This is a genomic window from Lysobacter soli, from assembly GCF_009755585.1.
In the GTDB taxonomy this organism is placed as follows: domain Bacteria; phylum Pseudomonadota; class Gammaproteobacteria; order Xanthomonadales; family Xanthomonadaceae; genus Lysobacter_J; species Lysobacter_J soli.
Window position 1 is genome coordinate 2,448,604 of sequence record NZ_CP046603.1, and the last position, 111,841, is coordinate 2,560,444.

Below are 111,841 nucleotides of genomic sequence, written 5' to 3' on the forward strand. Positions count from 1 at the left end.
CATGCGCGTGTCGGTGCCGCCGTTGAATCCGTAGTCGGCCGGGGCCGGCAGCGGATCGCCGCCGAGCAGCATCAGCTCCACGCCGTCGACGAAGATCGCATCGCCCACGCGCAACATCGCCATGCGACGCACCGGACGACCGTTGACGTGCAGGCCGGGCGCACCTTCGCGGACCTGCAGCCACACGCCACGGCGGTCGACGCAGAACTGCGCGACGGCGCCGTCGGGCGCGACCTGCGCCAATGCGCCGGACGGATCGTAGCCAATGGCATGCACGCCCGGCCCCAGGGCCAGGTCGGCATGTTCGCGGTTCTGGAAGCGCAGGCGGAGGGCAGTCACGTCCGCGCAATCTAGCAGAAGGCCCGCGCACTTGGATGCATCGTGCGCGGCGCGCACAATACCGGCCACTTCGGGAGAGCCCACATGTCGAACATCGATATCCGCCACGCGCATTCGCTGCCGCCGGAACAGGCACGCCAGGCCGTGCAGGACGTGGCCGACAAACTCGCCGATCGCTTCGGCATGGTCACCGGGTGGAGCGGCAACACGCTCAATTTCAGCCGCAGCGGCGTGGACGGCCACATCAACGTGGCGCCGAGCGAACTGCACGTGACGGCCAAGCTGGGCTTCCTGCTGAGCACGATGAAGGGACCGATCGAGGCGGAGATCCGCCGCGTGCTCGACGAACGCTTCACCTGACGCTCACCCGACCTACTCCATCGCGCCGTCGAACGGATCCGCATCGCCCGCGAACAGGCGGCGCGAGATGTCGCGTTCGTCCTGTTCGATCTCGCCGATGAAGCCGCGCGCATCGCCGAGGCGGCCGAACGCCTCGAAGCCGCGTTCGAGGAAACCCTGCAACTGCGACAGCCCGGCCGCACGCGCCGGCGCACGCGACAGCCGCAGCAGCATCGACACGCCCGGCAACCGCAGCGCATGGCCCAGGCCGAGTCCGACCCGCGCGATCAGGTCGATCTGGTAGCCGCGCAGCCGCGGCAGCCCCGCCATCCGATAGGCGCGCGCGTAAAGCGCCGCGTCCAGGCGGCGGCGAGGTCCACCGATGGCCTGCAGCACCTGCGCCATCCGCAGATCCAGCGCCTGCGTGAGCAGGCCCAGTTCGATCGCATCGGCCACGGTCGCCAGCAGATGCTCCGGCAGCAGGCGCTGCATCATCGGCAGCACGCGCGCGATGTCGGCGTCGCGCTGGGCGAAGTCGTGTTCGTTGTAGACGTCGGTCAGGAAGAACTGCGCCGCCGGGCGGCGCTGGGGATCGCGCAGGAAACGGTCGAAGCTCGCCTCCAGCCGGCGCGTCTGCCAGCGGCGCAGCTCCGGCAGCCACGGCAGTTCGTTGCGGGGTTCGATCGCAGGGTCGTGCAGCGCCTGGTGTTCGCGCAGCAGCCAGTCCAGGCGGTCCCGGAGCGGCCCGTCGCGTAGGGGGCGATGACGCGGAGGTCGGCGGTCGGGGCTCGGGCGCGGCGGCATCCCGGTCGATCATCGGCGGCCGGGGCACACGTCGCAACCCGTCACGACGCTGCCCGCCGCGGGGCGGCTACACTCGGGCCACCTTCGCCGACCGTGCCCGCATGCTGTCACTCCACTCCGCCAGGCAACGCGCGCGCGCCCCCGGGCAACCGCCCCGCATCGGCCTGGCGGTCGCCGGCGGCGGACCCATCGGCGGGATGTACGAACTCGGCGCCCTGCGCGCGCTCGACGAGGCGATCGAAGGCCTGGACCTCACGCGGCTGGACGGCTACGTCGGCGTCAGCAGCGGCGCGTTCCTCGCCGCCGGCCTCGCCAACCGCATCGACACGGCCGAGATGTGCCGCATCTTCATCACCGGCGACAGCGCGGACGTGCAGTTCCGCCCCGAAACCTTCCTGCGCCCGGCGATCTTCGAATACGCACGCCGCGCCGCACGGCTGCCGCGGTTGGCGGCAACGTGGTGGCAGGAGCTGCTGTTCTCGCGCAACGAGTCGCGCTGGTCGGACCTGCTGATGCACTTCGGTGCCCTGGTGCCGACCGGCCTGTTCGACAACGCGCAGGTCGAACGCTTCCTGCAGGACGTCTTCACCCGCCGCGGCCGCAGCAACGATTTCCGCGATCTGGACACCGAACTGTGCGTGGTCGCGGTCGACCTGGACAGTGGCGAGGCGGTGAAATTCGGCACCGAAGGCTGGGACGGCGTGCCGATCTCCGTCGCCGTGCAGGCCAGCGCCGCCCTGCCCGGCCTGTATCCGCCGGTCGAGATCGGCGGCCGGCATTTCGTCGACGGTGCGCTGCGCCGGACGATGCACGCCTCCGTCCTGCTCGACCGCGACGTGGACCTGATGATCGGCCTCAACCCGCTGGTGCCGTTCACCCAGGACGATAGCGGGCGGCCGGTGAGCCACGAGCGCAGCCTCGCCGCGGGCGGCCTGCCGGCCGTGCTGTCGCAGACGTTCCGCACGCTGCTCCAATCGCGCATGCAGGTCGGGCTGGCCCGCTACGCGCAGCAGTATCCCAATATCGACCAGCTGATCTTCGAGCCCAACGCCGGGGACGCCGAGCTGTTCTTCACCAACGCCTTCAGCTTCTCGGCGCGCCGCAGGATCTGCGAGATCGCCTGGCGCAACACGATGGCCGACCTGCGCCGGCGCGCGGAGGAGCTCGCGCCCGTGCTCGACGCCCACGGCCTCTCGCTGCGCATGGCCGTGGTGGGCGATGAAAACCGATCGCTGCTCGACGGCCTCGCGCCGCCTCCGCGCGACAACGACGCCACCGCACGCCTGCGCCGCGCGCTGGACGACATCGAGCATCGCCCCCCGCCGGCACGCCGCGCCCCGCGCGCACGCCGAAGCGCGCCGTAACACCCTCTCGACGCCCGCGATGGTGCGATGCCGGCATGTACATCGCGATGGATCTCCATGCCTCCGGCTTCCCGAAGCAACCTCTACATCGGCTGCGCCGGTTGGTCGCTGCCGTCCGCCACCCGATCGCTGTTCGGCGAGGGTGAATCGATGCTGGCGCGCTACGCCACGCGCTTCAACGCGACGGAGATCAACTCCTCCTTCCACCGTCCGCACCGGCGCGACACGTATGTGCGCTGGGCCGCGAGCGTGCCCGCGCGTTTCCGCTTCAGCGTGAAGCTGCCGCGCACGATCACGCACGACGCGCGGCTGCGCGGCATCGCGCGCGAACTCGACCGTTTCGCCGGCGAGGTCGACGGACTCGGTCGCAAGTTCGCGGTGCTGCTCGTGCAGCTTCCGCCCAGCCTGCCGTTCGAAGCGCGGACGGCGACGACCTTCTTCGCGATGCTGCGGCGCCGCTTCGACGTCGGCATCGCGTGCGAGGCACGCCACGCATCGTGGTTCACGCCGCGCGCGGAGGACCTCTGGCAGCGGCACGGCATCGCCCGCGTCGCCGCGGATCCGCCGGTGCCCGATGGCGCCTCGCGCGATCCCGGCGGCGACGCACGCATGCGCTACTGGCGCTGGCATGGCAGTCCGCGCGTGTATTACAGCGCGTACGACGATGCAGCCCTGCGCACGCTGGCCGATGGAGTGAGCGGCCATCGCGGCACGCGCTGGGTGATCTTCGACAACACGGCGCACGGGCATGCCGCGACCGACGCGCTGCGGCTGCAGTCGATGCTCGACGAGGCGCCGACGGCGAACTCCTTGTCGAAGAAACGGAGAACCACATGAGCGAGGTCCTGGACTGCATCGTCGTCGGCGGCGGCCCCGGCGGGCTGACGGCGGCGACGTACCTGGCGCGTTACCGTCGCAGCGTCCGCATCTTCGATACCGGCTGCACCCGCGCCGGCTGGATCCCGAAGAGCCGCAACTGCCCGGGCTTCCCGCACGGCGTCGGCGGCGAGGAACTGCTGCAGCGCATGCGCGAGCAGGCCAGCAAGTTCGGCGTGGAAACCATTCCCGACGAAGTGACGGCGCTGCACGTGGACGGCGACGGCTTCCGCATCCGCCACGGCGACAACGAACTGCGTGCGCGCCACGTCATCCTCGCCACCGGCTGCGAGGACGTGACGCCGGCGCTCGACGGCATCGAGAAAGCCGTCGAATGCGGCGCGGTGCGCATGTGCCCGATCTGCGACGCGTTCGAGGCCATCGACACGACCATCGCCGTGCACGGGCCCGCCGACAAGGCCGCGTCGCATGCGCGCTTCCTGCGCACGTATTCGGCGAACGTGACGCTCGTGCCGTCGACGCCGGAGATCGAAGAGGCAACGCGCGCGCAACTCGCGAAAGACGGCATCGAACTGACGACAGTGCCGGCATCGCTCGTCTTCGACGGGGAGCGTTGCGTGTTCGACCTGGACGGAGCGCCGCGCGCGTTCGACGTGATGTACCCGATGATGGGCCTCATCTCGCGTTCGTCGCTGGCGGTCGGCGCGGGCGCGACGTGCGACGAGGATGGCGCATTGATCGTCAACGCCCGGCAGATGACGTCGGTGGACGGGCTCTACGCCATCGGCGACGTGGTGAGCGCGCTGAACCAGATTTCCGTGGCGACCGGGCACGCGGCGATCGCCGCGACGGACGTGCACAACCGGCTGGCGGCGAACTTCGCCTGAGGTCGCGCCGCCCGGCCCCGGCGCCTCACTGCTGACAGGCGCTGGCAGCAACGTGACCGGCGACAGGGCAGCCCCGCGGGCGGGGTCCGCTACCATTCGGGACTTTCCGCCGGAACGCCGCACGATGACCCGCACGCTGTTGATCGCCGCCCTGCTCACCGCCCTGCCCGCCGTCGCCGCGCCGCCCGACGCCGCGCTGACGACCATTTCCGAGCGCAGCGGCTTCACGAAGACTGGCCGCTACGACGAGGTGATCGCGCTATGCGACGCCTTCGCGGCGCGGTATCCCGAGGCCGTGCGCTGTGCGGACTTCGGCACCACGCCGGAAGGCCGGCCGATGAAAGTGCTCGTCGTGTCGAAGGTCGGTGCGTTCACGCCGGAAGCGGCGAAGGCGCAGAACCTGCCGGTGACGCTGATCCAGGGCGGCATCCACGCCGGCGAGATCGACGGGAAGGACGCGGGCTTCCTCGCGCTGCGGCAGGCGCTCGATGGCGAAGTCGCGGTCGGCGCGCTGGAAAAGCAGGTGCTGCTGTTCGTGCCGGTGTTCAACGTGGACGGCCACGAGCGTTTCGCCGCGTGGAACCGCCCGAACCAGCGCGGTCCGGAGGAAATGGGCTGGCGCACGACCGCGCAGAACTACAACCTCAACCGCGACTACGTGAAGGCCGACACGCCGGAAATGCAGGCGATGCTGGCCCTGGTCAACGCGTGGGACCCGCTGGCCTACGTCGACCTGCACGTCACCGACGGCGCGAAGTTCGAGCACGACGTCTCCATCCAGGTCGAACCGGTGCATGGCGGCGACGAAACGCTGCGCAAGGCCGGCACTGCATTGCGCGATGGCGTGATCGCGTACCTCGCGGAGCAGGGTTCGCTGCCGTTGCCGTTCTATCCCTCGTTTGTGGTGAACGACGATCCGTCGTCCGGCTTCGAGGATGGCGTCGCCACGCCGCGCTTCTCGCACGGCTATTTCCAGCTGCGCAACCGCCTGGGCATGCTGGTCGAAACCCATTCCTGGCGCGACTACCCGCACCGGGTGAAGGTCACGCACGACACGATCGTCTCGCTGCTGGACCTCATCGCGCAGAACGGCGCGCAATGGCGCGTGCAGGCGCTGGCCGCCGACGTGCGCGCGCAGTTGCTGGGCGGCAAGCCCGTGGCGCTGGATTACAAGGCGACCGACACGGTCCGCACGATCGACTTCCGCGGCTACGAATACACGCGCACGCCGTCGGAGGTCTCCGGCGCGCTGATGACGCGTTACGACGAAAGCAAACCGCAGGTCTGGCAGGTGCCGATGCGCGACGAACTGGTGCCGGCGCATGTCGTCGATGCGCCGAAGGCGGGGTATATCGTCCCGGCCGCGCACGCGGCGTGGGTCGGCGCGAAGCTCGACCAGCACGGCGTGACGTATCGCCGCCTCGACGCGCCCTTGCCGAAACTCGCCGTGCAGGCGTTCCGTGCCGACACGGCGACGTTCGCCGCTCAGTCGGTCGAAGGCCACCAGCGCACGACGCTGGAAGGCAAGTGGACGCCGGAAAAGCGCACCATCGGCGCCGGGGCTCTGTTCGTGCCGATCGCGCAGCCGAAGGCGCGCCTGGTGATGGCGCTGCTGGAACCGCAGGCGCCGGACGCGCTGGTCGCGTGGGGCGAGTTCAACAACTACTTCGAGCGAAAGGAATACATGGAGGATTACGTCGCCGAGGACGTGGCGCGCGAGATGCTGAAGGATCCGAAGGTGAAAGCCGCCTTCGAGCAGCGCCTCGAAGAGGACAAGGCGTTTGCCGACAGTCCGCAGCAGCGGCTGGAGTTCTTCGCGCGCCGGCATTCGTCGTGGGACGACCAGTACCGCCGCTACCCGGTGGTCCGCATCGACCGGGCGCCGCGCTGACGCGGTTCCAACAAACGCCCCGCTACGCTCGCGCCACCTGACGGAGGACGTGCCATGACCGTGTCGAGGACTTCCCTTCGCGTCGCGCCGCTCCTCCTGACGGTGGCGGTGCTCGTCGCCGGGTGCCAGCCCCAGGGCAACACCACAGCGCCGGCGCCCTCCATGACGCAGGGGGCCCATGCCGTCACCGGTACGGCAACCTACCGCGAGCGCATCCAGCCGCCGCCGGGTTCGACGCTGCGCGTGCAGCTGCTCGACAACCTGCTGGCCGACACGCCCAACGCCGTCATCGCCGACGCCATGGTGAAGGACGTCGGCGGCCCGCCCATCGCCTTCACCCTGCCCTTCGATCCGGCGAAGCTGCGCGCCAATGGCCAGTACGGCCTGCACGCCACGCTCGCCGGGCCCGACGGCGCGCCGCTGTTCGCGAGCGTCACGCGCGTGCCGGTGGACCCAGCGGCGAACAAACCGGTGGAGATCGCGATGGTGCATGTCGCCGCGCCGGCCGCAGATGCCGCATCGACCACCGCATCGCCGCCGCCGACGAACTGGCAATGCGGCGACCTGCGCGTGGGCGCGGTATTCGACAACGTCGCCAACACGGTGACGCTGTCGTACAGCGGCCGTAGCCGTTCGCTGCCGTTGGCGGTATCGGGATCCGGTGCACGCTATGCCGACGACGCCGGCAACGAGTTCTGGACGAAGGGCGACAGCGGCACGCTGACGCTCGATGGCGAAAAGCACGAATGCACGCGAACGAACGTCGCCTCGCCGTGGGACGACGCACGCTCCCGCGGCGTCGCCTTCCGCGCGGTGGGCAACGAGCCGGGATGGCTGGTCGAGATCGGCCAGGGCGACGCGCCTTCGCTGCACGCGCAGCTGGATTTCGGCTCGCGCAAGCTCGACATCGCCAGCGTGCAGCCGCGCGCGAAGGGCGACGGATGGACCGGCAAGAGCGCCAACGGCACGCAGGTCGAGCTCATCACCGAACGCAAACCCTGCCAGGACGACGCCGGCGCGACGTTCGACGTCACCGCGCAACTGCACGCTGGCGGCAAGACCTACACCGGGTGTGGCGCGTTCCTGTCGAAGTAACGCCACTGCGCGCATGCGTTGACGCCTCCTGAACCCCGCGCCGCGCACGCTGGCGCGAGGTTTCCGTCGGACGATGCCATGATCGACCTGCTGCCTTCGCCATCGCATGTCGGGGCGTATCGCCTGAGCGGCACGCTGGACGGGGCCGACTACGACCGCTGCATCGCCGACATCGAGGGCCGCCTGCGCCTGCACGAACGCATCGGCATCTACTGCGACATGACCGGCTTCACCGGCCTGACGCCTGAGGCGCTGGCGAAGGACCTGCGCTATTTCTTCGCGAAGTTCGGCGAGTACGACCGCTTCGCACGCGGTGCGATCGTGACCGACAAACGCTGGCTGGGCGAGATTTCCGAGTTCGCCGGGCGTTTTTTCCCGAACACCGAAATCCGCGCGTTCGAGCCGGACGAGCACGATGCGGCGCTGGCATGGGCTGCGGTGGTGGAGCCGTTGCGGTAATTCACGCGTCGGTCGTTAGAGTCGAAACGCCGTCTGGCTTTTGCCGTCATTCCCGCGAAGGCGGGCTAGCGCTCCACTTCGGCGGAGCCGAACATCCATCGTTCGGACGCGTCACGCCTTTCGAAAGCCGTGGCGGCGCGGAGACATGGATCCCCGCCTTCGCGGGGATGACAGCTTTAAAAGTTCTGCAGCGGGTAAGCGAAGCCCATGGAGGGGCTCGACCATCGCACGGGCGAGCGTTTGTTCTTGCCGTCATTCCCGCGAAGGCGGGAATCCATCGTTCGGACGCGTCACGCCTTTCGAAAGCCGTGAGGGCGCGGAGACATGGATCCCCGCCTTCGCGGGGATGACAGCTTTAAGAGCTCTGCAGCGAGTAAGCGAAGCCCACGACGGGGCTCGACCGAAAGGCCCCCCATCGCCCGCCTACTTCATGTACTTCCAGTTCCGCGTCTTACCTTCTGCGAGCCATTCCATCGCCTGCGCAATACGGCGCTGTCGCGTGTCTTCGCGCTTCGCCTCGACGATCCACTCGATGTAGTCGCGCCGATACCCCGGCGCGAAGCCCTCGAACGTGGCGCGCGCCTTCGCGTTACGACGCAGCGCGGCGGTCAGGTCGTCGGGGACCGGCAGCGCCGCCTTCGCGGCCGGTTTCTTCTTCGCGGGCACCGTCGCCCTGCTTTCGATCCGCGCCATCGCCTGCTTCACGTAGTCGGCGAGCTCGCGCTTTCCGGGCAGTTCGGACTTCTTCGTGATGCGGCCGAACTGGCCCATCGCCTCGCGGTTGGCCTCGTCGCCCACGATCGCGCGGCCTTCCCAGAACCACAGCGTCACGTGCTGCTTGAACGCCGCCATCCCGCACAGGATCTTCCCGCGCCACGTGAAGCTGGGCATGCCCCACTTCAGCGTTTCCTCCGCTTCCGGACACGCGGCATGCACGCCCTCGCGGATGCTCGCGAGCAGCGGCCGGGCGAAGTCGGCGGACTTTTCGATGTAGGCATCGACGCGCGGATCGACGGTCGGCATGCGGGGCTCCTGAAGGGCGTTGCGGGCGTCCGGCCCGCCGTGCGCCATGCGTTGGAATCAATGAGGGCGGCGATACAGGGGGAACACGTCATAGCCACTGTCGAACGGCGGACACCCAGCGGCGGCATCCGCGTCCAGCGCCGCATCGGGCTGACCATCCCGCAACGCACGATGCTGCAAGCCTGCGAACGCTGCGGCTGGCGGCTGGCCTTCGTGCGCACGCCGCTGGATCACCCGACGCCGGTGCTCTTCGCCACCGCGCGCGACTTCGTGGTCGTGCGCGAGGACGGCAGCATCGATCGCTGGCCGGACATCGCGCTGCGTCACTGAAGCGCTCAGCCCAGCGGCCATCGCCCGATCACCTCGTACGGCGTGCCGCGTCCGGGCTGGCTGTCGATCAGCACGAACTCGCGCACGGGCCAGGGCAGCGGCGGCACCGGCGTGGGCGCGATGAAGCGTCGCACGTCGCGTTGCACGGTGAGGTGCGGCACGAAGCTCGCGGACGATTTCACCGGGACGCGATGCTGTGCCAGCGACCGACCGAGCCCATCGAACAGCGCGCGCAGCCCATCGGGCGCATGGTGCGAACCGAGCCACCAGACGTTCGCGCCGCGGAAGCTGCCGACTTCATCGAGCGACAGCTCGAACGCCGGCGAACGCACGGCGGCGGCCGCGGCTTTCGCGTCTTCAACCAACGATGTCGGCAGCGGGCGGAAATCGCCGAGGAACTGCAGCGTCACGTGGTAGCGGTCGGGTTTCAGCGGACGCCCGCCCGGCGCATGTTCCGATATGACGGACGCCGCGGCCGCGGCGATGCGCGGACGCAGCGCGTCGTCGGGCCATAGCGCGAAGAACAGGCGGTGCGGCTCGCCTGTCGGTGCATCGTCGAATCCCAGTCCCAGCTGTGCCATTCGCTAGCCGCCCTGCTTCGCCGACTTGCGGAGGAAATCCGCCAGTCCGCGCAGCTGCTGCGCCTGCACCTTGTCGACGACCGGCGCGAACTTCGACAGGTCGTCGGGCGTGTAGCCGCCGGCGCGATAGAACATCGTGATGCGCGTGCCACCGCCGTCGGCGGGCGCGAGGCGGAATTCCAGCGCGCCACTGAGGCCCATGCCCTGCAGCGGACCGAGGCCGCCGGTCATGCGCAACGTCCTGCCGGGATCGACGAAGACCACCGCCATGTGCTGCGCCTGCCGTGCGCCGGCGAGTTCGCAGAAACAGCCGCCGGCACGCGCGTCGATCGTCAGCTTCGATTCGTTGCCCCACCAGCTGTGGTCCTTCGGCCACCAGCGGTCGACGTCCTGCACCAGCGCCTTCCATGCCGCGTCGGCATCGACCGGCACGGTTTCGCTGTTCTCGACGGTGAAGCCGCCGGCCGTGGCGTCCTTCACCGCGGCCGTGGCCGTGTTGCACGTCAACGCAAGCGCCAGCGCGCCTGCTCCGAGGATCCAACGCATCGCACGCTCCCGTCATTGAAAACCAGCGCGATTAGGCGCGCGCCGACCGCCGCGTGCAAGGGTGCGCCGGGCGCGCGGCGCGGGCAATAATCGAAGGTCACGCACGACGAGGAAACGCATGTCACGCAACGGATGGCTGGTGGTGGTGCTGGTCGCGACTGCGGCGGCGCTCGCCGCGACCTGGGTGTTCGAACGGCGCCCACCCATCGCTCAGGCCGTGCTCGGTCCGGCGCCGACCACCATCGCCTGGGCCGGCCACATCGACCTGATCGCAGGCGACGGCATCCCCGGCCTGCGCGACGGCGCGGCGATGCAGGCGCGCTTCGCCGATCCGTACGGCGTGGCGGTCGCGAAGGACGGCGCGGTGTTCGTCAGCGACGCGGGCGACAACAACCGCATACGCCGCATCGCGCGCGACGGCACCGTTTCGACGGTTGCCGGCTCGGTGGAAGGCTTCGCCGACGGCGTCGGTGCCGCTGCGGCGTTCGACACCCCGTCAGGCCTCGCCTTCGATCGGGACGGCAATCTCTATGTCGCCGATACCGGCAATCACGCGATCCGCAAAATCACGCCGCAAGGCGCGGTGAGCACGATCGCCGGCAACGGCACGCCGGGCTTCGCGGATGGCCCCGGCGCGCAGGCCCGTTTCGACGGGCCGACCGGCGTCGCCGTCGGCGCGGACGGTCGCGTGTACGTCGCCGACACCTACAACGACCGCATCCGCGTGATCGCGCCCGATGGCAGCGTCTCGACGCTGGCCGGCGGCGAGCGGCCGGGCGACGCGGACGGCGTCGGCACGCTGGCGCGGTTCGACACGCCCACCGCGGTCGCGGTCGACGCGATGAACCGCGTCTACGTCGCCGACCTGCGCAACAACGCGATCCGCCGCATCACGCCGACCGGTGAGGTCACCACCCTCGCCCGCGCGATGCCCGGCGACGAACATCCGCCGGTGCATCGCCCGCTCAGCCTGGCGATCGCGCACGACGGCGTGCTCTACGTCGGCGAGATGTACCGCGGGCTGGTGCAGTTCGCGCGTGACGGCAGCGCGCACCAGATCACCGGGCAGACGCAGGCGCAGCGCTTGTCGCGCCCGTCGGGGCTGGTGGTCGCCGAAGACGGCACGTTGCTGGTCGCGGACGCTGGCGCCTATCGCGTGCATCGCATCCGTCCCGTGGATGCGGCGCGCGATGTGGGCACGGCGCAGATCGTGGGTCCTTCACCCGACGCGCCGCTGCCCGCCACCGGAGGGCGCTGGCCGCTGGCGCCGCAGGACGGCTGGCACGAAGTCGTCGGTACGCTTGGCGAAGTGCGCGGCAACTACCAGCGCGAGAACCGCGACCACCTGCATGGCGGGCTCGACATTCGCGGCGACGTCGGACAGCAGGTCCTCGCCATCGCCGACGGAAAGGTCAGCAGCCCGTATGCGGCGTGGGGCTTCGGCGAACTCGGCGAAGGGTTGGGGATCGACACGCTCGGCTACATCCACATGCGCGTGGGCCGCACGCCGCGCGGCGAGCCGCTGGATGCCTCGCGCTTCCTCATCGTCCCCGGCGACGACGGCAAGCCCGAACGCGTCCGCGTGCGTCGCGGCACGCGCTTTGCCGCGGGAGACGCGCTCGGCACGATCAACGGCATGGCGCACGTACACCTGAGCGTTGGCGCCAGTGGCTACGAACGCAACGCGGTGGCGCTGGGCTTCGTGAACTACGCCGACCATTACGCGCCGCGCATCGACCGGATCGAACTGCTCGACGCGCAGGACCAGCCACTGACGGTGCGCCGCGATGGACGCCTGGTGCTCTCGCGCGCGACGCCCGGCGTGCAGATCGCCGTGGATGCGTGGGACCAGGTGGATCGCAACCTGCCGCGGCGCCGGCTTGGGCTGCACGCGCTGGGCTATCAGTGGCTGGACACGGCCGGCGCGCCGCTGCCGGGCTACGAGCAGCCGCGCATGACGATCGAATTCAACCGCATGCCGGCCGATCCCGACGCGGTGAAGATCGCGTACGGGCCGTCGAGCGGCATCACCGTGCACGGCAGCGCGATCACGCGATTCCAGTATCTGGTGACCAACACCGTGCGCGATGGCGTGCTCGCGACCGGCCAGTGGCAGCCCGGCGAACTGCCCGCCGGCGACTACGTGCTTCGCATCACCGCGCAGGATTACAGCGGCAACTTCGCCACGGCCGGACGCGACCTGAAGGTGCGGCTGGAGTGAACTTCAGCCGCGTGCCGTGCGCGGCGGTCGCACGCGATACGCGAGGCTGATGCGCGGCCCGACGGGCGCCTTGGTCTTCGGCACGCCGTGTTCGTGCGTGAGCTGGCTGGCGTGGCTCATCACCAGCAGGCTGCCGGGTTCCAGGTCGATGTGCAGCGCCTTGCGCGTGGCGAGGTCGCGGATGGTCATGCGCCGTGGCGAGCCGAGCGAGACGAGCGCGATGGGATGGCCTTCGCGCAGCATGTGCAGCTTGTCGCCGTGCGGGGCGACGCTGTCGTTGCCATCGCGGTAAAAGTTGAGGCCTACGGCGTTGAAAGGTTCGTCCAGGTGCGCGCGAACGCGCTCGACGCCGTCGATCAGCGGTGCGGGAATGCCGTCGTCCTCGAAACGGTAGGACGCGATCAGGCGCGGCACGTCGACGATGCGGTCGTACATCGGGCGACGCTGCGCTTCCCACGCGACCGCGGTTTTCAGCTCGTCGAACCAGCGCGCGGCGAGCTCATCCGGAAGGAACGCCGGCCAATAGCGGATGCCGCCCTGGGCGTCTTCGATGAGCGTGCGCGGGGCGTTGCTGGCCGGGGCGGCAGCGAAGAGATCGTCGGTGAGGGCGGTGGCGCGCGGCATCGCGCGAGTGTGCGGTGGGGGCGTCTCGCGGGGTGAGACGGGCGCCATCCCCGGTGTTCAGCCCCTCTCCCCGCGGGAGAGGGGTTGGGGTGAGGGGGAACGAAGCCTCGTCGTCCGGACGTTCGATGCGGCACAACGCTAGCTTTTCAGGTCAGAGCTCGGCAAGGCGAACTACAGCAATCGGAGCCACCACCGCTCCGCCGCCCCTCACCCCAACCCCTCTCCCGGAGGGAGAGGGGCTCAAAGCGGTACGTCACCCCTCCAACTCATTCCACCGCTCATACGCCGCATCCAGCTCCGCCTGCGTCTTCGCCATCAGGTCGGTGTGGGCGGCGATGCCGGCGGCGTCGCGCTGGTAGAACGACGGCTCGTTCATCTGCGCGGTCAGTTCGGCGACCTTCGTTTCGAGCTGCTCGATGCGCACCGGCAGCTGCTCCAGCTCGCGCGCGTCCTTGTAGCTGAGCTTCTTCTTCGGCGCGGCAACCGCGGGAGCGGCCCCCGCGGCAACTGGCGCCGCAGCCGGCACGGCCTTCGCACCTGCCGCCGGAACCGACTTCACCGGCCGCTGACGCAGCCAGTCGGTATAGCCGCCGACGTATTCGCCGACGCGGCCATCCCCTTCCATCACCAGGGTCGAGGTCACGACGTTGTCGAGAAAATCGCGATCGTGGCTGACCAGCAGCAGCGTGCCCGGATAGTCGCCGAGCAGTTCTTCTAGCAGTTCCAGCGTCTCGACGTCGAGGTCGTTGGTCGGTTCGTCCATCACCAGCAGGTTGGACGGCTGCGCGAACAGCTTCGCCAGCAGCAGGCGGTTGCGCTCGCCGCCGGACAGGCGCGTGATAGGTGCGCGGGCGCGTTCGGGCGTGAACAGGAAATCCTGCAGGTAGCCGATGACGTGCTTGGACTTGCCGCCCACCTCGACGAACTCGCGGCCCTCGGCGACGTTTTCCAGCGCGTTCCAGTCCTCGCGCAGCGTCGCGCGGTACTGGTCGAAGTACGCGATCTGCAGGTTGCTGCCGAGCTTCACCTCGCCCGACTGCGGCTTCAGTTCGCCCAGCAGCAGCTTCAGCAGGGTGGTCTTGCCGCTGCCGTTGGGGCCGATCAGGCCGATGCGGTCGCCGCGGAAGATCGTGGTGGACAGATCGCGGATGAGTTCACGATCGCCGAAGGCAAAGCTGACGTCCTTCGCTTCGACGACCTTCTTGCCCGACGACTCGCTCTGGGCGAAGTCCATCTTGACGTTGCCCTGCAGCTCGCGCCGCTGCGAGCGCTCCACGCGCATCTGCTTCAGGCGCGTGACGCGGCCTTCGTCGCGCGTGCGGCGGGCCTTGATGCCCTGCCGGATCCACACTTCCTCCTGCGCCAGCATCTTGTCGAAACGCGCGTTTTCCTGCGCTTCGGCGTTCAGGCGCTCCTCGCGGCGGCGCAGGTAGTTGTCCCAGTCGCCGGGCCAGCTGGTGACCTGGCCGCGGTCGATCTCGACGATGCGCGTGGCGAGCGAACGCAGGAAGCGGCGATCGTGGGTGACGAACACCAGCGCGCCCTGCCAGGCCTTGAGGAAACCTTCGAGCCAGTCGATGGCCTCGATGTCCAGGTGGTTGGTCGGCTCGTCCAGCAGCAGGACGTCGGGCGAGGACACCAGCGCGCGGGCGAGCAGCACGCGACGCTTCATGCCGCCGGACAGGCGCGCGAAGACGGCGTCGCCGTCCAGTTCCAGGCGCTGGAGCGTCTCGGTCACGCGCTGGTCGAGCGACCAGCCGTTGGCGTCCTCGATCTTCTGCTGGACCTTCGCCAGCGCGTCGGTGTCGACGTGCTCGGCGTGGCTGAGGTGGTGGAACTGGGCGAGCCAGCTGCCGAGCTCGCCCAGCCCGCCGGCCACCACGTCCCAGACGTCGCCGTCGGCGCCGGGCGGGACTTCCTGTTCCAGGCGCGCGATGCGGACGCCGCCTTCGCGGCGGACCTCGCCGTCGTCGGCGTGGATGTCGCCGGCGATGAGCTTCATCAGCGTGGATTTGCCGGCGCCGTTGCGGCCGATCAGCGCGATGCGCTCGCCGGGTTCGATGGAGAGGACGACGTCGGAAAGCAGCAAGGGGCCGCCGACGCCGTAGTCGACGTTGTTCAGGGTGATCAGGGGCATGGGGGGATTCTACCGGCTCATCCCGTCATCCCCGCGGAAGCGGGGACCCAGGCTGCCTTCGCTCAAATCCGCAGTGCCCCGCTGCGTAGATCTTTCGACGCGCCCACTCCGTTACCCCTCACCCCAACCCCTCTCCCGCCGGGAGAGGGGCTAGGGCATGGCCGAGACGACGGGATGGGATCATCTCCCCATGCCCTCCCCGCACGCCCTCGCCGCCGAACGCATCCGCCACTGGGTGCTGTCCGCCTTCCCGCGCGGGCAGAGCGGCATCGATTACGACCATCCGGCCGGCGATCCCGGCCTGTTCGGTCCCGACAGCGTGACCTGGCGCGTGCATTCCGACTTCCCCGGCATGCTCGCCGGCGGCCTGTGCGCGCTGATGCTGCAGACACTGAATCCGCTGGCGCTGGCCGGCGTGTGGGACCACTCCAATTTCCGCACCGATCTCGTCGGCCGGCTGCGGCGCACGACCAATTTCGTTGCCGGCACCACGTACGCCTCGCGCCCGGAAGCGCAGAAGCTCATCGATCGCGTCGCCGGAATCCACGAGCAGGTGCGCGGCACGCTGCCGGACGGTCGCTTGTATCGCGCCGACGATCCGGCGCTGCTGACGTGGGTGCATGTGACCGAAAGCTTCGGTTTCCTCGAAGGATTCCGCCGCTATTCGCCGATGACGCTGCCCAGCGGCGCGGCCGATGCGTACTACGGCGAAGTGCGTCGCGTCGCCGAAGCGCTGGGCGCGCGCGACGTGCCCGGCACGGAGGCCAAAGTCGCCGCGTTCTTCGCCCGCATGCAGGGCGAGCTTCGACTGGATGAACGCTCGCGCGAGGTGCTGCGCGTGCTCGCGCGCATTCGTCTACCCGTGCCGATGGCCGGACTGTCGCGCGACCTGTTCCTCGGCGCCGGCGCCGCGCTGCTGCCTAATTGGGCGGTCGACATGCTCGCGCCGACGCGCTTCGAACGCGCACGTGCCGCGGTCGCATCGCGCACGCTGCGCACGATTTCGCCGATCTTCCGCGCGGCATTGAACGACGGCGTCGGTCCGCGTGCGTGCCGGCGCGTCGGAGCCGACCCGTCGATCCTCGACCGCTGGCCGTAACCCTCAGCCGCCTGCGGGTTTCAGCAACACGATCTTCGAGGCCGTGCGCACGCGACCGCCCAGGCGGAAAGCCATGTCGATCTCGTCGCCGGGTTTGAGCTGCTCGAGCCGCATCGGCGTGCCGTCCAGCGCGAACACCTGCGTCTTCGCATCGATTTCGATGCGGTTGCGGATGCGCGTCTCGGTCTGGTCGACCATCAGCACGTCGGTGCGCGGGACGAACTCGGCGACGGTGCCGTGCAAGTACTGGCCCCAGCCCTGGCCCGGCGTCGTGTCGGGCAGGCGTGTCACCGATGTCGCTTCGACGCGGTTGCCGGTCTTCACCGTATCCAGCATCACGCGATCGCCCGGCTGCAGTTTCGGCCGCGTGGCCCGATCGCGCTCGGCTTTGGCTTCGTCGTAGTACAGGTTCATCGGCGCGCCCTGCCCCAGTTCGCTGCCGGTGCGCGCGTCGAGGCTGAGCACGATCCGATGCTGCGCCGGATCGTGCCGCTGCAGCGTGCCGACCGTGCGGCCCTGCACCTGCGCCGCGGCGGCGGTCGTCAGGCCAAGCAGGACGCACGCCACCAGCGTGCGATGGAAACGGATGATCGTTGCGTTGCGCATGGCCGCACTCTCCGCGATGTTCCCCGCGGCGGCATGATGCGCGGCCGATGTGTAGGCGGCGTCAGGAACTGCAGGACAGCATCGAACAGCCCGCACGTTCGCGCGCCCAGTCCGGGCGGCGGCGCGCGTAGGCCTCGCGGCCGGGCTGGTCGTCGTAGGGGCGGCGCATGACCTCCAGCAGCTCCGTGACGCCGCCGATGTCGCCTTCAGCCGCACGGTCGATCGCCTGCTGCGCGAGGTAGTTGCGCAGCACGTACCGCGGGTTGGCGGCGTTCATGCGCTCGCGCCGCTGCGCGTCCGGCAGGTCCTGCTGCGAGAGCCGCGCGACATAACGCGCCAGCCATTCGCGCAATGCCGGCTCGACCGCCTCACGGCGCGCCGGGTCGTAGAACGCGTCTTCCATCGCGCGCAGGTCCGGCGCCCGCACGTCGAGGTCGGCCAGGCCGCGGAAGAACAGCGTCATGTCGATCTCGCCTTCGGTCAGCAGGTCCTGCAACTGCTGCATCAGGGCGGTGTCGTCCTCGCGGTAGTCGGCCAGGCCGAGCTTGCGCGCGGTGTTCTCGCGATCGGCATCCAGGTAGGTGGAGACGAAGCGGCGCAGGCCGGCCTGCAGCGGCTCGGTGTCGTCGAACAGCAGCGACAGCGAGCCGGCCAGCCGCCCGAGGTTCCAGTACGCGACCTGCGGTTGCTGGCCGAAGCGGTAACGGCGCTGGTAGCGATCGGTCGTGTTGGGCGTCCAGCCCGGATCGAAGTTGTCGACCCAGCCGTACGGGCCGTAATCGATGGTGAGGCCGAGGATCGACATGTTGTCGGTGTTCATCACGCCATGCACGAAGCCGACGCGGATCCAGTGCGCCATCAGCACGGCGGTGCGCTCGCATACCTGCGCGAACCATTCGGCGTACGCCGCCTGCCCGCGCCCGAGGCCGCGCAGGTCCGGGAAATCGCGGCGGATGCAGAAGTCGGCCAGCTGGCGCAGCAGTTCGGTGTCGTTGCGCGAAGCCGGTAGTTCAAAATTGCCGAAACGGATGAACGACGGCGCGACGCGGCACACCACCGCCCCGGGTTCCAGCTGCGGATGGCCGTCGTAGAACATGTCGCGTTCGATCCATTCGCCCGTGCCGACCAGGCTCAGCGCGCGCGTGGTCGGCACGCCGAGGTGGTGCATCGCCTCGCTGCACAGGAATTCGCGGATCGACGAACGCAGGACTGCGCGGCCGTCGGCGCTGCGCGAATACGGCGTCGGACCGGCGCCCTTGAGCTGCAATTCCCAGCGTTCGCCCTCGGCGTTGATCATCTCGCCCAGCGAAATCGCGCGACCGTCGCCGAGCTGGCCTGCCCACTGGCCGAACTGATGGCCGCCGTAGTTCGCCGCGAACGGCTGCATGCCGGGCAGCAGCGAATTTCCACCGAACACGCGGGCGAACTCGTCGGAGGCGACGTCGGCCTCGCTGAAGCCGAGCCGGCGCGCCATCTCCGCTGAATGCGCGAGCAGCCGCGGCTGCGGAACCGGCGTGGGCTCCACGCGCGAATACGCGGCGCCGTGCACCTGCCGCACGCCGGGCGCGGTGTCGGGGTCGCCGGGGAGATCGCGGACGAAGAGATTGTCGAAATGCGGATTCAGCATGAAGCGTGCACGCGGCAGGGACCGCTCTACAGATGGTGCCGGGCGCGATGGCTACAAGCGGTGAACCCGCCGCAGGTGGCGAAGGGACAGCCGCGGCACATCGACGCGGGTCGCAGTCGGGCGGGCGGACGTCCGCGTATGCTGGCCGTCCACCGTCGCATTGGGGAATCGAACGGATGATGTCGCGCCAACGCACCAACCACGCCGTCGGCCATATCGGCCCGGCCCTCGCCGCCGCGATGCTGCTGGCGATCGCCACGCACGCCAGCGCCCAGGCGCCGGCAGGCAAGCAATCGTGCAGCCTCGTGCAGGCCGGACGGTTGCTGGATCGCCCCGGCCATGCGGCACGCGGCGCGAGCACGCTACTGGTCTGCAACGGCCGCATCGATGCCGTGCGCGATGGCTTCGTCGATGCATCCGCGTTCCCGAATGCCACCGGCGCGATCGTCATCGACCTGCGCGACCGGTTCGTCCTTCCGGGCCTGATCGACAGCCACGTACACCTGACATCCGACAAGGCAGGCGTGGAAGGCCAGCTGGAAGGCATTTCGAAGGGCGTCGCCGACCACGCCTACGAGGCCGCGGTGAATGCGCGCAAGACGTTGCAGGCGGGCTTCACCACCGTGCGCAACCTCGGCGACGAGGACGGCGTGACGCTTGCGCTGCGTGATGCAGTCGCGGCAGGCAAGCTGCCGGGGCCGCGCATCGTCGACGCGGGCATGGCGATCTCCGCCACCGCCGGCCACATGGACCCGACGCTCGGCTTCCGCGACGAACTGCACGCGGCGCTCGATGTGCACGGCAACACCTGCGACGGCGCAGAGGAATGCCGCAAGGCAGTGCGACGCCAGGTCGCGCGTGGCGCGGACGTCATCAAGATCGCCACCACCGGCGGCGTGAACAGCCGCATCGGCGCGGGCCTCGGCCAGCAGATGTTCGACGACGAGGCCAAAGCCATCGTCGAAACCGCGCACCTGTACCGCAAGAAGGTCGCCGTCCACGCGCACGGCGCCGACGGCATCGCCCTCGCGCTGCGCGCCGGCGCCGATTCGATCGAACACGGCACGCTGATGGACGATGCGGACATCAAGCTGCTCCGCCAGACCGGCGCGTACTACGTGCCTACGTTGTCCACGGTGAACGGTTACAAGGAGCGGCTGGCGAAGAATCCCGACGCCTACACCGGCGAGGTGCTGGAGAAGATCCAGTGGCGCATCGGCATCACCGGCAAGGCGCTGGAGCGCGCGGTGCCGGCGGGCGTGAAGATCGCCTTCGGCACCGACGCCGGCGTCAGCCTGCACGGCCGCAACGCCGACGAATTCGAGCTCATGGTCGCGCACGGCATGACGCCCGCCACCGCGATCCAGGCCGCCACCGTAAACGCCGCCGACCTGCTGGGCCTGGCCGATCAGGTCGGTTCGCTGGAGGCAGGCAAGCGCGCCGACCTCATCGCCGTGAGCGGCGACCCGCTGACCGACGTGACCGTGCTCAAGCGGGTGGAGTTCGTGATGAAGGATGGGCGGGTGGAGAAGGATGCGCGCGTCGGCGCCGCGGCGCTCTGAGGTGTGCTGTCGCCCTTGCTGTTCGCTGTTGCTGCGCTTTTGATTTCCCAGCGACTTAAAGCGAGCCGAGCACCGGAACTGGAAAGGGACGAAGAGCCGCGCGCTGTCTGAGCGCAGCGAAGCGGAGCGAGTTCGCGCGGCGCTCCCTTTCCAGTGAGGAGCACAGGGCACCGCCGCGCAGCGGCGGCTCGCGTCGGGAGCGAACGGTTTTGGTTACTTTTGCCAAGACAAAAGTGACCCGCTCGCTTGCGAGCGGAGGCTTTTGATCTTCATGTTGCTCCAAGCCCATGCAACGGCGATGGCACAGCGAGTGCGGGCGCATCACTCGTCCCGACCCTCACCCCAACCCTTCTCCCGGCGGGAGAGGGGCTAAGCGCGACGGCACAAACGTCTCGAGCCTGCCCACGCGCAGCCGAACCCCGCTCCGGAGCAAGAATGCGCGGGTATTTTCTGGGCGCATACAGCCCCGCTACACAGCCCCACGACGCCCCTCGGTTACACTGTTCAGTCTTCCCGACCGGCGTTCGCCGGCGCTGCCGAGTCTCCCCCATGAGCGCCGAGCCCAGCTCGAATGATGCCCCGTCCCTGAAGTTCACCGATCTTGCCCTGCCCGAGCCCCTGCTCAAGGCACTTTCGGACGTCGGCTACGAATCCCCCTCGCCCATCCAGGCCGCCACCATCCCGCCGCTGCTGGAGGGCCGCGACGTGCTCGGCCAGGCGCAGACCGGCACCGGCAAGACCGCCGCGTTCGCGCTTCCGATCCTGGCGCAGATCCAGCCCGGCCGGCAGAAGCCGCAGGCGCTGGTACTGGCGCCGACGCGCGAACTGGCCATCCAGGTCGCCGAGGCGTTCCAGAAGTACGCCCATCACCTGCCCGGCTTCCACGTGCTGCCGATCTACGGCGGCCAGAGCTATTACCCGCAGCTGCAGGCGCTCAAGCGCGGCGTGCAGGTAGTGGTCGGTACGCCCGGCCGCGTGATCGACCACCTGGAACGCGGCTCGCTGGACCTGTCCGAACTGCGCTGCCTGGTGCTGGACGAAGCCGACGAAATGCTGCGCATGGGCTTCATCGACGACGTCGAGGCCGTGCTGAAGAAGACGCCGGAGACGCGCCAGGTCGCGCTGTTCTCCGCGACGATGCCGCCGCCGATCCGCCGCATCGCGCAGACCTACCTGAAGGACCCGGTCGAGATCTCGATCAAGGCCAAGACCACCACCGCCGCCAACATCCGCCAGCGCTACTGGGCGGTGAGTGGCGTGCACAAGCTGGACGCGATCACCCGCATCCTGGAAGCCGAACCGTTCGACGCGATGATCGTCTTCGCGCGCACCAAGCAGGCCACCGAAGAGCTGGCCGACAAGCTCGCGGCGCGCGGCATCGCCGCCGCCGCGATCAACGGCGACGTGCAGCAGGCGCAGCGCGAGAAGACCATCCAGAACCTCAAGGACGGCAAGATCGACGTGCTCGTCGCCACCGACGTGGCGGCGCGCGGCCTGGACGTGGAACGCATCAGCCACGTACTGAACTTCGACATTCCGTACGACACCGAAAGCTACGTGCACCGCATCGGCCGCACCGGTCGCGCGGGCCGCAAGGGCGAGGCGATCCTGTTCGTGACGCCGCGCGAGCGCGGCATGCTGCGTGCGATCGAGCGCGCCACGCGCCAGCCGATCGAGCCGATGGCGCTGCCGACCATCGAAACGGTGAACGAGCAGCGCGTGAACCGCTTCCTCGGCCGCATCACCGGCGCGCTGGACAGCGACGACCTGGCGCAATTCCGCGACCTGGTCGAACGCTACGAGCGCGAGCAGAACGTGCCGGCGGTGGAGATCGCCGCGGCGCTGGCGAAGCTGCTGCAGGGCGACATGCCGCTGCTGCTGGACGTCACCGCCGAGAAGCTGCGCCCGCACGCGCAGGTCGGCTTCGAGCAGCGCAGTCCGCGCGAACAGGGCCGCGATTCGCGCGGTCGCGACCGCGATTCCCGTTTCGAACGCGACAGCGGACCGCGTGCACCGCGTGAGTCGCGCCACGAATCGCGTCACGAGCGCGGCGATCGTTCCGAACGCCCGCAGCGCACCGAAACGCCGTACGCGCCGACCGAACGCTACGAGCGTCCGGCGATAGAGCGTCCGCAGTTCGAATCGCGAAGCGAACGCCCGCAGAACGAGCGCTCGTCGTTCAACGCGGCCGAATCGATGTTCGACGACGAAGCACCGACGCCGCGCCACGAGCACCGCGAGCCGCGCGAACACCGCGAGCCGCGCGAGGCGCGCGCACCGGAAGTCGGCATGGAAACCTTCCGCATCGAGGTCGGCCACCAGCACGGGGTGAAGCCGGGCAACATCGTCGGCGCGATCGCCAACGAGGCCGAGCTCGAAAGCCGTTACATCGGCCGCATCGACATCCGCGACGACCACAGCCTGATCGACCTGCCCGAAGGCATGCCGCGCGAGGTCATGGACCACCTTAAGCGCGTGCGCGTCGCCGGCCAGCAGTTGCGCATCAGCCGACCGGGCGAAGGCGGCCACGGCGGCCAGCGCCCGCACGGTCGCCACGAGCGCGGCGGTTTCGACGACGACCGCCGTCCGCCGCGCGGCCCGCGTCCGCAGGGCGCCGGCCCGCGCAAGCCGGGCGGGTTCCGGCCTAAGCCGCGCTGAAGCCGGCGGTGTTTCAGCCCCTCTCCCGTCGGGAGAGGGGTTGGGGTGAGGGGCAACGAAGTGGCGGCCCTCGACAGCCACTGCGGCGAAAAGCTGCGCTGTTGTTCCTAGCGACACAGCTGCGCCGTCCCTTCGTTGATCTTCGCTAGCATCGAAATGGATTCCAGTCTTCGCTGGAATGACGGACTGCAGCGGATACGCACCCGGCCTGGGTCCCGGCTTCCGCCGGGATGACGGCATCAGGCAGTGGCATCATCACCGCCCCGCCGCCGTCCCGACGATTCCGCCCCCGATGCACCTGATCCTCCTCAGCGCCGTGTGCAGCGTCCTGGTGTCGGTGCTGCTCAAGCTCGCGCCGCGGGCGCGGCTCGATGTCGGCCAGCTCGTGACGTGGAATTACCTCGCCGCCGGCGCGTTGTGCGCATGGCTGCTGCGGCCGCCGCTGGACAGCCTCGAGCATCCGGATACGCCATGGGCCGCGCTGCTCGGCCTCGCGGTCGTCCTGCCCTCGCTCTTCCTCGTGCTAGGCGCCTCGGTGCGCTCGGCCGGCATCGTGCGCACCGACGTGGCGCAGCGCCTGTCGCTGCTGTTGTCCCTCGCGGCAGCCTTCACGCTGTTCGGCGAACGTGCGGACGGCATGCGCCTGCTCGGCCTCGCACTCGGCCTCGTCGCCGTCGCGGGCATCGTCATGCGGCCGGAGTCGTCGCCGACCGGCAGCGAACGCCGCAGCTGGCTGCTGCTGGTCACCGTCTGGGTCGGCTTCGCGCTGGTGGACGTGATGCTCAAGCGCATCGCGCTTGCGGGCACGCCGTCGATGGCCGCGTTGCAGGCCGCCTTCGCCAGCGCCTTCGTGCTGATGCTGGGTGCGCAACTCGTACGCCATCTGCGTGGCCGCACGCGGCTGGCCTGGCGCAATGTCGGAGGCGGGCTGCTTCTAGGCCTGTTGAACTTCGGCAACATCGTCTTCTACGTACGCGCGCACCAGGCGCTGCCCGACAGTCCGTCGGTCGTGTTCGCGGCAATGAACATCGGCGTGGTCGTGCTGGGCACGCTGGTCGGCGTGTTCGGTTTCGGCGAGAAGACCAGCCGCTGGAACCGGCTGGCGATCGTGCTGGCGCTGGTGGCCATCGCGCTGATCGCGATGGCGCCGCGCGCGTGATGCGCCCGGATTTGGCATAGTCGAACGCCCTTCCGCGGTTCGTTCCGCCATGTCCCGCCTGCTCGTCTTCCAGCACGTCGCCGCCGAACCGCTCGGCACGCTCGATCGCCTGATCCGCCGGCGCGGCCATCGCATCCGTTTCGCCAATTTCGAACGGCAGCCGGATTTCGAACCGAACGTGGACCGTTACCGCGGGCTGGTCGTGCTGGGTGGTCCGATGAACGTCGAGGACCAGGCGCGGCGTCCGCACCTGAAGACCGAACTGCGCGCCATCGAACACATGCTCGAACAGGGCAAGCCCGTGCTCGGCATCTGCCTGGGCGCGCAGCTGCTGGCGCACGTGCTGGGCGCGCCGGTGCGGCGGCATGAGGCGCCGGAAATCGGCTGGTACCCGCTGCACACCACGCCGGCCGGTCGCGAAGACGCGGTCCTGTCGCCGCTCGGCGACACGTCTCCGGTGTTCCAGTGGCACCGTTACAGCTTCGAGGTGCCGAGCGAGGCGACGCACCTGGCGAGCACCGCCGGCTGCGAGCAGCAGGCCTTCCGTTACGGCGAGAACGCCTACGGATTCCAGTTCCATCTGGAAATGGACGAGGCGCTGATCGAGCGCTGGCTGCGCAATCCCGCCTATCGCGAGGAACTGGCGGAACTGGGCGGTCTCGATCCGGCCCGCGCCGACGTCGAGGCGATCCGCCGACAGACGCGCGAGCACATCGCCGGCATGCAGTCGCGTGCGGACGAGGTGTTCAACCGGTTTCTCGATCTGGTGGGACGCCCGCAGCGGCGGATCACGCTTCCTTCGCGCGAGTGGGTCTGAACTTCCGCGCGGGCTTGGTGTGAAAGCTCTAGAGCCGGGCGCGAAGGTGACCGGACCCCAGCCACTCCCATCGAGGGAACCCGCATGGCGAAGTTCAAGAAGGCGGCCGGCAAGACCACCGCGTCCGGCACGCGCACGCGCAAGAAGGCCGGCACGCAGGATGCACAGCAGCAGGCCGACCAGCTATCGCGCACGCTGAGCGAATCGGCGCAGCAGATCTGGCTGGCGGGCGTGGGCGCGTTCTCGCGCGCACAGGCCGAAGGCACGAAGCTGTTCGACGCGCTGATCAAGGAAGGCATGACGCTGGAACAGACCGCGCGCCGCTTCGCGGGCGGTCAGGCGGAAGTCGTGCGCGACGTCGTCGGCTCCCGCGTCGGCCAGGCGCGCGAACGCGCGGTCGACACCTGGGATCGCCTGGAGAAGGTGTTCGAGGATCGCGTGCAGCGGTCGCTGGTGAAGCTGGGCGTACCCGGCCGCGATGACCTCAACGAACTGAGCCGCCGCGTCGATGCGCTCACCGCCGAACTGCGCCGCCAGGGCGGTTCGGCCGCTCCGCGCAAGACGGGCGCTCGCAAGACCGCGGCCAGCAAGGCGACCAAGGCGCCGGCCGCACGCAAGTCGCCGCGGAAGGCGACCCGCAGCCGTTCCAACGCGGCGTCCTGATCGAACAACGCATTACCGCCCGGCGCTCGCCGGGCGTCCCGACAAGCCCGTCAGTCCGCTGCTCCGTATGCTCCCCTCCCCTTACGGTTTCGGACTGGCGGGCTTTCTTTTGCCTGCATCCGACAGCTCGCGTGACCGACGCCACGCGGGGAGCCATGTCGCTGTCGTATAGTCGCCAGCCTCCGACACTCCCGGGTTGTGCATGCTGGCCGGTTTTTCCCTGACGATCGCCCTCCTCGCCACCGTGTTGCTGGGCGCCGCGGCGACGGCATGGTTGTGGCTGGTTCGACGTCGTCAGGGCGAAACGACCGCCGGTATCCAGGCGCTGGCGGAGATGCGTTGGCGCGAGTTCTCGCGCCTGGTCGTCGAGGCGCTGCGTACGCGGGGTTTCGAAGCCGAATCGGTCGAACAGACGCTCGAACGCGGTCCGCAGGCCGAACTCCGCCTCATCCGCGACGGCCGCGCGTGGTTGCTGGCGTGCAAGCTCGCCGCGGCGCGTACTCGCCTGGGCGCGGCGAGCGTGCGCGAACTGGCCGAAGCGGTGCGGTTCAACGGCGCAGCCGGCGGCATCCTCGCCACGCCCGCACGCATTCCCGCCGAAGCCCGAAAGGCCGCGGATGGGCTGGAATTGTTCGATGGCGACGCGCTGTGGGCCCTGGTCGGACCGATGCTGCCGGCCTCGCTGCGCGACGATCTCACCCTGAGCGCACGCCGGCGCAGCGTGCGCGAGACGGCCATCGCATGGGCCGGCGCGCTGGCGGCCGGCGTCGTCCTCGGCTTCGTTCCGGGCATGACGCGCGACGCCCCGGTGGCGGCTGCGCCTGCGATCGAAACGCCCGCGCCCGCCGCCTCGGCCCCGCAGTCATCGCCGCGCGCACCGGCATCGCAATCGGTCCCCACCGACCCGATGCTGGCGGCTCCCGCCGATCCGAACCGCGACCAGTTCGAGCGCGGCGAAGTGATCCACGCCGTCGCCGCGTTGCCCTGGGTCGAACGCGTGCTGTGGTCGACCAGCTCGACCCTCGTCATCCAGCAGCGCGACGACGTCGACCAGTTGCAGGTGAATGAAGTCTGCGGCGTACTCGCCCGCTACGACGCGCTGCGCGCCTCGCGCCTGCAGTTGCAGCCGCCGGCGGGAAGCGAACGCAAGGTGCGCTTCCTGCAGTGCCGGGCGTACTGATCCGGCTGACGTAGCCCGCCGCAACAGGACTTCACGCGCGCCCGGGTGCGCTTCGCTTACCCGGGCTACACAAGCGACAACGAGCTACCAGTGCACGCCCCGCATCAGCGCGGCGAACGCGATCTGTTCGCTGCTCGGCGCGACTTCGCCCTTCAACGCCTGCTTGTCGCCGCGCGCGGCCGCCGAGTCGGGGAACAGCTCGAACGCCGTGCTCATGATCACCTCGTAGGCCTTCGGCGCCAGCGCATTGATGACCGACGCGAAGATACCCAGGCGCGTGGCGATGCGACTCGGGCGTTCGATGACGCCCTTGATGACCAGGTCCGCCGCTTCGTCCGGCGTCAGCGTCGGGACGCTGTCGTACATCTTGGTCGGCGCGATCATCGGCGTCTTCACCAGCGGCATGTTGATCGTGGTGAAGCTGATGCCCTTGCCCGACAGCTCGCCCTGCGCGCAGCGGCTCCACGCGTCCAGCGCGGCCTTCGATGCCACGTAGGCCGAAAAACGGGGCGAATTGGCCAGCACGCCGATCGAACTGATGTTGATGATGTGACCCTTCCGACGCTGCGTCATGCCGGGCAGGAAACCCATGATCAGGCGCAGGCTGCCGAAATAGTTCAGCTGCATCGTGCGTTCAAAATCGTGGAAGCGGTCGTAGCTCAGTTCGATCGAACGACGGATCGAGCGGCCGGCGTTGTTCACCAGCACGTCGCAGCGGCCGTGTTCTTCCAGCACCGTCTGCACCAGGCGATCGCAGTCGTCCATGTCGGCCAGGTCCGCGGTGTAGGCGAACACCTTGCCGCCGGCGGCCTTCATGGCGTCGCGCGCCTTGAACAGCTCTTCCTCGCCGCGCGCGACGATGATCGTGATCGCGCCCGCTTCGGCCACGCGCTGCGCGGTCGCCAGGCCAATGCCCGACGAACCGCCGGTGATCACCACCACCTTGTTGCGCACCTTGCCCTTGAGGCTGCGGTCCACGAACAGGTCCGGATCGAGGTGGCGCTCCCAGTAATCCCATAGCCGCCACGCGTAGCTTTCCAGCGGCGGCACCTGGATGCCGCTGCCCCTGAGGGCACGCTCGGCTTCGCGATTGTCGAAACGCGTGGGATAGGTGAGGAACTTCATCACCTGCTTGGGAATCTTGAAATCCCGCAGCAGCATGCCGATGAAACGCCGCACCGGCGGCAGGTTCGCGACCGCACCACGCACGCTGCCCGGGATGAAGGCGAACATGCGCGCGTCCAGGCGCATGGTCATCTCCGGCGAATGGCCCGCGCGTGCGAAGGTGTTGAGCACCTCGCCTACGCGCTGCGGATCGGGATCGGTGAGGTGGAAGCAATGGCCATCCAGCCGCGGCTTGTGTGCGATGTGGTCCATCGCATCGACCACGTAATCGACCGGCACGATGTTGATGCGTCCGCCTTCCAGGCCGAGCATCGGCATCCACGGCGGCAGCATCTGCCGCAGCTTCTTGAGGAAGGTGAAGAAGAAATACGGGCCGTCGATCTTGTCCATCTCGCCCGTCTGCGAATGGCCGACGACCATGCCCGGGCGATAGATGCGCCACTTCACGCGCGTTTCGCGGCGCACCAGGCCTTCGGAGTCGTGCTTGGTGCGGAGGTAGGGATCGTCGAGCCCTTCGGCTTCGTCGAACATGTCCTCGCGGAACACGCCCGGATACAGCCCAGCGGCCGCGATGGAACTGGTGTGGTGGAACACGCCGGACTTCAGCGCCGCGGCGAGATCCAGCGCATGGCGCGTGCCTTCGACATTGGCCGCGTACTGCGCCTCCGGCTTGGCGGTGAGGTCGTAGATCGCCGCGAGGTGGAAGAAGTGCTTCACCTTTCCGGCCAGCGCACGCGCCTGTGCGGCCGAAACGCCGCATTTTTCCTGCGTCATATCGCCTTCCACCGGCACCACGCGCTTGCCGTCCCAACCCATCTTCTTCGCGATGGCATCGAGCTTCTTCCGCGAATCCTTGCGTACCAGCACGTAGACGGTGCCCTTGCGCTGCCGCAGCAGCCGATCGACCAGGAAGCGGCCGATGAATCCCGTGGCACCGGTGACGAAGTAGCTCATTGCCCTTTCCCCGACCTTGGATGGCCGCCGCGCGGCGCCTGGCGCCTACGTTGCCAGAGGCCCCGCCTCGTCACAATTCCCCGCCGTATTGACCATCGACGACGGCGCGTGAGGTAATCCCGGCCACGATCCCGGGTCGCCGGAGGGGCGCCGTCATGACCGACCTGCAGTCCGCTTTCGAACAAGCCGCCAAGGATGTCCAGTCCCTGCCCGAGCGCCCGGACAACGACACGCTGCTGCGCCTGTATGCGCTCTACAAGCAGGGCTCGGAGGGCGACGTCAGCGGGCCGAAGCCCGGCTTCTTCGACTTCGTCGGCACCGCCAAATACGAGGCGTGGGCGAAACTCAAGGGCACGTCCAGCGACGACGCGAAGCAGAAATACATCGACCTGGTGAAGAAGCTGCGCGCCTGACGCGCGCCGCAATCCGCGACCAATGGCGAAACAGACGCGCCAGCGCATCCTCGACAGCGCATTGACGATGTTCAACGCGCTGGGCGAGCCGAACGTCACCACGAACCACATCGCCGACGAGCTGGAGATCAGCCCCGGCAACCTGTACTACCACTTCCGCAACAAGGACGACATCATCGAGCAGCTGTTCGCGCGCTTCGAGGAGCGCATGGACGCCGCGCTCGCCGCGCCGCAGGGCCGCCTGCCCGGGCTGGAGGACATCTGGCTGCAACTGCACCTGGTGTTCGAATGCATATGGGATTACCGCTTCCTGCATCGCGACCTGGTGGAGATCCTCAGCCGGAACCGTCGCCTGCGATTGCGCTTCGCGCGCATCCTGCGTCGCGCCAACGAGCAGGCGCACACGGTGATGCGCGGGCTGCTGCAGGCGGGAATCATGCGAGCGTCGAAGGACGAACTCGCCGCCACCGCGACGAACGTGCTGGTCATCGCGACGTTCTGGCTGAACTACGCTGCCGCGCGCGGCGACAAGGACGAACACGCGGCGATCCGCGACGGCATCGTGCAGGTGATGATGCTGCTGGCGCCCTTCCTCCGCGACGCGGAACGGGTGCATCTCAATACGCTGACGCGGGCGTATCTGGACTGAAAACCTCGGCGCTACTGGATCGTTGCGTGTGCGGACGGACTCAGTGCCTGCGCAGGCGGCGGGCGAATACGGCTGCGATCCCCAGCCCCGCCAGCCACACGTGGCGCAGGCTGGTTTTCCGGGTAGGCCGTTGACGGGTTCGATGGGCCATCGCGATCTGCCTCGCGGCCGCCGGGCCGCCCTCACCCGACTGTCTACGCCCGCTATCGAGCAAACACCCTAGCCCTTGCCAGCGCGGGGGCGCAGGCAGGATGCTGCGCCATCGTCCGCAAGAGGAATCGCCGATGGCCGCGAAGTCCAGTTGGGCCGCCTTTCCGCACGACGCCAGGGGCTTCGCCTATGTAGGCGACGGCTTGAAGAAGGCCTGGCCGAAGCTGCATGCCGGCGATACCGAACCCTACCCCGACGCCAAACGCGCCGCCGCGCTGCTGGACGCCGCGGGCAAGGCCGCTCCCAAAGGCGTGGATGCCGGCTCGCTGGCGGCGCAGCTCCAGGAGGCTTGGCGCGCGTTCCACCGGGGCGATTTCAAGGCCGCGCATGATGCGGGGATCGCACTCGGCCCGATTGGCGCGTCGGTCGCGGTAAAGGCGCTCGGCATCCACGCGACCCACCTGGTCGATGACGACGCCGAGCGGCTCAAGCGCTTCGAACAGGCGGCCAAGCTCGCGGAAGCCGCAATCAAGGCGCTGCCCGACGACGCGAACAGCCACTACCGTTACGCCTTCGCCCTGGGTCGTTACAGCCAGGGCCTGAGCATCGCCAAGGCGTTGAAGGCCGGCATTGCCGGCAAAGTGCGCACGGCGCTGGAGGCTACGCTGGACCTCGCGCCCAAGCACGCGGAAGCGCACACGGCGATGGCGCTGTACCACGCCGAGATCATCGGCAAGATCGGCGCGATGGTCGGCGGCCTGACCTACGGCGCGAAAACCGCCGAGGCGGAAAAGCACATCGCGATGGCGTTGAAGCTCACGCCGGACTCGCCCATCGCGCATATCGAGCACGGCAACGTGCTGATGCTGCTGCACGGCGACAAGAAGGAAGATGCCGCCGCGGCGGAATACGAAAAGGCGGCCAAACTGAAGCCGCTCGACGCGATGGAAACACTGGACGCCGCGTATGCGGCATCGCAGCTGGAGTGACGCGGACGCCGCGAGTCAAAGCTCCGGGTGCAGCATTCCGAGATAACCCCGCTCGCGCGCCACGCGTGCCAGCGCCGGCAGGGTGCGTGCGCCGAGTTTCACCATCAGGCTCGTGCGATGACGGTAGAGCGTCTTCACGCTGATGCCGAGGTCGGCGGCGATTGCCTTCGGCGGTAGTTCCGACAGCAGGCCGCGCAGCGTTTCAAGTTCGCGCGGCGTCAGGCCGAAGTCTTTCGGTCGCTCCACCGCCTGGCTGATATCGCTGCTCAACGCGACATCGCCTCTCATCACGCGGTCGATCACGGAGACGAGCTCGGCAATGGCCGCCGTCTTGGTGACGTAACCGTGCGCGCCCTCATCGAGGGCCCGCAGCACCACGCCTGGGTCGCTGTGCATGCTGACGACGACGCGTCGCACGTTGGGAAGCTTCTTGCCCATCATGCGCAGCAGCAGGAGCCCCCCGTCTGCGGTCGCGAGGCTGAGGGTCGATGACCGCGACGTCGATGGGACGAAGGCGGACGATCTCCAGCGCCTGCGAGGCGTCGGAAGCTTCGGCGACCACCTCGTAGCGGCCGGTGTTATGGAACAGGCGTTTGAAGCCCTCTCGGACGATCGCGTGGTCGTCTACAAGCAGTGTGCGGATCATTCACCGAGTGTCGCCGACGGCAAGAGGGGGCGTAAGCGGAAGATTCTGATTGTTGGGAGGAAGATTCCCGGCCGCGCCGCCGGACCAGCCGAAACCCGGGGTGTTGCCAACCTCCCGGCCCTTTGCTGTATACTGCGCAGCCCTTACGGGCGGTTAGCTCAGCGGTAGAGCACTGCTTTCACACGGCAGGGGTCACAAGTTCGAAACTTGTACCGCCCACCAGTTTCAGGCAAAGGCCGGCGAAAGCCGGCCTTTTGCTTTTCCGTCCCGGCGAGCTCCGGAGGTCAGATGAACGGAACGAAGCTGTATCACAACCCGCGTTGCTCGAAATCCCGCGGCGCGCTCGAACTGCTGCGTCAACGCGGGATCGAGCCCGGCATCGTGGCGTATCTGGACGTCCCGCCCTCCCCGGCCGAGCTGCGCGTGCTGCTCGACACACTGGGCCTTCGCGCGCGTGAACTGCTTCGCACCGGCGAAGACGAATACCGCGCGCTTGGACTGGCGGACGAATCGTTGAGCGAGTCCTTATTGATCGATGCGATGAGCGCGCATCCGCGCCTGATCGAACGTCCGATCTTCGTGCACGACGGGCGCGCCATCATCGGCCGACCACCGGAGCGCGTGCTGGAACTTCTCGACTGACGGCGCGCTACAGACGCGCGTCGACCTCGTTGCGCGGATACAGGCTCTTGATGTCGTAGAGCAGCGCATGCGGCTTGCCGAAAGCGCGCGCGCCCTTCGCCCCGAGTTCCCGGAACTGGTCGTGCGCGACGGCCAGGACGACCGCGTCGTAGGCGCCGAGCGGTGGCTGTGCAACCAGTTCGATCCCGTACGCTTCACGCGCTTCGTCGGCCTGCGCCCACGGATCGTGGATGTCGACCTTCGCCCGGTACTCGCCGAACTTCTGCGCCAGTTCGACCACGCGTGTGTTGCGCAGGTCCGCGCAGTTTTCCTTGAACGTCAGTCCCAGTATCAGGATGCGCGATCCGGCGACGGCGATGTCGCGCTGGATCATCAGCTTCACCACGTCGGTCGCCACGTGCTCGCCCATCGCATCGTTGATGCGCCGGCAGGCCAGCAGGATGTCGGGGTAATACCCGGCCGCCTGCGCTTTCTGGATGAGGTAGTACGGATCGACGCCGATGCAGTGCCCGCCGACCAGACCCGGGCGGAAGGGCAGGAAATTCCACTTCGTTCCCGCCGCTTCCAGCACTTCGGTTGTATCGATGCCAAGACGCTGGAAGATCAGCGCGAACTCGTTCACCAGCGCGATGTTCGCGTCGCGCTGCGTGTTCTCGATGACCTTCGATGCCTCCGCGACGCGAATGCTGGACGCCTTGTGCGTCCCGGCCTGGATGATGCCGCGATAGAGCGCGTCGACGAAATCGGCCGTTTCCGGTGTGGAACCCGACGTCACCTTCGGGATGTCGACCAGCCTGCGCTGCCGGTCGCCGGGATTGATCCGCTCCGGGCTGTAGCCGACGAAGAAGTCCTCGTTGAACGTGAGCCCGGACATGCGTTCGAGTTCGGGAACGCAGATCTCTTCCGTCGCCCCGGGGTACACCGTCGACTCGTAGATCACCGTGTCGCCTTTCTTCAGTGCGCCGCCGATGGTGCGACTGGCTTCAACGAGCGGACGGAAATCCGGCCGCTTGTGTTCGTCGACAGGCGTGGGGACCGTCACGACGAAGACATTGCAGGTGCGCAGTTCAGCGGCATTCGCGACGAAGCGCAGCCGCGAAGCGGCCGCGATTTCATGCACGTCCGCCTCGCCGTTATCGTCCTGCCCGGTTTGAAGCCTGGCGACGCGGGCATCGTCGATGTCGTAGCCGATCGTCTCGTGATGCTGGCCGAACGCCACCGCCAGCGGCAGGCCGACGTAACCCAGACCGACGACCGCAATACGAATCTCGACCGAATCCGACATCCCCAGCCCTCTTTCGCGGCATCCCGCGATGCCTGAGCGCATTGTACGGGGTGGCCACCGCGCGCATTCCAGCGCCGGGCGCCGCCTCAATCGCGGTAATAGATCGTCAGATCGTCGCCGGCCGCGATCACCAGGCTGCGTCCGGAGAAGGAAAAGCCGCATGCGTGGATTTCCGGATCGCTTTCGATGCGGGTAAAGCGTGCCTCGTCGTCCTCATGGCACACGAACAGCGCGCTCCCCGGCGGCACCAGCAGCACGTCCTGTGTGGGCCATTCGAGCGTGACCTGTTCGAGCGACCAGCCGTCCTCCGTCGCACGCGGCAGGCCTCCGCCCTTGTGCCCGGCGATGGCGACATCGACATGCTCGAGCGGGCCGATGCCCTTCGCCTGGAGCAGGTGTTGCGGGCGGCTGTCGCGCTGCGTACCGCCCTTGCGCGCGATCTTCTCGCCGCTGGCGCAGTCGATGACGCCGAGGCTGTCGCGCGACACGACCAGCAGCAGTTCGCTCTCGCGATCGAATCCGATCGCTTCCAGTTGCGGCACCGCGAACACGCCGGAAACGCGCCACGGGGACGGCGGCGGAGTGAGCGGTGTCGTGCGGATCTGCCGGCGTATCGGGCCGAGGTAGCGGGCAGCGGATTCGAGTTCGGCGCGACGGCGCCGGGTGCGAAGGAGTGTGAGCATTGCAGCGCATGCTCGGCACGCCTGGTCAGGAGCGCCGGATCGTCAGAGGGAAACCATCCGGAACTTCCGGCGGTGCGACACGCAGGCGGCGGGCCGTCTGCGATGCGAAGAATGGTAGGTAGCGGCTCCGACGCAGGCCATGGGAATAGTCCGATTAAGGTCGGAAAATCCTGATACGGAGGTTGGTGCCCGGACCCGGGATCGAACCGGGACGACCGCGAGGCCGGCAGATTTTAAGTCTGCTGCGTCTACCTGTTCCGCCATCCGGGCTGGAGCGCCTGCGTAGCTTACGCGACGGTGGTGCGCGCGCCGAACGCGGCCGGCCGAGGCGCCAAAGAAAAAGCCCGACCTTTCGGTCGGGCTTTCGTTCTTTCTGGAGGCCTGGGTCGGAATTGAACCGGCGTACGCGGATTTGCAGTCCGCTGCATAACCACTCTGCCACCAGGCCGGTGACTGGAATCCGTGGAACCTGGATCGGATCCGGGATTCTTTCATATTCCAAGCCCGTTCACGCACGGGGACCTGAAACAACAAGGCCCCGAGAACGGGGCCTTGTCAGAAACTGGAGCGGGAAACGAGACTCGAACTCGCGACCCCGACCTTGGCAAGGTCGTGCTCTACCAACTGAGCTATTCCCGCTGAGGAACCGACATTTTAGGCATGGAATGAAAAGTGTCAACACCTTTTTCATTCCGTGGGAAATCCCGTCAGCGGACTTCCCGAACCACCGACCTGGCTGCCAACTCCCGGTCGAATCGTCGAACGCGTCTGCGTTCGCGATGCGCATATTCTCTATGAACGCGCGTCTTCGCGCAACACCGGCCACGCTGCACGAAGGTACGCAAGACCCGACCACAGCGTCAGCAATGCAGCGGCCGCGAGCAGCCATTCGCCGATCACGAAAATATTCAGTCCGTAGAACGGCTCCTGATAAAGCAGGCACACCAGCGCCACCATCTGCACGATCGTCTTGATCTTGCCGATCGTCGCGACCTTCACCGTCGCACGCTGGCCGAGTTCGGCCATCCACTCGCGCAGCGCGGAGACTGCGATTTCGCGACCAATGATCACCGCCGCCCACAGCGCCATCCACACGGTCGGATGCTTCTGCACGGTGAGCAGCAATGCGATGGCGACCATGAGCTTGTCGGCCACCGGATCGAGGAACGCGCCGAACGCCGAGAACTGGTTGTAACGCCGCGCGATCCAGCCATCGAGCCAGTCGGTGATCGACGCGAACGCGAAGATGAAAGCGGCCGCGAAATTCGTCCACTTGTAGGGCAGGTAGAAGACCAGCACCAGCACCGGGATCAGCATGATCCGCAGCAGGGTCAGCATGGTGGGTACGGTCAACTTCATCCTTCGCTCCGCGCGTCGCCGGTCGTTTCGGTCGTGTCCGATGGGGTGGGAGGTCGTTCAACGGGTTTGTCGGGCACGTCCAGCCCGTGAAGAGTCGCATAGATGCGCTCGGCCAGCGCGTCGTTGATGCCGTCCACGCGCGCGATCTCCTCGATGCCCGCTGCCTTCAGCCCGCCCAGTCCGCCGAAATGCCGCAACAGATTAGCGCGACGGCGCGGGCCGATGCCGGCGATGTCTTCCAGGCGGCTCGTGTTGCGCGCCTTCTGGCGGCGGCCCCGGTGGCCGGTGATGGCGAAACGGTGCGCTTCGTCGCGAACCTGCTGCACCAGCTGGAGGGCCGGCGACTCGGCGCCCGGGCGCACCGTCCGTCCGTCGGGGAGCAGCAGTTCCTCCTCGCCGGGCCGGCGCTCCGGTCCCTTGGCCACGCCGACCAGCGCGACGCCTTCGACACCGAGGTCATCCAGCACCGCCCTCGCCTGCGCGACCTGCCCCGCGCCGCCGTCGATCAGCAGGACGTCGGGCGTCACGCCGCCCTCCTCCATCGCGCGACGGAAACGGCGCTCGATCGCCTGGTGCATCGCGGCGTAATCGTCGCCCGGCTCGATGCCGGAGATGTTGAAGCGACGGTATTGCCCGCGTACCGGCCCCTGCGCATCGAACACCACGCACGAGGCGACGGTCGCCTCGCCCATCGTGTGGCTGATGTCGAAACACTCGATGCGCGATGGCAGCGCCTCCAGCCCGAGCAGTTCGCGCAAGCCTTCCGCACGCGTGTGCTGTGCGGCGTGGCTGGTGCGTTCGGCGGCGAGCGCGAGTTCCGCATTACGACGCGCCAGGTCGACGTAGCCTGCGCGTTCGGCGCGCACGTTGCACTTGATCTGCACGCGTCGATCCGACGTGCTCGACAGCGCATGTTCGATCAGGTCGCGGTCGGGAATGTCGCGATCGAGCACGATTTCGCGCGGCGGCGTCTGTTCGCCGTAGTACTGCGACACGAAGGCGGCGAGCACTTCTTCAGCGTTCTCGCTGCCGTTGGTCTTCGGGAAGAACGCGCGCGTGCCGAGGTTGCGGCCGTCGCGGAACGCCAGCAGCAGCACGCACGCGGTGACACCGTGCATCGCGATCGCCAGCACGTCGAGGTCCGCTGCGCGGCCGTCGACGTACTGTCGCGCCTGGAGGCTGCGGATCGACTGCAACAGGTCGCGCAGGCGCGCGGCTTCCTCGAAATCGAGCCGCACGCTCGCAGCCTCCATCGATTTGGCCAGTTCCTCGCTGAGCTCGTCGCTGCGGCCTTCCAGGAACAGGCCCGAACGCCGCACGCTTTCGGCGTAATCGCGCGCGGGCACCAAGCCGACGCACGGCGCGCTGCAGCGCCCGATCTGGTGCTGCAGGCACGGCCGCGAACGGTTACGGAAGACGCTGTCCTCGCAGCTGCGCAGCTTGAACAGCTTGTGCATGAGGTTGAGCGTGTCGCGTACGGCGCCGACGCTTGCGTACGGCCCGAAGTAGCGGCCCGGAATCGAGCGCGGCCCGCGATGCATCGCGATGCGTGGCCACGCTTCCTGCGTCATCAGCACGTACGGGTAACTCTTGTCGTCCCGCAGCAGCACGTTGTAGCGCGGCTTCAGCGACTTGATGAGCTGGTTTTCGAGGATCAGCGCCTCGGCCTCGGTGCGCGTCACCGTGACTTCCATGCGTGCGGTCTGCGCCAGCATCGCCATGATGCGGGCCGACTTCGGCGTGGCGTTGAAGTAGCTGGAGACGCGGTTCTTCAACGCGCCGGCCTTGCCGACGTACAGCACTGCATCGTCCGCCGCGATCATCCGGTAGACGCCGGGTGCGGTGCTCAGGTGCTTGACGAAGGCCTTTCCGTCGAAGGCCGGTGCGGCGGCGAGGCTCATCTACGCCCGGGCCCGGAAGGCGCGTCGCAGGCGCGCGCGACACGACACGAGGTCGAGGCGCAGGACGGGACGATGGCGGGAATTGCAGTCATGAACATCGGCTCAGGGATGGGGCCGATTATGCGTCAGGGCAAGGCGACAGACCGTGCGCGGCCTGCCCTGCGGACAGATCCGGGCGGCCGTTCAGCCCAGGCGCGACGGGTATTCGCGGCGCAGCCTCGCGATTGCGCCATCGGCAGCGCGATCGAGCAGCTGGTAAACGTGCTCGAACTGCGATGCCCCGCCCGTGTACGGGTCCGGGATTTCGCCTTCGTCCTCCACACCGGCCCAGTCCAGCAGCAGCGCGATGCACGCGTGCGCATCGGCCGGCGCGCAGGCGCGGACGTCGCGCAGGTTGGCGCGATCGGCGCAGAGCAGCCAGTCGAACCGGCGATAGTCCGACGCCGACAGCTGCCGAGCACGCAAGCCGGCGATGTCGACGCCGTGGCTGGCGGCGTTGGCGATCGCCCGTCGATCCGGCGGCTCGCCGACGTGCCAGTCGCCGGTGCCGGCCGAATCGAGTTCCACGCGCCCGGCGAGCGTCGAGGCGGCAATACGCGCGCGCAGCACGCCTTCGGCCACGGGCGAACGGCAGATGTTGCCCAGGCACACCACGAGCAGGCGGACGGGCTCAGCCATGACCGCTGGCGATCCAGGCTTCGGCGCGGGCAAGGTCTTCCGGCGTGTCGACGCCCGGGGGGAACGGCTCCGGCGTCACGCCGACGGCGATGCGATAGCCGGCCTCGAGCACGCGCAGTTGTTCCAGCGATTCGATCTGCTCCAGGCGGCCCGGCGGCAGCGCTGCGAAGCGCTGGAGGAAACCGGCGCGGTAGCCGTAGATGCCGATGTGGCGCAGCCAGTGGCCGCCTTCGGGCATGCGGCTGCGGTCGCGGGCGAACGCATCGCGCGGCCACGGGATGGGCGCGCGGCTGAAGTACAGCGCGCTGCCGTCGTCGGCGCGCACGAGCTTCACCGCGTTCGGATCGAACAGGGTTTCGACGTCGGTGACGGGTGCGGCCAGCGTCGCCATTTCCGTGTCGCCGACGCGCATGAGCTCGGCCACGGCGCGGATGCCCGCCGCCGGCGCGAAGGGCTCGTCGCCCTGCAGGTTCACCACGATGGTTTCATCGCTCCAACCCGCGATGCGGGCGCATTCGGCCAGGCGATCGGTGCCGGAGGCGTGGTCCGCCGACGTCATCGCAACGTGCACGCCGGCGCCTTCCAGCGCGGTGGCGATGCGGTCGTCGTCGGTGGCGATCCAGACCTCGCGCGCGCCGGCGGTCAGCGCACGTCGCGCGACGTGCAGCACGAGCGGTTCGCCGGCGAGCAGGCGCAGCGGCTTGCCCGGCAGGCGGCTGGCGGCGTAACGCGCGGGAATGGCGACGACGAAATCGGGCGCAGTGGCATTCATGCGGTCTTCGCTCCTGATGCGCGGCCGTCGCGATACTCGCGCGCCTTCGCCGAGATGCGGTCCAGCAGGCTCACCCAGAACGCTTCCGGCAGTTCCGCGCGCACCGGCACGGAGTAGAAGCGCTCGTCGGCGAACGCGGTGCACTTCACCGCGTCCTTCTCGGTCATGAGCACGGGAAGTTCACGGCTGCCGAACTCGAAATCGCTGGCCTGGTACTGGTGATGGTCGGAAAACGCGTGCGGCACGACGGCGATGCCGAACTCGCGCAACGTCGAGAAGAAGCGCTCCGGATCGCCGATGCCCGCAACCGCGTGCACGCGCTGGCCGGAGAACGAGCCGACCTTGCGTGGGCGGCCGCCGAGCATGGGATCGGCCATGTCGGCGACCAGTCGCATCGACCACTCGCCGAACCCCGTATCGCAGCCGCCAGTACCGACGTTCACGACGCGAAAATCGCAGGCCTGCGCGCGATCGGGTAATTCGCGCATCGGGCCGGCGGGCAGCAAGCGGCCGTTGCCGTAGCGACGCCGGCCGTCGACCACTTCGATCTCGATATCGCGCGCAAGGCGGTAATGCTGCAGGCCGTCGTCGCAGATCACCAGGTCGCAACCGGCCTGCACCAGCGCCTTCGCCGCGGCCGCGCGATCCTTGTCGACGCGCACGGGCGCGCCGGTGCGCTGCGCGATCAGCACCGGTTCGTCGCCGGACAACGCGGCGTCGCTCTTGGCGTCGACCCAGCGCGCGGTGCCTGCGTCGTCGCGACCGTAGCCGCGGCTCGCCACGCCGGGATTCCAGCCTTCGGCGCGCAGCCGTTCGACCAGCGCGATCGTCAGCGGCGTCTTGCCCGCGCCGCCGGCGGTCAGATTGCCGACAACGAGTACCGGCACGCCGGGATGCCCGCGCTTGAGCCAGCCCTTGCGATACGCGCTCCGTCGGAAACCCGAAACGGCGCCGTACACACCGGACAACAGTCGCGCGCCGAGCGGGACCGGCAGGTCGCCGTACCAGTATGCGGGGGGATTCACCGGGCCCTTGCTCACCTTGCCTTCCTCATCGAGCCGTCGGTCGAATGCGTCTTCGTGCAGCGTGCCTTCGCCGGGTTCGTCTTCACCACCGGGCCCTGCCTCATTCGGCCTCGCGGAACTGCATGCGGTGCAGGTGCGCGTAGAGCCCGCCCAGGGCGAGCAATTCCGCATGCGTGCCACGCTCGACGATGCGGCCCTGGTCGAGCACCAGCACCTGGTCGGCGTGTTCGATCGTCGACAGGCGATGCGCAATGACCAGCGTGGTGCGGTTGGGCATTAGCGTGTCCAGCGCGCCCTGCACGAGGCGTTCGGATTCGGTGTCGAGCGCGGCGGTGGCTTCGTCGAGGATGAGGATCGGCGCGTCCTTCAGCATCGCGCGCGCGATCGCCAGTCGCTGCCGCTGCCCGCCGGACAACTTCCCGCCCTTGGCGCCGATGTCGGTCTGCAGCCCTTCCGGCAGGCGTTCGACGAACTCCATCGCATTGGCGCCGCGCACGGCGCGTTCGAGCGCTTCCGGATCGGCCGACTGCATTTCGCCGAACGCGACGTTCGCCGCGACCGTGCCGTCGAACAGCATCACCTGCTGGCCGACGAGCGCGACCTGGCGACGCAGGTCCTCAAGGCGATAGTCCTGCAGTGGGTGGCCGTCGAGCAGGATCTGCCCGGACTCGATGTCGTAGAAGCGCGGGATCAGCTTGATCAGCGTCGACTTGCCGCTGCCGGAACGGCCGACGATCGCGGTCACCGTGCCGGGGCGCGCTTCGAAGGTGATGTCGGACAGCGCGGGCTCGGCCTGGCCGGGATAGCGCGCGGTGACGTGGCGGAATTCGAGCAGCCCCTGCGCCCGGTCGAGCGGTTGCGTGCCGCTGTCGACTTCGTCCGGCGTGTCGATCACGTCGAACAGGCGCTCGGCCGAGGCGACGCCACGCTGCAGCATGCCCTGCACGTTGGTGAGCTGCTTCAGCGCGGGAATCACGGCGAGCATCGCCACCATGAGGCTGACGAATTCGCCGGCGGTCAGGCGGCCCTGCATGGCTTCGCGCCCGGCGAAGAACAGCAGCATCGCCAAGCCGATCGCGCCCATCAGCTGGACCATCGCCGACGAAATGCTGCGCGTGGATTCGACCTTGAGGCTCAGTCGCAGGTGGTGGTTCGCCTGGCCGGTGTAGCGCGAAAGTTCGGTCGCCTGTGCGCCGTAGACCTTCACTTCCTGGTGGTTCGAGAGCGCCTGGTCGGCGGACTGCAGCAGCTGTGCCCCGCTCTCCTGGATGCGATGGCCGATGCGGCGGTAGCGACGGCCGACCTTGTCCATCGTCCATGCCAGCAGCGGACCGAGCAGCAGAACGGCGAGCGTCACGCGCCAGCTGGTGTAGAGCATCACGCCGAGCATCACCAGCACCTGCAGCGACTGCTGCAGCATTACCTTGGCCGCGTCGATGGCGGCCTGCGCGACCTGGTCGCTGTCCGAGCCCAGGCGCGTGAGCATCGAGGACACCGGCTCGGTGTCGAAACGCAGGCCCGGCAGGCGCAGGTACTTGCCCAGCACCTGCACGCGCAGGTCGCGCGCGATGCTGCGGCCGGCCCGAGCCATGAAGGTGTCGGTGAGGTAACCCGCGATGCCGCGCGCGACGAAGATGCCGATGATCGCCAGCGGCAGCACGAGGCTGACGTTCGGATTGCGGGTGACGAAGGTCTCGTCGACCATCGGGTTCATCAGCTTGGCGAACGCGCCTGCCGCGCCGGCTTCGATCAGCATGCCGACCAGCGCCACGACGAGTACGCCGCGATACGGCGCGACGAAATGCAGCAACCGTCGGTAGATTTTCCCGGCGGAGACCTCGCGACTCACTTCTTCGCCTCTGCCGCCGCCTCGTGCGTCTGCGGCGCGGTCGCGTTCATGACCTTGCGGAAACCGAGCTGGCCGAGCGCGTCGTACACGGTGACGACGGCCTGGTACGGCGTGCGCGCGTCGGCGCGCAGCATCACCGGGCGGTCGCGGTCGTTGCCCGCCACTTCGGCGATGGTGCTCTTGAGCGATTCGACGTCGCTGCGCAGCACTTCGCGGTCGTCGACGAAGTAACGGCCGTCGGCGTTCACCAGCACGATCAGCGCCTTGGCCGGATCGGTCGCGGCCTCGCCGGTCGCGCGCGGCAGCTCGAGCTTGAGCACCGAGCGCGCATCGAACGTGGCAGTGACGACGAAGAAGATGATCAGCACCAGGATCACGTCGATGAGCGGCACCAGGTCGATGTGCGGCTCATCGTCGGCGCGGTGGTCGCGGATACGCATCGTGCGGCGTGCCTCAGGCAGCCTGCGGCGCGCGCACGGCGGTCGCCGGGCGGCTGTCGAGCGTGTCCATCAGCGCGATGGCCTCGTGTTCCATCGCGACGATGTATTCGGAGATGCGGCCGCGAAACCAGCGGTGGGCGGCCAGCGCCGGGATCGCGACGATCATGCCGGTGGCCGTGCACACCAGCGCCTTGCCGATGCCGCCGGCAAGCTGGTTCACGTCGCCGATGCCGTGATCGAGGATGCCCAGGAACATCTGGATCATGCCGACCACGGTGCCGAACAGGCCCAGGAGCGGGCCGGCGGCCGCGATGGTGCCCAACGTGTTCAGGTAGCGCTCCATCTTGTGGACGAGATGGCGACCGACGTCCTCGATGCGCTCGCGGATCTGGTCGCGCGGACGCAGGCGCACGTCGAGCGCGGCGGCCAGCAGCTCGCCCAGCGGCGAGGTGCGGCGCAGGGATTCGATGTGGGCCGGGTCCAGCTTGCCGCTGCCCGCCCAGGTGCGGACTTCCTTGCCCAGGTTCGGCGGAAGGACGGCGCTGCGGCGCAGCGTCCAGGCGCGCTCGACGATCAGCGTCAGGGCCAGCACCGACAGCAACAACAGCGGAATCATCGGCCAACCGCCGGCCTTGACCAGTTCCAGCACGCGAACTACCCCTCCGGCCCTCGGCCGTCTCGATCTTCCCGATAGGATAGCCCAGCCGAACGCGAGACCCCGCGCCGCGCCGCGTCCCACAGGCGCGGATGTGCCTCTCGTCGCGCTTCCACTTCGATTCCGTCGCGTTCCAGCCGGACGCGCAGCGCTCCTTCGATCGCGGTGTCGTGGACGGCGGCCCCGGCGTGGCGCCAGCGCTCGACCACGAACGGCCGCGGATGGCCGAACCGGTTGCCGTGACCCGATGAGACCAGCGCCTCCGAGGCGCCCGTCGCCGCGACGAAGGCGGGATCGGACGACCCGCCGCTGCCGTGGTGGGCGACCAGCACGACGTCGGCGCGCACGCTCGCGGGCTGCTCGCGAGCGAGGCGGCGCTCGATGACCTCGCCGATGTCGCCGGCGATCAGCGCCGACCGCCCCGCTGCCTCGATCCGCAGCACGCAGCTGGACTCGTTGCCCAGGTACGGGAAATCGACCGGCGGGTGCAGGAAGCGGAACCGGACGCCGTCCCACGTCCAGCCGCGGCCTGCAAGGCACGGACGGCTCCCCGGCAGGCGAACGCCGTCGGGCGCGAACAGCATGGGCACGGGATATTGCGCCGCCACGGCGGGCCAACCGCCCACGTGGTCGTTGTCGCCATGACTGACCACGGCGCCGTCTAGCCGGGGCACCCCGAGTGCATGAAGCACCGGGATCACCGCACGCTCGCCCGCATCGAAGCCGTCCTGCACGGCGGGGCCCATGTCGACCAGCAATGCGTGCTGCGCGGTTCGCACCAGTACCGACTGCCCCTGTCCCACGTCGATGACGACCAGTTCGGCTTGGCCGGCCACGGGTACGCGTCGGTCTGGCCACAGCAGCGGCAACCAGAGCAGCGCCGCCAGCGCCTTGCCGGGCGTGCCGCGTGGCAGAAGCAGCCAGAACGCGCCGATCAGCGCGAGCGGCAAAGCGAACCAGGCAGCCTCAGGCAACCACCAGAACGACAGCGGGCTTGCCGCCAGCCACTCGAAGAGCGGCCAGCTGAGATCGAAGCACCACGCGGCGAGCTGCCACGCCCACTCGCCTGCTCCCGCGTGTACCGATTCCAGCCCAAGCCCCAGCAATGCCAGCGGGACGACGGCGAGGCTCCACCATGGCACTGCGACGAGGTTCGCCAGCGGGCCGGCCAGCGACGCCTGCCCGAAGAGGATCGCCGCGACCGGCAGCAGACCAATCGATGCCACGCCCTGCGCGGAGAGGAAATCGTGCACCGCATTCCCGCCGCTGTCGGGCAGGCACCACAGTAGCCACGCCACGCCGGCGAAGCTCAGCCAGAAACCCGCCGAAAGCGCGGCCAACGGGTCGATCAGCAGCATCGCAAAGGCGGCCAGCGCGAGGCATTCGCCGGCCGACATCCGGCGCCGCAACCCGCGCAGGCCGGCGACGATCGCGATCATCAGCGCCGTTCGTACCGTCGGCAGGGCGAAGCCGGCGACAGCCGTGTACAGGGCGGCGCCGCCGACGCTGCCCGCGGCGGCGGCGATGGGCGCCGGCACGCGGCGCGCCAGGGTCGGCCATGACCACCAGAGGGCCCGCACGATCAGCGCGAAGAAGCCGGCGACGAGGCCCACGTGGAAACCGGAAATCGCGATGAGGTGGGTCAGGCCATTCGCACGCAGGACGGTCCAGTCGGCATCGTCGAGGCCTCGCACATCACCGAGCGCCAGCGCGCGTATGAAGCGCGAGGATGGTCGATCGACATGGGTCGCGATGCGTTCAGACATCGCGTCGCGCCACGCGTCGATGCCGTGCGCCGGGGCGAGCTGTATTGCCGTTTCCGGCGAGCGCACGTAACCCATCGCGGCGATGCGTTGCGCCATCGCGAACTTCTCCGCGTCCGCGCCGCCGGGATTGCGCAGTCCGCGAGGCGCGCGCAATCGCACGTCGAAACGCCACTGCTGGCCCGCGCGCAAGGTGCTTCGTCTGGCAGGGTCGTCTTCGTACCACGCGAGCCTGAGATCGCGGCCGCGCAGGCGCGCGTCGGCGACACCGTCATCGACTCGGAACAGGAAGCGCGATCGGCGAGGCTCGTGTTCGGGCAGATCGAGGATGCGGCCAGTGACCACCGCGTCGTGGCGCGCCGGCGCGGAAGGCAGCTGTAGTGCGAGGGCATGCGCCACATGCAGGCCTGCCAACGCCAGCCCCGCAAGCCACCAGCCCGTGAGCAGCGCACGTGATTGCGACGACGCGACACCCCGCCATACACAGAACGCAGCGCCGATCAGCAGGATCAACGACACCCACCACGGCAGCAGCCACGGCGACCAGAGACACGCACAGACGCCGGCCAACAGGCTCAGCGCTGCAGCGATTCCGAAAGGCGGCGTCCCTGCCGCTGTCGCCACGTACTAGACCTCGTCCGGGGCCAGTTGACGCAGTTTGCCTTCGTGCAGCTCGAGCACGCGGTCGAGACGACGGGCGAGGCGGCGGTCGTGGGTCACCAGGACCAGCGCAGTGTGCTGCTCCCGGTTGAGCGCGAGCATCAGCTCGAACACGGTCTCGGCGGTCTTCTCGTCGAGATTGCCGGTCGGTTCGTCGCCGAGCACGCAGGCCGGACGATTTACCAGTGCGCGCGCGACGGCCGCGCGCTGGCGCTCGCCGCCCGACAGTTCGCCGGGCTTGTGGTCCAGCCGATGCCCCAAGCCCACCGATTCCAGCAGCGCCTTCGCGCGCTTGTTCGCGTCGGGCACGTGCGCGCCGGAGAGCAGCACCGGCAGCATCACGTTTTCCAGCGCGGTGAATTCCGGCAGCAGGTGATGGAACTGGTACACGAAGCCGAGCGACTGGTTGCGCAACGCGCCGCGCGCCGCATCAGAGAGCGAACTCATTTTCTGACCGGCGACGAAGACCTCGCCCGAGGTCGGCGTATCGAGGCCACCGAGCAAATGCAGCAGCGTGCTCTTGCCGGCCCCGGACGCACCGAGGATCGCCACCGTCTCGCCCGACTGCACGGCGAGGTCCAGCCCTTCGAAAACGGGCGTACGCAGCTTGCCCTCGGCGTAGGTCATGGCGAGGCCTTCGGCACGGATCGCCTCGCCCTGGTGCTTCTTCTGCATCGGATCACTCATAGCGCAGCGCCTCCGCCGGGGCCGTGCGCGCGGCGCGCCAGGCGGGGTAGATGGTGGCGAGGAACGCCATGACGAGCGCGACGGCGGCGATGATCATCACGTCGCTGGATTGCAGGTCGGTCGGCAACCCGGTGATGTAGTAGACATCCTCCGGCAGCAGCTGCACGCCGAGCACGGCCTCGATGGCCTTGAGGATGTGTTCGAGGTTGAGCGTCAGCACGATGCCGCCGATGACGCCGATGACCGTGCCGATCACGCCGATCAGCGTACCCTGCACGACGAAGACCTGCATGACACCGCGCGGCGTGAGGCCGAGTGTGCGGAGGATCGCGATGTCGGCCTGCTTGTCGGTGACGAGCATGACCTGCGAACTGACCAGGTTGAACGCGCCCATGGCGATGATCAGCGACAGCAGGATCGCCATGATGGTTTTTTCCATCTTCAGCGCGCGGAACATGTTGGCGTTCTCGCTCGTCCAGTCGCTGACGCGGAACGGGCCGCCCAGCGAGACGGCAAGGTCGCGCGCGACGTCCCAGGCCTGGTCCATGTCGTGCAGGCGCAGGCGCACGCCCGTAACGCCGTCGCCCATGCGCAGCAGGCGCTGCATGTCATGCATGTTGGCGACCGCGAGGCCCTTGTCGAAATCGTTGTAACCGGCCTCGAAGATGCCGCTGACGGTGAAGCGCTTGAGTTGCGGCACCGCGCCCAGCGGCGTGCTGCGGAAGTCGGTGGTGGTCATCACCACGCTGTCGCCGATGCCGACGCCGAGCCACAGCGCCAGTTCCTTGCCGAGCACGATGTTGAAGCTGCCGGGTGCGAGCGAGTCGAGCTTGCCCTGCACCATCTTGTCGGCCAGGACGGACACCTTGCCCTCCTGGTCCGGCACCACGCCGCGGACCATCGCCGGCTGGTTGCGCGCGCCGGACAGCAACGCTTCCTTTTCGATGTACGGCGCCGCGCCCGCCACGCGCTTGTCGGCGATGGCCTGGTTCACGGCGGTCTGCCAGTCCGTGAGCGGTTCGCCGTAGGCGCTGACGGTCGCGTGTGCGGCCATCTGCAACATGCGGTCGCGGATTTCGCGCTGGAAGCCGCTCATCACCGCAAGCGTGGTGATCAGCGCCGTAACGCCGAGCGCGATGCCCGCGATGGAGGCCAGGGAAATGAAGGAGATGAAGCCGTTTCGGCGTTTGGCGCGCAGGTAGCGCAGGCCGATGGCTACTGGGATGGGTTTGAACATAGCGGGCTAGGATGCCATTGGAGGCCGTGAATGCGCAGCCTCTATGACCGGAATGGCCAGCCGCAGTTCACGGCGATCCCGCGCCGGCAACGTGTCAGACCACCAGGCCAGCCTCCCCGGCCGCGCGCCTGCGTCGCGAAAACGGGCAAATGCCCATGGGCCGCGCCAGTGCACGCGCAAGTCGGAGACCTCCGCGCCGTCCAGCATGGCCCGGCCATCGGCGGCGATCACGATCGTGCGATTCCGGCGCGAGGCTTCGCGCGACGCCAAGTGTCCACCCCGCCCCGTCGAAAGCAGTGCCAGCGGTATCGAGAACAGGAGCGGCATCTCGCTGGCGAGGACGCTCAGAGCCCCCATTACACCCAGCGCGAGCAGCGCCAAGGTGAGCCAGCGCGAGGGCCGCCACTCAAGGCGGCAAGGCGCGGATGGAGTCGACGAGCTGCGCGAGTTCGGCATCGGCGGGCGTTTCGTGTCCCATGAACCAGTGCCAGAGCTTATCGTCCTCGACTTCCAGCAAACGTAGGAAAACCGCCCTTTCCGTTGCCGGAGCTTGCCGCCATGCACGGTCGAGATATCGCTCGAAAAGGCGGTCGAGTTCCCTCATGCCGCGTCGGCTGCGCCAGCGCAGGCGACTGAGCTCGCGCTCCAGTTCCTCGCTCACGTGCGCCACCAGCCCACTGCGATCGCACCCCACAGCAGCCACAGCACCATGCCGCCGGCGACGTACGCATAGAACCGGTGCATGACCTTGTTGTAGGTGCAGTGGATCGCGCTGTGCACGATGCGCAGCAGGACGAACGCCCATGCGAGTGCGATCGTCGTTGCATTCACCTGCCCCGTGATCGCAGCCACCACCAGCGCCATGTAGAACAGCACCGGCAGTTCGAACAGGTTGCGGAAGTTGTCCGCCGCGCAGCTGTCGGTCAGGCGCGCCGAAGACTGCGCCGACGTTGCGACCGCCTGCGGGTGGATGCGCTCGCGCTTCATCTGACCGATGCGGACGACATACATGCGCCACCACACCACGAAGGTCAGCGTCACCATCGCCACCGCGGGCATGAAGATCAGTTCTGCATCCATCCTTTCACCCCATCGCGCCCTGGAAAAAAGGCGCACTTGCGTGCGCCTTCTTCCGTATCAACTTCACCGCGGCCGCGATCAGGCGCGGCGCGCCAGCATCAGCTTCTTGATCTCGCCGATCGCCTGCGCCGGGTTCAGTCCCTTCGGGCAGGTGCGGGCGCAGTTCATGATGGTGTGGCAGCGGTACAGCTTGAACGGGTCTTCCAGGTCGTCCAGGCGCTCGCCGGTGTCTTCGTCGCGTGAGTCGACGATCCAGCGGTAGGCCTGCAGCAGGATCGCGGGACCGAGGTAGCGGTCGCCGTTCCACCAGTAGCTCGGGCAGCTGGTCGAGCAGCACGCGCACAGGATGCACTCGTACAGGCCGTCGAGCTTCTTGCGGTCTTCCGGCGATTGCAGGCGCTCACGGTCGGACGGCGACGGGCTCTGCGTGCGCAGCCACGGACGGATCGACGCGTACTGCGCGTAGAAGTGCGTCAGGTCCGGCACGAGGTCTTTCACCACCGGCATGTGCGGCAGCGGGTAGATCGGCACTTCGCCCGCGCTGCAGTCCTCGATGGCCTTGGTGCAGGCCAGCGTGTTCGTGCCGTCGATGTTCATGGCGCACGAACCGCAGATGCCTTCGCGGCAGGAGCGGCGGAATGTCAGCGTCGGATCGATCTCGTTCTTGATCTTGATCAGCGCGTCCAGAACCATTGGACCGCACGTCGCCATGTCCACCTCGTAGGTGTCCACGCGCGGATTCATGCCGTCGTCGGGATTCCAGCGGTAGACCTTGAAGGTGCGCGCCTGCCTGGCGCCCTGCGCCGGCCAGTGGCGGCCCTTCTGGATCTGCGAGTTCTTCGGGAGGGTAAATTCGGCCACGGTCTCGCTCCGGTCAGTACACGCGCTTCTTCGGCGGCACCACGGACACGTCGTCGCTCAACGTGTACATGTGCACCGGGCGGTAGTCGATGCTGGTTTCGCCACGCTCGTTGACCGAGCACAGCGTGTGCTTCTGCCAGTTGGCGTCGTCGCGATCCGGGAAGTCCTCGCGGGCATGCGCGCCGCGCGACTCGGTGCGGTTTTCCGCGGAAACGATCGTCACCAGCGCCTGGTCGAGCAGGTTCGACAGCTCGTAGGTCTCGATCAGGTCCGAGTTCCAGATCAGCGAGCGGTCGCTCACCTTCACGTCGGCGAAGGACGCATGGATCTCGCGCATCTTCGTCACTCCGTCGCGCAGCGTGTCGCCGGTACGGAACACGGCGGCGTCGGCCTGCATCGTGCGCTGCATCTTGTCGCGGATGACCGCTGTCGGCGTGCCGCCGTTGGCGTTGCGCAGCTTGTCCAAACGGGCGAGCGCCTGGTCGCAGGCGTCGGAGGCGAGCGTCGCCTGCTTGCCGTCGCGCTTGACCGTTTCCGCCGCACGGTTGGCGACGGCGCGGCCGAACACGACCAGGTCGAGCAGCGAGTTCGAACCCAGGCGGTTGGCGCCGTGGACCGAAACGCACGCCGCTTCGCCGATGGCGTACAGGCCCGGGACGACTTCGTCCGGGTTGCCGTTCTTCAACTGCACGACTTCGCCGTGGTAGTTGGTCGGGATGCCGCCCATGTTGTAGTGCACGGTCGGGATCACCGGGATCGGCTGCTTCTCGACGTCCACGTTGGCGAAGATGCGGGCCGACTCGGCGATGCCCGGCAGCTTCTCGTGGATCACTTCCGGCCCCAGGTGCGTCAGGTCGAGCAGGATATGGTCCTTGTGGTCGCCGACGCCGCGGCCTTCGCGGATTTCCATCGTCATCGCGCGGCTGACCATGTCGCGCGGGGCGAGGTCCTTCACGCTCGGCGCGTAGCGCTCCATGAAGCGCTCGCCGTTGCTGTTGCGCAGGATGCCGCCTTCGCCACGCACGCCTTCGGTGATCAGGCAGCCCGCGCCGTAGATGCCGGTCGGGTGGAACTGCACGAATTCCATGTCCTGCATCGACAGGCCGGCGCGCAGCACCATGCCGCCGCCGTCGCCCGTGCACGTATGGGCCGAGGTCGCGGAGAAGTACGCGCGGCCGTAGCCGCCGGTGGCCAGCACCGTGCCCTGCGCCTTGAACAGATGCAGCGTGCCTTCGGCCATGTCGAGCGCGAGCACGCCGCGGCACGCACCGTTGGCGTCCATGATCAGGTCGAGCGCGAAGTACTCGATGAAGAACTGCGCGTCGTGCGCGAGCGACTGCTGGTAGAGCGTGTGCAGGATTGCGTGGCCGGTGCGGTCGGCCGCGGCGCAGGTGCGCTGCGCCGGCGGACCTTCGCCGTAACGCGTGGTCATGCCGCCGAACGGACGCTGGTAGATCTTGCCGTCGTCGGTGCGAGAGAACGGAACGCCGTAGTGCTCCAGTTCGATGATCGCCGGGATGGCCTCGCGGCACATGTACTCGATGGCGTCCTGGTCGCCCAGCCAGTCCGAACCCTTCACGGTGTCGAAGAAGTGGTAGCGCCAGTCGTCCTCGCCCATGTTCGCCAGCGCGGCAGCGACGCCGCCCTGCGCGGCCACGGTGTGCGAGCGCGTCGGGAAGACCTTGGTGATGCAGGCCGTCTTCAGGCCCTTCTGGGCCAGGCCGAAGGTGGCGCGCAGGCCGGCGCCGCCGGCACCGACGACCACCATGTCGAAGGTGTGTTCGTGGATCTTGTAAGCGGGCACGGCGTCAGGCTCCCAGCGCGATGCGGACGATGGCGAGCACGCTGGCAATGCCGGCGAGTGCGCACACGAAGATGTTTAGAAGGTGCAGCGCGGTCGCGGAGAACGGCGTGTGCACGTAATCCTCGATGATCACCTGCACGCCGAGCTTGGCGTGCCAGAAGGTGGCGACGCTGAAGGCGGTCAGCAGGATCGCGTGGCATGGATGGGCCACGGTGGCGCGCACGGTCGCGTAGTCGTCGCCGATCATCGAGATGATCAGGCCGACGGCGTAGATCGCCAGGAAGATCAGCGCGATCGCGGTGACGCGCTGGACGATGAAGTGGCCCGTGCCGTCCTTCGCCGAGCCGAGGCCGCGCGCGTTCTTCAGCGGATTGCGCAGGTGGGGCTTGTGCGGCTTGATCATGCGGCACCCCGCTGCATCATCGCGACGACCCAGATCAGCACCGTCAGCACCAGGCTGCCGAAGATCGAGAACCAGCTGTTGCGCACGAAGGATTCGATCCTGTAGGCGTAGCCGGCGTCCTGCACCAGGTGGCGGATGCCGTTGAGCAGGTGGTAGGCCAGCGACCAGCTCCAGCCGAACAGGATCAGGAACCCGATCGCCGAGCGGTTGAAGGCGGTGAAGGTCGACCAGGATTCCGGACCGGCCGCCAGCGCGAGCAGGCCCCACGTGACGATGAGGCTGCCCACGACGAGGACGATGCCGGTCGCGCGGTGGAGGATCGAAGTCACCATCTGCACCTGCCAGCGATAGACCTGGAGGTGGGGTGACAGGGGACGTTCGCGGACGCGTGGTTCGTTCGCCATGAGCGTGGCGGTCTCTCGGCTGGGCGGCGATGCCGCGTGGCAGGAAGGCGTGTGCAGCGGTGATGCGTGATGAAAGCGGGGAATGTCGCGTCAGAAGTCGATGCAGCGTCCGTTCTTTTCCCAATCCCCGTAACGGGTCGGTTCCGGACCTTCGCGCCCGCCGTGTTCCTTTGCCTGCGTGTCGTCCGTGGACGGCTCCGGTTCCGGAGGCGGCGGCAGTGTGCCGGGAGGGGTTTGGCCTATCATCACGGCGTCAAATGTTAAGTCCCGCCCCCATGGATGACAACCCGCAGCCCGCGGCAGACCGCTATTTCGCCCTGCCCGGCCATGCCCTGATCACGCTGGAAGGTCGCGATGCGGCCGCCTTCGCGCAGGCGCAGTTCATGAACGACGTCGCCCTGCTGGAACCCGGCCGGTGGCAATGGAGCGGTTGGCTGACGCCCAAAGGTCGCGTGATCGCGCTGTTCGCTTTGCTCAAGCGGTCCGATGAGGCCATCTGGCTGGTGCTCCCCGATGCGGACGCGGCGGCAATGGCGAGCGCGCTGCAGCGTTTCGTGTTCCGCAGCAAGGTCCGTATCCAGGTCCGCGACGACCTCCATGCCAGCGGCCGCTTCGGCGCATCCGCGGCCGTGTCCGGCGCGGATTTCACCGGCGACGAGGAGGCGGGCTTCGAGCTGGATGCCGGTTCCACCGATGCACCGCGCACCTTGCGTCTGGCGGGAACGCCAGCGCCGCAGGATGACGCAGCAGCGACGCGCTGGCATACGCTCGACTTGCAACACGGCCTGCCGCGCCTGCCGGCGTCACAGGTCGAACACTGGACGCCGCAGCAGCTGTCGCTCGATCGCCTGCGTGCGTACAGCGTGAAGAAGGGCTGCTATCCCGGGCAGGAGATCGTCGCGCGCACGCATTTCCTCGGGCAGGCCAAGCGTGGGCTCGTGCTGCTCGGCGCCGACGCTGCGCTGGAGCCGGGCCACGAGGTGACGGCCGGCTCCGTTGCGATGGGAAAGCTGGTGGCTGCCGGCACCGACGGCGCGCGCCATCTCGCGCTCGCGGTAATGCCGCTCGAACGCGAAGCCGCTTCGCTCGACGTCGGCGGCACGCCCGTCGCGGAGGAAGCGCTGCGCGACGGACTGGCGCGCTGAGCCGCGCCTTGCCTCAGATCGCGCGAACGGCGCTGCGCTGCGACTGCCAATGCTCGTGCCACGCCTGGAACATCAGCACGTTCCATAGATGCGTGTGCCACTTGCGTTCGCCGCCGAGGAACTGCTGCCAGAGCGCGTCCACCGCATCGGCATCGAGATGCCCTTCGGCCCGCAGGCGCGCGGGATCGAGCAATGCCGCAGCCCACTCGCGCAAATCGCCCTTCAGCCAGTCGCTCACCGGCGCACCGAAGCCGCGCTTGCCGCGATCGACCATCGAGTCCGGCAGGTAGCGCCGCAGCACGCGCTTGAGCAGGTGCTTGTTGCCGGACGGATGCCGCTTGAAGTCCAGCGGCAGCGACCACGCGAACTCGGCCACGCGCCAGTCCAGTAGCGGCGCCCTCGCTTCCAGGCTCACCGCCATGCTGGTGCGATCGACCTTGCACAGCAGGTCTTCGGGCAGACAGACGCTGAAGTCGGCGAGCATCATCGCGTCGGCCGGCGTGCCCGCGCCGCGCAACGGGTCGGGCTGGTCGTAGAAGGTGTCCGGCAGCTTCGCGCCGGGCACGACGGCTTCGGGGTCACGCCAGCGCATCACGCGCTGGCGGTAGACGTCGCCGATGCCGCGTGCGCCCATTTCCGCCGCGAGCGCAGCGAAACCGCCCGTACGCGACGCTTCGCCGTGCGTCTTCGCACTGCCCGCCAATGCGTGCCGCAGGAAGCCTGGCACGCGGCTGTGCCAGCGCCAGTTGCGCAGCGCGCGTTCGTAGCGCTTGTAGCCGAAAAAGAGTTCGTCGCCGCCGTCACCCGAGAGCGCGACCGTCACCGCCGTGCGCGCCAGCCGCGCGACCAGCGCTGTGGGCACCTGCGAGGCATCGGCGAACGGTTCATCGAACATCGCCGGCAGCGTCGGCACGACGCCGAGCGCATCGGCGCCGCTGACGTACAGCTCGGTGTGCTGCGTGTGCAGGTGCTCGGCGACTTCGCGCGCGAGGTGGGCCTCGTCGTGGTGCGAGCGTTCGAACCCGATCGTGAACGTGCGCACCGGATGCCGGCTCTGCGTCTGCATCAACGCCGTCACGATGGAGGAATCGGTGCCGCCGGACAGGAACACGCCCACCGGCACGTCGGCGACCATCCGCAGCGACACCGCATCGCGCAGCAGGTCGTCGAGACGGTTCTCCGCCTCCAGGACATCGCCGTTGAACGGTTGCGCCAGCGCGGCACGCATGCGCTCGCGCGGTTCCCAGTAACGGCGCTGGTCGCGATGCGGATCGTGTGCGCGTGGACCGCCCGCGACCGTCGCCGCATCGATGCGCAACAGCGAACCCGGCAGCAGCTTGAAGGTGTCGACGTGGATCGCGTGCGGCGCCGGGATGTAGTCCAGGCGCAGCAGCAGCGCGAGCGCATCCGGATCGACGCCGTTGTCGAAGGCCGGATGCCGCCACAGCGCTTTCAGTTCGGAGCCAAACACGAACGTGCCGCCCGCCCAGCCGTAATACAGCGGCTTCTTGCCGACGCGGTCGCGCGCGAGCCACAGGCAACGTTCCTCGCGATCCCACAGCGCGATGGCGAACATGCCGTTGCAGCGCGACACGGCGTCCTCGACGCCCCACTCCATCACCGCGGCGAGCAGCACCTCGGTATCGGAATGGCCGCGGAAGACATGGCCGCGTGCGACCAGCACCTCGCGAAGCTCGGCGAAGTTGTAGATCTCGCCGTTGTAGACGACGACGTAGCGATGATCCTCCGACGCCATCGGCTGGTGGCCGAGCGGCGACAGGTCGAGGATGCTCAGCCGTCGATGCGCAAGGGCGACGCCGGCGGCGTCATCGACCCAGACGCCGCGGTCGTCGGGCCCGCGATGCTCCAGCGCATCGCCCATCGCACCGGCGAGCGCGTCGAGTCGCGCGGCGTCGAGGTCCGCCGTGGGGCGCAGCAGGCCGGCCAGTCCGCACATGCGTCAGGCCAGGCGATCGGCGGCGGCGACGATGTCGTCGTCGGACGGAATCACCAGGAATGCGGCACCCGCGAGCGGCGTGTACGTATCCACGCCGACCACGCGCTGGAACGGACGGGCGCCATAGCCGCCTTCCGCGATCGCGGTCAGCACGCCCTCGCCCACGCCCGCGCTGTGGCGGCCTTCGTCGACGATGAGGATGCGCCTGGCGGTCTTCGCCTGCGCGCGGATGTACTCGGCGTTGAGCGGCACGAGCCAGCGCAGATCGACGACGCGCGCCTTCCAGCCGTGTTTGCTTTCGATCGCGCGCGCGGCGCGCAGGCTCATCGGCACGCCATTGCCGTAGGTGAAGATCACCAGGTCGTCATTGCCTTCCCCGTAGACGCGGCCTTCGCCGAGGGTCATCGCCTCGTCGGGCTTGGGGTACGACGTGAGCCACTGACCGTCGCCGGGTTCGTAGAGATCCTTGGTCATGTACAGCGCGATCGGTTCGAGGAACACGCTCACGCGTCCGTCCACCTTCGCCAATGCGGTCAGCGTGCGCAGCATCGTGGCCGCATCGTCGCCGCGCGACGGGCAACCGACGACGAGACCGGGAATATCGCGCAACGCGGTGATCGAGTTGTCGTTGTGGAAATGCCCGCCGAAGCCGCGCTGGTAGCCGAGGCCGGCGATACGCACGACCATCGGATTGGCGAACTGGTTGTTGCTGAAGAACTGCAGCGACGCCGCTTCGCCGCGGATCTGGTCGCAGGCGTTGTGGAAGTACGCGAGGTACTGGATCTCCGGAATCGGCAGCATGCCGACGTTGGCGAAGCCCTGCGCCATGCCGAGGATCATCGTCTCGTCGAGCAGCGTGTTGAACACGCGACGCGCGCCGAACGCCTTCTGCAGGCCCTTGGTCACGGTGTAGACACCGCCCTTCTGCGCGACGTCCTCGCCGAACAGCAACGTGTCGGGGTACTTCGCGAAGATGTCGTGCAGCGCGTTGTTGATCTGGATCGCGAGATGGCGCGGCGGCTGGTTTTCCGGCAGCTTCGCTTCGCCGCCGAACACGTCCAGGCGACGCTCCGCATAGTCCGCGCGCTTCGCTTCGGCCTGCACTTTCGCGGGCGTGTACGGCGCAAGCGGCGCGATCACGTGCTCGAGCGTCTCGATCTTCGGCCGACGGTCGGCTTCCTCCGCGGCGGCGAAGCACCGCTTGCGCGTGGCTTCGTAGAGGGCGAGCACGTCGTCCTTCGACATCAGGCCTGATTCAAGCGCGATGGCGGCCGAGCGCAGCAACGGATCGGTCGCCTCGACGGCGCACAGCTCCTCGATCGAACGCCATTCGATTTCGAAGTCGGTGCCCGCGTGCCCCATGATGCGCGTGGTGCGCAGGTGCAGGAACGTCGGGCGTCGCGTCGTGCGGCAGTGTTCGACGGCGCGCTGCACGTCGGCATAACCGCTGGCGAGATCGAGACCGTCGGCGGCGAAGTAATCGAGCCCGTCCATGTTGCGGAAGCGGTTGGCAATCCACCCGCCCGGCGTCTTCACCGAGATGCCGATGCCGTTGTCCTCGCACACGAACAGCACCGGCGCGGGCAGCTTCTGGTAGGCGGTCCAGGCTGCCGCGTTGAAGGCGGTCTGCGCCGTGGCGTGATTGGCCGATGCGTCGCCGAAGGAACAGATCGCGATGCTGTCGCCGGGGATCGGCAACGCATGGTTCAGGCGCTTGGCGGCCTCGATCGCGACCGCCGTGCCGAGCGCCTTGGGCAGGTGCGAGGCGATGGTCGAGGTCTGCGGCAGCACCCACAACGGCTTGCTGCCCCACACCTTGTGGCGGCCACCGGACGCGGGATCTTCCGCGCTCGCGGCGAAACTCAGCGCCGAATCCATCACCGGATCCATGCCCGGCAGCTTGCGGAAGCGTTCGGCCATGAAGCCGCCGGAGCGGTAATGCAGGAACGCCGGATCGGTATGGCGCGTGAGGCGCGCGACCATCGCGTTGCCTTCGTGACCGCTGGATCCGATGGTGTAGAAGACCTTGTTCTGCACGCGCAGCACGCGCGCCATCAGGTCCAGGTGCCGGCTGATGAGCTGCGATTCGAAGAGCTCGCGGAAGCCCTGCGCGTTGAGTTCGCTGCCGTCCAGGACCGGCGCATCGGCGGAAGGACGCGCGTTGACGCGACCGTCCCACGCCTTCACGAACTCGACGAAGTTGACGTCGCAGATCTCGGCCCGGTTGAGGCCTTTCATGCGCGCGGGGATGGGATTGGGGATCAGGGACATGGTCGGTTCCAGGAGCCCGCGTCGGGGGAATGCGCGGGCGAATGCGTGAGGTTCTGAGCGATGCCCAGGTCAGTCCGGCAGCGCGAGTCGCGAGAGGACTTCCACCGGCGGCGCCGGCATCGCGACGAAACGCGGCGTCTGGCGCACGCGTTCGATCCACGCCTGCACGGACGGGAATGCCGACAGGTCGAAGCCGCCTTCATCGGCCACGGCGGTGTAGGCGAACAGCGCGATGTCGGCGATGCCGTAGGCGTCGCCGTTGAACCATTCGTGCGACTTGAGGTGCTGTTCCATCACGGCCAGCGCCTGGTTGCCGCGCTCGCGCAGCTGCGGCAGCGAGGCGCGACGCGGCGAATCCAACTGCGTCCAGCCGCGGATGAAACGCGCCACGGCGACATAAGGCTCATGGCTGTACTGCTCGAAGAACAGCCAGCTCAGCACCTGCGCGCGTACGAACGCGTCACCCGCCCAGAACGGCGTGCCTTCGGCGAGCCAGCACAGGATCGCGTTCGACTCGGTCAGGATGCGACCGTCGTCGGTTTCGATCATCGGCACCTTGCCGTTGGGATTCTTCGCGAGGTATTCCGGCGTGCGCGTCGCGCCGGCGGTGCTGTCGACCTCGACCCACTTGAACTCACGTTCCAGCTGCGTGAGCAGCAGGCGCAGCTTGTGGCAGTTGCCGGAGCTTGAATAGCCGTAAACGGTGATCATCGCTTCAGTCCTTCGCGTTCGCGCCGCGCGAACCACTCCTCGCGCGACTGGCCCCAGATCTCGATGTCTTTCGTGTCGAACGGCGCCGGCAGGCGGCCCATGCGCTGCAGCGTCGAGCCGAGCTTGGCGGCGACGGCCTTCGAATTCACATTCTCGGGATCGATGGTGTGGATCACCTCGCTCCAGCCGAGTGTGTCGAACGCCCAGTCGATCGTCGCGATGGCCGCTTCGGGCCCATAACCGCGGCCCCAACGATCGCGCACGATGCTCCAGCCCACTTCCGTGCCGGGCCAGCCTTCCGGCTGCCACGGGCCGACGCGGCCGACCCACTCGCCGGTCGCCTTCTCGATCACCGAGAACATCGCGAAACCCTTGAGGTGCCAGACGCCGATCATCGCGGCGAAGCTGCGCCACGCGGCCGGGCGCGGTTCGGTGCCGCCGATGTGGCGGCAGGTTTCCTCGTCGGCCTTGAAGGCGGCCCATGCCTCGAAATCCTCCGCCTGCGGCGGGCGGAGGATCAGGCGTTGCGTTTCCAGTGTCGGACCCAGCTGCATCGCCGGCTCCGGATCAGAACGCGTTGATGCCGGTGAGCTCGCGTCCGATCACCAGCTGGTGCACGGTTTCCGTGCCTTCATAGGTGATGACCGATTCGAGGTTCAGCGCGTGGCGGATCGCGGCGTGCTCGGTGGTGATGCCTGCGCCGCCGAGCAGGTCGCGGCATTCGCGCGCGATATCGATGGCCATGCGGCAGTTGTTCCACTTCGCCAGCGAGACCTGCGCCGGCTGCATCGTGCCCGCGTCCTTCAGGCGACCCAGCTGCACCACCAGCAGCTGCGCGAGCGTGATGCGGCGCGCCATCTCGGCCATCTTGATCTGCGCGCTCTGCGTCGCCGCCACCGGGCGGTCGAACAGGATGCGCTCCTTCGTATAGTTCAGCGCTTCGTCCAGGCACGCGATGGCCGCGCCGATCGGGCCCCAGGTGATGCCGTAGCGCGCCTGCGTCAGGCAGCCCAGCGGACCCTTGAGACCCTTCACGTTCGGCAGACGGTTGCTGTCCGGCACGCGCACGTTGTCGAAGAACAGCGAGCTGGTGACCGACGCGCGCAGGCTCATCTTGTGCTTGATTTCCTGCGCCGCGAAACCGGGCATGCCCTTCTCGACGATGAAGCCCTGGATGCCCTCATCCGTCTGCGCCCAGACGATGGCGATGTCGGCCAGGTTGCCGTTAGTGATCCACATCTTGGAGCCGTTGAGGATCCAGTCGCCGCCGTCGCGGCGCGCGTTGGTCTTCATGTTGGCCGGGTCGGAACCGCCGTGCGGCTCGGTCAGGCCGAAGCAGCCGATGACCTTGCCGGCGGCCATGTCCGGCAGCCAGCGCTGGCGCTGCTCTTCGCTGCCGTAGGCGTAGATGGGGTACATGCACAGCGACGACTGCACGCTGACGAAGCTGCGGATGCCGCTGTCGCCGCGTTCCAGCTCCTGGCAGATCAGGCCGTAGCTGACGGCGTTGAGGCCGGCGCAGCCGTACTTCTCGGGCAGTGAGGAACCCAGCAGGCCGAGTTCGGCGATCTCGCCAACCAGTTCCTTCGGAAAGCGCCCCTGATCGAACGCGTCGCCGATGATCGGGATGACGCGTTCGTCGGTGAACCGGGCCACCGTGTCCTGTACGGCGCGCTCTTCTTCGGTGAGGAGCGAGCGGACGTCGTAAAGGTCGTACGGATGCAGGGCCATGGCGCACTCGACTTGAGGGAAGACCGCCATTGTACGGGCGCCCCGGAGCCGGGGTAAGGCCGCGTAAACGCTTGCAGCGACGGGGTTTTCTTTTCGCGCAACAAAAACGGGGCCGGATCGCTCCGGCCCCGCGGGATACTGCCTGGGATGTTAGCGCTACGAGCGGCTGGATCAGCCGCGCGTCGGGGCCGAAGCGGACGCCGTCTGCGTGACGACCTGGCCGTCGATGACCGGCAGGCGACCGGCGACCGGGCGCTCGTCCATGCGGATGGTCTGCTCGGCGCCGTTGTAGCGATAGGTCACGTCGTAGCCGACGACCTTGTCTTCGTCGCCCAGCAGGATGCGGCTGCCCGGCTTGCTGTCGGTGCGCATCGTGCCGGTGGTGCCGTCCGGATTGCGGTAGGTCACGTTGTAGCCGACCACGCGCGAGGATTCGGACGTCGAGGACACGGTGTGGCACTGGCGCTCGGTGCGGCTGGTGACCTTGCCGCCGACGTGGCGCTTGTCGATCTGGTTGCCGATGAAGCCACCGGCCACCGCGCCGCCGACGGTCGCGGCCTTCTTGCCGTTGCCGCCGCCGACCTGGTTGCCGAGCAGGCCACCGATCACCGCACCGGCCACGGTGCCGCCGACGTTGCCGTCGCGTTCCGGGGCGCGTTCCTGCACGACCACGTCCTCGCAGACTTCGCGCGGCGTGGAGGTGGTGCTGGTCTCGCGGATCGCGTCCGAGCCGATCACCGTCGCGTACAGCTTTTCCTTCTCGGTGATCGACTTGACGTTGGTGACGTCGGCGTACTCCACCTTGTTGGCATCGATGGCGCCATTGGCGGCGGTATCGCCGTCCTGGCCCGGAAGCAGCTGGCCGTCAGCCGAGGCCGCCGGAGCCGTGCCCTTGTTGCTGAAGCTGTTGAATGCGGCCACTGCGACACCGCCGACGAGCAGCGAAGCCAGGGCAACGGCGAGGATGTTCTTGTTCATCTCAGGGCCTCTGCGGCGGGGCTTGCCCGCGTTGTTGGATGGCGCCATTCGAGCACTGGGAACCTGAACGGCCGCCGATTTTTTAACATCAAGCTGTCGAAACTGTGAACTGGTTTAGGCACGCTTGTTGGCGTCTCTGGGACCACCGTCATATCGGATCTGCCATGCCTTCCCCAATTACCGCTCCGATCCTCGGCTTCCTGTCCCGCCTCAGCTTCCCGCGGCTGTTCCTGGTGACGGCGGCCCTGTTCTTCGCCGACCTCCTGATCCCGGACTTCATTCCGCTGGCCGACGAACTGCTGCTCGGCATGGGCACGCTGCTGCTGGCCAGCTGGAAGAAGCGCAAGGATCCCCTGCCCCCGCCGGCGCAGCGCTGACGCCGTGCATCCGCTCGTCGACACCCATTGCCATCTCGACGTCGACGAGTTCGACCGCGATCGCGATGAGGTGATCGCGCGCGCGCGCGAGGCGGGCGTTACCCGGCAGATCGTGCCGGCGATCGACGCCGCGACGTGGCCGAAGCTGCGCGATGTGTGCGCGAAAGACGACGACCTGTACGCCGCCTACGGCCTGCATCCGCTGCTGCTCGATCGCCATAGGGACGCGCACCTGGACGAACTGCGCGACTGGGTCGAACGCGAACGCCCTGTTGCCATCGGCGAATGCGGACTGGACTACTTCGTGGAAGGACTGGACCCGGAGCGTCAGCAGCATTTCTTCGACGGCCAGTTGAAGATCGCGCGCGAATTCGACCTGCCCGTCGTCGTGCACGCGCGTCGCGCGGTGGATGCGGTGATCGCTTCCATCCGTCGCATCGGCGGCCTGCGTGGCGTGGTGCACAGTTTCTCGGGCAGCCAGGAACAGGCGCAGCAGCTGTGGAAGCAGGGATTCCTGCTAGGCCTCGGCGGGCCGGTGACCTACGAACGCGCCAATCGCCTGCGCAAGCTTGCAGCCAGCATGCCGCTGGAATTCCTGGTGCTCGAAACCGACGCGCCTGACCAGCCCGATGCCGACAGCCGGGGCCAGCGCAACGAACCGGCGCACATGACGCGCGTGCTGCACACGATCGCCGACCTGCGCGGCGTCGATCCGGACGAGGTAGCGCAGGCGACCACCGCGAACGCCGAGCGTCTGTTCGGCCTCGCCTAGGCTTTCGCCGCCCCCTTTCGCTTGAGCAGCAGTTCCAGCGCGCGCCCGACGGCCGCGAAGGCGAACGTCCCGGTGATGTGCGTGGCCGCGCCGAGGCCCGCGCCGCAATCCAGCTTCAGCGCTGCATCGCCCGACACCTGCGGACGAATGCCGCAGACCGTGCCGTCAGGCTGCGGATACTTCACGTTCTCCAGCGAGTAGATCGCCGAGATGCCGAAGTAGCGATCGGCATTCTTCGGAAAATTGAACTCGCTGCGCAGCTTCTTGCGCACGAGCGCGAGCATGGCGTCGTGCTCGGTACGCGAGAGGTCGCGCACGCGCACCAGGGTCGCATCGGTGCGTCCGCCGGCCGAACCCACCACGATCAGCGGCAGCTTGCGGCGCCGGCACCACGCGGCCATGACGACTTTCGTGCGGAAGCTGTCGCAGGCGTCGATCACCAGGTCGAACCCGCGATCGAGCATTTCCTCCAGGTTCGTCGGCGTGACGAAACTGGCGATGGCTTCCACCGTGATCTGTGGATTGATGGCGCGACTGCGTTCGGCCATCGCCTCCACCTTCACCCGGCCGTACTGGCCAGCCAGCGCAGGCAGCTGGCGATTGGTGTTGGACACGCACAAGTCGTCCGCGTCGATCAGCGTCAGATGCCCCACGCCCGTGCGCGCCAGCGCTTCGGCGACCCACGAGCCCACGCCGCCCATACCGATTACCGCGACGCGGCAGCCCGCCAGGTGCGCGACGGTGCCCGTGCCGTACAGCCGGTCCACCCCGGCGAAGCGCTCCATCCAGGCCGGATCGAGCACGTGTTCGGGAATGGTCTGTTCGGGTGCGCGGGACGTCGTCATCGCGACATTGTAATCGCCACGCCCACGGGAGCCCCGCAGGCCGCGTGCTATGGTGCCGCGGTTTTCAACGGAGGCCAGGCATGAATACCCAGCCCAGCGGTTCGCGCAGCAACGCGTCGCGTTACCTGTTCCTTTTCCTGCTCGGCCTGGTGGTCGGCGTGGTCGCCACCGTGATGGCGATGCGCGCGATCGACGCGCGCAAGGACCACTTCCACGACAGCGTGATGCACGTGCAGGGATGGCACTTGAACCAGCTGAAGAAGAAGGTCGAGCAGAACCGCTGCGCCGCTACCGACGTGCTGCCCAACCTCAAGGCCTTGCGCACGATGGCCGACGACCTGGAGCCGGCGTTTCCCGACCTCGCCGACGACCAGCGTTTCGCCCAGCACGCCAGCCGCATGCGGGCTCGACTGGATGCCGCACTGGCCAGTCCGCCGCTCAATTGCGCTGGCGTGAGCACGACGGTCGCGGACATCGGCGAGTCGTGCAAGGGATGCCATCAGGACTTCCGCTGAGCGTCCGGCGTTCGCGCGGCGCTCACTGAACGATCCGGAAAGCAGCGTGGCGTGAACTGCCGACATTGATCGGCAGTTCACCGCGCCGCGTCTAGCGTCTGCGCCATGGTGACGGGCCGATCACACGGCCGGCCATCCCAACCTCCAGAAAGGAGTTGCGCATGAACATCCAGAACGTCCGTCTGCTCGGTGTCGCCGCTGCCGCCACCATCGCGCTCGCCGGTTGCGCCACCTCGTCGCCGGGCTACAGCACTTCGCCCAGCTACGGCAGCGGCGGTTACAGCACCGCTCCGGCGCAGTGCTACGACTGCGGCACCGTGACCCGCATCGAACAGGTCACCACCGGCAGCAGCGCGCCCAGCGCTACCGGCGCGGTGCTCGGCGGTATCGTCGGCGCGGTCGCGGGCCACGAGATTTCCCGCCATACCGGCGGCAGCAAGGGCAACCAGAACATCGCCACGGCTGCCGGCGCGGTCGGTGGCGCGGTCGCCGGCAATGCCATCCAGAAGAACACCACCGGCGCTTCGTACAACGTGTATGTGCGCATGAACGACGGTCGCACGACGGTGGTCACGCAGCGCGACCTCGGCAACGTCCGCGAGGGTTCGTACGTGCGTGTTTACGACGGCAAGGCACACGCGCAGTAAATCCCGCGCTTGTCATCGAAGTAAAACAAGACGGCCCGCGCGAGCGGGCCGTTTTCATGTCTCGATCGTATTGCCGCATTTTCGGACGGGTTTCGCAGGCGTCGCGTTGGAGTATTGCGACCCTCAGCGCAAGTCCCGTTTCGCTATTGGGCAGCAAAAAAGAAAAACCCGGCAGGGGCCGGGTTTTTCATGCCTGTCGCGATCAGGTCGCGACCGCAGCGCTCGATGATCAGAGCGGCTGGACGGCGTCGGCCTGCAGGCCCTTCTGGCCCTGCACGACGGTGAAGGTGACCTTCTGGCCTTCCTTCAGGCTCTTGAAGCCCTGCGTCTGGATGGCGCGGAAGTGCACGAACACATCTTCACCGTTCTCGCGGCTGATGAAGCCGAAGCCCTTCGCATCGTTGAACCACTTGACGGTACCAGTTTCACGACCTGACATTGGCACTTACTCCTTGAAACGTTGCGGGTTGAAAACGTGGCGTGCCACGTGCTGGTTGCAAGGAGGAAGCGAGGTGCAACGATGTAGCGGATCGAAGATCAACCGCATCGGGCCACGATTCACGGTGACCGGCAAACACAGCGCCCGCAACGTAACCCGCTGTGGGTGAAAATGCAATCCGTGCAAAGTGGACGTCGGGAAGGGGTATAACCATATGGATTTGCAGGTGCTTTGGTACGTTTTGGCGGGGGTTCTGATCCTGGTCGGCATCGCCGGCACGGTCCTCCCCGCCCTCCCCGGGCTGCCCCTGGTTTTCGCCGGCATGTTGCTGGCGGCCTGGGCCGGGAATTTCCAGCAGGTCGGCTGGTTTCCGCTGGTGTTGCTCGGGCTGCTGACCGCCCTGTCGGTCGTCATCGATTTCTTCGCCACGGCCATGGGTGCCAAGCGGGTCGGCGCGAGCAAGCTCGCCGTGGCGGGCGCCATGGTCGGCACCTTCGCGGGCCTGTTCTTCGGCCCCATCGGACTGTTCACCGGACCGTTCCTCGGCGCGCTGGCCGGCGAGCTGATTCACGGCCGCGAGGTCCGCAAGGCAACGAAGGTCGGCTTCGGCACGTGGCTCGGCATCGTCCTGGGCGTCGTGCTCAAGCTCGGGCTGGCCTTCGCGATGCTGGGGCTGTTCGCGCTGGCCTGGTTCCTCTGACCGACACACTTCACGGCTGCGCCGTGTTGCGATGCGACACTGGATTGCGCCTTCCCGTCTTTCCTCGATTCCCCCTTGAGCGAGTCCCCCATGCCCTCCCACAGGCACGAAGCCCCGCACGCTCCACTTTTCCTTGCCTGCCGCGCCGTCCTGACGCTTGCCGCCATCGCGCCGCTTCAGGCGTTCGCGCAGGAAGCGCCCGCCCCGGCGACGCCGGAAGCCTGCGTTTCGATCGGTTCCGATGTCGAGCGCCTGGCCTGCTATGACGCGGCGCTTGGCCGCGTGGCCCGCGACACGCGCGGCGCCGACATCGCCGCCAAGGAAGCCAAGGCGATACAGAAGAACCTCGAACTCGCCGAGGAGGTCGTCCCCGCTGCCGCAGAGACGGCTGCACCCGCGAGCGACCTGTATCCGATGGAAGACACGCTGGATCGCGCCATCGCGAATGCCGGCAAGGGCTCGCTGCTCGACAGCCGCTGGGAACTGGCGAAGGACTCCAAGCTCGGCACGTGGAACTTCCGCGCCTACAAGCCGATGTACCTGCTGCCGGCGTTCTGGAGCAGCAAGGTCAACGACACGCCCTCCTCGCCCAATCCGAACAACACGGTCAGCACGCCGCTGGAAGTCGACGACCTGGAAGCGAAGTTCCAGGTCAGCTTCAAGACCAAGGCGTGGGAAAACATCTTCGGCGACAACGGCGATTTGTGGATGGCCTACACGCAGTCCTCGCGCTGGCAGGTCTACAGCCCGGACACCTCGCGCCCGTTCCGCGAAACCAATTACGAACCGGAGGTCATGCTGACCTTCCGCAACAACTACCACCTCGCCGGCTGGAACGGCCGTCTGCTCGGGATCGGCGTGAACCACCAGTCCAACGGCCGCGCCGATCCGCTGTCGCGCAGCTGGAACCGCGTGGTCGGCATGATCGGCCTGGATCGCGACAACTGGGCGCTGACCGTGCGCCCGTGGTGGCGCGTCAAGGAAAGCGCCAGCGACGACAACAACCGCGACATCGAGGATTTCGTCGGCCGCGGCGACGCGACGCTGGTGTACGTGCGCGGCGGGCATCAGTTCTCGCTGATGGGCCGGCATTCATTGCGCGGCGGCGACCGCTCGCATGGCGCGGTGCAGCTCGACTGGGGATTCCCGATCCACAACAGCCTGCGCGGCCACGTACAGATCTTCGACGGTTATGGCGAAAGCCTGATCGACTACAACCATCGCGCCACTTACATCGGCCTGGGAGTTTCGCTCCTGGAGTGGTACTGACCAGCGGCTATCCTCAACGCGGCCCCTCCACGACAGGACGTCCATGATCTCCACAGCCCGTACGCATCGCTCCTTCTTCGCCTATTCCGCCGCGCTGCTGGGTCTGCTCAGCCTCTTCGCGGTGCTCTGCTTCCACTTCCCCGAACTGCTGACCAGCAAGGAGTTCCGGGCGGCCTACACCGAGCAGTTCGCCCGCCACCTGCTGCTAGCGGGCCTGGTGGCGGCCTTCGTGATGGGAACCGTGGCGATCCTGCGCGACCGCAACAAGCGCGTGGCGCTGGCCGGCGTCGCCAGCGCCACGCTCGCCGTCCTGCTGGGCGGCACCAACGTGACGTTCGATGCGATCGGCAAGACGCCCTACTCACTGGGCCTGGACTGGTTCGTCATCTCGCTGTTCTTCTCCGCACTCGTGTTCGTGCCGCTGGAGCGATACCTCGGCCAGCGCAGGATCTCGCCGCTGCGTCCGGGTTGGCGCACGGACCTGACGTACTTCTTCATGAGCCACGTGCTGGTGCAGTTCATCCTGATCCTGGTGACCGCATCGACGTCGACCGTCGCGGGCCTGGCGGCGTTTCCCGCGCTGAAAGACCTCATCCAGGCCATGCCGACGTGGCTGCAGTTCCTTGTCGCGGTGTTCGTCGCGGACCTCGCGCAGGCGCTGCTGCATCGCGCGTACCACAACACGCCGTGGCTCTGGCGCTTCCATGCCGTGCACCATTCCAGTCGCGAGATGGACTGGCTGGCCGGTTCGCGCATTCACCTGGTCGAAATCCTGCTCACGCGCAGCGCGGTCATGCTGCCGCTGTTAGTGCTGGGTTTCTCGGCGTCGGCGGTCAACGCCTACGTGATCCTGGTGGGCCTGCAGGCCGTGCTGGCGCACGCAAACCTCGGCATCCGGTTCGGGTGGCTCGAATACGTGCTCGTGCTGCCGCGTTACCACCATTGGCATCACGCCCGGCACGCCGATTACATTGACGTGAACTACGCGATCCACCTTCCCCTGGTAGACATGCTGATGGGGACGTTCAAGCTGCCGCCGCATCACGCGTGGCCGTCCGAGTACGGCGTGATGAAGCTCGAGACGGTGCCGCGCGGCATCGTGCGCCAGCACCTGATGCCGTTCCGTTCAAGCAAGGCCTACGACGACCACGTCGCGTAGGCCGCGACCGTTTCCTTCTCCGTTGTGGCGTGCCCCCGTTCGCAGTTCGTGCGAATCGTCTGTCCGATCATGCGATTCAACCCGATGGTGTGCACGGAGAGGCCTCGATGGACATGCGACGCATCCTTTCGCTCGACGGCGGCGGCATCCGCGGCCTGGTCAGCTGCCTGTGGCTGGCGGGCGTCGAAGACGCCCTGCTTCGCGCCGGCAAGTCGGGTTTGCTGAAGTCCTTCGACCTGCTCGCGGGCAGTTCGACCGGCGCGATCGTCGGCTGCGGGCTGGCGGTCGGCTTGTCGCCCAGGCAACTCGGCGAGCTCTACCGGGAGCACCGTCACCGGATCTTCCCCGGCATGGCGCAACGCCTGTGGTCGCGCGCCGGACGCGTGTTCACGCAGGGCGTCTCGGCGCCGCGCTACGACGCACGCGGCCTGGAAGAAGTGCTGCAGGCCGTGTTCGGCGACACGCGCCTGGGCCAGGCGAAGATCCCGCTGCTGATCACCAGCTACGACACGATCGCGCGCAAGCCCATCGTCTTCAAAAGCTTCAAGCCCGAGCACGCGAACTTGCGGATGTGGGAGGTGTGCCGCGCCTCGTCGGCCGCGCCCACGTATTTCCCCGCGCACGCCATGACCGTCGAGGGCCGAGCGCGGGCGATGATCGACGGCGGCGTGGTCGCGAACAATCCCACCGCCTGCGCGATCGCCGAAGCGATGCGTAAGGATGCCCGCGTGGACAGCGCGCAGAACCTGGTCGTGCTGTCGGTCGGCACCGGCGAACGCAGCCGACCGATCGACCTGAAATCGGCGCAGGAATGGGGCGCGATCGAGTGGGCGATCCCCATCATCGACGTGCTGTTCGACGGCAACACCGACGCGGTGGATTACATCGCGCGTCATCTCATCGGCGACGGCTATTTCCGCCTGCAGGCGGAGCTGATGACCGGGCTGGACGATCTGGACGACGTGAGCGAGACGAACATCGCGGCGCTGGAAGCGATGTCGCAGGACTACCTGTTGCGCGAAGACACGCGGAAGACGCTGGCGGGGCTGGTGGCGCGGTTGTAGGCGTAGGGCCAGCAAGAATTGCCGTCATCCCGGCGAAGGCCGGGACCCAGGCTGTCACGCGATCCGTGATCCCCCGTCATTCCAGCGAAAGCTGGAACCCATCCTGATCGCGGCGTCATGTACTGACGCGGGTAACACACCGCGAGTGCGCGCACGCATCGCGTCCCTACCCTCACCCCAACCCCTCTCCCGCCTGGAGAGGGGCTTCAAGCGATTACTCCACCACCACCGGAATCTTGCCGATGCGGGCCTGCCATTCGCGCGGGCCGGTTTTGTGCACCGACTCGCCGGTCGAATCCACGGCGACCGTCACCGGCATGTCCTGCACTTCGAATTCGTAGATCGCTTCCATGCCCAGGTCCGCGAAGCCGACGACCTTCGCCGCCTTGATCGCCTTGGACACCAGGTACGCCGCGCCGCCGACCGCCATCAGGTAAGCCGACTGGTGCTTGCGGATGGCCTCGATCGCAGCCGGGCCGCGCTCGGCCTTGCCGACCATGCCCAGCAGGCCGGTCTGGGCGAGCACCTGCTCGGTGAACTTGTCCATGCGGGTGGCGGTGGTCGGGCCGGCGGGGCCGACGACCTCGTCGCGCACCGGATCGACCGGGCCGACGTAGTAGATGAAGCGGCCGCGCAGATCGACCGGCAGCGCCTCGCCCTTGTTGAGCATGTCGACCATGCGCTTGTGCGCGGCGTCGCGACCGGTCAGCAGCTTGCCGTTGAGCAGCAGGACTTCGCCCGGCTTCCAGCTGGCGACGTCTTCCTTCGTCAGCGTGTCCAGGTTCACGCGACGACCCTTCGACGCGTCGTAGGTCAGCTCCGGCCAGTCGGCCAGCGACGGCGGATCGAGCATCACCGGGCCGCTGCCGTCGAGCGTGAAGTGCGCGTGCCGCGTGGCGGCGCAGTTCGGGATCATCGCCACCGGCAGGTTGGCGGCATGCGTCGGGTAATCCTTGACCTTGATGTCGAGCACGGTCGTCAGACCGCCCAGGCCCTGCGCGCCGATGCCGAGCGCATTGACCTTCTCATACAGCTCCAGGCGCAGTTCCTCGGCGCGATTGGACGGGCCGCGCGCCTGCAGGTCGGTGATGTCGATGGGCTCCATCAGCGATTCCTTCGCCAACAGCATCGCCTTCTCGGCGGTGCCGCCAATGCCGATGCCGAGCATGCCGGGCGGGCACCAGCCGGCGCCCATGGTCGGCACGGTCTTGAGCACCCAGTCGACGATGGAGTCGGACGGGTTGAGCATCGCGAACTTGGATTTGGCTTCCGAACCGCCGCCCTTCGCCGCGACGATCACGTCGACCTTGTTGCCCGGTACGACCTTCACGTTGACCACGCCCGGTGTGTTGTCCTTCGTGTTAGTGCGCTTGCCGGCCGGGTCGGCCAGCACGGACGCACGCAGCTTGTTGTCCGGATGGTTGTACGCGCGACGCACGCCTTCGTGGACCATGTCCTCGACCGACATCGTGGCGTCGTCCCAGCGCACGTTCATGCCGATCTCGAGGAACACGGTGACGATGCCGGTGTCCTGGCAGATCGGGCGGTGGCCCTCGGCGCACATGCGCGAGTTGATCAGGATCTGGGCGATGGCGTCCTTCGCCGCCGGCGACTCCTCGCGCTCATAGGCGGCGGCGAGGTTCTGGATGTAGTCGACCGGATGGTAGTAGCTGATGTACTGCAGGCCGTCGGCGATCGACTGGATCAGGTCTTCCTGGCGGATCGAGACAGGCTGGCTGGCGGCGAACGGCTGCGTTGCGGTGTTGCTCACGGCGGGCGGACTTGCTGGCGGCGGAACCGCCATTCTAGCCCGTCGAGCCCGGTCGGACCCCGCCATTGCATCGCCGGCGGGGCCCTGCGCCGGAACGGTCCGTCCGGCTGGCGCCTGTGGCCGTGACCTTGCGATCAGGCCGCGTCGGCCTTGGTCGTGAAGCTCTCGCCGCAACCGCACTCGGCCGTGACGTTGGGGTTGCGGAACAGGAACTGCTCGCCCAGGCGCTGCTTCACCAGGTCGATCTGCGTGCCATCCACCAGCGGCAGGCTCAGCGCGTCGACGTAGATGCGCACGCCTTCCTGCTCGAAGACGGTGTCGTCGGCGCCCTGATCGCGCGTCAGGTCGGCCTTGTACTGCCAGCCCGAGCAGCCCGTGCGGGTCACGCCGAAGCGCAGGCCGATCGCGTCGGGGGATTCGACGAGATAGCGCTGGACGCGTTCGAGGGCGGCGGGAGCGAGGGTGACGGCCATGCAGGACTCCGGGCGTGTTTCCACTTCAATGGGTTACGACTAGGGATTATAGCGACGCGATGCCGGGCGTTCGGTAAACTCCGGCCTTTCCCCACATTGGCCCGAAGCGGCAAGGATTCAAGGCATGACGGTGGTCAGCGTCGAACAGGCGCTCGCGGGCAAGATCCCGGCGGGTGGCGAAGTCACGGTCCGCGGCTGGGTACGCACCCGGCGCGATTCCAAGGCCGGGCTCAGCTTCGTCAACGTCAGCGACGGCTCGTGCTTCGCGCCGATCCAGGTCGTCGCGCCGGCCGAACTGCCCAACTACGAATCCGAGGTGAAGCGCCTCACCGCCGGCTGCGCGGTGATCGCCACCGGCACGCTGGTGGCCTCACAGGGCCAGGGCCAGGCGTTCGAGATCCAGGCCAGCAGCCTGGAAGTGGTCGGCTGGGTCGAGGATCCGGAAACCTACCCCATCCAGCCCAAGGCGCATTCGCTGGAATTCCTGCGCGAAGTCGCCCACCTGCGCCCGCGCACGAACCTGTTCGGCGCCGTCACGCGCATCCGCGACTGCCTGGCCAAGGCCGCCCACCGCTACTTCCACGAAAACGGCTTCTACTGGATCTCCACGCCGATCGTGACCACGTCCGACGCCGAGGGCGCCGGCCAGATGTTCCGCGTCTCCACGCTCGACATGGCCAACCTGCCGCGCGACGACAAGGGGGGCATCGATTTCAGCCGTGATTTCTTCGGCAAGGAAACCTTCCTGACGGTTTCCGGCCAGCTCAACGTCGAGGCGTACGCGCTGTCGCTGAGCAAGGTCTACACCTTCGGGCCGACCTTCCGCGCCGAGAACAGCAACACCACGCGCCACCTCGCCGAATTCTGGATGATCGAGCCGGAAATCGCCTTCGCCGACCTCGCCGAGGACGCGCGCGTCGCCGAGGAATTCCTGAAGTACATGTTCCGCGCCGTGCTCGCCGAGCGCGCCGACGACATGGCCTTCATCGCCGAGCGCGTGCAGAAGGACGCGATCACGCGCCTGGAGTCGTTCGTCAACGCGCCGTTCGAGCGCATCGAATACACCGACGCGATCAAGCTGCTGCAGAAGGCCGACAAGAAGTTCGACTTCCCCGTCGAGTGGGGCCTGGACCTGCAGACCGAGCACGAGCGCTGGCTGACGGAAGAACACGTCGGCCGCCCGGTCGTGGTCACCAACTATCCCGAGCACATCAAGGCCTTCTACATGCGCCTGAACGACGACGGCAAGACCGTCGCCGCGATGGACGTGCTCGCGCCGGGCATCGGCGAGATCATCGGCGGCAGCCAGCGCGAGGAACGCCTGGACATGCTCGACGCTCGCATGGCGCAGTTCGGGCTGGATCCGGCGCATTACGGCTGGTATCGCGATTTCCGCCGCTACGGCACCGTCCCGCACGCCGGTTTCGGCCTCGGTTTCGAGCGCCTGGTGGTGTACGTCTGCGGCCTGAGCAACATCCGCGACGCGATCCCGTACCCGCGCGCGCCGGGCAGCGCGGAGTATTGATCGCGCCGTGATCCTCTTCTTCTCCCTGCTCTTCGTCGCCATCGCCATCGCCGGCTTCTGCGCGTTCGTGATCTTCTGGCCGCTGTCGCTGGTGCACATCCGCGACCGTCATCCGCAGCTGCAGATGGAACTGGGCGAAGGCGCGTTCGCGCGGCCGTCGGCGTGGGGCTGGCTGCTGCGTCGCGGCTATCTCTCGGCGAACGACGGCAACCTCAACGGCCTGGCGACTCCCGCGCGGATCTCGCTCCTGACCATCATCGGCGGCCTGGTGTGCGCGGCCCTGCTCTGGATCCTCGCGGTGGTGACCGGATGAACGAGAACGTCAACGACCAGTGGTGGCTCGCCACGATCGGCCGCACGCTGATCTGGGCGCGCCTGCGCGTGCTCGAGGCCGGCACCGCCGAAGTGCTCGACAGCGACGGCATCAGCCAGCCCTACGACAGCGAGGACAGCGCGCGCGCGGCGCTGATGGACGCCGAGTTCGTCTCGCTCGACGGCCTCGACGACGACGACGCACGCAATCGCGGCTTCGCGCTGGACGAACTCGTGCCGCCCAGCGGCGAAGGCCTCGACGTGCTTCGCCCGCAGATGGTCCAGCAGCTTCCCTCGCGGCACTGATCGCACGCCATGTACCTGCCCCGCGCCTTCGCCGAGCACGACCTCGAAGCGCTGGACCGGCTGGCAGGACGCGATCGTTTCATCACGCTGGTCACGGTGCGCGACGGCGAACCCGTCGTCAGCCACCTTCCAGTGCTGTACCGGCGCAGCGGCGACCACGTCGAACTGATCGGCCACTGGGCGCGACCCAACCCGCAGGCGACGCACGCCGGCCCCGCGCTGGCGATCTTCCATGGCCCGCACGCGTACGTCTCGCCGGGCTGGTATCCCGACAAGGAAGCCGCCGCGCGCGTGCCGACGTGGAACTACGCCGTCGCGCACCTGCGCGGCACGCTGTCGACCTTCGACGATGAGCGCTCGCTCGCCGAAGTCGTCGACGGACTGAGCATCGATCACGAAGCCACCGTCGGTGGCGACTGGCGTTTCGAATTCGAACGCGACGATCTTCGCCGCCAGCTGCGCGGCATCGTGGGCTTCCGCTTCATCGCGCACGAGATCGCGCTGAAGTTCAAGCTCAGCCAGAACCATCCGATGGCCAATCGCGACGCGGTGGCGTCGCAGCTGGAAGCGCAATCGCGCGAGGCCGGCCGCGAAACCGCCGCGCTGATGCGCGAACGCATGACCACCGAACGCAACGGAGACTGACGTGGACCTCGACCTCACCGGAAAGCACGCGCTCGTCTGCGGCGCGAGCCAGGGCATCGGCCTCGCGGCCGCGCAGGCGCTCGCCGGACTCGGCGCCGACGTCACGCTGCTCGCGCGTCGCGAAGAGCGGCTCCGGGAGCTCGTCACCACGCTACCGACGGACAAGGGACAGACGCACGGCTGGATCGCCGTCGACAGCGCCGATACCGACACGCTGCGCGCGAAAGTGCAGGCGCTGGTGTCCGCGAGGTCCGTGCATGTGCTGGTCAACAACACCGGCGGCCCGCCGCCCGGCCCGGTGCACGGCGCCGAGATCGCCGCGTTCGAGGCCGCGTACCGGCAGCACCTCATCGCCAACCACGTGCTCGCCGAAAACGTCGTGCCCGGGATGGAACGCGATGGCTATGGCCGCATCGTCAACGTCATCTCGACGTCGGTGAAGGAACCGCTGCAAGGCCTGGGCGTGTCCAACACCACGCGCTGGGCGGTGGCGAGCTGGGCGAAGACGCTCGCGACCGAACTTGCGCCCAAGGGCATCACCGTGAACAACGTGCTGCCCGGTTCCACCGAGACGCCGCGCATCGAGCAGATCATCGACAACACCTCGGCGAAGACGGGACGCACCCGCGACGAAGTGTTCGAGAAGATGGTGTCGGAGATCCCGATGCGCCGCTTCGCGCGCCCGGAGGAAACCGCCGCGGCGATCGCGTTCCTGTGTTCGCCGGCGGCGTCCTACATCACCGGCGTGAACCTTCCCGTCGACGGCGGCCGTACCCGGTCGTTGTAATGCCCTGACCACGGCATTGGTGTCGTGCAGCATCGCCACCATACTCATCAGCACGTCCCACCCGCGCTGTTAAGCTAGCCCCATGCGCCTTCGCCACTTCATCGCCGGTGAACCACGCGAGCCGGCATCCGGCCGGTGGGGCGAGGTTTTCGATCCAGCCAACGGCAAGGCCTTCGCGGAAGTCGCACTGGGCGATGCCGGCGACGTGGACGCGGCGATCGCCGCCGCCGAAGACGCGTTTCCCGCCTGGTCCGCCCTGCCCCACAGCGAACGCGCGCGCTGGCTGGAAAAGCTGGCCGACGCACTCGAAGCGAAGCTCGACGATTTCGCGCACGCCGAGTCGCGCGATGGCGGCAAGCCCATCAAGCTCGCACGCGAAGCCGAGATCCCGCGGGCGATCAGCAACCTGCGTTTCTTCGCGCACGCCGCGACGCAGTTCGCCAGTGAATCGCACCATGGCCAGGCCGGGTTGAACTACACCTTGCGCCAGCCACTCGGCGTGGTCGGCACGATCTCGCCGTGGAATCTCCCGCTGTACCTGTTCACGTGGAAGATCGCGCCCGCGCTCGCGGCCGGCAACACGGTGGTCGCCAAACCGTCGGAAGTGACGCCGGTGACGGCGACGATGCTGGGCGAGCTCGCGGCGGAAATCGGATTTCCGAAAGGCGTGCTCAACATCGTGCACGGACTGGGTCCCGACGTCGGCGAACCGCTGGTGGCCGATGCGCGCGTCAAGGCGATTTCCTTCACCGGCAGCACGCCGGTCGGTCGGCGTATCGCGGGCATCGCGAGCCCGCTGCTGAAGAAGGTGTCGCTGGAACTCGGCGGCAAGAATCCCACGCTCGTCTTCGCCGACAGCGACTGGCGCGACCACCTCGACACACTGGTGCGCTCGGCATTCCAGAATTCCGGGCAGATCTGCCTGTGCGGCTCGCGCATGCTGATCGAGCGCAGCATCTACACCGAGTTCCGCGACGCGCTGGTTGAACGCGCGCAGCAGTTGCGCGTGGGCGATCCGATCGACGAGGACAACCAGCTCGGCCCGCTCGTCTCGCGCGCGCACTTCGACAAGGTCATGGCTGCGCTGCAGCGTGCGCGCGACGAAGGCGGCAAGGTGCTGTGCGGCGGCAACTCGCTCGATCGACCCGGCTGGTTCGTCGCACCGACGGTGATCGAAGGCCTCGGGCCGGATTGCGCGAGCAATCGCGACGAGATCTTCGGACCAGTAGTGACGCTGCAACCCTTCGACACCGACACGCACGCGCTTTCGCTCGCAAATGCCGGCGAGTACGGCCTCGCCGCCTCGGTATGGACGCGCGACCTGCGACGCGCGCATCGCCTGGCGGCGCAGTTGCGCGCTGGCATGGTGTGGATCAACACCTGGCTTCAACGCGACCTGCGCACGCCGTTCGGCGGCTCGGGCGCGTCCGGCCTCGGCCGTGAAGGCGGATTCGAGGCCATGCGCTTTTTTACCGACGCCAAGAACGTCGGCCTGCAACTGGAATGAACCGATGACTACCGGCCCGCTTACCGACCTGCTCAACAACAACCGCGAATGGTCCGAACGGATCAACCGCGAGGACCCTGAGTTCTTCCAGCGCCTGTCCAAGCAGCAGGCGCCCGAATACCTGTGGATCGGCTGCTCGGATTCGCGCGTGCCCGCCAACCAGGTCATCGACATGGCGCCGGGCGAGGTGTTCGTCCATCGCAACATCGCCAACGTCGTCGTGCACACCGACCTCAACTGCCTGTCGGTGATCCAGTTCGCCGTCGACGTGCTGAAGGTCAAGCACATCCTCGTAGTGGGCCATTACGGTTGCGGTGGTGTGCACGCTGCGCTGCACGGCACGCGCGTGGGGCTGGCCGACAACTGGCTTCGCCACGTGTCGGACGTCGCCGAGAAGCACGAAGGCTGCCTGCACCACGCGCAGGACAGCGAACGCCATGACCGCCTGTGCGAACTCAACGTGATCGAGCAGGTGCAGAACGTCTGCCTGACCACCATCGTCCGTGACGCCTGGGCGCGCGGCCAGGAGCTGACCGTGCACGGCTGGGTCTACAGCCTGCGCAACGGCCTGGTGTCGGACATGGCCATCGACGTCAGCTCGCATGACCAGCTCGACGGCCTGTACAAGGCGGCGATCAAGCGCGTGAACGGATTCGGCGGGGACTCGCCGCGATGAACGACGTCATCCGCGCCGGCGCCGCTCCCAAGCCCGTGGGCCAGTACCCGCATGCGCGCCGCGTGGGCGACCTTCTCTTCCTCTCGGGCATCGGCCCGCGCGACCCGGCGAGCAACGCCATCGTCGGCAACGTCCACGACGCCGAGGGGCGCCTGATCAGCTACGACATCGACGCGCAGACGCGCGCGGTGTTCGCCAACGTGCGCACCGTGCTGGAAGCCAGCGGCGCGCGTTGGGAAGACCTCGTCGACGTGACCGTCTACCTCACCGACATGGCGCACGATTTCAGGGCCTACAACGCGGTCTGGGCCGAGTACTTCCCGGACATCGACACCGCGCCGTGCCGCACCACGCTGGGCATCACCGCGCTGCCGACGCAGATCGCGATCGAACTCAAGTGCGTGGCCGCGATCAAGTCCCCTCTCCCGCTTGCGGGAGAGGGTTAGGGTGAGGGCGAACATGCCGCACGCTTCCGACCTGCCCTCACCCCAGCCCTCTCCCGCCAGCGGGAGAGGGGGAGAAACCAGCATGCTTCCCGGCCCCATCAACCTGCACGCCTGGATCGAGGAACACCGCCACCTGCTCAAGCCGCCGGTGGGCAACAAGGTGATCTACGTCGGCGATTTCATCGTGATGGTCGTCGGCGGCCCGAACCAGCGCACCGACTACCACTTCGACGAGGGCGCCGAGTGGTTCTACCAGCTCGAAGGCGAGATGATCCTGCGCATCCAGGAAGACGGACAGGCGCGCGACATCCCGATCAGGGCCGGCGAAATCTTCCTGCTGCCGCCGCGCGTGCCGCATTCGCCGCAGCGCATGCCCGATTCGATCGGACTGGTGATCGAACGCCGTCGCCGCCCCGAGGAACTCGACGGCCTGATGTGGTTCTGCGAACGCTGCAACCACAAGCTGTATGAGGAGTTCTTCCCGCTGCGCAACATCGAAACCGACTTCCCGCCGGTGTTCGACCGCTTCTACGCCTCGCGCGACCATCGCACGTGCGGGCAATGCGGCCACGTGAACCCCGCGCCGTCGAAGTACGTGATGCCGGATACCTGAGGACGCACCGTCGCGCATGCTCAAGATCGACACCCACGCCCACTACCTTCCGCGCGACTGGCCGAACCTGGCGCGCAAGTACGGCGACGACCGCTTCCCGGTGATCCACCACACCGAAGACGGGCGCCATCGCATCTACAAGGACGGCAAGTTCTTCCGCGAGATCTGGTCCAAGACGTGGGATCCGCAGGAACGCATCGACGACTACGCGCGTTTCGGCGTGCAGGTGCAGGTAATCAGCACCGTGCCGGTGATGTTCAGTTACTGGGCGAAGCCGCACCACGCGCTGGAGCTGCACCAAGCGCTCAACGAGCACATGGCCGAAGCGTGCCGCGAGTACCCTCGCCACTACGCCGGTATCGGCACCGTGCCGCTGCAGTCGCCGCGTCTCGCGATCCAGGAACTGGAGCGCTGCATGGACCAGCTCGGCCTGCAGGGCGTGCAGATCGGCAGCCACATCAACGACTGGAACCTCGACGCGCCGGAGCTGTTCGATTTCTTCCAGGCCGCGGGCGAACTTGGCGCCGCGATCCTCGTGCATCCGTGGGACATGATGGGTGCGGCGACGATGCCGAAATACTGGCTGCCGTGGCTGGTCGGCATGCCGGCGGAGCAGTCGCGCGCCGCGTGCTGCCTGATCTTCGGCGGCGTGCTTGAACGCGTGCCGAACCTGAAAGTCTGCATGGCGCACGGCGGCGGCAGTTTCCCGTACACCATCGGACGCATCGAACACGGCTTCAACATGCGGCCGGACCTCGTCGCGACGGACAATCCCCGCAATCCGCGTGACTATTTGAACCAGCTGTTCTTCGATTCGTGGGTCGCCGATCCGCGTGCGCTGCGTTACCTGCTCGACACCTGCGGCGTCGATCGCGTGATGCTCGGCACCGACTATCCCTTCCCGCTCGGCGAACAGGAACCCGGCGCCGGTATCGCCGCGCTGGACCTGTCCGACGAAGATCGCGCGCGCCTGTACCACGGCACCGCGCTGGAGTGGCTGGGCCTCTCGATGGCCCGATTCGCCTGAGGGCCCGCACATGCCGCACGTCACGTTGCAGTACACGGTGAACCTCGCGGAATTCAATCCGACCGCGGCCTTGCGCGCAATCAACCAGGCGCTCGCCGACAGCGGTCATTTCGACGAGGAAGCGATCAAGAGCCGCGCGTTGCGGCTGGACGATTACCGCGTCGGCGTCGCCGATGCCGGGCGCGCGTTCATCCACGTGCAGCTGAAGGTGCTGCCGGGCCGCGACGACACCACACGCAAGGGCTTCGCCGACCTGATCATCGCGGCATTGTCTTCCGTGCTCACCGGCCACCCGCCGTCCACGCAACTGTGCGTCGAGGTCGACGAGCTCGATGCGCGCACCTACACCAAGCGCGTCGTCGACGCGCCGAACGGCTGATTCCATGACCGACGCAGTTTCCGAGCTTTACTCCGATACGTACGCACTCGCCCAGGACGCCGCCGATCCGCTGCGCGACATGCGCTCGCAGTTTCTGATCCCGCAACACGTCGGCGCCGACCAGGCGTACTTCGTCGGCAATTCGCTGGGGCTGCAGCCGCGGGGTGCGCGTGCGCACGTCGAGGAAGTGCTGGACAAGTGGGCGCACGAAGCCGTCGAAGGCCATTTCACCGGCCAGGCGCAATGGATGCCGTACCACGAACTGGTGCGCGAATCGCTCGCGCGACTGGTCGGTGCGAAGCCGCTGGAAGTCGTGGCGATGAACACGCTCACGGCGAACCTGCATTTCATGATGGTGAGCTTCTACCGTCCCACGCGCGAGCGGCCGGCGATCCTGGTCGAAGCAGGCGCGTTCCCGTCCGATCGCTACGCCGTCGAGTCGCAGATTCGTTTCCACGGATTCGATCCGGCGACGGACCTGATCGAAGTGCAGCCTGATCGCGACGATGGCACGACGTCGATGGAAGCGATCGAGCGCGCGATCGCCACGCACGGCGCGCGACTCGCCCTCGTGCTGTGGCCGGGCGTGCAGTACCGCACCGGACAGGCGTTCGACATGCCGCGCATCGTGAAGATCGCGCACGCGCACGGCGCCGTGTGCGGCTTCGACCTTGCGCACGCGGTGGGCAATCTCGAACTCGCGCTGCACGACAGCGGCGTCGATTTCGCCGTGTGGTGTCACTACAAGTACGTCAACAGCGGCCCGGGCGCGGTCGCCGGATGCTTCGTGCACGAGCGCCACGCGCACAGCGATCGCCCGCGTTTCGCCGGCTGGTGGGGGCATGAGCAGAACACGCGCTTCCGTATGGGCCCGCATTTCGTGCCGACGCCTGGCGCGGAAGGCTGGCAGCTGAGCAATCCGCCGATCCTCGGCATGGCGCCACTGCGCGCTTCGCTCGAGCTGTTCGATGCGGCCGGTATGCCCGCGCTGCGCGCGAAATCACTGCACCTGACGGGCTATCTCGAAGCGCTGATCCGCGAGCGGCTGGACGGCACGCTGCAGATCGTCACGCCGGCCGACCCCGCCCAGCGCGGCTGCCAGCTGTCCCTTCGCGTGATCGGCGGCCGCGGTCTCACCGGCCGCGACGCCGGACGCGCATTGTTCGATGACCTCGCCACGCGCGGCGTGCTGGGCGACTGGCGCGAACCGGACGTCATCCGCATCTCGCCCACCCCGCTCTACAACACGCACGCGGACGTGCTGCGCTTCGTGCGGGCGGTGGAGGCGTGGCGGGATGGTTGAGAACCGTCATTCCCGCGAAGGCGGGAATCCACGACTTACCGGCCCGCCTTCACGGGGATGACAGCAGGAAGAACACACACGTGAGCAAATCCGACAACCGCCACATCACCCTCATCGGCGCCGGCCTCGCCGGTGCGGTGCTCGCAACGCTGCTTGTGCAGCGCGGCTGGCGCGTGGACGTGTACGAGAAGCGCGGCGATCCGCGCGTGCAGGGCTACGGCGGTGGGCGCTCGATCAACCTCGCGCTGGCCGAGCGCGGCCGTCACGCGCTTCGACTCGCCGGTGCGGACGACGCGGTGATGAAGCACGCGGTGATGATGCGCGGCCGCATGGTGCACTTCCTCGATGGACGCACCGACCTGCAGCGCTACGGTCGCGACGATAGCGAAGTGATCTGGTCGGTGCATCGCGGGGAACTCAATGTCGTGCTGCTCGACATCGCCGAACGCGCCGGCGCGCGGCTGCACTTCGACCGGGGGTTGTCGAACGTCGATTTCGACGCGCGCATCGCGACGTTCACCGATCCGCGCGACGGCAGCACGCACCAGGCGGCATTCGAATCGCTTGTCGGTGCGGACGGCGCGGGATCGGCATTGCGTTCGGCGATGGCGAAGCAGGTCGATCTGGGCGAACGCACCGAATCGCTGGGGCATTCGTACAAGGAACTGGAGATCCCGCCGGCGCGGGACGGCAGCTTCAGCATCGAACCCAACGCACTGCACATCTGGCCGCGCGGCCGCTACATGTGCATTGCCCTGCCCAACGACGAACGCACCTTCACCGTCACGCTGTTCCTGCCCAACGAAGGCGATCCGAGCTTCGCGACGGTGCGTACCGGACGTGACGCGCGCGCGTTGTTCGAACGCGACTTCGCCGATGCGCTGCCGCTGATTCCGGATCTGGAGCAGGATTTCGAACGCAACCCGACCGGCATCCTCGCGACGCTCTACCTGGATCGCTGGCACCTGGACGGTCGCGCCGTGCTGCTGGGCGACGCCGCGCACGCGATGGTGCCGTTCCACGGGCAAGGCATGAACTGCGCGTTCGAGGACTGCGTCGCACTGGCCGAACAACTCGATGCGCAGCCCGATCGCGCAGCAGCATTCGCCGAGTTCCAGGCCGATCGCCTGCCGAACGCGCGTGCGATCCAGCAGATGGCGCTGGAGAATTACCTGGAGATGCGCGACCGCGTGGACGACGACGATTACCTGCTGCAGCGCGCGCTCGAACGCGAACTCGCGCAGCGTCATCCGGATCGTTTCATGCCGCGGTACGCGATGGTGACCTTCCACCGCATTCCGTACGCCACGGCATTCGAGCGCGGGCGGCAGCAGCGGGATCTGCTGGTGGATCTCACGCGCGGCCATGCGTCGCTCGACACGCTCGACTGGAGCGCGGTCGATGCCGCCGTGCGCGAACGCCTCTCGCCGCTGCCCGTGGACGCCTGACGTGCCGGGCAGCTTTCTTTTCTACGACCTGGAAACCTTCGGCGCCGATCCGCGCACCACGCGCATCGCGCAGTTCGCGGCGATCCGAACCGACTGCGACCTCAACCAGGTCGAAACGCCGATCAGCGTGTTCGTGCGGCCTGCCGACGACCTCCTGCCGTCGCCCGGCGCCACCATGGTCACCGGCATCACGCCGCAGCACGCGCTGCGCGAAGGCATGAGCGAAGCGGCGGCGTTCGCGTTGATCTTCGAGGAGATGGCGCGACCGGAAACCTGCTCGCTCGGCTACAACTCGCTGCGCTTCGACGACGAGTTCATCCGCCACGGCCTGTTCCGCAATTTCTTCGACGCGTACGAGCGCGAGTGGCGCGGCGGAAATTCGCGTTGGGACCTGCTCGACGTGTTGCGCCTAGCGCACGCGATCCGTCCGGACGGGCTGGTCTGGCCCACGCGCGAGGATGGCGCAACGTCGTTCAAGCTCGAGCACCTTGCCGAGGCCAACGGCGTGCGCATCGGCGACGCGCACGAGGCGCTGTCGGACGTGCGTGCGCTGATCGGCCTTGCGCGCAAGCTGAAGGAAGCGCAGCCGCGCCTGTGGGACTACGCGCTTCGCCTGCGCGACAAGCGCTACGCATCGAGCCTGCTCGACGTCATCGCGATGAAGCCCGTGCTGCACGTATCGCAGAAGTTCCCGGCCAGCCGCCTGTGCGCCGCGCCGGTGCTGCCGATCGCGCGACATCCGCGCATCGACAGCCGCGTGATCGTGTTCGATCTCGAACAGGATCCCGATGCACTGCTGCGCCTCAGCCCGGAAGGCATCGCCGAGCGTCTCTACGTGCGCGCGGTCGACCTGCCCGAAGGCGAGTCGCGCGTTGCGCTGAAGGAAGTGCACACCAACCGCTGTCCGGCGCTGATTTCGTGGGATCACCTGCGCGGGCCGGATTTCGACCGCCTGCGCATCGATCCGGTGCTCGCCGAGGAACGCGCCGCGCGCGTCCGCGAGGCCGGTCCGGCGATCGCCGAGAAAGTGCGGCAGGTGTTCGGCGCTGAGCGCGAACGTGTGGCCTCCGACGTGGATGCCTCGCTTTACGACGGCTTCATCGGCGACAGCGACAAGCGCCTGTTTCCGCAGGTGCGCACCACGCCGCCGGAATCGCTGGGGTTGGCCGAGTTCGCGTTCCGCGACGCGCGCCTGCCGGAGATGCTGTTCCGCTACCGCGCACGCAACTGGCCCGAAACGCTGGATGCGGAAGAATGGGCGCGCTGGAACGACTACCGTCGCTGGCGGCTGTACGACGAATCCGGCGCCTCGGAGTACAGCTTCGCGCGTTTCGCCGAGGAAATCGGCATGCTGCGCGCCCTGCACGCGCAGGACACGCAGAAGCAGGTATTGCTCGATCAGCTCGAAATCTGGGGGCGGGACATCGCGGCCGGGCTGGAATAAGCGCCCGCCGCGCCCCAGATAGGACCCAAGCCCCGGACTCCCCGCCTCATGGCCACCTATTTCAGCGAAGCAAGCTTCAAGTTCCTGCGCGGCATCGCGCGCAACAACAACCGTACGTGGTTCCAGACCCACAAGGCCGACTACGACGCGCACCTGAAGGAACCGTTCCAGCGCCTGCTGACCGACCTGCAGCCCGTGCTTGCCGGCGTAAGCGAGCACTATCGCGCCGCACCCAGCGGTGTCGGCGGCTCGCTGTTCCGCATCCAGCGCGACACGCGCTTCGCCAACGACAAGACGCCGTACAAGACCTGGCAGGGCGCGCGGCTGTTCCACGAGCGCGGGCGCCAGGTCGAAGCGCCGTCGTTCTACGTGCAGATCCAGCCGGGCAACTGCTTCGTCGGCGCGGGCCTGTGGCATCCGCAGCCGGACACGCTGCGTCGCGTGCGCCACTTCATCCTCGACAACCCGGGCAGCTGGAAAGCCGCCGCGCACGACGCGAAGTTCCGCCGACGCTTCGACCTCGACGAGGACGAGATGCTCACGCGCATGCCGCGCGGCTTCCCCGACGACTTCGAGTTCGCCGACGACCTCAAGCGCAAGAACTTCGTCGCGTTCCGCGTGATCGACGACGCGACGATGATCGGCCCACGCCTGCTGAAGACGCTGGAGACCGACCTGAACGGCATGGCGAAGTTCGTCGATTACCTGTGCGCGGCGCTGGACCTGGAATTCTGATCCGGAGCGAAGCCGCTCAACGCGGTGCGACGTAACCGCCCGCCACGCCCTTCGGCGACAGCACCAGCTGCCAAAGCTGCGAATGCCGGCTGCGGAAGGTCGCCATCGACGCGGACAGATAGAAGCGCCACATCCGGCGGAAGCGCTCGTCGTAGCGCTCGTCTAGCTGGGGCCAGGCGCGTTCGACGTTCGCGCGCCAGGCCTGCAGCGTGCGGTCATAGTCGGCACCGAAGTTGTGCCAGTCCTCCAGCACGAACAACCCTTCGCTCGCCTGCGCGATCTGCGCGGCCGACGGCAGCATGGAGTTCGGGAAGATGTACTTGCCGATCCACGGATCGGTATGCCGCACCGAGCGGTTGGTGCCGATGGTGTGCAGCAGGAACAGGCCGTCGTCGCCGAGGCAGCGCTGCGCGACTTCGAAGTACGTGCGGTAGTTCTTCACGCCGACGTGTTCGAACATGCCCAGCGAGAACGAACGGTCGAACCGCTCATCGAGCTCCCGGTAATCCTGCAGGCGGATGTCGATCGGCAATCCCTCACACAGCTCGCGCGCGAACGCCGCCTGTTCGCGCGAGACCGTCACGCCGACGCCGGTGATGCCGTAGCGTTCGGCCGCGAACTTCAGCGCCTCGCCCCAGCCGCAGCCGATGTCGAGCACCTTCATGCCCGGCTGCAGGCCGAGCTTGCGGCAGACCAGGTCGAGCTTGGCTTCCTGCGCGTCGTCGAGGTTGTCGATCAGCGCGCCGTCGCGGTCGCGCCAGTACGCGCAGCTGTAGACCAGGCGCTTGCCGAGCATCGCGCGATACAGGTCGTTGCCGAGGTCGTAGTGGCGCTCGCCGACCTGGAAGCTGCGCCGGCGACTCTGCAGGTTGGTGAAGCGCGCCCGCATCGCGTCGATGGCCAAGCCGATGCCGTGGACCTTCTGGTCGAGGTCCGCCGCGATCATGCGGTAGAGCATTCCGTCCAGCGACGGCACGCGCCACCACCCGTCCATGTACGACTCGCCCAGGCCGAGCGAGCCTTGCGAGAGCACGCGCGCGTGGAAGCGCTCGTCCTCGACGTGGAGGTCCCAGGGCCGGTCGCCGTCCAGGCGGACATCGGCCAACGACAACAGTTGCTCGACCCGACTGCGCAATGCGGACATGGCGACTCCGGCGAGGCGGACGCCGGCCTGCCCGGCGTCGGTGTGCCCGGCCGACGTGGCCGGGATGCCCGATCCTAGCGCGCCGGAGGCGTCGGGGTCGCGACGGGGGCCGGCGCGGGCGCGGCGGCGAACAGCGGCCGGAATTCCGGCGCCAGGTGCGGCAGTAGCACGTCGACGGGCACTTCCACCGTCTGCGTGCCGTCCGAATACGGCCCGACCTGGTAGGGCGCGAAGACGAACCGCAGGCCGGACAGGCGTCCGTCGGGCGCGGCGACCGGCTCGAACAGCGCGAAATCCGACGGATCCGGCTGCGTGCCGTCGTCGATCATCTTCGAGGCGTTCTTCACCACTTCCGCGCGTTCGTCGGCAGGCAGGTCGTCGGCATCCACGCGCTGCGACAGCGCCGCGTGCAGCTGCTCGCGAACGTAGTCGGAAATGGCCGTCCAGCCGGCGGCACTCGGAACCAGCTGCTGCGCCGTGAGCAGGCGGTTCTGCTTCGGCAACCAGACGAAGCGCGCGATCAGCGGCGCACCGTGCGCGCCGCCGGTGTAACTGCTGCCGTCGGCGGCCACGGCCACCACGTCGGGCGTGTGCATCAGTTCGGTGAAGCTCAGCGACAGGTCGTACGGCGCGCTGGTCGCACCGCCCGGCTGGCTGCGCGCCTTGGCGGCTTCGATGAGGTCGTTGCGCGCGGTGTCGGCGTATTTCTTCAGCTCCGCGGCAAGGCCCGGGTATTGCTCGGCCGGCACCTGGTAGCTGATGCCGATGATGTAGTCCGACGTGGATTCGGACACGTCTTCCAGCTTCACGTCGGCAGGCGCGACGATGGCCGTATCGCCCGGCGCCGTGGCGGGCGCGCCGGGGGTGGCGACGGGAGCGGCGGGTTCGGGTTCGCGCTTGCACGCGATGAGCGCTGCGGACAGCGCGAGGGGCAACAACAATCGCTTCATGGGCAATCCCTTGTCATCGCCGCAGGTTAGCGGCGGCGGCGTGATGCCCGGATCGACGCATCCCGGGCCGCGCGCGGGATTACCAGTTGTCGCGCCTGGGCAACAGGCCGCGCAGTTCGGCGTCGGTGAGGTTGCGCCACTGGCCGGGCTTGAGGTGCCCGAGCTTGACGTTGCCGATGCGCACGCGCATGAGCTGCTTCACGCGGAAGCCGAAGTGCGCGGCCATCAGGCGGATCTGGCGGTTGAGGCCCTGCACCAGCACGATGCGGAAGCCGAACCGGTTCAGGCGCCCGGTCTTGCACGGCAGCGTGGTTTCGCCGTGCACCGGTACGCCGCGCGCCATGCCGCGCAGGAATTCGTCGGTCACCGCGTGGTTCACCGCGACCAGGTATTCCTTCTCCAGCTTGTTCTCGGCGCGCAGGATCTCGTTGACGATGTCGCCGTTGCTGGTCAGCAGGATCAGCCCTTCGGAATCCTTGTCCAGGCGGCCGATCGGGAAGATGCGGCGTTCGTGGCCGACGAAGTCGACGATGTTGCCCTTCACCGTGGACTCGGTCGTGCAGGTCACGCCGACCGGCTTGTTGAGCGCGATGTAGACGTGCTGGCGCTTGTTCTTTGCGACCGTGCGCGCCTTCAGCGGCTGGCCGTCGACCAGGACTTCATCGCCCTCGCCCACTTCGGCGCCGACGCGCGCGCGCAGGCCGTTGACCGTGACCCGGCCTTCGGCGATGAGGCCGTCGGCCTCGCGCCGCGAGCAGTAGCCGGTGTCGCTGATGTGCTTGTTCAGGCGCATGCGCGGTAGCGCCGATGCGGCGCGGGTGTCGGGGGACGGGGCGCGAATGCTGTCACACCTTGGCCTTCCACGCACCCCGGCGGGCGCTCAAGGCGATTCCCCGTCGGCCGAGGGGCCGGGAAAGCGGCGCTTCCGGGCGGGCTGTCTGAATCCGGCGCCTGCCGCCACGGAACCGCCGCTTCCGGCCACTGACTTGGGCCGTCAGGCGAGCAGCTGGTTGTATTCCGGATGCCGCTCCGCCCACGCGGCCGCGTAGGCGCACCGGGGATGTACGTGCCAGCCCTGCGCCTTGGCGTATTCGAAGGCGGCCTTCACCAGTTCGCCTGCAATGCCCCGCCCGCCGATGGCGTCCGGCACGCCGGTGTGGGTGATCACCAGGCGGTCGCCTTCGCGCTGGTACTCCAGCACGGCGACCTCGCCATCGACGGTGGTGGTGAAGACGCCCGATGCGGGATCGTGCTCGATCTGGTGCGTGGTCATGACGGAATCCGGTGGAAGCCAGGCGCGATCATGCCGCGCTCAGCGTGCATCGCGCTTGCCCTGGTTGCGTCGATCCTGGCTGCTGATGTGGCCCTGGTTTCCCTCCAGGCGGATCTCGGCGTTGTGCAGTTCCTGGGCTTTTTCGGCGGCGCTGTCGGACATCGCGCCCGACCCACCGCCGTGCCCGTGGTTCGCCTCGAACTGCTGCCACGGCGGCGGCTGGTGATCGCGCTCCTGCTTGGCGGCCAGCAATTCGCGCGTGTTCGCCAACGCCTGCTCGGGGGTGATCTGCGGCTTCTCCTCGCGAGCACGACGACGCGGCGCCTTGGCGGCGGCGGTTGCGTTGGAAGGCGTCTGGCGCGAGGGGGTCTTGCGGGCGGCGGTCGCCTGTTTGGCGGTGGCCTTCCGGGCGGCGGTCTTCTTCGCGGCGGTCTTCTTCGCTGCGACCTTCGTCGCCGCGGACTTCTTGGTGGCGACCTTCTTGGTGGCGACCTTCTTCGTCGCGGACTTCTTCGCCGGGGCCTTCGTGGCCGCGGTCTTCTTCGTCGAAGCCTTCTTCGCGGGGACCTTCTTCGTCGCCGCTTTGGCCGACTTCGCGGCCTTGCCGACGGCCTTCTTCGCTGCCTTCGCAGGTGCCTTCTTCGCGGTCTTCTTCGAAGCGGCTTTCTTCGCGGGCGCCTTGCGGGCCGTGGTCTTCTTGCCGGCCTTCCTCATCGCCATGCCTGGACTCCTGGCTCAACGGGGAATTCCGGCATATCACGGGCTGCATTCATGCCGGGTGAGCGCCGACCCGCTGCGTCACGCGCGCGAACGCGTGGCGACCGGATCTGACCGCTTGCGTCACATCGCGTCGGCCAGATCCTCATCACGACGTGTGGCACGGAATCTGCGTGATCCAGTACCGGAAATGCGCTTGGGGAAGCGCTCCGCACGCCCGGGAGGACACCAATGACCCTGCATCACCTGACGCTCGACCACCTGAGCGACGACGCACTGATGTCCCGCCTGTACGAACTGGCGCGCAACGACCGCCACACCGTGGAAACCGCGCAGATCGACGCCGAAGTCTATTCGCGCCTGCTCCAGACCTACGGCGACGCCGAACCCGACACCGCCTGCGTCGCGGCGTAACCCGGAATACCGGGCGGGGCGCGATGCCCCGCCGCGATGCCTTGCCGCATCAGCCCCCGAACGAGGGGCTCATCAGCCGTTGCAGGAAGGCCCCGCCGAAGCGCGGCTCCATCAGCAGCATGAACAACACGCCGTAGATCGCGCCGGAGATGTGCGCGCTGTGGTTGATGTTGTCGCCGCCGCGCTTGTCCATGTAGATCGAATAGCCGATGTACATGACGGCGTACAGGATCGCCGGCATCGGCAGGAAGAACACGAAGATCAGCGCCCACGGCTGCAGCAGGATGAAGGCGAACAGCACCGCCGATACCGCGCCCGACGCGCCCAGGCTCCGGTACGTGGGATCGTGCCGGTGGCGCAGGTACGTCGGCAGGATCGCGATCACTATCGCCGACAGGTAGAACAGCACGAACCCGAGCGGCCCGACCAGCTCGGCCATCACGCGCTCGATCTCACGGCCGAAGAAATACAGCGTGATCATGTTGAACAGCAGGTGCGACCAGTCGGCATGGATGAAGCCATGCGTCAGCAGCCGGTCGTACTGCTTTTTCCGGTCGATCGCCGGCGGCCACAGGATCAGGCGGTCCAGCAGCGCCGGCCGCTCGAAGGCGAGCCAGGACACCAGCACGGTCACGGCGATCAGGGCGAAGGTCAGCATTCAGTGGGTTCCAGTGTTCGTCCGGTTCGATCGCCCGATCATGGAGGATCAGGCGTGACGGTAGTTGTCCTGCATCGGGTAACGCCGCGCGTACAGCGCGAACGCCGCCGCCGCAATGAAGGCGAAGCCGGCGAAGAAGAACATCAGGAAGGCGTTCTCGCTGAGCCCGGTGGCGCCGATGTGCGAGGTCACGTAGTCGTTGCGCACGCCCGCGTTGGTCAGCAGCACCCACAGGCTGCCGAACGTGCTGGCGAGGTACCAGAAGGCCATGATCACGCCCTTCATCGCCTGCGGCGCCTGGCTGTAAGCGAACTCGAGCGCGGTCGCCGACACGAGCACCTCGCCGAAGGTCAGCAGCGCGTACGGCAGGATCTGCCACGCCAGCGAGACCGGGTCGCCGCCGTCGATGTAGAGCTGCAGCGCGCCGGCGATCACCCAGGCCACGCCCGAGAACGCGATGCCCGCTCCCATGCGGCGCAGCGCGGTGGGCTCGAAGCCCATGCGCTTGAGCGCCGGGTACAGCACCAGGTTGTTGAACGGAATCAGCAGCATCACCAGCGCGGGATTCAGCGCCTGCATCTGCGCGGCGTCGCGCACCAGCCAGCTCGGCCACCACCACGCGTCGTGCGGCATCGCCATCTGGTTGCCCTGCAGCACCCACGTCGAGGCCTTCTGGTCGAACAGCGACCAGAACGGCGTGGTCAGCGCGAACACGATCAGGATGCGCAGCACGGCGCGCACGCCGTCGACCGCCGCGTCCGGATGCGCGCCGCGGGCGCGGTCGAGCTGCATCGACGTGCCGATGCCGCCGAAGGCGATCACCGCGCCCAGCGCCAGACACGCGGAGATGACGAAGCCGAACGATTCGGGCCACCACGACAGACCGACCGTCGCATGCAGCGCCCAGCCGAGCAGCAGGCCCGCCGCCAGCGCGAACCCGCCCATCGCGACGAGGAAACCGCCGCGCCCCTGCCCCGGCGCGAGCAGCGCGGTGCGCGCGACGTGCAGGAACGAGTTCGGATCCGACGCCGCCGGCGGCACGTTGATGTACTGCTTGCGGCCGAGCCAGAAGATGAAGGTCGCGATGAACATCAGCGCGCCCGGGATGCCGAACGCCACCGCCGGCCCGTATTCGCGCAGGAAGATGGGCATCAGCAGCGAGGCGAAGAAGCTGCCGAAGTTGATGATCCAGTAGAAGCCGTCGAAGACCTTGCGCGCCAGGTGCTTGTTGGTCTGGTCGAACTGGTCGCCGACGAACGACACCACCAGCGGCTTGATGCCGCCCGAGCCGAGCGCGATCAGGAACAAACCGGTGTAGAAGCCGTTGCGGTTGTTCTCGAACAGCGCCAGGCACGCGTGGCCGGCGCAGTAGATCAGCGAGAACCACAGCACCGTGCGGTACTTGCCGAAGAAGCGGTCGGCCAGCCAGCCGCCAAGCAGCGGGAAGAAGTACACGCCGATGACGAAGGTGTGGAAGACCTCCTTTGCCATGCCCGCGCGCTCGCCTTCGGGCAGGTACGCCAGCAGCGCGCTGGAGGCCAGGAACTGCACCAGGATGTTGCGCATCCCGTAGAAGCTGAAGCGCTCGCAGCCTTCGTTGCCGATGATGTAGGGAATCTGGCGCGGAAGCCTGTTGCTGCTTTCGGCCGGGGCTGCGGTCGCGGGAATCGTCATCCGGTTCTGCCTGTACTCGTGATCGCCGCGACTCCGTTCGCCTGGCGGGACGGCGCCCGTCGCGGTGCGTCGGCGACGGGCAAAAAACAGGCGGAGCTCAGACCCCGCCGTGCCCGGAGAGTACCAAGGGGGCCGCGGCAAGCGAAGTGCTGGGCTGGGCGGGATGGGTTGCCCAGCCTTCGGGCGTGACCATGCGGAGGGTTGGATTCCTGCCTCTTCGCGGGAATGACAGCATCGAGAAGCCGCTCGCAAACCACCTCGTCATCCCCGCGAAGGCGGGGATCCAACTCTGGCCGGATCAAGTCTTCCGCCCGCCTCGGGCGTGACGATGCGGACGGATGGATTCCCGCCTACGCGGGAATGACAGCATCAAAAGGCGACTCCGCTCCCCACCCGTCATCCCCGCGCAGGCGGGGATCCAGCTATGGCAGCGTCACGCCTTCCGCCGCCGTCGGGCATGACGGTACGGAAGCATGGATTCCCGCCTTCGCGGGAATGACGGCATGGAAAGGCGGCGGGCGCGACCGCAAAACCTAGTCCGCCGCTTCCACTCCATCGGCCAGGTCCGCGGCGTCATCGAATCCGGCGCCGTCTTCTTCGGCGATCGAAGCGGCATCGGCCGCCGGCTCCGCACCCTGCACCTCCAGCGTGTACTGGAAGTTCTGCATCATCTGACGCGGGCCTTCGCGGTATGCCGCAGCGATCGCCAGCGTGTGCTGGCCTGGCGGCAGCGGCTTGAGCATCAGCCAGTAGCCGTCGGTGGCGACGGCCGGGTCGTTCGAGGTCAGCGTGAAGCACGACTCGCCGGCGGCGCGCATGCGCTGGTACTGGCCTATGGGACGGCCATCGAGCAGCACGAGCCCGGTGTAGACGTGGTCGACGAAGTTCGCCGCGCGCTGCTGCTTCTGCGTGCAGCTGAGCGCTTCCGTCTCGCCCGGCTCGCCGGCGCCGACGGCCCGCGTGATCAGCGGGACGAATAGGTGGCGATCGGCCGGAATCGTGCAGGTGCGCATCGCGTCGAACGAACCGTCGGTGCCGGCGAGGAACCACACCGGACCGTCCTGGTGCTCCGCACAGCGGCTGCCATCGCGATCCTGGTACGGCGCCTTGCCATCGAAGCGGCTGGCCCACTGCCACCAGCGCGACGACCACTGCGTCTGCGCGGCATCGGCCACGGCGACATCGGCAGGCACCCAGCGGTCGTCCAGGCTCACCACCGGCGGCGGTGGCGGCGCCTCCTTCTGCTGGCTCCAGCCCAGTTCCTCGCGGATGTCCTGCACTTCCTTGCAGCCGGTGGCGAGCAGCGCACCGGCCGCGCACATGGTCGCCAACGCCGCGCGCGCGGCGGTCGAAAGGTTCATGCCCATTCGGTCAGCCCCTCGCGTTCGTAGAGCGTGCGGAACGACGGCCGCGCCTTCATGCGTTCGGCCAGCGTCGCCAGATGCGGCCACGTGTGGCCCGGGCGCGGCATGTTGCGCGTCCAGCGCATCAGCATCGTCAGGTAGAAGTCCGCCGCGCTCAGGCGATCGCCCAGCAGGTACGGACCGTTCGCGGCGAGGTGCGCGTCGAGCCGGTCCCACGTCGCCTCGATGCGGCCGCGCGCGCCGGCCTGCACGCGGTCGGTGTGGTCGGCGTCGATGTCCTGCGGATACCACCACAGCCGCAGCGGCGACTGCAGCGTGTTGGCGAGGTTAAGGATCCACTGCAGGTACGCGCCGCGCTGCGGGTCGTCCAGCGCCGGCGCGAGCCCCGCCTGCGGATGGCGATCGGCGACGTGCAGCACGAGCGCCGCAGCCTCGTACAGCGGCTGGCCGTCGGCGACGAGCGTGGGCACCACGCCATTGGGATTGAGCGCGAGGTACTCCGCGCTTTTCTGCTGGCCGGCTTTGGTATCGACCAGCGCGAGTTCGTGCGGGACGTCCAGCTCGATGAGCAGCCAATGGACGACCAGACTCGCCGCCCCGGGCGAGTAGTAAAGACGGTACATGCGGCATTCCCCCGGAATGAGCGCGAATGATCGCATGCCGTTCATGCGGCGAACCGGGCGGAAGGTCACGTCATTCCCGCTTCAGGCTTTCGCGCGGCGTCCACCCGCGCGGGCGGATGGTGAAGTCCCGCCCGCGCCACGCCGATGCAATGAGCCTGACGGAATACCGCCGCAAGCGGCAGTTCACCAAGACCCGCGAACCCGAGCCCGGCAAGCGCCTGCCGCAGGGCCGACGTGCGATCTTCGTCGTCCAGCTGCATCACGCCAGCCGCCGCCACTACGACTTCCGCCTGCAGATCGGCGACGCGCTGAAAAGCTGGGCGGTGCCGAAGGGACCGAGCTACGACCCGAACGTCAAGCGCATGGCGGTCGAAGTCGAGGACCATCCGGTCGATTACGCCGAGTTCGAAGGCGAAATTCCGAAGGGCCATTACGGCGGCGGCCATGTCGCGCAGTTCGACCACGGCGTGTGGGCGACGCCTTACGACCCGGAAGAACAGCTTGCCAAGGGCCACCTGAAGTTCGAACTGTTCGGCGACAAGCTCAAGGGCGGCTGGCACCTGGTGCGCTCGGGAAAACCGGCGCGTCAGCCGCAATGGCTGCTGTTCAAGGACAAGGACGAATACGCCGGCACGCTGGAAGCCGACGACCTGCTCGCCGACGTCACGCCGCCGCCGGAGGAAGACGCCAAGCGCGCCGGACGGGGCAAGGCCAAACGCAAGCGCGAAACCGAAGTGCCGGTGCAGAGCGCGACGCGGCATCGCGACTGGGCGAAGCTGGCGATGAAGTTGCCCGGCGCACGCAAGGCCGCCGCGCCGACGGAGTTCTTCGCGCCGCAGCTGGCCAAGCTCGGCGACGCGCCACCCGAAGGCGACCAGTGGGTGCACGAGATCAAGTGGGACGGTTATCGCATCGTCGCCACCGTCGCGCGAGGCAAGGCCAAGCTCTGGTCGCGCAATGCGCTGGACTGGACCGACAAGGTGCCCGAGATCACCGGCGCGATCGAAGCGCTGGGCCTGAAATCGGCCGCGCTCGACGGCGAACTCATCGCCGGCTCCGGCACGCGCGACGACTTCAACCTGCTGCAGGCGACGCTGTCCGGTGAACGCCAGGGCACGTTGTCGTATGCGTTGTTCGACCTGCTGCACGTCGATGGCGTGGACATCAGCAAGGCGCCGCTGATCGAACGCAAGACGCTGCTGGAGCAGATCCTCGGCCACGGCACGCGCCACCTGTCGTACAGCTCGCACGCGGTGGGCGACGGCGAGCAGGCGTTCGAACTGGCCGGCCAGCAGGATTTCGAAGGCATCATCTCCAAGCGTGCCGACCGCGCCTACCACTCCGGACGCGGCGACGACTGGCGAAAGACCAAGGCGCTGCACAGCGACGAATATGCCGTCGTCGGATGGACCGCGCCGAAGGGCAGCCGCAGCGGTTTCGGGTCGCTGCTGCTCGCCACGCCCGACAAGCGCCACGGCTGGGCCTACGTCGGCCGCGTGGGCAGCGGGTTTTCCGACACGCTGATCAAGGACATCAGCAAGCGCCTCGGCCGCGCGGGTTCGAAGGAACCGACCGTGTACGTGCCGGAGAACGACACCGACCTGCGCAGCGCGAAGTGGTTCGAACCGCGCTTCGTGGTGGAAGTGAACTTCCGCGGCATCGGCGGACAGGGCCTTCTGCGGCAGCCGTCGCTCAAATCCATTCGCGACGACAAGGACATCGAGGACTTGTCCGACAGCGATCGCGGTTCGGGTACGAAGCCGGCCAAGGCCGCAGCGAAGAAGATCGCATCGAAGACGAGCGCATCGAAGACGGCAACGAAGAAGGCCGCGAAGTCGGCGACGAAAACCGCGCGCACGCCGCCGAAACTCAGTAGCCCGACGAAGGTGCTGTATCCCGACGACGGCTACACCAAGCTCGATGTCGCCAACTACTACGCCGCGGTTCGCGACCACCTGCTGCCGGAGATCGCCGGCCGCCCGCTGTCGATCATCCGCTGCCCCGCGGGCACCGACAAACCCTGCTTTTTCCAGAAACACCACACGCCCGGGCTCGAGCTGGTCGAATTCGTGCGCCTGAAGGAAGAAGCCGGCAACAACGCCAACTACCTCGTGGTGAACGACGAAGCCGCGTTGATGGAACTGGTGCAGTTCAACGCGCTGGAATTCCACCCGTGGGGCTCGCACGCGGACGATCCCGATCGCGCCGACCGCATCGTCTTCGACCTCGACCCCGGCCCCGACGTGCCGTTCGACGAAGTCAAACGCGCCGCCGTGGACGTGCGCAAGCGGCTCATCGAACTCGAACTGGAATCCTTCCTGCGCACCACCGGCGGCAAGGGCCTGCACGTGGTGGTGCCGCTGAATCCCGGCTGCGACTGGAGCCTGGTGAAGCCGTTCGCGCAGAGCTTCGCCGAAGTGATGTCGCAGGCCGAACCCGACCGCTTCCTGTCGGTGTCGACCAAGCGTCTTCGCAACAAGCGCATCTTCGTCGACTACCTGCGAAACGGGCGCGGCGCCACGGCCGTCGCGTCGTATTCGCTGCGTGCCCGGCCACGTGCACCGGTGTCGATGCCCCTGGCGTGGAGCGAGTTGCCCAAGCTCAAGCGTGGCGACGCGTTCACCATCGCCGACGTGCCCGCGCGCCTGAAGCGACGTCGCAAGGATCCGTGGTCGGGGATCGAGAAGATCAAGCAGAACCTGTCGAAGTTTTCGGCGGAGTAGAGGCTGGGCTCAACGCCGCGGCGCCGGAGGGAACCCCGAACGGCGTCAAACCCTCCCGTCATTCCCGCGAACGCGGGAATCCAGCGTCTTGCGTGTGCGTGGATGCCGGCTGTATGCAGTGCGGCGAATGCGTGAAGAGGCGCTGGATTCCCGCGTTCGCGGGAATGACGACCAACGCGTAGCGAGCGGCAAGGCTCCAGCGATGGCAACCTCGGGGCGCGCTCCGCTCACCCGCGCGCTAACGGCGCGCCAACCCGCCCGCATACAGCTTCGCCCTTTACACCGTTCCGACAAGCAGAAGACCTGCTCGCAACAAATCCACGCGCACCATCCGCCGACCGGATGCGCACGCTTTCGGCATGGGGACTTCCACAGGGACGAGGGCGGCCTGTTGCCCGTCGCGGTCGCGTTTGCTCCGGGCAAACCCTGTCCCGCGCCCGTGCAACGGGCCACCTCCGAGGAGATCCACCCCGTGATCAACAAAGCCCTGAGCGTCCTCGCCCTCGCCTGCGCATTGCCTGTCGCCGCGCAGGCCGCTTCGTCCACGCGCCAGATCGGCGTGAACGTCCTGCTCAACGGCGACGCCACGCCTGCAACGCTGGCCAAGCTGGGAACGTACGGCACCGTGCGCGACGTCGTGGCCGAAATCGATCTGGTCACGCTCAAGACCACCGAAGACCAGCTCGCCGCGATACGCGCCCTGCCCTTCGTGACCGCCGCCAATCCCGATGCCGAACGCAAGGGCAGCCCGGTCGACACGGTGAGCGCGACGAATTTCGCCAACGGCCTGAGCACCTGGGACCAGGACGCCGTGGACGTCACCAACCTCGGCGCCGGCCGCACCATCGCCTACGACGGCAACGGCGTGTACGTCGCGGTGCTCGACACGGGCCTGCTCGACACGTGGCGCCAGTACTTCCCGCAGGAACGCATCGCCAGCCAGTTCGCGAAGGCGTTCAACGGCGGCGGCGGCGAGAAGGGCAACGTGTCCGAACCGCCGAACAAGTGGGAACACGACCAGAACTCGCACGGCACGCACGTCACCAGCACGATCCTCGGCTACAGCCTCAATGGCGTTCCGATCAACGGCACCGCGCCGCGCGCCACGGTCATTCCGGTGAAGGTGCTCAACCAGAACGGTTCGGGCTGGTCGTCGGTGGTGGCAGCCGGCATCGTCTACGTCGCCAACCTCAAAGCCAGCGGCGCATTGGGCGCCTCGCCGGTGGTGATCAACATGAGCCTGGGCGGGCCGTCGCTCGATGCGTCCGAAAAGGCGGCGATCGATTACGCGATCTCCAAAGGCGTGGTGATCGTCGCCTCCGCCGGCAACGAAGGCGACGCGGGCATGGGTTATCCCGGTGCCTACGCGCCGGTGGTCTCGGTGGCCGCCACGGGCTGGAACGGGCAGTGGAAGCCCGGCGCCGACGGCAATCCGGGCAACTGGTGGAACGCCGACGACGTGCCCGATCCGACCAACACCGCCGATTTCCACATCGCCGATTTCTCGAGCCGTGCGCTCGCGGGACAGGATCTGGACGTCGCTGCGCCGGGTTCGTGGGTGGTCGGCCCGTACCAGACGCAGAGCGGCAAGACGTCGTACTTCTACCTGAGCGGCACGTCGATGGCCTCGCCGCACGTGGCCGGCATCGCCGCGTTGATGCTGCAGAAGGACCCGAACCTCGTGCAGGCCGACGTCGAGGACATCCTGACCACCGCCGCGATTCCGTGGGGCGCCGGTTGCGCGCTGGTATCGCAGCCGTCGGGCCCGGCAGTGAACGAGTGCTGGGGCGCGAACGCGACGGGATCGGGATTGATCACCGCGGCGAACGCGTTGTCGCTCACGCCGTAACGTAATGCTTCAAAGCCCCTCTCCCGCAGGTGGGAGAGGGGTTGGGGTGAGGGCGAACAGACTTGGATCCGCGATCCGACTAACCCGCCCGCTCCGCCCACGGCGCCTTCGCGAACTTCTTCACCAGGTGTTCGATAAGCAACTGGACGCGCGCCGGACGCACGCGTCCCGGCGGCGTGACCACGTGCAGTGCGATCGGCGGCGGCGACCATTCGGGCAGCACGACTTCCAGCTTGCCCGCCTTCAGTTCGCGCCACACCAGGAACTCGGGCTGCAACGCAATCCCCATGCCGGCGAGCAACGCGGGATTCAGCGCCTCCGCATTGTTCACGCGAAGCTGCGCGTTGACGCTGATCGAGAAATCGCCGTGGCGCTTGTGCTGGAACCGCCACGCGCCACCGAAACGCGACAGCGTGTAGAACAGCGTGCTGTGCTGCGAAAGCTCGCGCGGATGACGCGGGCGTCCATGCGCATCCAGATACGCCGGCGATGCGACCAGCAACACGCGCACGCCGCACAGCCGGCGCGCGAGCAGGCTCGAATCGGCCAGCGCCGAGATGCGCAGCGCGAGGTCGAAACCGCCGCCGACCAGATCGACCAGACCATCGTCGAAATCCACGTCGAGCGAGACGTCCGGATACGTCTGCATGAACTCCGGCAGCAGTGGCGCGAGGTGTTCGATGCCGAACGACATCGGCACCGCCATGCGCACGGTGCCGCGCGGACTGGCGGCCTGCGCCGTGATTTCGGCCTCGACCGCCTCGCCCTCCGCGAGGATGCGGCTGGCACGTTCCAGTGCGCCGCGGCCGCTTTCGGTCAGCGACATGCGCCGCGAGGTACGGTGGAACAGCACCGTCTTCAGGCGCGTTTCCAGGCGCGTGATCGCCTTGGAAATAGTGGCCTGCGAGAGGTTCAGCTCGGCCGCGGCGCGGGCGAAGGAGCCGGTTTCGGCGACCTTGGCGAAGATCGCCCAGGCTTCCAGGTCGGGCAGTTTCATGGGCGGCCCCATCATGCAAGGAATGGAAACGATCATATTCGATCCGTTCCATTCCCTACAGGCCGCCGGGCGCCTATCGTTTGCCCCACGCAATCCACCCACTTCGGAGCAAGGTCATGATCGAGCGTCGCCCGTTCAACTCCCTCGGCGGAGCCAACCACGGTTGGCTCGATGCCAAGCATCACTTCTCCTTCGCCAGCTACCACGATCCGGCGCGCATGGGCTGGGGCGCGTTGCGCGTGTGGAACGACGACACCATCGCCGCGAACACGGGCTTCCCGCCGCATCCGCATTCGGACATGGAGATCATCACCTACGTCCGCGACGGCGCGATCACCCACCAGGACAACCTGGGCAACAAGGGCCGCACCGAAGCCGGCGACGTGCAGGTGATGAGCGCGGGCACCGGCATCCAGCACGCCGAATACAACCTGGAGCCGGACACCACGCGGATCTTCCAGATCTGGATCATCCCCGACGCCCGCGGCGGCGCGCCGACCTGGGGCAGCAAGCCTTTCCCCAAGGGCGAGCGCTCCGGCCGCTTCGTGACGCTGGCCAGCGGCATCGCCGGCGACGAGGACGCGCTGCCGATCCGCGCCCAGGCCCGCGTGCTTGGCCTGACGCTGGCCGCCGGTGAGTCGGCGGAATACAGCTTCGACGGCACCCGTTTCGGTTACCTGGTGCCGGCCAAGGGCGCGATCGAAGTGAACGGCATCCGCCTCGAAGCCCGCGACGGCGCGGCGATCCGCAATGAAGGCGCGATCACCGTGAAGGCGCTGGAGGATGCCGAAGTCGTGCTGGTCGACTCGGCGCCGTAACGCACATCCGCGCCCTCTCCGATGAGGGGGCGCGGTGTTCTCCCGCACCGTCATTCCCGCGAAGTCGAGAATCCCCTTTGCGTCAGTCGCGCGAAGGCGGGAGCCCCCCCTTTCCGTCATTCCCGCGAAAGCGGGAATCCAGGGACTTTTCACGCCTGGTTGGTGCGTGTCGGCTGTGGAAGACGCGGGCGTCAGGTTCGGACCCGAATCGGGAAAGCATGGAACGTCCCTGGATTCCCGCCTTCGCGGGAATGACGGTGAGGGATGCGATCGCTGGCGCATCATTCCTGCTGTGCAGTGCGAGCATGACCGCCCCACCCCACTTTACCCGTTGTCCTCCGAAGAGGCTCTGCCCACGCCGTTCCCCACGAGGACGATGCCATGCTCGAGCTGCTGGACATCACCGCGTTCGGTGCGTTCCACACCGTCATCGCGATCGTCGGCGTCATCGCCGGCTTCGTCGCACTCATCGCGCATCGCGAAATCCGCATCACCTCGCGATCGGGCGCGATCTTCTTCTGGTTCACGATCGGCGCCGCGGTTACCGGGCTTTTCATCTTCCGACGCGGCGGCTTCGGCGCGCCGCACGTGCTGAGCGTGCTCACGCTGCTCGTGCTGGCGCTGGGCTGGTTCGCCGAACGACGCCGCGGCTTCGGTCGCCTCAGCGTCTACGTGGCGGCGCTGTTCAATCTCACCGCGCTGTTCTTCCACTTCATTCCGGCTTTCGTGGAGTCGCTCACGCGGCTTCCGCTGGGCGCGCCCTATGCCGCAGGCCCCGAGGATCCGCGTCTCTTCGGACCCATCGGCACGGCCTTCGTGCTGTATCTGTTCGCCGCGATCTGGCAGACGCGGCGGATCCGCGGCGCCGCGCGCCGCTCGCCTAGCCCGGGCGCCGGCCTCGCCTGAACGGGCATGCAGGGTCGCGCCCGCCGCGGCCCTGCTTTCACCGCCCGCCAACGCGGTTCCACGGAAAGTCATCCTCCTCCGGCCGGTTCATCCGGTAGTTCGTCCGGTAGATAGAGGTTTCCCATGGCCCGCCCCATCTGGACCGGCACCCTGTCGTTCGGTCTGCTCAACATCCCCGTGAAGCTGATGAGCGGCGAACGCCGCGTCGATCTGTCCTTCCGCATGCTCGACAGCCGGAACAACGCGCCGGTGCGCTACGAGCGCGTCAACGCCGAGACCGGCGAGGAAGTGCCGTGGAAGGAGATCGTCAAGGCCTTCGAGTACGACAAGGGCAGCTACGTCGTGCTGGAGGAATCGGACATCGCCAACGCCGCGCCCGACCACAAGGAGTCGGTCGACATCGACACCTTCGTGGACCTGGAGTCCATCGGCCCGGAGTTCTTCGAGAAGCCCTACGTGCTCGAGCCAGGCAAGAAGGCCGAGAAGGGTTACGTGCTGCTGCGCGAGGTGCTCAAGCGCACTGGGCAGGCCGGCGTGGGCCGCGTGGTGATCCGCACGCGCGAGTACCTGGCCGCCGTCGTGCCGAAGGACGACGCGCTGATGCTGCTGATCCTGCGGTTCGCGCAGGAGCTGATCGACCCGGCCGACTACAAGCTGCCCGAAGGCAGCCTGGAGAAGTGGAAGATCACCACGCGCGAGATCGACATGGCCAAGCAGCTCATCGAATCGATGAGCTCCAAGTGGAATCCGGAGGACTACAAGGACGACTTCCGCGAGCGCCTGACGAAGGTGATAGAGGACCGCGTGAAGTCCAAGAACGTCGTGCGAAAGGCCACCGCCGACGAGGACAACCTGCCCGAGAACGCCGCGACCAACGTCATCGACTTCGCCGATCTGCTCAAGCGCAGCCTGGAGAAGAAGGGTGGCGGCGGAGGCGGCGGCGGTTCGGCCAGCAAGGCCGCGCCGGCGAAAAAGGCCGCGAAAAAAGCGGCCGCGAAGAAGACGACCGCGGCGAAGAAGCGCACCGGGCGCAAGTCCGCCTGACGCGCACGCCGCATGCGACGCTGACGCATGGCCACGACGCCCCGGCTCACCAGCCCCGATCGAGTGGTCTATCCCGAAGCGGGGATCACCAAGGGCGAGATCGCCGACTACTACCGCGCGGTCTCGCGCTGGATGCTGCCCGAACTCGTGCGGCGTCCGCTTTCGCTGGTGCGGTGCCCCGATGGCATCGCGGGTTCGTGTTTCTTCCAGAAGCACCACGCCGATTCGCTCGGCGAGCACGTGGGCGAGATCACGCTGCGCGAAGTCAGCGGCCAGGGCGATTACCTGTACGTCGAGGACCTCGACGGCGTGCTCGAACTGGTGCAGATGAACTCGATCGAATTCCATGTCTGGGGTTCGCACATCGACGACGTCGACAAGCCCGACCGGCTCGTGTTCGACCTGGATCCGGATGAAGGGATCGAATGGAATGCACTGAAGGCCGCGGCGCGCGACGTGCGCGATCGCCTCGCCGAGCTGCGCCTGCGCAGCTGGGTCCGCCTCTCCGGCGGCAAGGGCGTGCATGTCGTGGCGCCGATTCGTCGCGGACCGGACTGGTCGCAGGTGAAGGATTTCTGCGACGCGTTTGCCGATTCGCTGGTCGCGCGCGCGCCGGAGCGCTACATCGCGACGGCTTCGAAGGCCGCGCGTGAAGGCCGCATCTTCATCGACTGGCTGCGCAATTCACGCGGTGCCACCAGCGTGACGAGCTGGTCCCTGCGCGCGCGACCGGGCGCGACCGTGGCGATGCCGCTGACGTGGGAAGAGCTCGGACGCGTGCGCCAGGCCGGTGCATTCGACCTGCACAAGGCGCTGCGCCGCGCGCGAAACCTCAAGCGCGATCCGTGGCACGCGATGCAGCGCGCACGCCAGACGCTGCCCTCGGACGTGACGCCCTGAGCCACTTCGCACGCGCGGTCTTTACGCGTTGCACACATTCGTGAACGTTGCCGGGCAAGCATGAATGGCCCGTACGCGCGGTTTTGCTAGCGTCGCGCCATGACTCATCGCCTACTCATCGTCTGCAAGGGAAACATCTGCCGAAGTCCCATGGCCGAGGCCATCGTGCGTGCACGCCTCCTGCGCCCCGGCATGCAGGTCGCCTCCGCCGGGCTCGCCGCGATGCGCGGCTTTCCGATCGACCCCAAGGCACAAGCGGCGCTTGCCGCGCACGGCTACGACGCCAGCGATCACATCGCACGGCAAGCGACCAAGGTGCTGATGCAGCAATCCGATCTCGTCCTCGCAATGGAGCAACGCCAGGTCGCTGCAGTGCTCGCTTTGTGTCCGACACTGCGGGGCCGCGTGTGCATGCTTTCGCACTGGCAGGACGGCAGCGACATCGAAGATCCCTACGGTCGCGACCAGCGCGCATTCGATATTGCGTTCGAACGCATCGAGTCTTGTATACGCGATTGGCGAACGAAACTGTGACACGTTCATTCCAATTGCTTCAGCGACGTGCGCATGCCGTGAAGTGATTCATCCATCTGAACCTGAGTTATCGCCGATCGCAGGTTCATTCGCGTGAACGTGTTTTTTTCATCTCTTCATCAACTACGCAACCATAGATTCGTTGCGCACGGACGCAGCGCGTCAGATTTCGACGCGTGAGGAACACGCGATCCGCTGCCGATGGTTGAGTGCGCACGCACACGGAAAAACACGCCTTTGCCCTTTCGTCGTTCGTGTTTCTGATCCGAGGTGCATGCATGAGGGACCCCAAGCTGGTAGCTGCCAGCGCGATCGCGTTGGCCGTGACCCTGTTCGCCATCTTCGCCATGCGCCCGTGGGCGCGGAAGATCGGACTGGTCGACCGGCCCGACGCGCGCAAGCAGCACCGCGGCAGCATTCCGCTGATCGGCGGGCTGTGCTTCTTCCTCGGCACCCTGGTGGGGCTGAGCTACCTGGGCTACATCGACGGATTCGTGACGAGCCTGCTGGCCGGTGGCGTGATGATCGTCGCGGCCGGCGCGCTGGATGACGCAAGCAACCTCAGCGTGACGTCACGCCTTCTGGTCGAGGCCGGTGCCGCCGGCCTGGTGATCTTCATGTCGGGTTTCTACGTGCACGATCTGGGCCAGATCGTCGGCACGCGCCACATCGACATCGGGCTGTTTGGCATCCCGTTCACGATCATCGCCGTCATCGGCCTGATCAACGCCTTCAACATGATGGACGGCATCGACGGCCTCGCCGCGTCGATGGCGATGGTGTGCATCGGCGCGATCCTGCTGTTCGACGATTCGTCCTGGTCGATGCCGGGCGTGCTGGTGATGCTGCAGGTGCTGTTCGCCGCGCTGATCCCCTACCTCTTCGTCAACCTGGGTTGGCCCGACGGTCGCAAGATCTTCATGGGCGACGCGGGCAGCACGCTGATCGGCTTCATCCTGGCGTGGGCCCTTATTTATATGAGTCACGCGAAGGTGGGCCGCCTCAATCCGCCGGACGTGCTGTGGTGCGTCGCGCTGCCGGTGATGGACACGCTGGCCGTGATGTATCGCCGCCTGCGCGCCGGCGGATCGCCGTTCAAGGCCGATCGCCAGCATCTCCACCACCTTCTGTGCGACACCGGCATGCCGCCGCGCCTGGTGCTGCTGACGATGGTCGCGGTCGCCGGCATCCTCGTGCTGATGGGCTGGTCGCTGCGCGACATGCCGCAGTCGCTCGCCTTCGCCGCCTTCATGCTGGTGATGGCGCTGCACGTGTGGTGGGTGCCGAAGGCGCTGACGAAGCTGCGCGGGCGCTGGCCGCGAAGCGCTCCGCGGCCCATTCCCGCGCCGGTGCAGACGCAGACGAACAACCACGGCATCAACTTCCTCAGCGCCCTGGCGGGCTTCGACGACCACGACGAGGTGCGCAACGTGCCCGAGCGCAGCGATGCGCCCGCCCGTGCCGGCATCGCACTTCCCGATGTGCTGCACCTGGCGGACGCGGCTGCCGAAGCCGCATCCGACATCAATCCGAGGCCCCCGGTGCGCGCCCTGTGCGTGCTGAGCGACTCGCCCGATGCGGTACGCATGGCGCCCATCGCGCAGCAGCTGGCGCGCGACGAACGCTTCGAGACGACCGTCTGCGTGGCCGCCGAATCCGAGCAGGAGTCGGCGCGCGTGCTCGAACTGTTCGACCTGTCGGCGGATGTGAAGGTCTCCGTGCCCGCGTCGGGCGAGGATCCGGCCGAGATGACCTCCAGTGCGCTGGGCGGCATCAAGCGCGTGATGACGCAGGTCCGTCCGGACGTCGTCGTCGTGCCGGGCGATGCGCCCGCGACGCTCGCCACCACGCTCGCCGCGCATTACCACCACGTGCCGGTGGTGTGCATCGACGGCGGCCTTGCGAATACCTCATCCCCGCGTGCGGCGGACGATCCGGGGCGCCGCATCGCGCGTGCACTCGCGTCCCTCCACGTCGCATCCGGTCAGTCGGCAGGCCGCCAGCTCGTCGCCGAAGGCGTGCCGGCGCATCGCGTGCTCGTCACCGGCAACGCCGCGCCGGATGCGCTGCGCAGCGCGCTCGAGCGCCTGCAGCCCGAACACGGCATGGGCCTGGCGCTGGCCGAACGCTTCGCCGCGCTGCGCGACAATGCCCCGCTGGTGCTGATGCTCGGCCACGAATGCGAGGAAGCGCACGCGACGCTGATGTGCAATGCGCTCACGCAGATCGCGCGCGAGCATCCGGGCGTGGACGTCGTCTGCGCGATCGGTCCGGTGTTCCTCGACGAGAACACGCCGGACAACCTCCACCGCATCGACGCGCCGGACTACCTTGCCGCGCTGTTCCTGCTGCGCCGTGCGCGACTGGCCTTCGTCGGCCCGTCCCTGTACGCAGAGGCGATGGCGCTGGAAATCCCGCTGCTTTCGCTCGATCCGCCGCCGGTCGAAGCCCAGGGCCGCGTGCACCTGATGGTTCACGACGCACAGGCGATCGCCGGCCACGTGTCGCGCCTGCTCGACGAAGCCTGGCTGCCGCCGCGCCGTGTCGCGCCGTCCGACAGCAACCGCATTCCCGAATTGAGCGACGCCGATGTGCGCGTCGCCGACGCCTTGGCGGGCCTGCGCCCGGTAATTCACGCGACGACGCCGTCGCGGGACGCCGGTTCGCCAAACCAGGTCGCGATCCGCAGCGCGTGGGGGGCGTCATGACCGCCCCCACCGCGCGCGTCCCGCACCCTCCCACGCCCTTGCGGTCGTGGACGACACACGCGCGGCACGCCGCGTTCCCCATGCGTGCGCAGTCGCATGCCCTGCTCTTCACCAGGTGACGAAACATGGCCACTCACGTGATCTCCCGGGCCGATGCCCCCTACGCCGTCCCGCCCGCCGCCAACGCGCGCGAAGACGACATCGACATCCCCACCCTCGTATCCACGCTCACCGACAACAAGTGGCCGATCCTCTTCGGCACGCTGGCGTTCTTCATCGTTTCGGTGGCGTACGTGCTGCTGGCGACGCCGCAGTACGAGGCCAACGCCGTCGTGCAGGTCGAGTCCCGTCCGCCGACGGTACCAGGCCTCAACCAGCCCACCACCGCGCCGGCACCGCCGATCGTCGATGCGCCCGCGGCGACGGAAACGCAGCTGCTGACCTCGCGCCGCGTCCTGGGTGAAGCGATCGAACGCCTCGACCTGGATACCGTGGTCGAGCCGGTCCGCATGCCGCTGATCGGCGCCATGGCCGCGCGCATGCAGCAGCGCCTGCATCCGGGCGAAGTGGCCTCGCCGTGGTTCGGCCTGGACAGCTATGCGTGGGGCGGCGAACAGGTCGACGTCGGCTCGTTCGAAGTGCCCGAGCAGCTGGTCGGCATTCCGCTGCAGCTGATCGCCGGCGAACGCGGCAAGTACAAGCTGCTCGATCCGGACGGCAACCTGATGCTCGAAGGGCGCGTGGGCCAGAAGGCCACCAACGGACGCGGCCTGACGCTCGAGGTCGAACGCCTGGCCGCCAATGCCGGTACGCGCTTCGAGCTGACGCGGCTCAACACCATGGCGCTGATGACGCAGCTTAAGGGCAACATCACCGTCAGCGAGCAGGGCCGCAACTCCGGCATCATCAACCTGACCTACCCGCACCCGGATCCGCTGCGCGCGAAGCAGGTGCTGGACCAGATCACGCAGGCCTACGTGCGGCAGAACGTGGCGCGCAACTCGGCCGAAGCGGCCAAGCGCCTGCAGTTCGTGACCGAGCAGTTGCCCAAGGTGCGTCGTGAGCTCGCCGATGCGCAGGCGCGGTTGAACACCTTCCAGTCGCGCACGCGCACGATGGACGTCGGGGTGTCGAACAAGGCCCTGCTCGACCAGACGGTCGCGCTCGACCAGAGCATCCAGCAGCTGCAGGTGCAGCGCGCCGACATCGCCAGCCGCTACACGCCCGAGCATCCGGTCTACCAGTCGCTGATGCGCCAGATCGGCCAGTTCGAGGCGAAGAAGAACCAGATCATGGGCCAGATCGGGAACCTGCCCGACACGCAGCAGGGCCTGTTCCGCCTCAACCGCGACGTGGAGGTCATCAACCAGACCTACGCCAACCTGCTCGACCAGGCGCAGCAGCTGAACATCGCCGCCGCCAGCGCGGTCGGCAACGCGCGCGTGATCGATCCGGCCGACGTCAACATGGACAGCCCGTCGTGGCCGAAGCCGCTGATCGTCATCGGCGCCGGCACGCTGATCGGCGCGATGTTCATGGTCGCCTTCGTGCTCACGCGCCAGATGTTCCGTCGTGGCGTCGAGGATCCGGTCGACATCGAACTGCTCGGCCTGCCGGTTTACGCGTCGATTCCCTTCAGCGCGAAGGGCAAGCAGATCGTCGCTCAGCCGGGCACGGCCGCGCGTCGCGACGGGAAGCAGCGCCTGCTGGCGTTCCGCTCACCGTCGGACCTGGCGATGGAGGCGCTGCGCACGCTGCGCACGAGCCTGCATTTCGCCCGCTTCGAGATGAAGAACAACATGCTGATGATCGCCGCGCCGAGTCCGGGCGTGGGCAAGTCGTTCGTCTGCGCGAACCTCGCCGTGACGATGGCGCAGGCCGGCCAGCGCGTGCTGCTGGTGGACGCCGACATGCGTCGCGGCACGCTGCACCTGGCGCTCGGAACGCGCGCCGACGGTGGTCTTTCGGAGCTGATTTCCGGCCGCATCGACGAGATCCAGGCCGTGCGCAAGGTCGGCGGCACGGAGAACCTGTCGTTCATCTCGCGCGGCACGATCCCGCCGAATCCGTCGGAACTGCTGATGCATCCGCGCTTCACTTCGCTGCTGGACAAGCTCGCGCAGCAGTACGACATCGTGGTGATCGATACGCCGCCTGTGCTCGCGGTCACCGACGCCGCGGTGATCGGCCACCACGTCGGCACCTGCCTCATGGTGGTGCGCTGGGGCCTCAACCAGCAGCGCGAAATTGCACTCGCCAAGCAGCGCCTGGAACAGAACGGCGTCGAAGTGCGCGGCGCGATCTTCAACGCGGTGCAGAAGCGCGGCTCGGGTCAGTACGCCTACACGTACTACGACTACCAGCCCATGAAGGACGAACCCCTGCGTGCGGGAGCGAGGTAACGCGATGCGCACCCAGATCACGATGTCGCCCTATTACGGCACGCCGGACTTCTCGCGCCTGATGCGCGAGGACGTCCCGCCGCCGGCCGTGGATCCGGTGTCGGTCGCCGACATCCTGCGCAATGCCTTCGTCTATCCGCCGTACTCGATCTACGAAGGCGTCCGGCTCGTCACGTTCGGGTTCTGCCCGCACGACGACATGCACACCGAGCCGAAGTTCCACTTCAAGTTCCGCAACGCCGGCGAAGTGCCCGAATACGCCGCCACCGAGCAGGACTGGGTCTCCGGCTACCACCGGCGCCTGTGCGACGCGATCCAGCGCAGCTGCGCGGGCATGAGCTCGCCGTGGCTGCTGCAGAGCGGCGGCAAGGACTCGACGACGCTGGCGATCGCCATCGCCGACGCGCGGCCGGACACGACGTGCATCACCTACCTCGGCGGCCAGGAGGAAGACGAAGTCGAATCGGCGACGCACGTCGCGCGCACGCTCGGGCTTCGTCATGAAACGCTGACCTGCGATCCGGCGCGCGCGTACGACCGGTACCTCGGCGTCGTCGATCGCATGCCGTTGCTGACGGCCGACTTCGCGCTGCTCTCCTGCATCGACCTGGGCACCGAAGTGGTCGGCCACGGCGGCGACGGCGTCGTCGACGGGCTCGGTGCCGACAGCTATTTCGGCACGCCGATGAGCAAGCGCCAGGAAATGCTCAAGCGCCTGTCGCGCGACTTGCCGCTGCCGGGCTGGCTGTCGGAGCTGCCCGGCGTGGATCGCAGCTTCAAGCTCTGCTACATGCTCAGCACGCTGCGGATGAACGAAATCGAGCGTGCGTTCCCGGGCTCGCGCTTCAGCGACGACGAAGTCGACGAACTGCTCGGGCGGCCGATCTCGCAGCATTCGCGTCACCGCCTCGAGCTGTATCGCGAGGAAATCGGCTCGGCGACGAGCCTGTGGGAATGGCGCGACATGTCGACGTCGATCGCCGGCTCCGCGGGCGCGTTCGCCAAGGGGCTGTACTCGAGCGCCGCGCTTGGCCTGAAGGTCGCCTACCCGTTCTGCGACCTCACGCTGCGCGAGTGGATCCATCGCGAAGTGCCGCGCTACCAGAAGGTCGATCCGGTCACCAAGCTCAACAAGCTGCTGATCCGCGACCACATCGCCACGCGCTTCGAGGAGCTGCCGTACGTCACCGGCAAGGGCAGTTTCCGTTTCGACGTGCGGGGACTGGCGAAGGCGAGGTTCGACCGCGTGCGCGAGTTCGCGCGCGATTCGGCCGAGCTTCCCGGCGCCGGCGCATGGCTGGACCGCAACCGGCGCCGTCTCGACAACAAGTACCACGCGTCGAAGTTCTACCTCCTCGCTGTCGTGCTTCCCTGGCTCGCATCGCGTCGCGAGCGGCGCGCGCAGGTACAGGACACCGACATGCGCGAACGCGCCTATGCCTGATCTGTTGCGGCGGCGGATTGCCGCGTCCATGGCGATACTGGCCGCGGCGCCCACGGCGTCGTGGGCAGCGGCCCCGTTCGGCAACGCCGTCATCGACGTGCGCCGGCACGGTGCGCGCGGCAACGGGGTCGTCAACGACACGCGTGCGTTCCAGGCGGCCATCGACGCCCTTCCGCCTGCCGGCGGCACGGTTCAGGTGCCAGGCGGCGATTACCTCATCGACCCGGTCGTGGGCGTGAAGCTGCGCAGCCGCATGCATCTGGCGATGTCGCCGGGTACGCGTCTGATCGCCAAACCGAACGCGGCCGAACGCGCTTACGTGCTCAATGCGCATCGCGTGAGCGACGTGGTCATTTCCGGCGGCCGCATCATCGGGGAACGTTCCTCGCACAAGGGCACCACCGGCGAGTGGGGGCACGGCCTGATGATCCGTGCGTCCGAGCGCGTGCAAGTGCGCGACATGCACATCTCGCACTGCTGGGGCGACGGGATTTCCATCGGTGGCGCGAAGGTGGGCGCGACAGTCGTCCCCAGTCGCGACCTGACCATCGAACGCGTCGTCTGCGCCGACAACCGTCGCCAGGGCCTCACCATCGGCCGCTCGCGCCGTGTGCGCGTGTTCGATTCCGAATTCATCGACACCGGCGGCACGCTGCCTGGCGCCGGCATCGACGTGGAACCCGACCAGGGCGACATCGCCGACGACATCCTCGTCGCACGTTGCACCGTGCGCGGCAACGAGGGACCCGGCATCCAGCTCTACAAGCGTGTCACCGATGCGACCGTGCGCGATTGCCTGGTCGAGCGAAATCGCGGCCACGGCATCCTCACGGTCGGCGCGACGGATTGCCGCATCGAAGCCAACCGTATCCGCGAAAACGTGCTCGGGGGCGTCGGCGTCCGCCCCGGCACTCGGGGCCTGGTCATCTCGCGCAACGAGTTCGACGACAACGGCCGATCCGCGAAAGCCATCGCGAGCGGTGCCGGTCGCGGCGGGAAACGGCACGTGGTCATCGGCGAAAAGACCGAGCGCATCAGCGTCGAATCGGACAACCGTTATCTCGATTAGCCCAAGCGGGCTCATCCAGTGGGCCGTTACGCGCCGACTGGCCAGCGCATCGCCGCGTGAAGATCGCGCGTGACGAACGCCGTCACGCGCACGGTACGATTTCACACGACCTAACGCGCGTGAAGCGCGTTTCGAGCGGGCTCATGCACGCGTATGGCGGCCCCGCCCGGTTCATGCTGCGCAAACGCGCGACATCGCGCAGCAACGATTACGCAGTCATGAACTTGAATGCGGATGTTTATGAACGTCACGCGCCGATTTGCTTGCGCGCGTGCACAAATAGTGAAGAAAGGGGTTTCGATTCACAGTTGTTCCTGTAGGGTGCACGGCAGTCACGAACATGATCGTGGCGTGATGACGTGAAGTCGCGAGGGGGCGCACTTCACACACCAAGCCCCAATCGAGCCGAACCGCTCACCCGGGGGCGTTCCTTAATTCCGGAACCCTACTGTGAACGAGATCCAGCCCATGGCGCCCGCGACTGCCGAACGTCGCGAATTCCTCCGCAAGACCCTGCTCCTCACCATCCCGTCCGTCATCGGCTTCGGTGGCATCGGCAAAGTGATGGCCGCCGCCGGCGCCACCACTGCATCCACCTTCTCTCCGACGGCGCGCGCCCGCGGCTCCGCGTCGGTCAGCGTGCGCAACTACGGTGCGCGCGGCAACGGTACCAACGACGACACCAAGGCCTTCCAGGCCGCGATCAATGCGCTGCCCTCCTCCGGCGGCACGGTTACCGTTCCGGCGGGCGACTACGTGATCGATCCCACCGTCAATGTCCGCCTGCGCAGCAAGATGCACCTCAAGCTGGCCGACGGTGCGCGTCTGCTGGCCAAGCGCAACAGCGCCGAGCGCGCGTACGTGCTGATGGTCTACAAGGTCAGCGACGTGGAGATTTCCGGCGGCCAGATCATCGGCGACCGCGACAACCACCTGGGCACCGCCGGCGAGTGGGGCCACGGCATCATGGTGCGCGGCGCCTCCCGCGTGACGGTGCGCGACATCCACATCTCCAAGTGCTTCGGCGACGGCATTTCCATCGGCGGCGCCATGGTTACCGGCGCGCCGACCATCCCCAGCAACGACGTGATCGTCACCAACGTCGTGTGCACCAACAACCGCCGCCAAGGCCTGACCATCGGCTGCTCGACCAACGTGAAGGTCTACGACAGCGAGTTCAGCTACTCCAACGGCGTCGCCCCGCAGTGCGGCATCGACATCGAGCCGGACTCGAGCGATTCGCGCACCACCGACACGGTGCACATCGAGAACTGCCTGATCCGTCGCAACAAGGGCAACGGCATCCTGTCCTACAAGCGCGTCAAGGGCGTGACGATCAAGAACTGCACGCTGGAATACAACGGCGGTTACGGCCTGCTCACGGTCGGCGCCAACACCGGCTACGTCGCGCAGAACCGCTTCCGGCACAACTACCTGTACGGTGCGATGTTCTCCGCGGCGACCAAGGGCTACCAGACCAGCGGGAACGTCTTCAAGAACAACCATACCCGCATGCACGGCGTGAACACCTCCTCCACCCCGTATGTCTCGTTGACGGGCCTGGTAGGCGGCAACACGGGCAACGGCGCGCACATCGCCAAGAGCTCGGACAGCACCGACATCCGCGTGACGACCAACCAGTACGCGAAGTAAGACGCGACACCCGCCCATTCTTTTTTGACACTCGTCAA

General features: G+C 67.7%; 108 protein-coding genes, 4 tRNA genes and 1 pseudogene (1 of these 113 cut by a window edge). 58 read left to right on the top strand and 55 right to left on the bottom strand.

The window, feature by feature from the left end; all coding sequences use genetic code 11:
- On the bottom strand, positions 1-339 hold the 5' end (the start) of the coding sequence (locus GOY17_RS11060) for an FHA domain-containing protein (RefSeq protein WP_157030448.1). 456 nt of this gene lie to the left of the window's left edge; 339 of the gene's 795 nt are visible here — the first part of the coding sequence; it begins with the start codon at positions 337-339; the stop codon falls past the left edge of the window.
- Positions 340-423: 84 nt separating this feature from the next.
- Between GOY17_RS11060 and GOY17_RS11065 the strand changes: the two genes are divergently transcribed.
- The gene (locus GOY17_RS11065) at positions 424-699 is read left to right on the top strand and encodes a polyhydroxyalkanoic acid system family protein (protein ID WP_115841622.1); all 276 of its coding nucleotides are present in this window, start codon (positions 424-426) and stop codon (positions 697-699) included.
- A gap of 12 nt (positions 700-711) precedes the next feature.
- Here the strand turns inward: GOY17_RS11065 and GOY17_RS11070 are convergent, their stop codons facing one another.
- A complete protein-coding gene (locus GOY17_RS11070; protein ID WP_157030449.1) occupies positions 712-1,482 on the bottom strand; it encodes a DUF8198 family protein in 771 nt (256 codons plus the stop codon).
- Between the two features lie 101 nt (positions 1,483-1,583).
- Here GOY17_RS11070 and GOY17_RS11075 point away from each other — a divergent pair, with 101 nt between their 5' ends.
- The 6 genes from GOY17_RS11075 to GOY17_RS11100 all read left to right on the top strand — a co-directional run bounded on the left by GOY17_RS11075 (position 1,584) and on the right by GOY17_RS11100 (position 8,015).
- Positions 1,584-2,846, top strand: a complete 1,263-nt coding sequence (locus GOY17_RS11075; RefSeq protein ID WP_115841624.1) for a patatin-like phospholipase family protein — start codon at positions 1,584-1,586, stop codon at positions 2,844-2,846.
- 57 nt (positions 2,847-2,903) lie between these two features.
- The gene (locus GOY17_RS11080) at positions 2,904-3,683 is read left to right on the top strand and encodes a DUF72 domain-containing protein (RefSeq protein WP_232338409.1); all 780 of its coding nucleotides are present in this window, start codon (positions 2,904-2,906) and stop codon (positions 3,681-3,683) included.
- Positions 3,680-4,570 (top strand): NAD(P)/FAD-dependent oxidoreductase, encoded by an 891-nt coding sequence (locus tag GOY17_RS11085; protein ID WP_157030451.1) that lies wholly within the window; start codon positions 3,680-3,682, stop codon positions 4,568-4,570. The genes GOY17_RS11080 and GOY17_RS11085 overlap by 4 nt, the downstream gene beginning before the upstream one ends.
- A 124-nt stretch (positions 4,571-4,694) precedes the next feature.
- On the top strand, positions 4,695-6,461 hold the full coding sequence (locus tag GOY17_RS11090; protein WP_157030452.1) for a M14 family metallopeptidase: 1,767 nt from the start codon (positions 4,695-4,697) through the stop codon (positions 6,459-6,461).
- A 162-nt stretch (positions 6,462-6,623) separates the two neighbouring features.
- Positions 6,624-7,556, top strand: a complete 933-nt coding sequence (locus tag GOY17_RS11095; RefSeq protein WP_198173665.1) for a YbaY family lipoprotein — start codon at positions 6,624-6,626, stop codon at positions 7,554-7,556.
- Positions 7,557-7,634: 78 nt separating this feature from the next.
- On the top strand, positions 7,635-8,015 hold the full coding sequence (locus tag GOY17_RS11100; protein ID WP_115841629.1) for a SpoIIAA family protein: 381 nt from the start codon (positions 7,635-7,637) through the stop codon (positions 8,013-8,015).
- 423 nt (positions 8,016-8,438) lie between these two features.
- On the opposite strand, the gene GOY17_RS11105 is transcribed toward GOY17_RS11100, so the two are convergent.
- The gene (locus GOY17_RS11105; protein ID WP_157030454.1) at positions 8,439-9,038 is read right to left on the bottom strand and encodes a YdeI/OmpD-associated family protein; all 600 of its coding nucleotides are present in this window, start codon (positions 9,036-9,038) and stop codon (positions 8,439-8,441) included.
- A 171-nt stretch (positions 9,039-9,209) separates the two neighbouring features.
- On the opposite strand from GOY17_RS11105, the gene GOY17_RS11110 reads away from it, so the two are divergent.
- The gene (locus tag GOY17_RS11110; RefSeq protein ID WP_157030455.1) at positions 9,210-9,368 is read left to right on the top strand and encodes a hypothetical protein; all 159 of its coding nucleotides are present in this window, start codon (positions 9,210-9,212) and stop codon (positions 9,366-9,368) included.
- Between the two features lie 5 nt (positions 9,369-9,373).
- On the opposite strand, the gene thpR is transcribed toward GOY17_RS11110, so the two are convergent.
- Positions 9,374-9,949: an RNA 2',3'-cyclic phosphodiesterase gene (thpR, locus tag GOY17_RS11115; RefSeq protein WP_157030456.1), complete on the bottom strand. Its 576-nt coding sequence runs from the start codon at positions 9,947-9,949 to the stop codon at positions 9,374-9,376.
- A gap of 3 nt (positions 9,950-9,952) precedes the next feature.
- Entirely contained in the window at positions 9,953-10,495 is a 543-nt protein-coding gene (locus GOY17_RS11120) for an SRPBCC family protein (protein ID WP_157030457.1), read from the bottom strand.
- 118 nt (positions 10,496-10,613) lie between these two features.
- Between GOY17_RS11120 and GOY17_RS11125 the strand changes: the two genes are divergently transcribed.
- Complete coding sequence (locus GOY17_RS11125; protein WP_157030458.1) at positions 10,614-12,716, top strand: NHL repeat-containing protein; 2,103 nt, start codon at positions 10,614-10,616, stop codon at positions 12,714-12,716.
- A 3-nt stretch (positions 12,717-12,719) separates the two neighbouring features.
- Here GOY17_RS11125 and GOY17_RS11130 read toward each other — a convergent pair whose 3' ends face one another.
- The gene (locus GOY17_RS11130; RefSeq protein ID WP_157030459.1) at positions 12,720-13,340 is read right to left on the bottom strand and encodes an alpha-ketoglutarate-dependent dioxygenase AlkB family protein; all 621 of its coding nucleotides are present in this window, start codon (positions 13,338-13,340) and stop codon (positions 12,720-12,722) included.
- A gap of 253 nt (positions 13,341-13,593) precedes the next feature.
- Entirely contained in the window at positions 13,594-15,477 is a 1,884-nt protein-coding gene (locus GOY17_RS11135) for an ATP-binding cassette domain-containing protein (RefSeq protein WP_157030460.1), read from the bottom strand.
- A 190-nt stretch (positions 15,478-15,667) separates the two neighbouring features.
- Between GOY17_RS11135 and GOY17_RS11140 the strand changes: the two genes are divergently transcribed.
- On the top strand, positions 15,668-16,576 hold the full coding sequence (locus GOY17_RS11140) for an oxygenase MpaB family protein (protein ID WP_232338410.1): 909 nt from the start codon (positions 15,668-15,670) through the stop codon (positions 16,574-16,576).
- A 3-nt stretch (positions 16,577-16,579) separates the two neighbouring features.
- Here GOY17_RS11140 and GOY17_RS11145 read toward each other — a convergent pair whose 3' ends face one another.
- Both GOY17_RS11145 and GOY17_RS11150 read right to left on the bottom strand, forming a co-directional pair.
- The gene (locus GOY17_RS11145; RefSeq protein WP_157030462.1) at positions 16,580-17,182 is read right to left on the bottom strand and encodes a hypothetical protein; all 603 of its coding nucleotides are present in this window, start codon (positions 17,180-17,182) and stop codon (positions 16,580-16,582) included.
- A gap of 61 nt (positions 17,183-17,243) precedes the next feature.
- Positions 17,244-18,809, bottom strand: a complete 1,566-nt coding sequence (locus GOY17_RS11150; RefSeq protein WP_157030463.1) for a protein adenylyltransferase SelO — start codon at positions 18,807-18,809, stop codon at positions 17,244-17,246.
- A 179-nt stretch (positions 18,810-18,988) separates the two neighbouring features.
- Here GOY17_RS11150 and GOY17_RS11155 point away from each other — a divergent pair, with 179 nt between their 5' ends.
- The 6 genes from GOY17_RS11155 to GOY17_RS11180 all read left to right on the top strand — a co-directional run bounded on the left by GOY17_RS11155 (position 18,989) and on the right by GOY17_RS11180 (position 26,848).
- Complete coding sequence (locus GOY17_RS11155) at positions 18,989-20,371, top strand: metal-dependent hydrolase family protein (RefSeq protein ID WP_198173666.1); 1,383 nt, start codon at positions 18,989-18,991, stop codon at positions 20,369-20,371.
- 549 nt (positions 20,372-20,920) lie between these two features.
- The gene (locus GOY17_RS11160; RefSeq protein WP_157030464.1) at positions 20,921-23,029 is read left to right on the top strand and encodes a DEAD/DEAH box helicase; all 2,109 of its coding nucleotides are present in this window, start codon (positions 20,921-20,923) and stop codon (positions 23,027-23,029) included.
- Positions 23,030-23,321: 292 nt separating this feature from the next.
- Positions 23,322-24,188, top strand: coding sequence for an EamA family transporter (locus GOY17_RS11165; protein ID WP_157030465.1), 867 nt, complete (start codon positions 23,322-23,324; stop codon positions 24,186-24,188).
- A gap of 49 nt (positions 24,189-24,237) precedes the next feature.
- Positions 24,238-25,005 carry a type 1 glutamine amidotransferase gene (locus tag GOY17_RS11170; protein WP_157030466.1) on the top strand — a complete coding sequence of 256 codons (768 nt, stop codon included), beginning with the start codon at positions 24,238-24,240 and terminating at the stop codon, positions 25,003-25,005.
- 84 nt (positions 25,006-25,089) lie between these two features.
- Positions 25,090-25,668: a phasin family protein gene (locus GOY17_RS11175; protein ID WP_157030467.1), complete on the top strand. Its 579-nt coding sequence runs from the start codon at positions 25,090-25,092 to the stop codon at positions 25,666-25,668.
- A 202-nt stretch (positions 25,669-25,870) separates the two neighbouring features.
- Complete coding sequence (locus GOY17_RS11180) at positions 25,871-26,848, top strand: restriction endonuclease (protein WP_157030468.1); 978 nt, start codon at positions 25,871-25,873, stop codon at positions 26,846-26,848.
- An 84-nt stretch (positions 26,849-26,932) separates the two neighbouring features.
- On the opposite strand, the gene GOY17_RS11185 is transcribed toward GOY17_RS11180, so the two are convergent.
- Positions 26,933-28,927 carry an SDR family oxidoreductase gene (locus GOY17_RS11185; RefSeq protein ID WP_157030469.1) on the bottom strand — a complete coding sequence of 665 codons (1,995 nt, stop codon included), beginning with the start codon at positions 28,925-28,927 and terminating at the stop codon, positions 26,933-26,935.
- A 155-nt stretch (positions 28,928-29,082) separates the two neighbouring features.
- Between GOY17_RS11185 and GOY17_RS11190 the strand changes: the two genes are divergently transcribed.
- The 3 genes from GOY17_RS11190 (at position 29,083) to GOY17_RS11200 (ending at position 31,128) form a co-directional block, all read left to right on the top strand.
- On the top strand, positions 29,083-29,340 hold the full coding sequence (locus tag GOY17_RS11190) for an acyl-CoA-binding protein (RefSeq protein WP_115841644.1): 258 nt from the start codon (positions 29,083-29,085) through the stop codon (positions 29,338-29,340).
- 22 nt (positions 29,341-29,362) lie between these two features.
- Positions 29,363-29,989 carry a TetR/AcrR family transcriptional regulator gene (locus GOY17_RS11195; RefSeq protein ID WP_115841645.1) on the top strand — a complete coding sequence of 209 codons (627 nt, stop codon included), beginning with the start codon at positions 29,363-29,365 and terminating at the stop codon, positions 29,987-29,989.
- 284 nt (positions 29,990-30,273) lie between these two features.
- Positions 30,274-31,128, top strand: coding sequence for a tetratricopeptide repeat protein (locus GOY17_RS11200; RefSeq protein WP_157030470.1), 855 nt, complete (start codon positions 30,274-30,276; stop codon positions 31,126-31,128).
- A gap of 15 nt (positions 31,129-31,143) precedes the next feature.
- Here the strand turns inward: GOY17_RS11200 and GOY17_RS11205 are convergent, their stop codons facing one another.
- Positions 31,144-31,569 carry a LuxR C-terminal-related transcriptional regulator gene (locus GOY17_RS11205; protein WP_198173667.1) on the bottom strand — a complete coding sequence of 142 codons (426 nt, stop codon included), beginning with the start codon at positions 31,567-31,569 and terminating at the stop codon, positions 31,144-31,146.
- Positions 31,484-31,774, bottom strand: a complete 291-nt coding sequence (locus GOY17_RS19140; protein WP_157030471.1) for a response regulator transcription factor — start codon at positions 31,772-31,774, stop codon at positions 31,484-31,486. Before GOY17_RS19140 ends, GOY17_RS11205 begins: the two co-directional genes overlap by 86 nt.
- 147 nt (positions 31,775-31,921) lie before the next feature.
- Here GOY17_RS19140 and GOY17_RS11215 point away from each other — a divergent pair.
- Both GOY17_RS11215 and arsC read left to right on the top strand, forming a co-directional pair.
- Positions 31,922-31,996, top strand: a tRNA-Val gene (locus GOY17_RS11215).
- Between the two features lie 66 nt (positions 31,997-32,062).
- Entirely contained in the window at positions 32,063-32,416 is a 354-nt protein-coding gene (gene arsC / locus GOY17_RS11220) for an arsenate reductase (glutaredoxin) (protein ID WP_157030472.1), read from the top strand.
- Positions 32,417-32,423: 7 nt separating this feature from the next.
- On the opposite strand, the gene GOY17_RS11225 is transcribed toward arsC, so the two are convergent.
- The 23 genes and pseudogenes from GOY17_RS11225 to GOY17_RS11335 all read right to left on the bottom strand — a co-directional run bounded on the left by GOY17_RS11225 (position 32,424) and on the right by GOY17_RS11335 (position 52,208).
- Entirely contained in the window at positions 32,424-33,701 is a 1,278-nt protein-coding gene (locus GOY17_RS11225) for a nucleotide sugar dehydrogenase (RefSeq protein ID WP_157030473.1), read from the bottom strand.
- An 86-nt stretch (positions 33,702-33,787) separates the two neighbouring features.
- On the bottom strand, positions 33,788-34,384 hold the full coding sequence (locus GOY17_RS11230) for a hypothetical protein (protein WP_157030474.1): 597 nt from the start codon (positions 34,382-34,384) through the stop codon (positions 33,788-33,790).
- A gap of 183 nt (positions 34,385-34,567) precedes the next feature.
- A tRNA-Leu gene (locus GOY17_RS11235) sits at positions 34,568-34,654 on the bottom strand.
- A 104-nt stretch (positions 34,655-34,758) separates the two neighbouring features.
- Positions 34,759-34,832 (bottom strand) — tRNA-Cys (locus tag GOY17_RS11240).
- Between the two features lie 115 nt (positions 34,833-34,947).
- Positions 34,948-35,023, bottom strand: a tRNA-Gly gene (locus GOY17_RS11245).
- Between the two features lie 153 nt (positions 35,024-35,176).
- The gene (gene pgsA / locus GOY17_RS11250) at positions 35,177-35,743 is read right to left on the bottom strand and encodes a CDP-diacylglycerol--glycerol-3-phosphate 3-phosphatidyltransferase (RefSeq protein ID WP_115841651.1); all 567 of its coding nucleotides are present in this window, start codon (positions 35,741-35,743) and stop codon (positions 35,177-35,179) included.
- On the bottom strand, positions 35,740-37,644 hold the full coding sequence (uvrC, locus tag GOY17_RS11255; protein WP_157030475.1) for an excinuclease ABC subunit UvrC: 1,905 nt from the start codon (positions 37,642-37,644) through the stop codon (positions 35,740-35,742). The genes pgsA and uvrC overlap by 4 nt, the downstream gene beginning before the upstream one ends.
- Positions 37,645-37,827: 183 nt before the next feature.
- Positions 37,828-38,322 carry a low molecular weight protein-tyrosine-phosphatase gene (locus tag GOY17_RS11260; protein ID WP_157030476.1) on the bottom strand — a complete coding sequence of 165 codons (495 nt, stop codon included), beginning with the start codon at positions 38,320-38,322 and terminating at the stop codon, positions 37,828-37,830.
- Positions 38,315-39,094: a 3-deoxy-manno-octulosonate cytidylyltransferase gene (gene kdsB / locus GOY17_RS11265; protein WP_157030477.1), complete on the bottom strand. Its 780-nt coding sequence runs from the start codon at positions 39,092-39,094 to the stop codon at positions 38,315-38,317. Before kdsB ends, GOY17_RS11260 begins: the two co-directional genes overlap by 8 nt.
- Positions 39,091-40,134, bottom strand: a complete 1,044-nt coding sequence (gene lpxK / locus GOY17_RS11270) for a tetraacyldisaccharide 4'-kinase (RefSeq protein ID WP_232338411.1) — start codon at positions 40,132-40,134, stop codon at positions 39,091-39,093. Before lpxK ends, kdsB begins: the two co-directional genes overlap by 4 nt.
- A gap of 85 nt (positions 40,135-40,219) precedes the next feature.
- Positions 40,220-41,968 (bottom strand): lipid A export permease/ATP-binding protein MsbA, encoded by a 1,749-nt coding sequence (gene msbA / locus GOY17_RS11275; protein WP_157030479.1) that lies wholly within the window; start codon positions 41,966-41,968, stop codon positions 40,220-40,222.
- Positions 41,965-42,408 carry an ExbD/TolR family protein gene (locus GOY17_RS11280; protein WP_115841657.1) on the bottom strand — a complete coding sequence of 148 codons (444 nt, stop codon included), beginning with the start codon at positions 42,406-42,408 and terminating at the stop codon, positions 41,965-41,967. Before GOY17_RS11280 ends, msbA begins: the two co-directional genes overlap by 4 nt.
- Positions 42,409-42,421: 13 nt before the next feature.
- The gene (locus GOY17_RS11285) at positions 42,422-43,057 is read right to left on the bottom strand and encodes a MotA/TolQ/ExbB proton channel family protein (RefSeq protein WP_115841658.1); all 636 of its coding nucleotides are present in this window, start codon (positions 43,055-43,057) and stop codon (positions 42,422-42,424) included.
- Positions 42,951-45,450 (bottom strand): annotated as a pseudogene (locus GOY17_RS11290) (DNA internalization-related competence protein ComEC/Rec2); the annotation flags it as partial. The pseudogene GOY17_RS11290 and the gene GOY17_RS11285, both read right to left, overlap by 107 nt.
- 3 nt (positions 45,451-45,453) lie before the next feature.
- Complete coding sequence (lolD, locus tag GOY17_RS11295) at positions 45,454-46,161, bottom strand: lipoprotein-releasing ABC transporter ATP-binding protein LolD (RefSeq protein WP_115841659.1); 708 nt, start codon at positions 46,159-46,161, stop codon at positions 45,454-45,456.
- Positions 46,162-46,165: 4 nt separating this feature from the next.
- On the bottom strand, positions 46,166-47,410 hold the full coding sequence (locus GOY17_RS11300) for a lipoprotein-releasing ABC transporter permease subunit (protein ID WP_157030480.1): 1,245 nt from the start codon (positions 47,408-47,410) through the stop codon (positions 46,166-46,168).
- Positions 47,411-47,816: 406 nt separating this feature from the next.
- The gene (locus GOY17_RS11305; protein WP_157030481.1) at positions 47,817-48,071 is read right to left on the bottom strand and encodes an FAD assembly factor SdhE; all 255 of its coding nucleotides are present in this window, start codon (positions 48,069-48,071) and stop codon (positions 47,817-47,819) included.
- Positions 48,068-48,490 carry an MAPEG family protein gene (locus GOY17_RS11310; protein WP_157030482.1) on the bottom strand — a complete coding sequence of 141 codons (423 nt, stop codon included), beginning with the start codon at positions 48,488-48,490 and terminating at the stop codon, positions 48,068-48,070. The genes GOY17_RS11305 and GOY17_RS11310 overlap by 4 nt, the downstream gene beginning before the upstream one ends.
- Positions 48,491-48,568: 78 nt before the next feature.
- Positions 48,569-49,351, bottom strand: a complete 783-nt coding sequence (locus GOY17_RS11315) for a succinate dehydrogenase iron-sulfur subunit (RefSeq protein ID WP_115841663.1) — start codon at positions 49,349-49,351, stop codon at positions 48,569-48,571.
- A 13-nt stretch (positions 49,352-49,364) separates the two neighbouring features.
- On the bottom strand, positions 49,365-51,155 hold the full coding sequence (gene sdhA / locus GOY17_RS11320) for a succinate dehydrogenase flavoprotein subunit (RefSeq protein ID WP_157030483.1): 1,791 nt from the start codon (positions 51,153-51,155) through the stop codon (positions 49,365-49,367).
- Between the two features lie 4 nt (positions 51,156-51,159).
- On the bottom strand, positions 51,160-51,558 hold the full coding sequence (gene sdhD / locus GOY17_RS11325) for a succinate dehydrogenase, hydrophobic membrane anchor protein (protein WP_115841665.1): 399 nt from the start codon (positions 51,556-51,558) through the stop codon (positions 51,160-51,162).
- Positions 51,555-51,890: a succinate dehydrogenase, cytochrome b556 subunit gene (gene sdhC, locus GOY17_RS11330; RefSeq protein WP_425482306.1), complete on the bottom strand. Its 336-nt coding sequence runs from the start codon at positions 51,888-51,890 to the stop codon at positions 51,555-51,557. The genes sdhD and sdhC overlap by 4 nt, the downstream gene beginning before the upstream one ends.
- A 162-nt stretch (positions 51,891-52,052) precedes the next feature.
- Positions 52,053-52,208: a DUF1674 domain-containing protein gene (locus GOY17_RS11335; RefSeq protein WP_115841667.1), complete on the bottom strand. Its 156-nt coding sequence runs from the start codon at positions 52,206-52,208 to the stop codon at positions 52,053-52,055.
- Between the two features lie 29 nt (positions 52,209-52,237).
- Between GOY17_RS11335 and ygfZ the strand changes: the two genes are divergently transcribed.
- Positions 52,238-53,107, top strand: a complete 870-nt coding sequence (gene ygfZ, locus GOY17_RS11340; protein ID WP_157030485.1) for a CAF17-like 4Fe-4S cluster assembly/insertion protein YgfZ — start codon at positions 52,238-52,240, stop codon at positions 53,105-53,107.
- Positions 53,108-53,120: 13 nt separating this feature from the next.
- Here the strand turns inward: ygfZ and asnB are convergent, their stop codons facing one another.
- The 6 genes from asnB to GOY17_RS11370 form a co-directional block, all read right to left on the bottom strand.
- Positions 53,121-55,064 (bottom strand): asparagine synthase (glutamine-hydrolyzing), encoded by a 1,944-nt coding sequence (asnB, locus tag GOY17_RS11345; RefSeq protein ID WP_157030486.1) that lies wholly within the window; start codon positions 55,062-55,064, stop codon positions 53,121-53,123.
- A 3-nt stretch (positions 55,065-55,067) separates the two neighbouring features.
- A complete protein-coding gene (locus GOY17_RS11350) occupies positions 55,068-57,335 on the bottom strand; it encodes a thiamine pyrophosphate-dependent enzyme (protein ID WP_157030487.1) in 2,268 nt (755 codons plus the stop codon).
- Positions 57,336-57,404: 69 nt separating this feature from the next.
- Positions 57,405-58,046, bottom strand: coding sequence for a glutathione S-transferase family protein (locus GOY17_RS11355; protein WP_157030488.1), 642 nt, complete (start codon positions 58,044-58,046; stop codon positions 57,405-57,407).
- The gene (locus GOY17_RS11360) at positions 58,043-58,600 is read right to left on the bottom strand and encodes a GNAT family N-acetyltransferase (RefSeq protein ID WP_115841672.1); all 558 of its coding nucleotides are present in this window, start codon (positions 58,598-58,600) and stop codon (positions 58,043-58,045) included. Before GOY17_RS11360 ends, GOY17_RS11355 begins: the two co-directional genes overlap by 4 nt.
- Positions 58,601-58,613: 13 nt before the next feature.
- Positions 58,614-59,777: an acyl-CoA dehydrogenase family protein gene (locus GOY17_RS11365; protein ID WP_115841673.1), complete on the bottom strand. Its 1,164-nt coding sequence runs from the start codon at positions 59,775-59,777 to the stop codon at positions 58,614-58,616.
- Positions 59,778-59,948: 171 nt separating this feature from the next.
- Positions 59,949-60,755 carry a glycine zipper 2TM domain-containing protein gene (locus tag GOY17_RS11370; RefSeq protein ID WP_157030489.1) on the bottom strand — a complete coding sequence of 269 codons (807 nt, stop codon included), beginning with the start codon at positions 60,753-60,755 and terminating at the stop codon, positions 59,949-59,951.
- Positions 60,756-60,919: 164 nt separating this feature from the next.
- On the opposite strand from GOY17_RS11370, the gene GOY17_RS11375 reads away from it, so the two are divergent.
- Positions 60,920-61,132 carry a DUF6116 family protein gene (locus GOY17_RS11375; protein WP_157030490.1) on the top strand — a complete coding sequence of 71 codons (213 nt, stop codon included), beginning with the start codon at positions 60,920-60,922 and terminating at the stop codon, positions 61,130-61,132.
- A gap of 4 nt (positions 61,133-61,136) precedes the next feature.
- A complete protein-coding gene (locus tag GOY17_RS11380) occupies positions 61,137-61,904 on the top strand; it encodes a TatD family hydrolase (protein ID WP_157030491.1) in 768 nt (255 codons plus the stop codon).
- Here GOY17_RS11380 and GOY17_RS11385 read toward each other — a convergent pair.
- The gene (locus GOY17_RS11385) at positions 61,901-62,749 is read right to left on the bottom strand and encodes a tRNA threonylcarbamoyladenosine dehydratase (RefSeq protein ID WP_115841677.1); all 849 of its coding nucleotides are present in this window, start codon (positions 62,747-62,749) and stop codon (positions 61,901-61,903) included. The genes GOY17_RS11380 and GOY17_RS11385 overlap by 4 nt on opposite strands.
- A gap of 80 nt (positions 62,750-62,829) precedes the next feature.
- Between GOY17_RS11385 and GOY17_RS11390 the strand changes: the two genes are divergently transcribed.
- The gene (locus GOY17_RS11390; RefSeq protein ID WP_115841678.1) at positions 62,830-63,264 is read left to right on the top strand and encodes a cytochrome c; all 435 of its coding nucleotides are present in this window, start codon (positions 62,830-62,832) and stop codon (positions 63,262-63,264) included.
- Between the two features lie 161 nt (positions 63,265-63,425).
- Entirely contained in the window at positions 63,426-63,911 is a 486-nt protein-coding gene (locus tag GOY17_RS11395) for a glycine zipper 2TM domain-containing protein (RefSeq protein WP_157030492.1), read from the top strand.
- Positions 63,912-64,140: 229 nt separating this feature from the next.
- Here the strand turns inward: GOY17_RS11395 and GOY17_RS11400 are convergent, their stop codons facing one another.
- Entirely contained in the window at positions 64,141-64,350 is a 210-nt protein-coding gene (locus GOY17_RS11400; protein WP_115841680.1) for a cold-shock protein, read from the bottom strand.
- A gap of 214 nt (positions 64,351-64,564) precedes the next feature.
- Between GOY17_RS11400 and GOY17_RS11405 the strand changes: the two genes are divergently transcribed.
- The 4 genes from GOY17_RS11405 to GOY17_RS11420 all read left to right on the top strand — a co-directional run bounded on the left by GOY17_RS11405 (position 64,565) and on the right by GOY17_RS11420 (position 68,542).
- Positions 64,565-65,050, top strand: coding sequence for a DUF456 domain-containing protein (locus GOY17_RS11405; protein ID WP_157030493.1), 486 nt, complete (start codon positions 64,565-64,567; stop codon positions 65,048-65,050).
- Positions 65,051-65,140: 90 nt separating this feature from the next.
- Positions 65,141-66,319 carry a phospholipase A gene (locus GOY17_RS11410; RefSeq protein WP_157030494.1) on the top strand — a complete coding sequence of 393 codons (1,179 nt, stop codon included), beginning with the start codon at positions 65,141-65,143 and terminating at the stop codon, positions 66,317-66,319.
- A gap of 43 nt (positions 66,320-66,362) precedes the next feature.
- A complete protein-coding gene (locus GOY17_RS11415) occupies positions 66,363-67,478 on the top strand; it encodes a sterol desaturase family protein (RefSeq protein WP_157030495.1) in 1,116 nt (371 codons plus the stop codon).
- 107 nt (positions 67,479-67,585) lie between these two features.
- Positions 67,586-68,542, top strand: coding sequence for a patatin-like phospholipase family protein (locus tag GOY17_RS11420; protein WP_157030496.1), 957 nt, complete (start codon positions 67,586-67,588; stop codon positions 68,540-68,542).
- Positions 68,543-68,756: 214 nt separating this feature from the next.
- Here the strand turns inward: GOY17_RS11420 and GOY17_RS11425 are convergent, their stop codons facing one another.
- A complete protein-coding gene (locus GOY17_RS11425) occupies positions 68,757-70,313 on the bottom strand; it encodes a fumarate hydratase (RefSeq protein ID WP_157030497.1) in 1,557 nt (518 codons plus the stop codon).
- Between the two features lie 134 nt (positions 70,314-70,447).
- Positions 70,448-70,786, bottom strand: coding sequence for a HesB/IscA family protein (locus tag GOY17_RS11430; RefSeq protein WP_115841686.1), 339 nt, complete (start codon positions 70,784-70,786; stop codon positions 70,448-70,450).
- 124 nt (positions 70,787-70,910) lie between these two features.
- Between GOY17_RS11430 and asnS the strand changes: the two genes are divergently transcribed.
- The 15 genes from asnS (at position 70,911) to GOY17_RS11505 (ending at position 83,939) form a co-directional block, all read left to right on the top strand.
- Entirely contained in the window at positions 70,911-72,311 is a 1,401-nt protein-coding gene (asnS, locus tag GOY17_RS11435; protein WP_115841687.1) for an asparagine--tRNA ligase, read from the top strand.
- 7 nt (positions 72,312-72,318) lie between these two features.
- Entirely contained in the window at positions 72,319-72,624 is a 306-nt protein-coding gene (locus GOY17_RS11440; protein WP_157030498.1) for a hypothetical protein, read from the top strand.
- Complete coding sequence (locus tag GOY17_RS11445; protein WP_115841689.1) at positions 72,621-72,929, top strand: hypothetical protein; 309 nt, start codon at positions 72,621-72,623, stop codon at positions 72,927-72,929. The genes GOY17_RS11440 and GOY17_RS11445 overlap by 4 nt, the downstream gene beginning before the upstream one ends.
- A 9-nt stretch (positions 72,930-72,938) precedes the next feature.
- A complete protein-coding gene (locus tag GOY17_RS11450) occupies positions 72,939-73,574 on the top strand; it encodes an FMN-binding negative transcriptional regulator (RefSeq protein WP_157030499.1) in 636 nt (211 codons plus the stop codon).
- Position 73,575: 1 nt separating this feature from the next.
- Positions 73,576-74,361: an SDR family oxidoreductase gene (locus tag GOY17_RS11455; RefSeq protein ID WP_157030500.1), complete on the top strand. Its 786-nt coding sequence runs from the start codon at positions 73,576-73,578 to the stop codon at positions 74,359-74,361.
- Positions 74,362-74,443: 82 nt separating this feature from the next.
- Positions 74,444-75,868: an aldehyde dehydrogenase gene (locus GOY17_RS11460; protein ID WP_157030501.1), complete on the top strand. Its 1,425-nt coding sequence runs from the start codon at positions 74,444-74,446 to the stop codon at positions 75,866-75,868.
- A gap of 4 nt (positions 75,869-75,872) precedes the next feature.
- Positions 75,873-76,544 carry a carbonate dehydratase gene (gene can, locus GOY17_RS11465; protein WP_115841693.1) on the top strand — a complete coding sequence of 224 codons (672 nt, stop codon included), beginning with the start codon at positions 75,873-75,875 and terminating at the stop codon, positions 76,542-76,544.
- On the top strand, positions 76,541-76,990 hold the full coding sequence (locus GOY17_RS11470) for a RidA family protein (RefSeq protein ID WP_157030502.1): 450 nt from the start codon (positions 76,541-76,543) through the stop codon (positions 76,988-76,990). Before can ends, GOY17_RS11470 begins: the two co-directional genes overlap by 4 nt.
- An 82-nt stretch (positions 76,991-77,072) precedes the next feature.
- Positions 77,073-77,603 carry a 3-hydroxyanthranilate 3,4-dioxygenase gene (locus GOY17_RS11475; protein ID WP_157030503.1) on the top strand — a complete coding sequence of 177 codons (531 nt, stop codon included), beginning with the start codon at positions 77,073-77,075 and terminating at the stop codon, positions 77,601-77,603.
- 16 nt (positions 77,604-77,619) lie between these two features.
- Entirely contained in the window at positions 77,620-78,630 is a 1,011-nt protein-coding gene (locus GOY17_RS11480; RefSeq protein ID WP_157030504.1) for an amidohydrolase family protein, read from the top strand.
- Between the two features lie 10 nt (positions 78,631-78,640).
- Positions 78,641-79,009 carry a 5-carboxymethyl-2-hydroxymuconate Delta-isomerase gene (locus GOY17_RS11485; protein WP_157030505.1) on the top strand — a complete coding sequence of 123 codons (369 nt, stop codon included), beginning with the start codon at positions 78,641-78,643 and terminating at the stop codon, positions 79,007-79,009.
- A 4-nt stretch (positions 79,010-79,013) separates the two neighbouring features.
- Positions 79,014-80,312 carry a kynureninase gene (gene kynU, locus GOY17_RS11490; protein WP_157030506.1) on the top strand — a complete coding sequence of 433 codons (1,299 nt, stop codon included), beginning with the start codon at positions 79,014-79,016 and terminating at the stop codon, positions 80,310-80,312.
- Between the two features lie 80 nt (positions 80,313-80,392).
- Positions 80,393-81,760 carry an FAD-dependent oxidoreductase gene (locus GOY17_RS11495; protein ID WP_157030507.1) on the top strand — a complete coding sequence of 456 codons (1,368 nt, stop codon included), beginning with the start codon at positions 80,393-80,395 and terminating at the stop codon, positions 81,758-81,760.
- Position 81,761: 1 nt separating this feature from the next.
- On the top strand, positions 81,762-83,204 hold the full coding sequence (gene sbcB, locus GOY17_RS11500) for an exodeoxyribonuclease I (protein ID WP_157031702.1): 1,443 nt from the start codon (positions 81,762-81,764) through the stop codon (positions 83,202-83,204).
- Positions 83,205-83,252: 48 nt separating this feature from the next.
- On the top strand, positions 83,253-83,939 hold the full coding sequence (locus GOY17_RS11505; RefSeq protein ID WP_157030508.1) for a DUF2461 domain-containing protein: 687 nt from the start codon (positions 83,253-83,255) through the stop codon (positions 83,937-83,939).
- A 16-nt stretch (positions 83,940-83,955) separates the two neighbouring features.
- Here the strand turns inward: GOY17_RS11505 and cfa are convergent, their stop codons facing one another.
- The 5 genes from cfa to GOY17_RS11530 form a co-directional block, all read right to left on the bottom strand.
- Positions 83,956-85,083, bottom strand: a complete 1,128-nt coding sequence (cfa, locus tag GOY17_RS11510) for a cyclopropane fatty acyl phospholipid synthase (protein WP_157030509.1) — start codon at positions 85,081-85,083, stop codon at positions 83,956-83,958.
- Between the two features lie 74 nt (positions 85,084-85,157).
- The gene (locus GOY17_RS11515; RefSeq protein ID WP_157030510.1) at positions 85,158-86,033 is read right to left on the bottom strand and encodes a PdaC/RsiV family protein; all 876 of its coding nucleotides are present in this window, start codon (positions 86,031-86,033) and stop codon (positions 85,158-85,160) included.
- A 79-nt stretch (positions 86,034-86,112) separates the two neighbouring features.
- Positions 86,113-86,826: a pseudouridine synthase gene (locus GOY17_RS11520; protein ID WP_157030511.1), complete on the bottom strand. Its 714-nt coding sequence runs from the start codon at positions 86,824-86,826 to the stop codon at positions 86,113-86,115.
- A gap of 201 nt (positions 86,827-87,027) precedes the next feature.
- Positions 87,028-87,306 carry a GNAT family N-acetyltransferase gene (locus tag GOY17_RS11525; protein ID WP_115841705.1) on the bottom strand — a complete coding sequence of 93 codons (279 nt, stop codon included), beginning with the start codon at positions 87,304-87,306 and terminating at the stop codon, positions 87,028-87,030.
- A 39-nt stretch (positions 87,307-87,345) separates the two neighbouring features.
- A complete protein-coding gene (locus GOY17_RS11530) occupies positions 87,346-88,026 on the bottom strand; it encodes a hypothetical protein (protein ID WP_157030512.1) in 681 nt (226 codons plus the stop codon).
- 228 nt (positions 88,027-88,254) lie between these two features.
- On the opposite strand from GOY17_RS11530, the gene GOY17_RS11535 reads away from it, so the two are divergent.
- Positions 88,255-88,437, top strand: a complete 183-nt coding sequence (locus GOY17_RS11535; protein WP_157030513.1) for a hypothetical protein — start codon at positions 88,255-88,257, stop codon at positions 88,435-88,437.
- 49 nt (positions 88,438-88,486) lie between these two features.
- On the opposite strand, the gene GOY17_RS11540 is transcribed toward GOY17_RS11535, so the two are convergent.
- The 4 genes from GOY17_RS11540 to GOY17_RS11555 all read right to left on the bottom strand — a co-directional run bounded on the left by GOY17_RS11540 (position 88,487) and on the right by GOY17_RS11555 (position 92,756).
- Positions 88,487-89,095, bottom strand: coding sequence for a rhomboid family intramembrane serine protease (locus GOY17_RS11540; RefSeq protein WP_157030514.1), 609 nt, complete (start codon positions 89,093-89,095; stop codon positions 88,487-88,489).
- Between the two features lie 48 nt (positions 89,096-89,143).
- Entirely contained in the window at positions 89,144-90,769 is a 1,626-nt protein-coding gene (locus GOY17_RS11545) for a POT-type proton-dependent oligopeptide transporter (RefSeq protein ID WP_157030515.1), read from the bottom strand.
- Between the two features lie 533 nt (positions 90,770-91,302).
- The gene (locus GOY17_RS11550) at positions 91,303-92,130 is read right to left on the bottom strand and encodes a hypothetical protein (protein ID WP_157030516.1); all 828 of its coding nucleotides are present in this window, start codon (positions 92,128-92,130) and stop codon (positions 91,303-91,305) included.
- Positions 92,127-92,756 (bottom strand): glutathione S-transferase family protein, encoded by a 630-nt coding sequence (locus tag GOY17_RS11555; RefSeq protein WP_157030517.1) that lies wholly within the window; start codon positions 92,754-92,756, stop codon positions 92,127-92,129. The genes GOY17_RS11550 and GOY17_RS11555 overlap by 4 nt, the downstream gene beginning before the upstream one ends.
- Positions 92,757-92,905: 149 nt before the next feature.
- Between GOY17_RS11555 and ligD (GOY17_RS11560) the strand changes: the two genes are divergently transcribed.
- Both ligD (GOY17_RS11560) and GOY17_RS11565 read left to right on the top strand, forming a co-directional pair.
- Positions 92,906-95,479, top strand: a complete 2,574-nt coding sequence (ligD, locus tag GOY17_RS11560; RefSeq protein WP_157030518.1) for a DNA ligase D — start codon at positions 92,906-92,908, stop codon at positions 95,477-95,479.
- A 472-nt stretch (positions 95,480-95,951) separates the two neighbouring features.
- Positions 95,952-97,328: a S8 family peptidase gene (locus GOY17_RS11565; protein WP_198173668.1), complete on the top strand. Its 1,377-nt coding sequence runs from the start codon at positions 95,952-95,954 to the stop codon at positions 97,326-97,328.
- A gap of 79 nt (positions 97,329-97,407) precedes the next feature.
- Here the strand turns inward: GOY17_RS11565 and GOY17_RS11570 are convergent, their stop codons facing one another.
- Positions 97,408-98,325 (bottom strand): LysR family transcriptional regulator, encoded by a 918-nt coding sequence (locus GOY17_RS11570; protein ID WP_157030519.1) that lies wholly within the window; start codon positions 98,323-98,325, stop codon positions 97,408-97,410.
- 116 nt (positions 98,326-98,441) lie between these two features.
- On the opposite strand from GOY17_RS11570, the gene GOY17_RS11575 reads away from it, so the two are divergent.
- From GOY17_RS11575 to GOY17_RS11620, 10 genes are all read left to right on the top strand, one after another.
- A complete protein-coding gene (locus tag GOY17_RS11575; RefSeq protein WP_115841714.1) occupies positions 98,442-99,143 on the top strand; it encodes a pirin family protein in 702 nt (233 codons plus the stop codon).
- A gap of 381 nt (positions 99,144-99,524) precedes the next feature.
- Positions 99,525-100,049 (top strand): hypothetical protein, encoded by a 525-nt coding sequence (locus GOY17_RS11580; protein ID WP_157030520.1) that lies wholly within the window; start codon positions 99,525-99,527, stop codon positions 100,047-100,049.
- Positions 100,050-100,172: 123 nt separating this feature from the next.
- The gene (gene ku / locus GOY17_RS11585; protein ID WP_157030521.1) at positions 100,173-101,093 is read left to right on the top strand and encodes a non-homologous end joining protein Ku; all 921 of its coding nucleotides are present in this window, start codon (positions 100,173-100,175) and stop codon (positions 101,091-101,093) included.
- 27 nt (positions 101,094-101,120) lie between these two features.
- Positions 101,121-101,993, top strand: a complete 873-nt coding sequence (ligD, locus tag GOY17_RS11590) for a non-homologous end-joining DNA ligase (protein WP_157030522.1) — start codon at positions 101,121-101,123, stop codon at positions 101,991-101,993.
- Positions 101,994-102,143: 150 nt separating this feature from the next.
- On the top strand, positions 102,144-102,527 hold the full coding sequence (locus tag GOY17_RS11595) for an arsenate reductase/protein-tyrosine-phosphatase family protein (RefSeq protein ID WP_198173669.1): 384 nt from the start codon (positions 102,144-102,146) through the stop codon (positions 102,525-102,527).
- A 278-nt stretch (positions 102,528-102,805) separates the two neighbouring features.
- Positions 102,806-105,235: a UDP-N-acetylglucosamine 2-epimerase gene (locus GOY17_RS11600; protein ID WP_157030524.1), complete on the top strand. Its 2,430-nt coding sequence runs from the start codon at positions 102,806-102,808 to the stop codon at positions 105,233-105,235.
- Positions 105,236-105,360: 125 nt separating this feature from the next.
- The gene (locus tag GOY17_RS11605; RefSeq protein ID WP_157030525.1) at positions 105,361-107,637 is read left to right on the top strand and encodes a polysaccharide biosynthesis tyrosine autokinase; all 2,277 of its coding nucleotides are present in this window, start codon (positions 105,361-105,363) and stop codon (positions 107,635-107,637) included.
- 4 nt (positions 107,638-107,641) lie between these two features.
- Positions 107,642-109,081 (top strand): asparagine synthase-related protein, encoded by a 1,440-nt coding sequence (locus tag GOY17_RS11610; protein WP_157030526.1) that lies wholly within the window; start codon positions 107,642-107,644, stop codon positions 109,079-109,081.
- Between the two features lie 28 nt (positions 109,082-109,109).
- The gene (locus tag GOY17_RS11615; RefSeq protein ID WP_198173670.1) at positions 109,110-110,150 is read left to right on the top strand and encodes a right-handed parallel beta-helix repeat-containing protein; all 1,041 of its coding nucleotides are present in this window, start codon (positions 109,110-109,112) and stop codon (positions 110,148-110,150) included.
- Positions 110,151-110,618: 468 nt separating this feature from the next.
- On the top strand, positions 110,619-111,803 hold the full coding sequence (locus GOY17_RS11620) for a right-handed parallel beta-helix repeat-containing protein (protein ID WP_157030528.1): 1,185 nt from the start codon (positions 110,619-110,621) through the stop codon (positions 111,801-111,803).
- Positions 111,804-111,841: the final 38 nt, after the last annotated feature.

Excerpts from the sequence above, each read along its gene's own strand:
- GOY17_RS11075 (WP_115841624.1), top strand. The coding sequence starts at position 1,584 with ATGCTGTCACTCCACTCCGCCAGGCAACGCGCGCGCGCCCCCGGGCAA.
- GOY17_RS11485 (WP_157030505.1), top strand. The coding sequence starts at position 78,641 with ATGCCGCACGTCACGTTGCAGTACACGGTGAACCTCGCGGAATTCAAT.
- sdhC (WP_425482306.1), bottom strand. The coding sequence starts at position 51,890 with ATGGTGACTTCGATCCTCCACCGCGCGACCGGCATCGTCCTCGTCGTG.
- kdsB (WP_157030477.1), bottom strand. The coding sequence starts at position 39,094 with ATGAATGCCACTGCGCCCGATTTCGTCGTCGCCATTCCCGCGCGTTAC.
- GOY17_RS11130 (WP_157030459.1), bottom strand. The coding sequence starts at position 13,340 with ATGCCGCGCGCCACCGCCCTCACCGACGATCTCTTCGCTGCCGCCCCG.
- GOY17_RS11260 (WP_157030476.1), bottom strand. The coding sequence starts at position 38,322 with ATGGCTGAGCCCGTCCGCCTGCTCGTGGTGTGCCTGGGCAACATCTGC.
- thpR (WP_157030456.1), bottom strand. The coding sequence starts at position 9,949 with ATGGCACAGCTGGGACTGGGATTCGACGATGCACCGACAGGCGAGCCG.
- GOY17_RS11110 (WP_157030455.1), top strand. The coding sequence starts at position 9,210 with ATGCTGCAAGCCTGCGAACGCTGCGGCTGGCGGCTGGCCTTCGTGCGC.
- GOY17_RS11355 (WP_157030488.1), bottom strand. The coding sequence starts at position 58,046 with ATGATCACCGTTTACGGCTATTCAAGCTCCGGCAACTGCCACAAGCTG.
- GOY17_RS11065 (WP_115841622.1), top strand. The coding sequence starts at position 424 with ATGTCGAACATCGATATCCGCCACGCGCATTCGCTGCCGCCGGAACAG.
- can (WP_115841693.1), top strand. The coding sequence starts at position 75,873 with ATGACTACCGGCCCGCTTACCGACCTGCTCAACAACAACCGCGAATGG.
- GOY17_RS11200 (WP_157030470.1), top strand. The coding sequence starts at position 30,274 with ATGGCCGCGAAGTCCAGTTGGGCCGCCTTTCCGCACGACGCCAGGGGC.
- GOY17_RS11525 (WP_115841705.1), bottom strand. The coding sequence starts at position 87,306 with ATGACCACGCACCAGATCGAGCACGATCCCGCATCGGGCGTCTTCACC.
- GOY17_RS11390 (WP_115841678.1), top strand. The coding sequence starts at position 62,830 with ATGAATACCCAGCCCAGCGGTTCGCGCAGCAACGCGTCGCGTTACCTG.
- GOY17_RS11400 (WP_115841680.1), bottom strand. The coding sequence starts at position 64,350 with ATGTCAGGTCGTGAAACTGGTACCGTCAAGTGGTTCAACGATGCGAAG.
- GOY17_RS11365 (WP_115841673.1), bottom strand. The coding sequence starts at position 59,777 with ATGGCCCTGCATCCGTACGACCTTTACGACGTCCGCTCGCTCCTCACC.
- asnB (WP_157030486.1), bottom strand. The coding sequence starts at position 55,064 with ATGTGCGGACTGGCCGGCCTGCTGCGCCCCACGGCGGACCTCGACGCC.
- GOY17_RS11370 (WP_157030489.1), bottom strand. The coding sequence starts at position 60,755 with ATGAACAAGAACATCCTCGCCGTTGCCCTGGCTTCGCTGCTCGTCGGC.
- GOY17_RS11300 (WP_157030480.1), bottom strand. The coding sequence starts at position 47,410 with ATGTTCAAACCCATCCCAGTAGCCATCGGCCTGCGCTACCTGCGCGCC.
- GOY17_RS11165 (WP_157030465.1), top strand. The coding sequence starts at position 23,322 with ATGCACCTGATCCTCCTCAGCGCCGTGTGCAGCGTCCTGGTGTCGGTG.
- GOY17_RS11580 (WP_157030520.1), top strand. The coding sequence starts at position 99,525 with ATGCTCGAGCTGCTGGACATCACCGCGTTCGGTGCGTTCCACACCGTC.
- uvrC (WP_157030475.1), bottom strand. The coding sequence starts at position 37,644 with ATGAGCCTCGCCGCCGCACCGGCCTTCGACGGAAAGGCCTTCGTCAAG.
- GOY17_RS11375 (WP_157030490.1), top strand. The coding sequence starts at position 60,920 with ATGCCTTCCCCAATTACCGCTCCGATCCTCGGCTTCCTGTCCCGCCTC.
- ku (WP_157030521.1), top strand. The coding sequence starts at position 100,173 with ATGGCCCGCCCCATCTGGACCGGCACCCTGTCGTTCGGTCTGCTCAAC.
- pgsA (WP_115841651.1), bottom strand. The coding sequence starts at position 35,743 with ATGAAGTTGACCGTACCCACCATGCTGACCCTGCTGCGGATCATGCTG.
- sdhD (WP_115841665.1), bottom strand. The coding sequence starts at position 51,558 with ATGATCAAGCCGCACAAGCCCCACCTGCGCAATCCGCTGAAGAACGCG.
- ygfZ (WP_157030485.1), top strand. The coding sequence starts at position 52,238 with ATGGATGACAACCCGCAGCCCGCGGCAGACCGCTATTTCGCCCTGCCC.
- GOY17_RS11205 (WP_198173667.1), bottom strand. The coding sequence starts at position 31,569 with ATGATGGGCAAGAAGCTTCCCAACGTGCGACGCGTCGTCGTCAGCATG.
- GOY17_RS11085 (WP_157030451.1), top strand. The coding sequence starts at position 3,680 with ATGAGCGAGGTCCTGGACTGCATCGTCGTCGGCGGCGGCCCCGGCGGG.
- GOY17_RS11170 (WP_157030466.1), top strand. The coding sequence starts at position 24,238 with ATGTCCCGCCTGCTCGTCTTCCAGCACGTCGCCGCCGAACCGCTCGGC.
- GOY17_RS11610 (WP_157030526.1), top strand. The coding sequence starts at position 107,642 with ATGCGCACCCAGATCACGATGTCGCCCTATTACGGCACGCCGGACTTC.
- GOY17_RS11555 (WP_157030517.1), bottom strand. The coding sequence starts at position 92,756 with ATGTACCGTCTTTACTACTCGCCCGGGGCGGCGAGTCTGGTCGTCCAT.
- GOY17_RS11460 (WP_157030501.1), top strand. The coding sequence starts at position 74,444 with ATGCGCCTTCGCCACTTCATCGCCGGTGAACCACGCGAGCCGGCATCC.
- kynU (WP_157030506.1), top strand. The coding sequence starts at position 79,014 with ATGACCGACGCAGTTTCCGAGCTTTACTCCGATACGTACGCACTCGCC.
- GOY17_RS11395 (WP_157030492.1), top strand. The coding sequence starts at position 63,426 with ATGAACATCCAGAACGTCCGTCTGCTCGGTGTCGCCGCTGCCGCCACC.
- GOY17_RS11600 (WP_157030524.1), top strand. The coding sequence starts at position 102,806 with ATGAGGGACCCCAAGCTGGTAGCTGCCAGCGCGATCGCGTTGGCCGTG.
- GOY17_RS19140 (WP_157030471.1), bottom strand. The coding sequence starts at position 31,774 with ATGATCCGCACACTGCTTGTAGACGACCACGCGATCGTCCGAGAGGGC.
- GOY17_RS11280 (WP_115841657.1), bottom strand. The coding sequence starts at position 42,408 with ATGCGTATCCGCGACCACCGCGCCGACGATGAGCCGCACATCGACCTG.
- GOY17_RS11080 (WP_232338409.1), top strand. The coding sequence starts at position 2,904 with ATGCCTCCGGCTTCCCGAAGCAACCTCTACATCGGCTGCGCCGGTTGG.
- GOY17_RS11225 (WP_157030473.1), bottom strand. The coding sequence starts at position 33,701 with ATGTCGGATTCGGTCGAGATTCGTATTGCGGTCGTCGGTCTGGGTTAC.
- GOY17_RS11190 (WP_115841644.1), top strand. The coding sequence starts at position 29,083 with ATGACCGACCTGCAGTCCGCTTTCGAACAAGCCGCCAAGGATGTCCAG.
- GOY17_RS11530 (WP_157030512.1), bottom strand. The coding sequence starts at position 88,026 with ATGGCGATGAGGAAGGCCGGCAAGAAGACCACGGCCCGCAAGGCGCCC.
- GOY17_RS11535 (WP_157030513.1), top strand. The coding sequence starts at position 88,255 with ATGACCCTGCATCACCTGACGCTCGACCACCTGAGCGACGACGCACTG.
- GOY17_RS11155 (WP_198173666.1), top strand. The coding sequence starts at position 18,989 with ATGTCGCGCCAACGCACCAACCACGCCGTCGGCCATATCGGCCCGGCC.
- GOY17_RS11150 (WP_157030463.1), bottom strand. The coding sequence starts at position 18,809 with ATGCTGAATCCGCATTTCGACAATCTCTTCGTCCGCGATCTCCCCGGC.
- GOY17_RS11135 (WP_157030460.1), bottom strand. The coding sequence starts at position 15,477 with ATGCCCCTGATCACCCTGAACAACGTCGACTACGGCGTCGGCGGCCCC.
- GOY17_RS11595 (WP_198173669.1), top strand. The coding sequence starts at position 102,144 with ATGGCCGAGGCCATCGTGCGTGCACGCCTCCTGCGCCCCGGCATGCAG.
- GOY17_RS11140 (WP_232338410.1), top strand. The coding sequence starts at position 15,668 with ATGCCCTCCCCGCACGCCCTCGCCGCCGAACGCATCCGCCACTGGGTG.
- GOY17_RS11360 (WP_115841672.1), bottom strand. The coding sequence starts at position 58,600 with ATGCAGCTGGGTCCGACACTGGAAACGCAACGCCTGATCCTCCGCCCG.
- GOY17_RS11515 (WP_157030510.1), bottom strand. The coding sequence starts at position 86,033 with ATGAAGCGATTGTTGTTGCCCCTCGCGCTGTCCGCAGCGCTCATCGCG.
- GOY17_RS11415 (WP_157030495.1), top strand. The coding sequence starts at position 66,363 with ATGATCTCCACAGCCCGTACGCATCGCTCCTTCTTCGCCTATTCCGCC.
- GOY17_RS11230 (WP_157030474.1), bottom strand. The coding sequence starts at position 34,384 with ATGCTCACACTCCTTCGCACCCGGCGCCGTCGCGCCGAACTCGAATCC.
- GOY17_RS11070 (WP_157030449.1), bottom strand. The coding sequence starts at position 1,482 with ATGCCGCCGCGCCCGAGCCCCGACCGCCGACCTCCGCGTCATCGCCCC.
- GOY17_RS11570 (WP_157030519.1), bottom strand. The coding sequence starts at position 98,325 with ATGAAACTGCCCGACCTGGAAGCCTGGGCGATCTTCGCCAAGGTCGCC.
- GOY17_RS11125 (WP_157030458.1), top strand. The coding sequence starts at position 10,614 with ATGTCACGCAACGGATGGCTGGTGGTGGTGCTGGTCGCGACTGCGGCG.
- GOY17_RS11180 (WP_157030468.1), top strand. The coding sequence starts at position 25,871 with ATGCTGGCCGGTTTTTCCCTGACGATCGCCCTCCTCGCCACCGTGTTG.
- GOY17_RS11470 (WP_157030502.1), top strand. The coding sequence starts at position 76,541 with ATGAACGACGTCATCCGCGCCGGCGCCGCTCCCAAGCCCGTGGGCCAG.
- GOY17_RS11145 (WP_157030462.1), bottom strand. The coding sequence starts at position 17,182 with ATGCGCAACGCAACGATCATCCGTTTCCATCGCACGCTGGTGGCGTGC.
- GOY17_RS11545 (WP_157030515.1), bottom strand. The coding sequence starts at position 90,769 with ATGACGATTCCCGCGACCGCAGCCCCGGCCGAAAGCAGCAACAGGCTT.
- GOY17_RS11620 (WP_157030528.1), top strand. The coding sequence starts at position 110,619 with ATGGCGCCCGCGACTGCCGAACGTCGCGAATTCCTCCGCAAGACCCTG.
- GOY17_RS11090 (WP_157030452.1), top strand. The coding sequence starts at position 4,695 with ATGACCCGCACGCTGTTGATCGCCGCCCTGCTCACCGCCCTGCCCGCC.
- GOY17_RS11420 (WP_157030496.1), top strand. The coding sequence starts at position 67,586 with ATGGACATGCGACGCATCCTTTCGCTCGACGGCGGCGGCATCCGCGGC.
- GOY17_RS11550 (WP_157030516.1), bottom strand. The coding sequence starts at position 92,130 with ATGAACCTTTCGACCGCCGCGCGCGCGGCGTTGGCGACCATGTGCGCG.
- ligD (WP_157030522.1), top strand. The coding sequence starts at position 101,121 with ATGGCCACGACGCCCCGGCTCACCAGCCCCGATCGAGTGGTCTATCCC.
- GOY17_RS11615 (WP_198173670.1), top strand. The coding sequence starts at position 109,110 with ATGGCGATACTGGCCGCGGCGCCCACGGCGTCGTGGGCAGCGGCCCCG.
- ligD (WP_157030518.1), top strand. The coding sequence starts at position 92,906 with ATGAGCCTGACGGAATACCGCCGCAAGCGGCAGTTCACCAAGACCCGC.
- GOY17_RS11605 (WP_157030525.1), top strand. The coding sequence starts at position 105,361 with ATGGCCACTCACGTGATCTCCCGGGCCGATGCCCCCTACGCCGTCCCG.
- cfa (WP_157030509.1), bottom strand. The coding sequence starts at position 85,083 with ATGTCCGCATTGCGCAGTCGGGTCGAGCAACTGTTGTCGTTGGCCGAT.
- GOY17_RS11100 (WP_115841629.1), top strand. The coding sequence starts at position 7,635 with ATGATCGACCTGCTGCCTTCGCCATCGCATGTCGGGGCGTATCGCCTG.
- GOY17_RS11310 (WP_157030482.1), bottom strand. The coding sequence starts at position 48,490 with ATGGATGCAGAACTGATCTTCATGCCCGCGGTGGCGATGGTGACGCTG.
- GOY17_RS11185 (WP_157030469.1), bottom strand. The coding sequence starts at position 28,927 with ATGAGCTACTTCGTCACCGGTGCCACGGGATTCATCGGCCGCTTCCTG.
- lolD (WP_115841659.1), bottom strand. The coding sequence starts at position 46,161 with ATGCAGAAGAAGCACCAGGGCGAGGCGATCCGTGCCGAAGGCCTCGCC.
- GOY17_RS11540 (WP_157030514.1), bottom strand. The coding sequence starts at position 89,095 with ATGCTGACCTTCGCCCTGATCGCCGTGACCGTGCTGGTGTCCTGGCTC.
- GOY17_RS11430 (WP_115841686.1), bottom strand. The coding sequence starts at position 70,786 with ATGGCCGTCACCCTCGCTCCCGCCGCCCTCGAACGCGTCCAGCGCTAT.
- arsC (WP_157030472.1), top strand. The coding sequence starts at position 32,063 with ATGAACGGAACGAAGCTGTATCACAACCCGCGTTGCTCGAAATCCCGC.
- GOY17_RS11175 (WP_157030467.1), top strand. The coding sequence starts at position 25,090 with ATGGCGAAGTTCAAGAAGGCGGCCGGCAAGACCACCGCGTCCGGCACG.
- asnS (WP_115841687.1), top strand. The coding sequence starts at position 70,911 with ATGACGGTGGTCAGCGTCGAACAGGCGCTCGCGGGCAAGATCCCGGCG.
- GOY17_RS11445 (WP_115841689.1), top strand. The coding sequence starts at position 72,621 with ATGAACGAGAACGTCAACGACCAGTGGTGGCTCGCCACGATCGGCCGC.
- GOY17_RS11335 (WP_115841667.1), bottom strand. The coding sequence starts at position 52,208 with ATGATAGGCCAAACCCCTCCCGGCACACTGCCGCCGCCTCCGGAACCG.
- GOY17_RS11410 (WP_157030494.1), top strand. The coding sequence starts at position 65,141 with ATGCCCTCCCACAGGCACGAAGCCCCGCACGCTCCACTTTTCCTTGCC.
- GOY17_RS11350 (WP_157030487.1), bottom strand. The coding sequence starts at position 57,335 with ATGTCCCTGATCCCCAATCCCATCCCCGCGCGCATGAAAGGCCTCAAC.
- GOY17_RS11450 (WP_157030499.1), top strand. The coding sequence starts at position 72,939 with ATGTACCTGCCCCGCGCCTTCGCCGAGCACGACCTCGAAGCGCTGGAC.
- GOY17_RS11160 (WP_157030464.1), top strand. The coding sequence starts at position 20,921 with ATGAGCGCCGAGCCCAGCTCGAATGATGCCCCGTCCCTGAAGTTCACC.
- GOY17_RS11575 (WP_115841714.1), top strand. The coding sequence starts at position 98,442 with ATGATCGAGCGTCGCCCGTTCAACTCCCTCGGCGGAGCCAACCACGGT.
- GOY17_RS11475 (WP_157030503.1), top strand. The coding sequence starts at position 77,073 with ATGCTTCCCGGCCCCATCAACCTGCACGCCTGGATCGAGGAACACCGC.
- GOY17_RS11195 (WP_115841645.1), top strand. The coding sequence starts at position 29,363 with ATGGCGAAACAGACGCGCCAGCGCATCCTCGACAGCGCATTGACGATG.
- GOY17_RS11105 (WP_157030454.1), bottom strand. The coding sequence starts at position 9,038 with ATGCCGACCGTCGATCCGCGCGTCGATGCCTACATCGAAAAGTCCGCC.
- GOY17_RS11095 (WP_198173665.1), top strand. The coding sequence starts at position 6,624 with ATGACGCAGGGGGCCCATGCCGTCACCGGTACGGCAACCTACCGCGAG.
- GOY17_RS11405 (WP_157030493.1), top strand. The coding sequence starts at position 64,565 with ATGGATTTGCAGGTGCTTTGGTACGTTTTGGCGGGGGTTCTGATCCTG.
- GOY17_RS11520 (WP_157030511.1), bottom strand. The coding sequence starts at position 86,826 with ATGCGCCTGAACAAGCACATCAGCGACACCGGCTACTGCTCGCGGCGC.
- GOY17_RS11480 (WP_157030504.1), top strand. The coding sequence starts at position 77,620 with ATGCTCAAGATCGACACCCACGCCCACTACCTTCCGCGCGACTGGCCG.
- GOY17_RS11505 (WP_157030508.1), top strand. The coding sequence starts at position 83,253 with ATGGCCACCTATTTCAGCGAAGCAAGCTTCAAGTTCCTGCGCGGCATC.
- GOY17_RS11385 (WP_115841677.1), bottom strand. The coding sequence starts at position 62,749 with ATGACGACGTCCCGCGCACCCGAACAGACCATTCCCGAACACGTGCTC.
- GOY17_RS11120 (WP_157030457.1), bottom strand. The coding sequence starts at position 10,495 with ATGCGTTGGATCCTCGGAGCAGGCGCGCTGGCGCTTGCGTTGACGTGC.